The organism is Aeromicrobium sp. Root495 (genome assembly GCF_001426755.1).
Taxonomy (GTDB): domain Bacteria; phylum Actinomycetota; class Actinomycetes; order Propionibacteriales; family Nocardioidaceae; genus Aeromicrobium.
This window is the reverse complement of sequence record NZ_LMFJ01000001.1, coordinates 2,344,070-2,453,186: the sequence shown is the minus strand read 5'-3', so window position 1 is coordinate 2,453,186 and position 109,117 is coordinate 2,344,070. Positions and strand designations below refer to the sequence as shown.

The 109,117-nt window shown below is 70.0% G+C and carries 119 protein-coding genes and 6 tRNA genes (1 of these 125 only partly in view); 73 read left to right on the top strand and 52 right to left on the bottom strand.

Annotated elements, in window-relative coordinates; all coding sequences use genetic code 11:
* Positions 1–135: the 5' end (the start) of a 2Fe-2S iron-sulfur cluster-binding protein gene (locus ASD11_RS12260; RefSeq protein ID WP_056287516.1), read on the bottom strand. The gene continues 186 nt to the left of window position 1, outside the view; 135 of the gene's 321 nt are visible here — the first part of the coding sequence; the start codon lies at positions 133–135; its stop codon lies off the left edge, out of view.
* Positions 136–267: 132 nt separating this feature from the next.
* Here ASD11_RS12260 and ASD11_RS12255 point away from each other — a divergent pair, with 132 nt between their 5' ends.
* Positions 268–1,281, top strand: coding sequence for an AraC family transcriptional regulator (locus ASD11_RS12255; protein WP_056287514.1), 1,014 nt, complete (start codon positions 268–270; stop codon positions 1,279–1,281).
* 30 nt (positions 1,282–1,311) lie between these two features.
* Here ASD11_RS12255 and ASD11_RS12250 read toward each other — a convergent pair whose 3' ends face one another.
* On the bottom strand, positions 1,312–1,947 hold the full coding sequence (locus ASD11_RS12250; protein WP_056287512.1) for a TetR/AcrR family transcriptional regulator: 636 nt from the start codon (positions 1,945–1,947) through the stop codon (positions 1,312–1,314).
* A 285-nt stretch (positions 1,948–2,232) separates the two neighbouring features.
* Between ASD11_RS12250 and ASD11_RS12245 the strand changes: the two genes are divergently transcribed.
* Both ASD11_RS12245 and ASD11_RS18180 read left to right on the top strand, forming a co-directional pair.
* Positions 2,233–2,853, top strand: a complete 621-nt coding sequence (locus ASD11_RS12245; RefSeq protein WP_442854186.1) for a recombinase family protein — start codon at positions 2,233–2,235, stop codon at positions 2,851–2,853.
* Complete coding sequence (locus ASD11_RS18180) at positions 2,837–3,145, top strand: hypothetical protein (RefSeq protein ID WP_156464705.1); 309 nt, start codon at positions 2,837–2,839, stop codon at positions 3,143–3,145. The genes ASD11_RS12245 and ASD11_RS18180 overlap by 17 nt, the downstream gene beginning before the upstream one ends.
* Positions 3,146–3,347: 202 nt before the next feature.
* Here ASD11_RS18180 and ASD11_RS12240 read toward each other — a convergent pair whose 3' ends face one another.
* The 3 genes from ASD11_RS12240 to ASD11_RS12230 form a co-directional block, all read right to left on the bottom strand.
* Positions 3,348–4,520, bottom strand: a complete 1,173-nt coding sequence (locus ASD11_RS12240; protein WP_082554330.1) for an AAA family ATPase — start codon at positions 4,518–4,520, stop codon at positions 3,348–3,350.
* Positions 4,517–5,371, bottom strand: a complete 855-nt coding sequence (locus ASD11_RS12235) for a bifunctional DNA primase/polymerase (protein WP_056287509.1) — start codon at positions 5,369–5,371, stop codon at positions 4,517–4,519. The genes ASD11_RS12240 and ASD11_RS12235 overlap by 4 nt, the downstream gene beginning before the upstream one ends.
* 375 nt (positions 5,372–5,746) lie before the next feature.
* The gene (locus ASD11_RS12230) at positions 5,747–6,535 is read right to left on the bottom strand and encodes a hypothetical protein (RefSeq protein WP_056287508.1); all 789 of its coding nucleotides are present in this window, start codon (positions 6,533–6,535) and stop codon (positions 5,747–5,749) included.
* A 53-nt stretch (positions 6,536–6,588) separates the two neighbouring features.
* On the opposite strand from ASD11_RS12230, the gene ASD11_RS12225 reads away from it, so the two are divergent.
* Positions 6,589–7,092 carry a helix-turn-helix domain-containing protein gene (locus ASD11_RS12225; RefSeq protein ID WP_056287506.1) on the top strand — a complete coding sequence of 168 codons (504 nt, stop codon included), beginning with the start codon at positions 6,589–6,591 and terminating at the stop codon, positions 7,090–7,092.
* Between the two features lie 342 nt (positions 7,093–7,434).
* On the opposite strand, the gene ASD11_RS12220 is transcribed toward ASD11_RS12225, so the two are convergent.
* The 5 genes from ASD11_RS12220 to ASD11_RS12205 all read right to left on the bottom strand — a co-directional run bounded on the left by ASD11_RS12220 (position 7,435) and on the right by ASD11_RS12205 (position 10,892).
* The gene (locus tag ASD11_RS12220; RefSeq protein ID WP_156464704.1) at positions 7,435–7,629 is read right to left on the bottom strand and encodes a hypothetical protein; all 195 of its coding nucleotides are present in this window, start codon (positions 7,627–7,629) and stop codon (positions 7,435–7,437) included.
* Positions 7,629–7,799 carry a helix-turn-helix domain-containing protein gene (locus ASD11_RS12215; protein ID WP_162246480.1) on the bottom strand — a complete coding sequence of 57 codons (171 nt, stop codon included), beginning with the start codon at positions 7,797–7,799 and terminating at the stop codon, positions 7,629–7,631. The genes ASD11_RS12220 and ASD11_RS12215 overlap by 1 nt, the downstream gene beginning before the upstream one ends.
* Before the next feature lie 390 nt (positions 7,800–8,189).
* Positions 8,190–9,185 (bottom strand): exonuclease domain-containing protein, encoded by a 996-nt coding sequence (locus ASD11_RS12210; protein ID WP_056287502.1) that lies wholly within the window; start codon positions 9,183–9,185, stop codon positions 8,190–8,192.
* On the bottom strand, positions 9,178–9,693 hold the full coding sequence (locus tag ASD11_RS18175; protein WP_156464703.1) for a hypothetical protein: 516 nt from the start codon (positions 9,691–9,693) through the stop codon (positions 9,178–9,180). The genes ASD11_RS12210 and ASD11_RS18175 overlap by 8 nt, the downstream gene beginning before the upstream one ends.
* 158 nt (positions 9,694–9,851) lie before the next feature.
* Positions 9,852–10,892, bottom strand: coding sequence for a tyrosine-type recombinase/integrase (locus tag ASD11_RS12205; RefSeq protein ID WP_082554329.1), 1,041 nt, complete (start codon positions 10,890–10,892; stop codon positions 9,852–9,854).
* Positions 10,893–11,048: 156 nt separating this feature from the next.
* On the opposite strand from ASD11_RS12205, the gene ASD11_RS12200 reads away from it, so the two are divergent.
* Both ASD11_RS12200 and ASD11_RS12195 read left to right on the top strand, forming a co-directional pair.
* On the top strand, positions 11,049–11,588 hold the full coding sequence (locus ASD11_RS12200) for a hypothetical protein (protein ID WP_056287498.1): 540 nt from the start codon (positions 11,049–11,051) through the stop codon (positions 11,586–11,588).
* 125 nt (positions 11,589–11,713) lie between these two features.
* The gene (locus tag ASD11_RS12195) at positions 11,714–11,902 is read left to right on the top strand and encodes a hypothetical protein (RefSeq protein WP_056287497.1); all 189 of its coding nucleotides are present in this window, start codon (positions 11,714–11,716) and stop codon (positions 11,900–11,902) included.
* Positions 11,903–11,936: 34 nt separating this feature from the next.
* On the opposite strand, the gene ASD11_RS12190 is transcribed toward ASD11_RS12195, so the two are convergent.
* The gene (locus ASD11_RS12190; protein ID WP_056287495.1) at positions 11,937–12,269 is read right to left on the bottom strand and encodes a hypothetical protein; all 333 of its coding nucleotides are present in this window, start codon (positions 12,267–12,269) and stop codon (positions 11,937–11,939) included.
* Between the two features lie 109 nt (positions 12,270–12,378).
* Here ASD11_RS12190 and ASD11_RS18170 point away from each other — a divergent pair, with 109 nt between their 5' ends.
* Complete coding sequence (locus ASD11_RS18170; protein ID WP_156464702.1) at positions 12,379–12,537, top strand: hypothetical protein; 159 nt, start codon at positions 12,379–12,381, stop codon at positions 12,535–12,537.
* A gap of 182 nt (positions 12,538–12,719) precedes the next feature.
* A complete protein-coding gene (locus ASD11_RS12185) occupies positions 12,720–13,376 on the top strand; it encodes a hypothetical protein (protein ID WP_156464701.1) in 657 nt (218 codons plus the stop codon).
* 3 nt (positions 13,377–13,379) lie between these two features.
* Here ASD11_RS12185 and nhaA read toward each other — a convergent pair whose 3' ends face one another.
* Positions 13,380–14,651, bottom strand: a complete 1,272-nt coding sequence (gene nhaA, locus ASD11_RS12180) for a Na+/H+ antiporter NhaA (protein ID WP_056287491.1) — start codon at positions 14,649–14,651, stop codon at positions 13,380–13,382.
* Positions 14,652–14,775: 124 nt separating this feature from the next.
* Between nhaA and ASD11_RS12175 the strand changes: the two genes are divergently transcribed.
* Together ASD11_RS12175 and ASD11_RS12170 are read left to right on the top strand one after the other, a co-directional pair.
* A complete protein-coding gene (locus tag ASD11_RS12175) occupies positions 14,776–16,302 on the top strand; it encodes a gamma-glutamyltransferase (protein WP_056287489.1) in 1,527 nt (508 codons plus the stop codon).
* Positions 16,299–17,348 carry a glycerophosphodiester phosphodiesterase family protein gene (locus ASD11_RS12170; protein ID WP_056287487.1) on the top strand — a complete coding sequence of 350 codons (1,050 nt, stop codon included), beginning with the start codon at positions 16,299–16,301 and terminating at the stop codon, positions 17,346–17,348. Before ASD11_RS12175 ends, ASD11_RS12170 begins: the two co-directional genes overlap by 4 nt.
* On the opposite strand, the gene ASD11_RS12165 is transcribed toward ASD11_RS12170, so the two are convergent.
* The 3 genes from ASD11_RS12165 to ASD11_RS12155 are packed head-to-tail and all read right to left on the bottom strand — an operon-like array spanning position 17,287 to position 18,943.
* Positions 17,287–17,571: a PspC domain-containing protein gene (locus ASD11_RS12165; RefSeq protein ID WP_082554328.1), complete on the bottom strand. Its 285-nt coding sequence runs from the start codon at positions 17,569–17,571 to the stop codon at positions 17,287–17,289. The two genes, ASD11_RS12170 and ASD11_RS12165, sit on opposite strands and share 62 nt — an antisense overlap.
* Positions 17,568–17,753: a hypothetical protein gene (locus ASD11_RS12160; RefSeq protein ID WP_056287485.1), complete on the bottom strand. Its 186-nt coding sequence runs from the start codon at positions 17,751–17,753 to the stop codon at positions 17,568–17,570. Before ASD11_RS12160 ends, ASD11_RS12165 begins: the two co-directional genes overlap by 4 nt.
* Positions 17,750–18,943 (bottom strand): PspC domain-containing protein, encoded by a 1,194-nt coding sequence (locus ASD11_RS12155; protein WP_056287483.1) that lies wholly within the window; start codon positions 18,941–18,943, stop codon positions 17,750–17,752. The genes ASD11_RS12160 and ASD11_RS12155 overlap by 4 nt, the downstream gene beginning before the upstream one ends.
* Before the next feature lie 145 nt (positions 18,944–19,088).
* Here ASD11_RS12155 and ASD11_RS12150 point away from each other — a divergent pair, with 145 nt between their 5' ends.
* On the top strand, positions 19,089–20,354 hold the full coding sequence (locus tag ASD11_RS12150) for an ATP-binding protein (protein ID WP_056287481.1): 1,266 nt from the start codon (positions 19,089–19,091) through the stop codon (positions 20,352–20,354).
* Positions 20,351–21,025: a response regulator gene (locus ASD11_RS12145; RefSeq protein WP_056287479.1), complete on the top strand. Its 675-nt coding sequence runs from the start codon at positions 20,351–20,353 to the stop codon at positions 21,023–21,025. Before ASD11_RS12150 ends, ASD11_RS12145 begins: the two co-directional genes overlap by 4 nt.
* 75 nt (positions 21,026–21,100) lie before the next feature.
* Here the strand turns inward: ASD11_RS12145 and ASD11_RS12140 are convergent, their stop codons facing one another.
* Entirely contained in the window at positions 21,101–21,538 is a 438-nt protein-coding gene (locus ASD11_RS12140; RefSeq protein WP_056287478.1) for a DUF2000 domain-containing protein, read from the bottom strand.
* Positions 21,539–21,587: 49 nt separating this feature from the next.
* On the opposite strand from ASD11_RS12140, the gene ASD11_RS12135 reads away from it, so the two are divergent.
* The 3 genes from ASD11_RS12135 (at position 21,588) to ASD11_RS12125 (ending at position 26,156) form a co-directional block, all read left to right on the top strand.
* Positions 21,588–22,373, top strand: a complete 786-nt coding sequence (locus ASD11_RS12135) for a helix-turn-helix transcriptional regulator (protein ID WP_056287476.1) — start codon at positions 21,588–21,590, stop codon at positions 22,371–22,373.
* Between the two features lie 129 nt (positions 22,374–22,502).
* Positions 22,503–23,024: an OsmC family protein gene (locus ASD11_RS12130; RefSeq protein ID WP_056287474.1), complete on the top strand. Its 522-nt coding sequence runs from the start codon at positions 22,503–22,505 to the stop codon at positions 23,022–23,024.
* A 63-nt stretch (positions 23,025–23,087) separates the two neighbouring features.
* Entirely contained in the window at positions 23,088–26,156 is a 3,069-nt protein-coding gene (locus ASD11_RS12125; protein ID WP_056287472.1) for a BTAD domain-containing putative transcriptional regulator, read from the top strand.
* An 86-nt stretch (positions 26,157–26,242) separates the two neighbouring features.
* Here the strand turns inward: ASD11_RS12125 and ASD11_RS12120 are convergent, their stop codons facing one another.
* Positions 26,243–26,932, bottom strand: coding sequence for a YoaK family protein (locus tag ASD11_RS12120; protein ID WP_056287471.1), 690 nt, complete (start codon positions 26,930–26,932; stop codon positions 26,243–26,245).
* 43 nt (positions 26,933–26,975) lie between these two features.
* On the opposite strand from ASD11_RS12120, the gene ASD11_RS12115 reads away from it, so the two are divergent.
* Together ASD11_RS12115 and ASD11_RS12110 are read left to right on the top strand one after the other, a co-directional pair.
* On the top strand, positions 26,976–27,893 hold the full coding sequence (locus ASD11_RS12115; protein WP_056287469.1) for a 4-(cytidine 5'-diphospho)-2-C-methyl-D-erythritol kinase: 918 nt from the start codon (positions 26,976–26,978) through the stop codon (positions 27,891–27,893).
* 1 nt (position 27,894) lies between these two features.
* Positions 27,895–29,670, top strand: a complete 1,776-nt coding sequence (locus ASD11_RS12110; RefSeq protein WP_056287467.1) for an ABC-F family ATP-binding cassette domain-containing protein — start codon at positions 27,895–27,897, stop codon at positions 29,668–29,670.
* Here the strand turns inward: ASD11_RS12110 and ASD11_RS12105 are convergent, their stop codons facing one another.
* Positions 29,671–30,147 (bottom strand): hypothetical protein, encoded by a 477-nt coding sequence (locus ASD11_RS12105; protein WP_056287465.1) that lies wholly within the window; start codon positions 30,145–30,147, stop codon positions 29,671–29,673.
* A gap of 56 nt (positions 30,148–30,203) precedes the next feature.
* Positions 30,204–30,698 (bottom strand): MarR family winged helix-turn-helix transcriptional regulator, encoded by a 495-nt coding sequence (locus tag ASD11_RS12100; RefSeq protein WP_056287464.1) that lies wholly within the window; start codon positions 30,696–30,698, stop codon positions 30,204–30,206.
* Positions 30,699–30,811: 113 nt separating this feature from the next.
* Between ASD11_RS12100 and ASD11_RS12095 the strand changes: the two genes are divergently transcribed.
* From ASD11_RS12095 to ASD11_RS12070, 6 genes are all read left to right on the top strand, one after another.
* Positions 30,812–31,339 carry a 2'-5' RNA ligase family protein gene (locus ASD11_RS12095; RefSeq protein WP_056287462.1) on the top strand — a complete coding sequence of 176 codons (528 nt, stop codon included), beginning with the start codon at positions 30,812–30,814 and terminating at the stop codon, positions 31,337–31,339.
* 38 nt (positions 31,340–31,377) lie between these two features.
* On the top strand, positions 31,378–32,724 hold the full coding sequence (locus ASD11_RS12090) for an amidase family protein (protein ID WP_056287460.1): 1,347 nt from the start codon (positions 31,378–31,380) through the stop codon (positions 32,722–32,724).
* On the top strand, positions 32,724–33,503 hold the full coding sequence (locus ASD11_RS12085; RefSeq protein ID WP_056287459.1) for a methyltransferase domain-containing protein: 780 nt from the start codon (positions 32,724–32,726) through the stop codon (positions 33,501–33,503). The genes ASD11_RS12090 and ASD11_RS12085 overlap by 1 nt, the downstream gene beginning before the upstream one ends.
* 87 nt (positions 33,504–33,590) lie before the next feature.
* Positions 33,591–33,672, top strand: a tRNA-Gln gene (locus ASD11_RS12080).
* 25 nt (positions 33,673–33,697) lie between these two features.
* Entirely contained in the window at positions 33,698–35,134 is a 1,437-nt protein-coding gene (gene glmU / locus ASD11_RS12075; protein ID WP_082554323.1) for a bifunctional UDP-N-acetylglucosamine diphosphorylase/glucosamine-1-phosphate N-acetyltransferase GlmU, read from the top strand.
* Complete coding sequence (locus ASD11_RS12070; protein WP_327019526.1) at positions 35,131–36,105, top strand: ribose-phosphate diphosphokinase; 975 nt, start codon at positions 35,131–35,133, stop codon at positions 36,103–36,105. The genes glmU and ASD11_RS12070 overlap by 4 nt, the downstream gene beginning before the upstream one ends.
* Before the next feature lie 3 nt (positions 36,106–36,108).
* On the opposite strand, the gene ASD11_RS12065 is transcribed toward ASD11_RS12070, so the two are convergent.
* Positions 36,109–37,395: a hypothetical protein gene (locus ASD11_RS12065; RefSeq protein WP_056287457.1), complete on the bottom strand. Its 1,287-nt coding sequence runs from the start codon at positions 37,393–37,395 to the stop codon at positions 36,109–36,111.
* 62 nt (positions 37,396–37,457) lie between these two features.
* On the opposite strand from ASD11_RS12065, the gene ASD11_RS12060 reads away from it, so the two are divergent.
* Positions 37,458–38,420, top strand: a complete 963-nt coding sequence (locus ASD11_RS12060) for a glycoside hydrolase family 6 protein (RefSeq protein ID WP_156464700.1) — start codon at positions 37,458–37,460, stop codon at positions 38,418–38,420.
* An 84-nt stretch (positions 38,421–38,504) separates the two neighbouring features.
* Positions 38,505–39,473 (top strand): response regulator transcription factor, encoded by a 969-nt coding sequence (locus ASD11_RS18670; RefSeq protein ID WP_056287454.1) that lies wholly within the window; start codon positions 38,505–38,507, stop codon positions 39,471–39,473.
* A 27-nt stretch (positions 39,474–39,500) separates the two neighbouring features.
* Here the strand turns inward: ASD11_RS18670 and ASD11_RS12050 are convergent, their stop codons facing one another.
* From ASD11_RS12050 to ASD11_RS12035, 4 genes are all read right to left on the bottom strand, one after another.
* On the bottom strand, positions 39,501–40,262 hold the full coding sequence (locus tag ASD11_RS12050) for a hypothetical protein (RefSeq protein ID WP_056287452.1): 762 nt from the start codon (positions 40,260–40,262) through the stop codon (positions 39,501–39,503).
* Positions 40,263–40,303: 41 nt separating this feature from the next.
* On the bottom strand, positions 40,304–41,731 hold the full coding sequence (locus ASD11_RS12045; RefSeq protein ID WP_056287450.1) for a glycosyltransferase family 2 protein: 1,428 nt from the start codon (positions 41,729–41,731) through the stop codon (positions 40,304–40,306).
* 92 nt (positions 41,732–41,823) lie between these two features.
* A complete protein-coding gene (locus ASD11_RS12040) occupies positions 41,824–42,885 on the bottom strand; it encodes a GGDEF domain-containing protein (RefSeq protein WP_056287449.1) in 1,062 nt (353 codons plus the stop codon).
* Positions 42,882–44,558: a sensor histidine kinase gene (locus ASD11_RS12035; RefSeq protein ID WP_056287448.1), complete on the bottom strand. Its 1,677-nt coding sequence runs from the start codon at positions 44,556–44,558 to the stop codon at positions 42,882–42,884. The genes ASD11_RS12040 and ASD11_RS12035 overlap by 4 nt, the downstream gene beginning before the upstream one ends.
* A 290-nt stretch (positions 44,559–44,848) precedes the next feature.
* Between ASD11_RS12035 and ASD11_RS12030 the strand changes: the two genes are divergently transcribed.
* The 14 genes from ASD11_RS12030 (at position 44,849) to ASD11_RS11965 (ending at position 59,516) form a co-directional block, all read left to right on the top strand.
* Complete coding sequence (locus tag ASD11_RS12030) at positions 44,849–45,526, top strand: 50S ribosomal protein L25/general stress protein Ctc (RefSeq protein WP_056287446.1); 678 nt, start codon at positions 44,849–44,851, stop codon at positions 45,524–45,526.
* On the top strand, positions 45,523–46,089 hold the full coding sequence (pth, locus tag ASD11_RS12025; RefSeq protein WP_056287444.1) for an aminoacyl-tRNA hydrolase: 567 nt from the start codon (positions 45,523–45,525) through the stop codon (positions 46,087–46,089). Before ASD11_RS12030 ends, pth begins: the two co-directional genes overlap by 4 nt.
* Complete coding sequence (gene mfd / locus ASD11_RS12020) at positions 46,090–49,551, top strand: transcription-repair coupling factor (RefSeq protein ID WP_056287442.1); 3,462 nt, start codon at positions 46,090–46,092, stop codon at positions 49,549–49,551.
* 251 nt (positions 49,552–49,802) lie between these two features.
* A complete protein-coding gene (locus ASD11_RS12015; protein ID WP_235503313.1) occupies positions 49,803–51,245 on the top strand; it encodes an APC family permease in 1,443 nt (480 codons plus the stop codon).
* A 33-nt stretch (positions 51,246–51,278) separates the two neighbouring features.
* The gene (locus tag ASD11_RS12010; RefSeq protein ID WP_056287436.1) at positions 51,279–51,929 is read left to right on the top strand and encodes a hypothetical protein; all 651 of its coding nucleotides are present in this window, start codon (positions 51,279–51,281) and stop codon (positions 51,927–51,929) included.
* The gene (locus tag ASD11_RS12005; RefSeq protein WP_056287434.1) at positions 51,922–52,521 is read left to right on the top strand and encodes a MazG family protein; all 600 of its coding nucleotides are present in this window, start codon (positions 51,922–51,924) and stop codon (positions 52,519–52,521) included. The genes ASD11_RS12010 and ASD11_RS12005 overlap by 8 nt, the downstream gene beginning before the upstream one ends.
* Before the next feature lie 44 nt (positions 52,522–52,565).
* Positions 52,566–53,741, top strand: coding sequence for an NAD(P)/FAD-dependent oxidoreductase (locus tag ASD11_RS12000; RefSeq protein ID WP_056287431.1), 1,176 nt, complete (start codon positions 52,566–52,568; stop codon positions 53,739–53,741).
* 130 nt (positions 53,742–53,871) lie between these two features.
* Positions 53,872–55,149 (top strand): phosphopyruvate hydratase, encoded by a 1,278-nt coding sequence (gene eno, locus ASD11_RS11995; RefSeq protein ID WP_056287429.1) that lies wholly within the window; start codon positions 53,872–53,874, stop codon positions 55,147–55,149.
* A gap of 3 nt (positions 55,150–55,152) precedes the next feature.
* Positions 55,153–55,710, top strand: coding sequence for an FtsB family cell division protein (locus ASD11_RS11990; protein WP_082554320.1), 558 nt, complete (start codon positions 55,153–55,155; stop codon positions 55,708–55,710).
* A gap of 32 nt (positions 55,711–55,742) precedes the next feature.
* Positions 55,743–56,249 (top strand): DUF501 domain-containing protein, encoded by a 507-nt coding sequence (locus tag ASD11_RS11985; protein ID WP_200940127.1) that lies wholly within the window; start codon positions 55,743–55,745, stop codon positions 56,247–56,249.
* A 142-nt stretch (positions 56,250–56,391) separates the two neighbouring features.
* Positions 56,392–57,315, top strand: a complete 924-nt coding sequence (locus tag ASD11_RS11980; RefSeq protein WP_056287424.1) for a Ppx/GppA phosphatase family protein — start codon at positions 56,392–56,394, stop codon at positions 57,313–57,315.
* Positions 57,312–58,232, top strand: coding sequence for a 2-hydroxyacid dehydrogenase (locus tag ASD11_RS11975; protein ID WP_056287422.1), 921 nt, complete (start codon positions 57,312–57,314; stop codon positions 58,230–58,232). The genes ASD11_RS11980 and ASD11_RS11975 overlap by 4 nt, the downstream gene beginning before the upstream one ends.
* Before the next feature lie 68 nt (positions 58,233–58,300).
* A tRNA-Leu gene (locus ASD11_RS11970) sits at positions 58,301–58,373 on the top strand.
* A gap of 219 nt (positions 58,374–58,592) precedes the next feature.
* Positions 58,593–59,516, top strand: a complete 924-nt coding sequence (locus ASD11_RS11965; RefSeq protein WP_056287420.1) for an NADP-dependent oxidoreductase — start codon at positions 58,593–58,595, stop codon at positions 59,514–59,516.
* Between the two features lie 15 nt (positions 59,517–59,531).
* Here ASD11_RS11965 and ASD11_RS11960 read toward each other — a convergent pair whose 3' ends face one another.
* Positions 59,532–61,613, bottom strand: a complete 2,082-nt coding sequence (locus ASD11_RS11960; protein WP_056287418.1) for an acyltransferase family protein — start codon at positions 61,611–61,613, stop codon at positions 59,532–59,534.
* Positions 61,614–61,680: 67 nt separating this feature from the next.
* Positions 61,681–62,076 (bottom strand): DUF3052 family protein, encoded by a 396-nt coding sequence (locus ASD11_RS11955; RefSeq protein ID WP_056287416.1) that lies wholly within the window; start codon positions 62,074–62,076, stop codon positions 61,681–61,683.
* 62 nt (positions 62,077–62,138) lie between these two features.
* Between ASD11_RS11955 and ASD11_RS11950 the strand changes: the two genes are divergently transcribed.
* Positions 62,139–63,407 carry a uracil-xanthine permease family protein gene (locus ASD11_RS11950; RefSeq protein WP_056287415.1) on the top strand — a complete coding sequence of 423 codons (1,269 nt, stop codon included), beginning with the start codon at positions 62,139–62,141 and terminating at the stop codon, positions 63,405–63,407.
* A 12-nt stretch (positions 63,408–63,419) separates the two neighbouring features.
* Here the strand turns inward: ASD11_RS11950 and trmB are convergent, their stop codons facing one another.
* The gene (gene trmB, locus ASD11_RS11945; RefSeq protein ID WP_082554319.1) at positions 63,420–64,166 is read right to left on the bottom strand and encodes a tRNA (guanosine(46)-N7)-methyltransferase TrmB; all 747 of its coding nucleotides are present in this window, start codon (positions 64,164–64,166) and stop codon (positions 63,420–63,422) included.
* A gap of 36 nt (positions 64,167–64,202) precedes the next feature.
* On the opposite strand from trmB, the gene ASD11_RS11940 reads away from it, so the two are divergent.
* The 4 genes from ASD11_RS11940 (at position 64,203) to ASD11_RS11925 (ending at position 67,102) form a co-directional block, all read left to right on the top strand.
* Positions 64,203–64,721 (top strand): DinB family protein, encoded by a 519-nt coding sequence (locus tag ASD11_RS11940; protein WP_056287414.1) that lies wholly within the window; start codon positions 64,203–64,205, stop codon positions 64,719–64,721.
* 65 nt (positions 64,722–64,786) lie between these two features.
* Entirely contained in the window at positions 64,787–65,113 is a 327-nt protein-coding gene (locus tag ASD11_RS11935) for a PadR family transcriptional regulator (protein ID WP_056287411.1), read from the top strand.
* Positions 65,110–66,159 carry a hypothetical protein gene (locus tag ASD11_RS11930; RefSeq protein WP_056287408.1) on the top strand — a complete coding sequence of 350 codons (1,050 nt, stop codon included), beginning with the start codon at positions 65,110–65,112 and terminating at the stop codon, positions 66,157–66,159. Before ASD11_RS11935 ends, ASD11_RS11930 begins: the two co-directional genes overlap by 4 nt.
* An 85-nt stretch (positions 66,160–66,244) precedes the next feature.
* A complete protein-coding gene (locus ASD11_RS11925; RefSeq protein ID WP_056287406.1) occupies positions 66,245–67,102 on the top strand; it encodes a Bax inhibitor-1/YccA family protein in 858 nt (285 codons plus the stop codon).
* 194 nt (positions 67,103–67,296) lie between these two features.
* Here ASD11_RS11925 and ASD11_RS11920 read toward each other — a convergent pair whose 3' ends face one another.
* Complete coding sequence (locus tag ASD11_RS11920; RefSeq protein WP_056287404.1) at positions 67,297–68,208, bottom strand: SGNH/GDSL hydrolase family protein; 912 nt, start codon at positions 68,206–68,208, stop codon at positions 67,297–67,299.
* A gap of 77 nt (positions 68,209–68,285) precedes the next feature.
* On the opposite strand from ASD11_RS11920, the gene ASD11_RS11915 reads away from it, so the two are divergent.
* On the top strand, positions 68,286–68,996 hold the full coding sequence (locus ASD11_RS11915; protein WP_056287403.1) for a tyrosine-protein phosphatase: 711 nt from the start codon (positions 68,286–68,288) through the stop codon (positions 68,994–68,996).
* Here ASD11_RS11915 and ASD11_RS11910 read toward each other — a convergent pair.
* A complete protein-coding gene (locus tag ASD11_RS11910; RefSeq protein ID WP_056287401.1) occupies positions 68,951–69,439 on the bottom strand; it encodes a GNAT family N-acetyltransferase in 489 nt (162 codons plus the stop codon). The genes ASD11_RS11915 and ASD11_RS11910 overlap by 46 nt on opposite strands.
* Positions 69,440–69,489: 50 nt before the next feature.
* Between ASD11_RS11910 and ASD11_RS11905 the strand changes: the two genes are divergently transcribed.
* Positions 69,490–70,383 carry a pirin family protein gene (locus ASD11_RS11905; protein WP_056287397.1) on the top strand — a complete coding sequence of 298 codons (894 nt, stop codon included), beginning with the start codon at positions 69,490–69,492 and terminating at the stop codon, positions 70,381–70,383.
* A 110-nt stretch (positions 70,384–70,493) separates the two neighbouring features.
* Entirely contained in the window at positions 70,494–71,312 is an 819-nt protein-coding gene (locus ASD11_RS11900; RefSeq protein WP_056287395.1) for an SDR family NAD(P)-dependent oxidoreductase, read from the top strand.
* A 50-nt stretch (positions 71,313–71,362) separates the two neighbouring features.
* Here ASD11_RS11900 and ASD11_RS11895 read toward each other — a convergent pair whose 3' ends face one another.
* The 3 genes from ASD11_RS11895 to ASD11_RS11885 form a co-directional block, all read right to left on the bottom strand.
* Entirely contained in the window at positions 71,363–71,836 is a 474-nt protein-coding gene (locus ASD11_RS11895) for an Hsp20/alpha crystallin family protein (protein WP_056287394.1), read from the bottom strand.
* 90 nt (positions 71,837–71,926) lie between these two features.
* Entirely contained in the window at positions 71,927–72,463 is a 537-nt protein-coding gene (locus ASD11_RS11890; RefSeq protein WP_056287391.1) for a mismatch-specific DNA-glycosylase, read from the bottom strand.
* 7 nt (positions 72,464–72,470) lie between these two features.
* The gene (locus tag ASD11_RS11885) at positions 72,471–73,730 is read right to left on the bottom strand and encodes an MFS transporter (protein ID WP_235503312.1); all 1,260 of its coding nucleotides are present in this window, start codon (positions 73,728–73,730) and stop codon (positions 72,471–72,473) included.
* A gap of 58 nt (positions 73,731–73,788) precedes the next feature.
* Between ASD11_RS11885 and ASD11_RS11880 the strand changes: the two genes are divergently transcribed.
* The 3 genes from ASD11_RS11880 (at position 73,789) to ASD11_RS11870 (ending at position 76,100) form a co-directional block, all read left to right on the top strand.
* A complete protein-coding gene (locus ASD11_RS11880) occupies positions 73,789–74,112 on the top strand; it encodes an ArsR/SmtB family transcription factor (protein WP_235503311.1) in 324 nt (107 codons plus the stop codon).
* A gap of 155 nt (positions 74,113–74,267) precedes the next feature.
* Positions 74,268–75,521, top strand: a complete 1,254-nt coding sequence (locus ASD11_RS11875) for an APC family permease (RefSeq protein WP_056288822.1) — start codon at positions 74,268–74,270, stop codon at positions 75,519–75,521.
* Between the two features lie 141 nt (positions 75,522–75,662).
* Positions 75,663–76,100: a hypothetical protein gene (locus ASD11_RS11870; protein ID WP_156464699.1), complete on the top strand. Its 438-nt coding sequence runs from the start codon at positions 75,663–75,665 to the stop codon at positions 76,098–76,100.
* 109 nt (positions 76,101–76,209) lie between these two features.
* Here ASD11_RS11870 and msrA read toward each other — a convergent pair whose 3' ends face one another.
* Positions 76,210–76,845, bottom strand: coding sequence for a peptide-methionine (S)-S-oxide reductase MsrA (msrA, locus tag ASD11_RS11865; protein ID WP_056287388.1), 636 nt, complete (start codon positions 76,843–76,845; stop codon positions 76,210–76,212).
* Between the two features lie 63 nt (positions 76,846–76,908).
* On the opposite strand from msrA, the gene ASD11_RS11860 reads away from it, so the two are divergent.
* From ASD11_RS11860 to ASD11_RS11850, 3 genes are read left to right on the top strand one after another with little or no spacing between them, the layout of a single operon-like run.
* Positions 76,909–78,090 carry an AI-2E family transporter gene (locus tag ASD11_RS11860; protein ID WP_235503310.1) on the top strand — a complete coding sequence of 394 codons (1,182 nt, stop codon included), beginning with the start codon at positions 76,909–76,911 and terminating at the stop codon, positions 78,088–78,090.
* Positions 78,087–79,283, top strand: a complete 1,197-nt coding sequence (gene ilvA, locus ASD11_RS11855) for a threonine ammonia-lyase (protein ID WP_056287387.1) — start codon at positions 78,087–78,089, stop codon at positions 79,281–79,283. The genes ASD11_RS11860 and ilvA overlap by 4 nt, the downstream gene beginning before the upstream one ends.
* A 53-nt stretch (positions 79,284–79,336) precedes the next feature.
* Complete coding sequence (locus ASD11_RS11850; protein WP_056287385.1) at positions 79,337–80,512, top strand: acyl-CoA dehydrogenase family protein; 1,176 nt, start codon at positions 79,337–79,339, stop codon at positions 80,510–80,512.
* Here the strand turns inward: ASD11_RS11850 and ASD11_RS11845 are convergent.
* From ASD11_RS11845 to ASD11_RS11825, 5 genes are read right to left on the bottom strand one after another with little or no spacing between them, the layout of a single operon-like run.
* Complete coding sequence (locus ASD11_RS11845; RefSeq protein WP_082554317.1) at positions 80,478–82,418, bottom strand: vWA domain-containing protein; 1,941 nt, start codon at positions 82,416–82,418, stop codon at positions 80,478–80,480. The genes ASD11_RS11850 and ASD11_RS11845 overlap by 35 nt on opposite strands.
* 31 nt (positions 82,419–82,449) lie before the next feature.
* Positions 82,450–83,043 (bottom strand): Maf family protein, encoded by a 594-nt coding sequence (locus tag ASD11_RS11840; RefSeq protein ID WP_056287377.1) that lies wholly within the window; start codon positions 83,041–83,043, stop codon positions 82,450–82,452.
* Positions 83,040–83,684 carry a hypothetical protein gene (locus ASD11_RS11835; RefSeq protein WP_056287375.1) on the bottom strand — a complete coding sequence of 215 codons (645 nt, stop codon included), beginning with the start codon at positions 83,682–83,684 and terminating at the stop codon, positions 83,040–83,042. Before ASD11_RS11835 ends, ASD11_RS11840 begins: the two co-directional genes overlap by 4 nt.
* A 36-nt stretch (positions 83,685–83,720) precedes the next feature.
* A complete protein-coding gene (locus ASD11_RS11830; RefSeq protein ID WP_056287373.1) occupies positions 83,721–83,972 on the bottom strand; it encodes an acyl-CoA carboxylase subunit epsilon in 252 nt (83 codons plus the stop codon).
* On the bottom strand, positions 83,969–85,573 hold the full coding sequence (locus ASD11_RS11825) for an acyl-CoA carboxylase subunit beta (RefSeq protein ID WP_056287372.1): 1,605 nt from the start codon (positions 85,571–85,573) through the stop codon (positions 83,969–83,971). Before ASD11_RS11825 ends, ASD11_RS11830 begins: the two co-directional genes overlap by 4 nt.
* A 51-nt stretch (positions 85,574–85,624) precedes the next feature.
* Here ASD11_RS11825 and ASD11_RS11820 point away from each other — a divergent pair, with 51 nt between their 5' ends.
* Positions 85,625–86,446, top strand: coding sequence for a biotin--[acetyl-CoA-carboxylase] ligase (locus ASD11_RS11820; protein ID WP_056287370.1), 822 nt, complete (start codon positions 85,625–85,627; stop codon positions 86,444–86,446).
* A gap of 51 nt (positions 86,447–86,497) precedes the next feature.
* On the opposite strand, the gene ASD11_RS11815 is transcribed toward ASD11_RS11820, so the two are convergent.
* From ASD11_RS11815 to ASD11_RS11800, 4 genes are read right to left on the bottom strand one after another with little or no spacing between them, the layout of a single operon-like run.
* Positions 86,498–86,833 (bottom strand): DoxX family protein, encoded by a 336-nt coding sequence (locus tag ASD11_RS11815; RefSeq protein ID WP_200940126.1) that lies wholly within the window; start codon positions 86,831–86,833, stop codon positions 86,498–86,500.
* Positions 86,834–86,844: 11 nt separating this feature from the next.
* Positions 86,845–87,903 (bottom strand): hypothetical protein, encoded by a 1,059-nt coding sequence (locus ASD11_RS11810; protein ID WP_056287368.1) that lies wholly within the window; start codon positions 87,901–87,903, stop codon positions 86,845–86,847.
* 38 nt (positions 87,904–87,941) lie between these two features.
* Entirely contained in the window at positions 87,942–89,267 is a 1,326-nt protein-coding gene (locus ASD11_RS11805; RefSeq protein ID WP_235503309.1) for an oxygenase MpaB family protein, read from the bottom strand.
* Positions 89,268–89,299: 32 nt separating this feature from the next.
* Complete coding sequence (locus ASD11_RS11800) at positions 89,300–91,096, bottom strand: multicopper oxidase family protein (protein ID WP_056287366.1); 1,797 nt, start codon at positions 91,094–91,096, stop codon at positions 89,300–89,302.
* A gap of 71 nt (positions 91,097–91,167) precedes the next feature.
* On the opposite strand from ASD11_RS11800, the gene ASD11_RS11795 reads away from it, so the two are divergent.
* Both ASD11_RS11795 and ASD11_RS11790 read left to right on the top strand, forming a co-directional pair.
* Positions 91,168–91,971, top strand: a complete 804-nt coding sequence (locus ASD11_RS11795; protein WP_156464698.1) for an esterase/lipase family protein — start codon at positions 91,168–91,170, stop codon at positions 91,969–91,971.
* Positions 91,972–91,990: 19 nt separating this feature from the next.
* On the top strand, positions 91,991–92,584 hold the full coding sequence (locus ASD11_RS11790; RefSeq protein WP_056287359.1) for a TetR/AcrR family transcriptional regulator: 594 nt from the start codon (positions 91,991–91,993) through the stop codon (positions 92,582–92,584).
* 83 nt (positions 92,585–92,667) lie between these two features.
* Here the strand turns inward: ASD11_RS11790 and ASD11_RS18165 are convergent, their stop codons facing one another.
* The 3 genes from ASD11_RS18165 to ASD11_RS11780 all read right to left on the bottom strand — a co-directional run bounded on the left by ASD11_RS18165 (position 92,668) and on the right by ASD11_RS11780 (position 94,385).
* On the bottom strand, positions 92,668–93,135 hold the full coding sequence (locus ASD11_RS18165; RefSeq protein ID WP_156464697.1) for a hypothetical protein: 468 nt from the start codon (positions 93,133–93,135) through the stop codon (positions 92,668–92,670).
* Positions 93,136–93,157: 22 nt separating this feature from the next.
* Complete coding sequence (locus tag ASD11_RS11785) at positions 93,158–93,622, bottom strand: hypothetical protein (protein ID WP_056287355.1); 465 nt, start codon at positions 93,620–93,622, stop codon at positions 93,158–93,160.
* Between the two features lie 271 nt (positions 93,623–93,893).
* A complete protein-coding gene (locus ASD11_RS11780; RefSeq protein WP_056287354.1) occupies positions 93,894–94,385 on the bottom strand; it encodes a YajQ family cyclic di-GMP-binding protein in 492 nt (163 codons plus the stop codon).
* A 99-nt stretch (positions 94,386–94,484) separates the two neighbouring features.
* Between ASD11_RS11780 and ASD11_RS11775 the strand changes: the two genes are divergently transcribed.
* Positions 94,485–94,566: transfer RNA gene (locus ASD11_RS11775), tRNA-Tyr, on the top strand.
* Positions 94,567–94,695: 129 nt separating this feature from the next.
* Complete coding sequence (locus ASD11_RS11770) at positions 94,696–95,562, top strand: DUF72 domain-containing protein (RefSeq protein WP_056287353.1); 867 nt, start codon at positions 94,696–94,698, stop codon at positions 95,560–95,562.
* On the opposite strand, the gene ASD11_RS11765 is transcribed toward ASD11_RS11770, so the two are convergent.
* The gene (locus ASD11_RS11765; RefSeq protein WP_056287351.1) at positions 95,544–95,831 is read right to left on the bottom strand and encodes a DUF1905 domain-containing protein; all 288 of its coding nucleotides are present in this window, start codon (positions 95,829–95,831) and stop codon (positions 95,544–95,546) included. The two genes, ASD11_RS11770 and ASD11_RS11765, sit on opposite strands and share 19 nt — an antisense overlap.
* Before the next feature lie 41 nt (positions 95,832–95,872).
* Here ASD11_RS11765 and ASD11_RS11760 point away from each other — a divergent pair, with 41 nt between their 5' ends.
* Positions 95,873–96,622 (top strand): dienelactone hydrolase family protein, encoded by a 750-nt coding sequence (locus ASD11_RS11760; protein WP_235503308.1) that lies wholly within the window; start codon positions 95,873–95,875, stop codon positions 96,620–96,622.
* Here the strand turns inward: ASD11_RS11760 and ASD11_RS11755 are convergent.
* Both ASD11_RS11755 and ASD11_RS11750 read right to left on the bottom strand, forming a co-directional pair.
* Entirely contained in the window at positions 96,612–97,721 is a 1,110-nt protein-coding gene (locus ASD11_RS11755) for a calcium:proton antiporter (RefSeq protein ID WP_056287349.1), read from the bottom strand. The genes ASD11_RS11760 and ASD11_RS11755 overlap by 11 nt on opposite strands.
* A gap of 55 nt (positions 97,722–97,776) precedes the next feature.
* Positions 97,777–98,052, bottom strand: coding sequence for a helix-turn-helix domain-containing protein (locus tag ASD11_RS11750; RefSeq protein WP_442854198.1), 276 nt, complete (start codon positions 98,050–98,052; stop codon positions 97,777–97,779).
* A gap of 200 nt (positions 98,053–98,252) precedes the next feature.
* Here ASD11_RS11750 and ASD11_RS11745 point away from each other — a divergent pair, with 200 nt between their 5' ends.
* From ASD11_RS11745 to ASD11_RS11725, 5 genes are all read left to right on the top strand, one after another.
* Positions 98,253–99,290: a quinone-dependent dihydroorotate dehydrogenase gene (locus tag ASD11_RS11745; RefSeq protein WP_235503307.1), complete on the top strand. Its 1,038-nt coding sequence runs from the start codon at positions 98,253–98,255 to the stop codon at positions 99,288–99,290.
* 67 nt (positions 99,291–99,357) lie between these two features.
* Positions 99,358–99,430: transfer RNA gene (locus ASD11_RS11740), tRNA-Thr, on the top strand.
* A 29-nt stretch (positions 99,431–99,459) separates the two neighbouring features.
* A tRNA-Met gene (locus ASD11_RS11735) sits at positions 99,460–99,533 on the top strand.
* Positions 99,534–99,595: 62 nt separating this feature from the next.
* A complete protein-coding gene (gene rpmG, locus ASD11_RS11730; protein WP_056287348.1) occupies positions 99,596–99,766 on the top strand; it encodes a 50S ribosomal protein L33 in 171 nt (56 codons plus the stop codon).
* A 104-nt stretch (positions 99,767–99,870) separates the two neighbouring features.
* Positions 99,871–100,890 (top strand): UDP-N-acetylmuramate dehydrogenase, encoded by a 1,020-nt coding sequence (locus tag ASD11_RS11725; protein WP_056287345.1) that lies wholly within the window; start codon positions 99,871–99,873, stop codon positions 100,888–100,890.
* 6 nt (positions 100,891–100,896) lie between these two features.
* On the opposite strand, the gene ASD11_RS18160 is transcribed toward ASD11_RS11725, so the two are convergent.
* The 4 genes from ASD11_RS18160 to ASD11_RS11705 are packed head-to-tail and all read right to left on the bottom strand — an operon-like array spanning position 100,897 to position 103,288.
* Entirely contained in the window at positions 100,897–101,388 is a 492-nt protein-coding gene (locus tag ASD11_RS18160) for a DUF4190 domain-containing protein (protein WP_056287344.1), read from the bottom strand.
* Between the two features lies 1 nt (position 101,389).
* A complete protein-coding gene (locus tag ASD11_RS11715) occupies positions 101,390–101,713 on the bottom strand; it encodes a DUF4190 domain-containing protein (protein ID WP_056287342.1) in 324 nt (107 codons plus the stop codon).
* A 13-nt stretch (positions 101,714–101,726) separates the two neighbouring features.
* Positions 101,727–102,800 carry an adenosine deaminase gene (locus ASD11_RS11710; protein WP_082554316.1) on the bottom strand — a complete coding sequence of 358 codons (1,074 nt, stop codon included), beginning with the start codon at positions 102,798–102,800 and terminating at the stop codon, positions 101,727–101,729.
* Entirely contained in the window at positions 102,797–103,288 is a 492-nt protein-coding gene (locus ASD11_RS11705) for a hypothetical protein (RefSeq protein ID WP_056287341.1), read from the bottom strand. Before ASD11_RS11705 ends, ASD11_RS11710 begins: the two co-directional genes overlap by 4 nt.
* 178 nt (positions 103,289–103,466) lie before the next feature.
* Here ASD11_RS11705 and ASD11_RS11700 point away from each other — a divergent pair.
* From ASD11_RS11700 to ASD11_RS18530, 9 genes are all read left to right on the top strand, one after another.
* Positions 103,467–103,539: transfer RNA gene (locus ASD11_RS11700), tRNA-Trp, on the top strand.
* Between the two features lie 33 nt (positions 103,540–103,572).
* Entirely contained in the window at positions 103,573–103,791 is a 219-nt protein-coding gene (secE, locus tag ASD11_RS11695; RefSeq protein ID WP_056288800.1) for a preprotein translocase subunit SecE, read from the top strand.
* A gap of 13 nt (positions 103,792–103,804) precedes the next feature.
* Complete coding sequence (gene nusG / locus ASD11_RS11690) at positions 103,805–104,647, top strand: transcription termination/antitermination protein NusG (RefSeq protein ID WP_082554315.1); 843 nt, start codon at positions 103,805–103,807, stop codon at positions 104,645–104,647.
* 45 nt (positions 104,648–104,692) lie between these two features.
* Entirely contained in the window at positions 104,693–105,124 is a 432-nt protein-coding gene (gene rplK, locus ASD11_RS11685) for a 50S ribosomal protein L11 (RefSeq protein WP_056287340.1), read from the top strand.
* 74 nt (positions 105,125–105,198) lie between these two features.
* Complete coding sequence (gene rplA / locus ASD11_RS11680; RefSeq protein ID WP_056287339.1) at positions 105,199–105,915, top strand: 50S ribosomal protein L1; 717 nt, start codon at positions 105,199–105,201, stop codon at positions 105,913–105,915.
* Between the two features lie 104 nt (positions 105,916–106,019).
* Positions 106,020–106,853, top strand: a complete 834-nt coding sequence (locus tag ASD11_RS11675; protein ID WP_056287336.1) for a hypothetical protein — start codon at positions 106,020–106,022, stop codon at positions 106,851–106,853.
* Between the two features lie 246 nt (positions 106,854–107,099).
* The gene (gene rplJ, locus ASD11_RS11670) at positions 107,100–107,744 is read left to right on the top strand and encodes a 50S ribosomal protein L10 (RefSeq protein WP_056287334.1); all 645 of its coding nucleotides are present in this window, start codon (positions 107,100–107,102) and stop codon (positions 107,742–107,744) included.
* 59 nt (positions 107,745–107,803) lie between these two features.
* The gene (gene rplL / locus ASD11_RS11665) at positions 107,804–108,196 is read left to right on the top strand and encodes a 50S ribosomal protein L7/L12 (RefSeq protein WP_056287332.1); all 393 of its coding nucleotides are present in this window, start codon (positions 107,804–107,806) and stop codon (positions 108,194–108,196) included.
* A 309-nt stretch (positions 108,197–108,505) separates the two neighbouring features.
* On the top strand, positions 108,506–109,117 hold a 612-nt coding region (locus ASD11_RS18530; RefSeq protein ID WP_200940125.1), incomplete at its 3' end, for an ABC transporter ATP-binding protein.

Below are 109,117 nucleotides of genomic sequence, written 5' to 3'. Positions count from 1 at the left end.
CGCCGCTTCCCCTCCGCAGTCCCCGTCGATTCCGGGAATTGCGTCGTTGACAGCGACCTGCATCAAGGACTGACCCTCCTTGAGCGTGGCCTCGAACTTCTCGCCGTCGTACGACACGAAGGTGACAACTGCCATGGAGAACTCCTGATGTGGTCGGAAGCGTGGAAAGACCCTCACCCCAGTGTTGCCACGGCAGGTGGCTGTGACTAGTGTCACCCGGGTCAAGATGTTGTGAATTTGGCTCATTGAGCATGTGGGGAGTTGGTCGTGGATCGCGACGAAGTGGGCGTGCCTCCCTTGGCGTTTGCCCAACTCCTGGCAAGCGAGGCTCTTGACCCGGCGGCCGTCGCACGATTCGACGGCATCATGGCTCGCGAGGGACTGGATGCTCGAGCGCTCGTCGAGCGCGATGTGCAGGCGCCATTGCGATGGTTCCGGGAGGTTTACCCAGAACTTGACTCAGACGAGGCCACACGGCTTGGGCTGGCGTGCGCGGACCAAGCGCAACTGACCTCTTTCGGCCCGTTGAGCCTCCCCCTCGTCAGCGCCGGCTCGGTCTCTGAGATCGTCGAGTTGCTGACCTTCTTGCCGCTGATCACGACTGCCCTGAGCCCTCAGATGCATCCGAGTGAGCGTGGTCTCACTGTGGTACTCAACGGGCTCTCGGGCGACCCAGACCTGGACCGTTTGGCAGTCACCTACTGTGGATCTGCACTCGTTCGCCTGCTTGAACTGCTTGTTGGTGACATGTCCACCGTCACGCTCCACCTAAGTTGGCGGATGCCATCGTCGATGGGTGATCACGAGGACGTTCGTGCCGGCCGGCTGACTTTCGACGCCCCGATCTCGTTCCTTCGCGTTCCGGCCGCGACGCTCACCGAGGTGTGCCGATTCTCTGACCCGATCGCGTACCGACACGCTATATCCGACCTCGAGGATGATCTCGAGCATCGTCGGGGGGCCAGGACGTTCTCGCGAGCTGTGAGGAGTCTGATAGATGAAGGAGCGGTGCTGAGAAGCGGCCAGTCCGTTGCGGCCGAGCTGTCGATGTCCGTCAGCACTCTCAAGCGGCGTCTCGCAGGTGAGGGGATGACATTCCGCGACATACGTGAAGCCTCGCTCAAGGAGCGTGCAACGTTGCTGCTGCTCGAGCGATCGGTATCGGTGAGCGAGATAGCCACTGACCTCGGTTACGGCGACGTGGCCAACTTCTCTCACGCTTTCAAGCGATGGACGGGCCAGTCCCCGAGCGAATTTCGGCGCGATGAAGAAGATCGATGACGCAGGACCGGCCCGGTCCTGGGAGCAGTCTCACAGCGATGGTGCTTCGGACCGCTGCAGGCCCAGGTACCTCAACGCCACTTCCGAGATCTGCTGGCCGGTGGCCACAGCGTCTGCCCCGGGGAGTGCAAGGTGGCTGACCGTGAGGCGCACCAATGCGTCTGTCGCATCCTGGACGTCCGACCCGTTGAGCTGAGGAAACTGGTGGTGGAGCCACGCAGCAAGGGTCTCGCTTGATACGTCCAGCAGTCGTCCCGACGTCGTGATCAGCGGCAGCATGCCTTTCCGCGTGTCTAGCGCTCCGGGATCGAGCACCGGGTCGCGATAGGACACCAGCACGGCTCGCAGCAGGGGGCTCTTCTCAGATTCGGCCAGAGTGAACTGAACTGATGCCTGAATCCCACCTGCCGCATCGGTCGAGAACCTCTCAAGGACCTCCTTGATGCCAGCGAGGAATCGGTCGGCCTCGTGAAGGACGAGTGCCTCGCCCAGCCCCTGCTTGTCTCCGAACTCCTTGTAGAGCATCGCGCGGGGAGCACCGATCAAGGCAGCGATCTGCCCGACCCTCACCTTGTCCCACCCCTTATCGACGGTTTCGCCGTATGCGGCTTCCAGGGCTCGCTTCCGAAGGTGAGCGCGGTAGGACTCCCTTAGCGGTGTCGTCATGGACAAATATTAGTGGATTGTCACGACAGAAACAGTGATGGCGACGAGTCGTGCACAATCGACCGACCTGAGAGTCGGTAATGATGGTCGGCGGCCATTGGGCCGTCGGCGGGACTGCGCCCGTAAACGGTCCTTTTAGTTACACGGTCGTCAGCGGTCTCAGTGAACGCGATTTCAGCCGTTTTGGCAGCTGACTCGCGTCCGTAATCCGTGTACGATTTAGAACCTGCCTATTCGTCTCAGAATGGGCGGACGCATTGGATTGCGTTACAGCGGAGGTGGTTGATGGACAATTCGCAGGCCGGAACGATGGTCGGGTATGCGCGAGTTTCGACGCATGATCAGAATCTAGGGCTTCAGCTCGATGCCTTGAATGAGATCGGCTCGATCAAGATCTTCGAAGAGAAGGCGAGCGGCGCGAAGACTGATCGCCCTCAACTAGGGGCCGCGCTTGACTATGTCCGGAAGGGCGACGTGCTTGTTGTCTGGCGGCTGGATCGGCTTGGCCGTTCGTTGGCTGACTTGGTGCGCATCGTCTCTGAGCTCGAAGCTCGAGGAGTCGGCTTTAGGTCAATTCACGAGTCAATCGACACTACGAGCTCGACTGGCAAACTCATCTTTCATATCTTCGCGTCTTTGGCTGAGTTTGAGCGTGACCTAATCATCGATCGCACGAAGGCTGGCCTAGCTGCAGCTCGAGAACGTGGCGCGAAGCCTGGTCGCAAGCCGTCGTTGTCGTCCGACCAGATTGAGGTCGTTCAGCACCTCCATAGGGAGGGCAAGCAGATCAAGAGCATCGCTGAGATGTTCGGGGTCTCGCGTCCGACGATCTACCGGGTGCTTGAGAGCGCGGCTCAATCGAGCGTCGCGAGCAGTTCGGGGGATGCTCATGCACAACTTCGATGAATGCAGCGTTGTGCACGTTCCGGCGGGTCTGCTTGGCGGACCTCTTGACGGGCAGCGCTTCAAGATCCCAGCGGTTCCGCCCGACCAGACGGTGCCTCACGCGCTGACCATCCCCCTCAAGCAGCCGGCGGCGACCAGTCCGTTCGCTCGGTACGTTCGCGAAGGTGATGAGCCAGTCGGCGGCTACTACATGTTCTTCTTCGAGGGATGCTTCGGACCAGCAGGCGAGAAGGTTCTGTACGCCCCGACTAACGCGTCGCTGGCCGATGCCGGTGCGGAGAACCCAGTCTGACCGCCGAGTTCGACAGAAATGAGGGAAGCGCCGTCCGTCTCACAATGCACCGCGGTCTCGCTGTGCGCAGGCAAAGGCAGAACTTTCTATTAGGTCTTCTCTGCTGAACTTCTGCTGCTGATTCCCCATGCTGTGCCGTGCTGCTATATAGCAGCAGCACGTCAGCAGAAGGTGCTAGCAGAATCTGCTGAATCCAGCAGATTTACGACGATGGAGTTTCAGCCTTCCGAGACGCGAGAACCTCGTCATAGGCTCGGTCAATATCTCCGTTATCGCATGATCCATAGAGTGCTCTGACGGCCTTCCTCATGGATTCCTTCTTGACCGTTCCCGACCTTGTTCGCTCTGCTGCGGGATCAGCCATCACGGTCGCCACGTGACCTCGAAGGATGTAGTCCTTCGCCGCCGCCTTGCTGTCGGCGTCTACGGGCTCTGCGGCGGGATCGAGAGTCCAGTTGCCGTACTCATCGGCCTTGAGGATCGCGAACCTCATCGGCTCGTTCTTCTCACCGCGGACTGCGTTCTTCTTGACGCCTGAGTGACGGTCCTTGCCGATGTGGACGATCGATGCGCCACCGTGACCTTCAGCGAATTGCTGAATCGGTGACACACGGAGCGAGATGCCGTCGACGCCAGCCTTCTTGTGCTGGGAGCCAGTTTGCTGACCTTTGGCATCGGCTGCCTTATTCACGTGGTCGATCAGGACGACGGCAGGTCCAAGGGCAGCGATTCGACGCGGGAAGCGCGTGTACCAACCTGCGACCGAAACCGAACGGTAGTCGTCAACGCCCTCCAGCGCAGCGGCCTCGGAGAAGGCATCGATGAGTACCATCTCGGCATTCTGGAATGTCTCCGCGAGCGACTCGAAAACGTCATCATCAAAGACAGCCTGCGGGTTGAGGTAAGTGAACAGGTTCGGATTATTGATGAAGGCTTCAGGCACGCCGAGCTGCATCAGGCGGACCTTCGCACCTTGCGCCCCGTCCTCATAGTCGAGCATCACGACGCGTTTACCGCTGATGATGATCTGCGCCGCTTGGTGTAGACAGAACCACGTCTTGCCCCCTTCGGATTCACCGAAGACTGTGTTGAGCGCACCACGGTAGAAGATCTGCGCGCCGTCCGACCGATGACCAACGGTAGGTACGATCGGGTCACAGGACACGGCCTTCATGTCCACGGGTAGCCAACTTGCTGGACCACCACCCCCACGCTCCTCTGCGTCAAGGATGCGGTTGGCTTCACGGTCCACGCGCTTCTTCCGCAAAGCTACGGCCAGGTCCTGCGTGTGTTCGGCCTCATGCTGGATCTCGGCTGCATCTGCGGTGGTCAGCGGTTCGACAGTCTCGATCGCTTCAATACCCAGATTGCTCATTGCTGTGTCCCTGTCCTGTAACCACTTCGTACGGTCGCTTGGATCTCGCCATCAGTGAGACCGATTCGAGCCGCTGTGTCGTAGAGGGGCTGCAATTGACCCTCTCTAGCGCCCGCCTCGGCGCACCGGGTTGCTGCCCAGAAGAGCCGCTTGTTTCTGTCGCCCTCATTCGCAGATGACAGCCACCTGCTCATGGCATCCACAACGTCTTCGGGCTTCTGGAAAGGGTCAGGGTCGTACACGCGAGGTTCGGGCTTCTTGACGCCAAGGCAGTCCATGACCTGCTGCCAGGTCAGGCAACTGCCCGCGTCCAGAGGCCTACTCCAAAGCCACTTATACGGTCGAAAGCCGAAAGGCTCCGCCTGCATCACGGCGGACGGCCCCGCGAGGACGTAGCCGCCCTGAGCCTTCCAGTCGAGCCCTAGTGAGCCGATTGACTTACTCTTCTCGCCGGAGACTGGGTAGTAAACGTGATATCCCCCAGAGGGGGTTTCGGCAGTAGCTACGGCACCGTCGAGTAGTCCCGCGTCCCGTAGAGTCCTCAGAGCTCGAAGTCCTGGCTTGCCGCCCTTGACGTCTACGTCTAGAACATCGACTTGCAGTCCTGTCGGAAGGCCAATGTTGTAACCCCCAGCGGAGAAGAACTCAATCGTGTCGTGACGGAACTTCTCGACGGCCTCGGCGTCCTTCCCCGCCAATCTGTCCAAGGAGACGGCCTGCTTGAAGCCGTGTGTGGTCGCGGGCCTCTTATCTGCGGGTTGGCAGGGGAAGACACTGAGTCCGATGTCAAGGAACGCCAGCGCCGCATCTGCGAGCGACATGTCGTTGAACTTCACCAGATCGTTGATCATGCTGCATCACGACTGAGCAACTCGACATTGATCGAGTTCGGGTCCGTCTTGACGCAGGCGAAACTGTAGAGCCGGCGTACCGCTAGGCATTCGTTGTTCATCACGGCTTCACCTCGACGTGGATGCATCCCACGGGGTAGCCGGTCCACATTGCAACTGTCGGGGACAATGTCGACAGGTCGCTGTACTCGAGCTCGCCGCAATCAGTGATCAAGTCGCCTCGAGGGAACCGGTCGAGGACATACTCGCCACAACCGAAGCAGGAGGTCCCGTCCTCTAGCGGCTCTCCGCAGCACGTTGTCGTGATGAATAGAACTTCAGGTGATCGGCAGACTCCCCAACCCGTCGGTGTGGTGGGCAGCGAGTTTTCGCAGTTCATCGGGACCCCCCAAACTCGCGGACGTCAATCAAGCCCGCGGGGTCCACCACGTACTCAGATTCACCGCGGGTACCTTCCCTGCCTACGTACGCCAACAGATAGCGCGGTTCTACTTCTGCGGTCCAGACGGTGCCGACTGCTCGCCCGCGGATTCCAGCGCGCGCAAATTTCTCCGCGACTTCCAGGTCGTTAGTCCACGACATGCCGAAGCGGCCCTCCGCGGTTGCACCGCGATACAGAGTCAACGACTCGGCCGGGGGAGGAGCAACCTCTCCGTCTCTTCGAAAGCCGGCATAGCCGAAGATCTCCAGCCACATTGACTGATCGAGAGCTCGTTCCGGGTACTCGGCTGCCGACCAGACGTCGCCAACGATTTGAGCGATCCCGTCGTGCCACCCGTCCTCGCACCAGAGATCCCAGATTAGCGCCGGCTCGTTATTGCGACCGACTCGTGAGCACGCATTTCGCAGATCTTCGACAGTGTGGCCTTCGTCCATCAAGAAGTCCCAGGCTTCGGCGAGGGCCTGTTCGACGCTCTGCTTCTGCAACGCGAGGAACGCATCTGCGTCAATGACTCTCCCCTCACCTGGTCGGCTCGAACCCAGCGCCGCCCAGACGTCGACAGAGTCGCCCGCTTGGTTGCCAGTGACCTCACTGTCGGGGGAGACGGATGACTGTTGGAGCCCTGAGGCGCTCGTCGTGAAGGGTGTGGGCAGGATCTGGCCTTCGGACTTCTTGAGGCTTGGCAGGAGCCGGAGCTCTGCGCCTCCCTGGAAACTATTCATGTAAACAGCCTGCCGAGTTGACACAGAAACTTCAAGTGTGAGAGTTTCGGTAGATGAGCGAGATGGACAGAAAGTGGATCCTCAGCCTGGGTACGACCGGGGTGGGAAGCGGTGTCGACCCTGACATCGATGTCGTGACGATCGAGGATCCGGCGAGGGGTGTGCGGTACGAAGTGGTGTTGGGTGCCGAGGCGGGAAAGCCGGCGGTCAAGAGGCTGGTTATTGAGCCGCTCGATGAGGGCGGCGTAATGACGCAGGCGATCCTGGATCGCGTTCCGCTGCGGCAGCTCGCACGGCAGGCTCAGGATTTTCGAGCGGGCGAACTGAGGAATCGACCGGGGGCCCCGGTGACTATGGATACGCCGCGGAAGATGGATCGACCATCCTCTGAGGAGCTCGCGGAACTCAACCGGCAGGGGATGGGACGGCGAGAACTCGCGGAGCGGTTTCAGGTCAGCCCGAAAACGGCTGACGTCTGGATCAAGAGGGCACGAGACCTGGGTCTGATCGCTCCCTCCGTCACCGGTCGGCCGAGAGGGTCGCGCGGCACGCGGTGACGTTCGAAGACAATTCGCATGGGTATGGGAGAGCGATGGGGTCATGCGGCTAGCTCGCTGCAGGACTCTCGTGCCCTCAGAATCTCAATAAGCCAGGCCTCAAACTCGATCCGAGAACGAGGTTCGAGCTCACTCCACGCGCGGGCGCGCGATAGTTGTCCAGCGCGATGTGGACGCGAGTCTAGGAAGCGTTCAACGGTCTCAGGATCTTCGGAGGCCTTGACCATGGCCCAGTAGGCATCCGAACAGATCGCGTGGCGAAGATCGAACTCCGGCAGGTGGGACGGCACTGCAGCGCCCACCGCAGGAAGACTTGATCCACAGGCTGCGCACTTCGAGTGCTCAGTCACTGGGCATCACCGCCACGATGACCTCGTGGGGGACCGCAGTCGTGCCGCTTGGATGAAACTTGAAGAGTCGGCGGCCCCGATGGATCCGAGTGACTTGTTCGACGTAGTAGGCGTTGTCGTCAAACTCGGTAATCGTCCCAACGATCCGGCCACCGTCGATGAGGCTGATCTCGCTCTGGCCGCTCATCACGCGCCGCCCATCAATGCCGTCACGTCAGAGCTTCGGATGAACCACTGTCCACCTAGCTTCGTTGCCTTTAGTTCGTCGCGCGCAATGATCGAATAGACCGTGCGTCGATTCAAGCCGAGCATCTCGCTGACGTCGTTGACCCGCAGAAACTCTGTCTCGACCTTCAAGGTCACCATTCTGTTCACCCAACCTCTACATGTTACTCACTAGTAACATAGTACTGGCTGAACACTTTCGGCGGCGGCAAGTTCTCTCTCGCGAGGCACTTTTTGGGCCGAGCCTCGACGACGCGCAACCGGGACGCCTCGACGGGACTTGCTGCACTCAGTGGACCTTCGCGGGAATCAGCCGTCGATCACGGATGTCGCTCGTTACGAGGCGAGCCGAGACCCAAAGAAGCAAGTTACGTTAATCGACCACTTGGAGCGGTTCGATAGCTCGCAAGGCTCGTTCGCGAGACGGAGCCAGCCTTTCGGGTCGACAACCTTCGAGACGAAAAGCTAGTGCGGGCCAATCGGGACCAACGGCAGTGAGGGTGCGGCACTCGACTCCGTTGACTAGATCAGGTCGAGCGGGCGCTCGTCGGTCGGCTCGTCCAAGAGGAGACCCAAGTCGGGCACTTCAAGGTCGCGGCCATCGAGGACTCGTAGGAAGTCCTCTTCAGTCATCAGTTCGATGTCCTGACCCTTGTCTTGGAGTTCGAACGCCTTGCGGGCCTTGCCCGAGTACGTCGCTCCGGGGCGCAAGTTCGCGGGGTTAAAGTCGCCCAGCACCAGCACGTTCGTGCGCTTCGTAGTGTTCAACTCCGGCGTGCCACCGGAGCGTGCCACCTCGTCCCACGCAAGCTGACGGGTCATCGACATCAATGCACCGGTGAACACAACCACCCGACCGAACAGGTGGCCTTCGGGGTCTGCGTCGGCGTTTGCTTCGGTTGCGACAAGAGAACCTGATCCACTCGCGGTGCTCACTGAGCCGGAGTAGATCCCGGACTCCATCCTGCCCACCCGGACTAGGTGAAGCGAAGCCAACTCCCTGAGGTCCAACGTGCCCGCGAGAACTGCCAAGCCGCGCACGATGTGAACTACAGCGCGCGCGTCTGCCAGCGCGTCGTGGTGCTGTTCGAGGGTTGCGCCGCAGGCCTCCGTCACAAAGGGAAGGCGATAGGACGGCAGCGAGAACGCTCGACGAGCCAGGACGAGAGTGCAGAGGAAATCAATGGCTGGCCACTCGATGTTGTCCACGGCGCAGGCATAGCGAATGACCCCAATATCGAAGCCTGCATTGTGCGCGATCACCACGTCGTCGCCGATGAATGCGACAATATCCGGCAGCACCTCGCGCCACCGGGGAGCATCGGACACCATTACCGGCGTGATCCCGTGGATGCTGATATTGAACGGATCGAACCAGTCCGCGGCCTCGGGCGGGCGGATCAGCCAGTGCTGCTCGTCGACGATCAAGCCATTTCGCACCTTGATCAACCCGACCGAGCATGGTGACCCGCGGTACGAGTTGGCCGTCTCGAAATCGATCGCTGTGAAGTCAAGCATTGAACGCCCGCACTGGCTGGGGGTCCAGGCCCTTGATGAATTCGGCCGGAAACGCCTCGGGCTCACGAGGCTCGTGCTTAGCCCAGCGCTTTCTGCGCGCGTTGTCTGCCTCAAGCCAGTCAGACCAGAGGCCGGCAAGGTAGTTCGCCGACTCCAACGCGCGCAAAGTTGGGGTGTCCTCCGCCGGTCGGTTCATTTCACGCGCAGGCCGGACGCTCACGCCAACTTCGAGCCTGAGCGATTCAGTAGCTGCTGCTAGGTGTTCGAGGTCGTCGATCTTCAGTGCATAGCCCTCCAACGGAAGACCGTCGATGGCCGATCCATCGGTTAGCAGGAGAATCCGATCGCGAGTCAAAGCATGAACCTTCTCAAACGCGTCCGGGTCCTCGCGGAGTTCGACTCGCACCGCGTTGGTGTGGGTTGCTGCGGTTGGGGACGTCTGACTTGTCAACCAGATGGCAACGACGCTGCTCTCGGTTTGATTGTCGACGGTGGCGAATCCAAGCACGACTGACCTCATTCTTTACCGCTCGACCTTCGCGACGGTGCGCCCAAGGCTAATCGCCAGCTGGGCAGTTTGTTGCTCGTTCTGGGGAACGTCAGACGTTGAGCTACAGGGGTCGAGCCGATAACGCAGAGGTCGGCACGGAGGGCGCGCGGACGCGGTCAGGTCCCTTCGGCCGACCGTAGCGGAATGACCTTGTCGGACTCGATCATCGAACTGAGAAAAGACTTCCCCTTGAGGGCCTTGTCTCGGTGGAGCTTCTCAGTCGTGATTCCCAAGTAGATCTCCGTGGTTGACACATTCTTGTGGTGAAGCCAGGCAGCGCACTCCCTCAGGGCGCCGTCGTATCCGCTCTGCACTCTCCAGTCGAAGTACGCCCGGGCAGCGCTGCGACGGAGGGTGTGCATTCCTTCACCCTTCTCGAACGTCAAGCCAGCGTCTGTCATCGCCGTCTGAATAATGCGAGCAGTGTGCCTGATCGGCTCGGTCGGCAAGTAAGACCCAACTCGATCGAAGGGCGCGCCAGATGCGAACTGGCCAGTTGAGATCCTGCGACCTCCGCCGATCTTGAAGCGAGGGAAAAGCAACCATTCGGGCTGCAGCGGTCCGGCGTCCGCTGCGTAGACGATTAGCCACTCGCGGAGCGCAGTGTCTAATTCATCCGGTATAGGCATCTGATCCTGCACGCCACTCTTGGTGATATCGGCGCGGATGTAGCCCTGGTCGAGGTCGACGTCTGAGATGCGCAGACTGCAAAGCTCTCCGCTCCTCATGGCTGTGTTGCACGCTGCGACGATCAGCGCTTTGTCCCGCGGGATCTTCGCGTAGCCGGGCAAGGCAAGCAGTTCAGCAGGAGAGAGCCGCAAGCGCTCCGCTCGGACGGTGCGTGCTTTACCGACAAACGCCAGCGGGTCGTCGTCGAGCCACCCTCGGCGACGACAGAAGAGGAAGAAGCCGCTGAGCCGCGAGCGCACCTTGTTATATGACGCGCCGTTCAGACGTTGTTTCTCATTCACCATGTATTGCTCGACGACGCTCGGAACCATTGCCCGGTGCACCTGTTTGGCAGGACCTACCGCTCTGGCAAGTTGCTGCAGGATGACACCATCGTTGTAGAGGGCGTGCTCACCGACCTGCGTCGAGCGGACGTCTTGGAAGTCCTTGATCGCGGCTTCCACCGTCGGCGATGTCTTTCGGGGCATGAGCGTTCCTCCTGTGTTGGTGACCACAACAGGTGAGCCCGCGGCCGTATTTCATGTCGTCGATTGTTGCAGGCGTTGACGACGTGAGTTCATAATTTCCTCAAAGGGCAGCAATTTATGCCGTAACGCCAAACATCGAGTGGGAGTGAGCCGGGCATGACGTCCCGCTCGATCCGGCCGACCCGCCGGGAGGTCGAGGCGTCCCTGCCCGGGGATGACGTCGTCCCGGCCGCGTCCGTCGTGATGGACCGTGCGTTCACGCTCCGGGCGGCCCCGCCGGTCGTGTGGCCGTGGATCGTCCAGCTCGGCAAGGATCGGGCGGGGTGGTACCTGCCACGGTCGGTCGAGCGTGTCGTGCCACGCCGACGACGTGCCATCCGCCACCTCGAGCCGTCGCTGCTGCACCTCGCCGTCGGCGACGTGATCCCCGACTGGGGCGGTGCGGGCTCCACCTTCGAGGTGGCGGTCCTCGACCCGCCTCGAGCGCTGGTCCACGTGAGCACCCGAGGCCACGTCAGCCTCTCCTGGGCGATCGCGCTCACCGAGGTGGGTGGCTCGACCCGGATCCACCTGCGACTGCGCCTCGGCGGTGTGAGGCGAGAGCGACTGGCCGCGCTGGGCGGAGGGTTCTTCGACTGGCTCACGATCCTCGGGCTCGCTGCCGGTCTTCGGGAGCGTCTGGACGAGGTCCGATGAGCGTGCGCAGACGGCCCCGGTCGGTCGGTGGCGCGTCGTGAGCACCTCGATCGTGAAGCCATGGCCGGCCGCTGACCCGGCATGGGCCGTGTTCTTGTGGGGCGTCGGCGGACTACCGTGGTCGCATGTCAGACCGAGGTCCCGTGTTCGACGGAGTGCGCATCGGTCGCCCGGCGACGGGCGCGCTGATCGACGCCGGTTACAGCACGGTGGCCGATCTCCCGCGGGACCTGTCCGAGCTCCTGGCCCTGCACGGTGTGGGGCCCTCTGCTGTCGGGCGACTCGAGGCGGCGCGGGGGAGCTCGGCCGAGTAGCGGTCGGCCCCGCCTCCCACTCCCACCCCCTGGGTCAGGCCTTGCCGGTGAGGCGGGCCCACAGGGAGGGCTTGGGCCAGGGGAGGCCCAGGTTGCGGGCCCGGATCTCCTCCAGCGCGTTGTCGGGGAGGTCTCGGTGCCGGGGAAGGGCTCCGATCTCGTAGAAGCCTTCGAGCCGCTTGAAGGCGGCCTCGGCGTCGCGCCGCTGCTGTGCGACGAACGCCCGCACGTCGGGGTTCGGGTCCTCCTCCCACGGCTTGACCAGGTCGAGGTGCTCCTGCAGCACGGCGTGGGCCTCGTCGCGGCTCATGTAGGGCGAGTAGGCAGGCGGCTCGGGGAGCTGCGGCTGGTCTTCGCTCGGCGTCATGGTGGTCCTGTCGGTCGGAGGTTCCTGCCCGAACCCTAGGCGCCTGGCCGTCCGACGGCCCGCATCGGCTCGTCGTGCGGGCGGCTGGAGTCGCGTCTACGGTGACGGCATGAACGACGCGAAGCTCTGGTACGCCGCCGCTCTCCTCTTCTTCGTCGCCGCTGCGGTCTCCGCCAGCAGCGACAACAAGGCCATCCCCCTGCTGCTCCTGGCAGCGGGCCTGCTCTCGTTCTCGGTCCCGGCCTACAACCGGCGCCGGGGCAAGTGACCGCGAGTCCAGACCAGACCTGCCCCGCCTGGAGCCGCTCCGGCAAGGGGCTCCGGGGCCCCGGCGTACTCGGCCGCCGAACCGGGGAACGCGCCCACCGTGCCGCTGACCTCCCGTGACGGCCGGGCAGGTCCCGAGCGGACTTTGTTAGGGTCGCGGGAGTCCATCGGGAGGCAAGGTTCGTGAGCTCAGCTCAACTCGCACGTGTCCGGACGGCCATCTTGGTGGTCGTCCTGATCGCCGTGGCCGGCGTCATCGCCGTCATCGCCCTCCGGGGCGGGGGCGACGACGCCAGTGTCGCGAACGCCGGACCCTCGAGCGCGCCGTCGGCCGAGGCCACGCCCAGCGCCACCCCCTCGAAGAGCCCCTCGGCCACGCCGAGCGCGAGCGCCACCTCGCCGTCGGGCCAGCCGTGCGACGACGGCAAGCGCGACATCGACCCCACCGGCGTCGACGAGGACACCCTCCCGGTCGACTGCGGCCTCACGCCGGTCTCGGTCGAGCAGGAGAAGAAGAGCGGGCTCACCGTCGCGTGCGGCGGCCGCTACCCCGTGATCCTCTACAAGACGTACACCCAGCGCGGCCAGGCCTCGGTCTGCGGCGTCGACGCCTCGGGCGCCAAGTTCCGGATCGCCTTCAAGCCCAAGGACGGCAAGCCGGTCGACATGGCCGCTCGCTACGTCTCCGACCTCGACGCCTTCATCGGCGAGGACGAGGGCACCGAGTACGGCATCCTCGGCTACGACGGCACCCTCGTGGTCACCGCCCCGAGCGGCACCATGAAGAGCTACAAGGCGTCGGACTGGATGACGCTCGACAACGAGGACGACGCCGACTAGTCGTCACTCGTCGCGCTGGTAGACGTCGGGCACGCCGTCGGCGTCGTCGTCCCTCGTCTCCTGCTCGGAGATGGCGCGGTACACGTGCTCGCGGGTCCGCAGCACCACGGCGGCCAGGACCGTGGCGAGGAGCGTGCCCACGAGCACGCCCAGCTTGGCGTGCTCGGCCTCCGGGCTGCCGGCTCCGAAGGCCAGCTCGGCGATGAGCAGCGAGACCGTGAATCCGATGCCGGCGAGGATCGACATCCCCAGCAGGTCCCACCACGACAGCTCGTCGTCGAGCTCGGCACCCGTGAACCGCGACATGAGCCACGTGGCGCCCAGGATGCCGATGGTCTTGCCGACGACGAGGCCGAGCACGACACCGATCGTGATGGGCGACGACACCGCCTCGCCCAGGGCGTCGCTGCTCACGACCACCCCGGCGGAGAAGAAGGCGAAGACGGGGACCGCGAACCCGGCCGAGAGCGGCCGGACGACGTGCTCGAGGTGGTCGGCGAGGCCGGGCGCGTCCGCGCCGTCGCGCCGCAGGACCGGCACCGTGAAACCGAGCAGGACACCGGCCACCGTGGCGTGGACCCCGGAGGCGTGCACCAGCGCCCAGGCCGTCAGGGCGAGCGGGACGAGCAGCCACGGCGAGCGGATGCGCCGTTGCACGAGCACGGCGAACGCGCCGATCGGCAGCACGGCCAGAGCGAGCCACTGCAGGTGGAGGCTGTCGGTGTAGAAGATGGCGATCACCGTGATGGCGAGCAGGTCGTCGACGATCGCCAGGGTGAGCAGGAACGTGCGGAGCGCTGTCGGCAGGTGGCTGCCGAGCAGGGCGAGCACCGCGACGGCGAAGGCGATGTCGGTGGCGGTGGGGATGGCCCAGCCGCGGACGGCGCCATCGAGGTTGATGGCGGTGAAGATGAGCGCCGGGACGACCATGCCGCCGAGCGCCGCCACCATCGGGACCGCGGCGCGACGCGGGTCGCGAAGGTCGCCGGCCACGAACTCGCGCTTGAGCTCGAGGCCGACCACGAAGAAGAAGATCGCGAGCAGGCCGTCTGCGGCCCAGGTGCCCAGGCTCAGGTCGAGGTGCAGCGCCGAGGGCCCCACCACGGTGTCCCGCAGGTCGGCGTACCAGTCGCCGGTGTTGGCGGCCACGATGCCGACGATCGCAGCGGCGACGAGAAGGACACCGCCGACGGTCTCGGTGCGCAGGACGTCGGCCACGCGGCTCGCCTCGGGCCACGAACCGCGGGAGAACAGGCGGTCGTTGGAGTGCTTCATGGGATCCTTCGGGGTCGACGACACGATGCCGACCAGACTTCCCGGCTCACCGTCCCCCACTCTATCGGTCGCCCGGTGGCCGTCGGTCCCCGCCGGGAGGCCTCCGCGTGGATAGGGTCGAGTCATGCCCGATGTCGCGGTCGCCGCGCCGAACGAGGCCGCGGCCGCCGCGGGTGAGCGTCTCGCGCTCCTCGGCGGCAACGCCGTGGACGCCGCCCTGGCCGCCGCGCTCGTGACGATGGTCAACGAGGTGGGCATCGTCTCGTTGAGCTCCGGCGGGTTCGTCACGGTGCAGCCCGCCGACGGCTCGGCGCCCGTGACCGTCGACGGCTGGATGGACATGCCCGGCCGGGACGTCGGGGTGAAGCAGTCCGGGACCTGGGACGTCAGCACGGCCTACGGCGGCGGCGTCGACATCACCATCGGCGCCGGGTCCGTCGCTGCGCACGGAGCCGTGGCGGCGTTCGAGGAGGCCCACCGACGCTGGGGCGTCGCCCCGTGGCACGAGGTGGTGGCACCGGCCATCGAGGTGGCCCGCGAGGGCTTCCGGCTCGGGTCTGCCTCGCGGTACTACCTCGAGTACGTCCACGACGACATCTTCGGCTGGGACGACCAGAGCCGTTCTGCGGTGCACGACCTCAGGCCGGGCTTCGAGGGCGAGCTCACGAGCGAGCCGATCGTGGTCCCCGACCTGGCGGCGTCGCTCCAGCTCATCGCCGACGAGGGCGCATCCGCGCTCCACACCGGCGACCTCGCGCGGCTCATCAGCGCCGACGTCGTGGAGCGCGGCGGGATCCTGTCGGCCCGCGACCTCGCCGCCTACCGGCCGGTGGTCCGCCCGTCGCTCGTCGCGCAGGTGGGGCCGTGGCGGCTCGGCACCAACCCGGTGCCCTCGGTCGGGGGCGTGTGCGTCGCGGCCATGCTGCGCCTGCTCGACGGAAGGCCCGAGGCGACCAGCGGCGGATCCTGGAGCGACGCCGACGTCGAGCGCATGGTCGAGGTGGAGCGACTCGTGCTGGGTCATCGTCTCGACGTGCTCGACCCCAGCGACGACCTCGAGCGCGATGCGCAGGCCTACCTCGCGATGCTCGACGGCCTCCCACCCACCGCGCGCAACGCCGACCGCCCGGCCTCGACGGCCCATGTGTCCGCCTCCGACAGCGAGGGCAGCTCCTGCGCCGTGACCGTGTCGTCGGGCTACGGATCGGGCATGATCGCGCGCGGCACCGGGATCTGGCTCAACAACTGCCTCGGTGAGCAGGAGCTCAACCCGAGGGGTCTTCACGGCCTCGCCCCCGGCACGCGGCTGCTCTCCAACATGGCGCCCACCGTGGCGCAGCACGACGACGGTGCCTCGCTGGCCATCGGCTCCCCGGGTGCCGATCGGATCTCCACGGCCCTGGCGCAGGTCCTCGCGGGCTACTGCACGGGAGGGCTCACCCTTCAGCAGGCGGTCAACCACCCGCGTGTGCACGTGCACCGCGCCGGCCGACCCGACGAGGTCGTGAAGCGCGAGACCGACCTGACGATGTACTTCGGCGGGGTGGGTGCCACGGTCCGCCGCCCCCTGCCCGACGGCACCGTCCACCTGGAGGCCGCGGCGGACCCGCGGCGCGACGGCGCGGTCCGGCTGGTTCGGGCGGTGCCATGACCGGCTCGGTCCAGGAGGGCGCTCCGGTCCTCATCGCGCACCGCGGCGTGCCGGGCCACCGGCTCGAGCACACCCGCCCGTCGTACGAGCTGGCCATTGAGCTCGGCACCGACTTCATCGAGCCCGACGTCGTGGCCACCCGTGACGGCCATCTCGTGGTCCGGCACGAGAACGAGATCGGCCACACGACCGACGTCGCCGAGCACCCCGAGTTCACCGAGCGCCGCACCACCAAGGTCGTCGACGGCGTCCCGTTCAGCGGCTGGTTCACGGAGGACTTCACCCTCGCCGAGCTCAAGAGGCTGCGGACGCGGGAGCGGCTGCCGCAGCTCCGGCCGCAGAACCTGGTGCTGGCGGGCCGGGAACCCATCCTGACGTTCGCCGAGGTGGTCCAGATCGCCCGCGACGCCAACGAGGCCGAGATCGGCCGCCGGGTCGGCGTCTACGTCGAGACCAAGCACCCCACGTACTTCCACGACCTCGACCTCGACCTCAACGACCTCCTCGTGGCCGAGATGGAAAGGCTCGGCATCAACGACGACGACGCCGACGTCCCGGTGGTGATCCAGTCGATGGAGTCGGCCAACCTCCAGGAGCTCCGGCCGCGCACGCCCGCGCCGCTCGTGCAGCTCATGGATCGTGCCGGGGCCCCGTTCGACTTCGTGGCCTCCGGCGACCCCCGCACCTACGCGGACCTCACGACCGCCGACGGCCTGGAGTTCGTGGCGGCCTACGCCGACGGGATCGGACCCAACAAGAGCCTCGTGATCGAGCGTGCCCCGGACCACCGCCTCACGGACGAGACCGGCCTCGTGGGCAGGGCCCACGAGGCCGGTCTCTGGGTGCACATCTGGACGATGCGCGACGAGAACAACTTCCTGCCGCTCGACTACCGCGTCGGCACCGCGCGCTCGGCGCACGGTGACGCTGCGGCCGAGTACCTGCGGTTCTTCGAGGCAGGCGTCGACGGCGTCTTCTCGGACTTCACGCAGACGGCGTGGGCGGCTCGGGAGGCGTTCCGGGCTGCGGTGCCGGCTGCTGGATGACCACCGGGGGCTGCGGACGCTCCACGGCCGGCATCAGGATCCAGGCCACCACGTAGGCCACGAGCAGCGAGCCGAACCCGATGACGGTGCCCACGAGGACCACGATGCGGATGAGGGTGACGTCGACGCCGGTGTACTCGGCGAGGCCGCCGCAGACGCCGCTCAGCCACTTGTCGTCGCGGCTGCGGACGAGCTTCTTGGGTGTTCCCGGTGTGCTGCTCATGGCTTGCTCCTGAGGGTTGCGGTGATGCCGGCCAGGCCGGCGGCGATGAGGACGGCTGCCCCGATGAGGGCTGTCTGGGTCGTGTCGACGAGGTCGTGCCGGCGGACGAACCACTGCAGGCTGAGACCGAGCATGATGACTCCTGCGACGAAGCTGGCGATGTTGAACGGATGACGGGTCACTGGTCGACCACCTTGATCTGGCCGAGGCCCATGTCGGCCTCGATGGTGAGGGACCGGGAGCGGATGCCCACGGTGTCGAGCCGACGGTCGGTTCCGCTCTCCTGCCGGCCGAAGACCTCGATGTCGCCGCCCCGGACATGGCTCCTGACGGTGACGGGCGTTCCCTCGGGGACGATGACCTCGAGGGACCCGATGCCCTGGTCCACCGAGATGGTGCGTCCCACGAGCTGGTCGGGGTCGGCGACGTCGCGCAGGTCGAGCCGGAAGTCGCCGATGCCGAGCCGGTACTCAGAACGCACCTGCGACGCGGTGAGCGGCGCGTGATGGTCCTCGCCGATCTTCCCGCTGGGCACCACCGAGCCGATGGCCAGGACGACGGCGAGCAGGATGCCGAGGGGGACGAGCCAGAGGCCGTGGCCGACGACGGACCCGACCACGAGCCCCAGGCCGACGATGCCGAGCGCGGTCGCGATGTAGGTCAGCCAGGTGACGTCGGCCGAGGCGTGCGCCGCGTCCCACATGCCGAGGGCGCCCAGCACGACGGCCACGACCGACAGCGTGAGCCACGCCAGGGCCGGCGAGCGCCGGGGACGACGGGGCCGCGGGGAACCGGTCGGGATGACGGCGGTGGACTCGATGCCCGACGGCGGCGCCCCGTCGACGGCCGTGGCAGCCGTCGTGGCCGTGGTGGGCGAGCTCGCCGTCGTGGCGAGCCCCCTGGCCTCGCGACGGCGCCGGGGCAGCACGGCGAAGAACCAGTAGAGGATCGCCGTCGGGACGACCACCCAGAAGAGAACTTCTCCCGGAGGCCCCCCGCCCCAGCTGCCGTCGCTCACGACGCTGATCGCGGCAACGGCGGCGGCGCCGATGAGCCCCACGGTGCGGACCCGCTCCTCCTGCTCGTCGAGGTTGAACCAGTCGGCCGCGATGCTGCGCTCGGCGTCGTCGGAGGGGACGAGGAACCAGGCGGCGAGGTAGAGGATCGGTCCGGCCAGGCCCACGAAGGTCAGGGCGGCGATGACGACCCGGACGATGACGGGGTCGATGTCGAGGTGACGGGCGACGCCGGTGCAGACGCCGGCGACCATGCGGTCGTCCCGGCTGCGTCGCATGTCGGTCAGGGTGCGGACGCGCTGCGGGTCGAAGCCGCGGTCCTCGGGGGCCTCGGAGGCCGTGGTGGTGTCGTTCATGGCTCCAGCCTCGCCGGGCGGGCGCCCCAGGACCATCGGGTACGACCCTGGTCCGACCCCGGGGCTCCCGGGGTCGGTGGTCCAGGGGCGGGGCAGGGGCGTCGGGTGTGGCGTCCGTGCTCACGCGCGTGTGAGGCTTGACCTCGTGACCTCCACCCCCCAGGCGCCCGGGCGACCGGCCTCGACGACGTACACGCCCCGGCGTGCCGTGCGTCCGGTCGAGAGCCGCATCGTCGGGGGCGTGGCCGCGGGGCTGGCCGAGCACCTGGGCCTCCCGCCGGTCTGGGTGCGCGTCGCGCTCGTCGTGGCCACCTGGTTCAACGGCGTCGGGGTCCTCGTGTACCTCGTCCTCTGGCGTCTGCTGCCGCTCGCGGAGCCGGCCTCGAGCCCGGGCCTGGAGTCGGCCACGCGCCGAGGACTGCGCTCGCGGTCGGGACCGGGCCGGCGCGAGATCGTGCAGACCGTCGCGGTGGCCGCCCTGGGGGTCGGTGTCCTGGTCCTCATGCAGGTCCTGGGCCGCGGCGTCAACGACTCCTTGCTCCTCCCGGCGCTCCTGGCCATCGTGGGCATCGCGCTCGTCTGGCGACAGCTGGACGACGCCGCCCTGAGCCGCTTCATCCGCCAGACCGACGGTTGGGCGTTCGCCGTCCGCGTCGCAGCCGGCGTGGCGATGCTGGCCGCGGCCATGCTCTACGTCGTCACCCGGGAGCGCGGGTGGAACGCCCTCGTCGACCTGCTGTCCGCGACCGTCATCGCGCTCGTCGGCCTCGCCCTGCTCATTGGGCCGTGGATCACCCGGCTCCTCTCCGACCTCACCGCGGAGCGGCGCGAGCGCATCCGGTCGCAGGAGCGGGCCGACGTCGCGGCGCACCTGCACGACTCCGTGCTCCAGACGCTCGCCCTGCTGCAGAAGAACGCGGGGGACCAGGCCACCGTGGCCACGCTCGCCCGGCGCCAGGAGCGCGAGCTGCGGGCCTGGCTCTACGGCGACGAGCAGGCCGAGGGCGACTCCTTCGCGGCGGCGCTGCGCTCGGTGGTCACCGAGGTCGAGGACCTCCACCAGGTCCCCGTCGAGCTCATCGTCGTCGGAGACGCACCGCTCGACGCCGACGTGAGCGCGCTCGTGCGGGCCACCCGTGAGGCGGTCGTGAACGCGGCCAAGCACTCCGGCGTCGACCGTGTCGACGTCTACGGCGAGTGCGACGGCCGACGGTTCGAGGTGTTCGTGCGCGACCGGGGCGTCGGGTTCGACCCCGCCGCGGTGGCCGAGGACCGCATGGGCGTGCGGGGCTCGATCGTCGGTCGCGTCGAGCGGCACGGCGGGACCGCCGAGGTCCGCAGCGCGCTCGGCGAGGGCACCGAGGTCGTCCTGCGCATGCCTGTACGCCACCCCGACGAGGAGAACGCATGACCGAGCCCAGCAGCGACCGGACCGAGATCGACCCGGGCACGCTCCGCGTCGCCATCGTCGACGACCACGCCATGTTCCGCACCGGGGTGCGGACGGAGCTGTCGGGCGTGGTCGACGTCGTGGGGGAGGCCGAGGACGTCGACACGGCGGTCGCGCTCGTGGAGGCCACGCGTCCCGACGTCGTGCTGCTCGACGTCCACATGCCCGGCGGAGGCGGCGCCGAGGTGCTGCGCCGCGTGGGCCACCTGAGCAGCACGACGTTCCTGGCGCTGTCGGTGAGCGACGCCGCCGAGGACGTCATCGGCATCATCCGGGCCGGTGCCCGCGGCTACGTCACCAAGAACATCTCCGGTCCCGAGCTCGTCGACGCGCTCACCCGCGTGGCCGGCGGCGACGCCGTCTTCAGCCCGCGCCTCGCCGGATTCGTGCTCGACGCGTTCGCCGGCACGATCGAGGTGGCCCAGGTCGACGAGGACCTCGACCGGCTCACGGAGCGAGAGCGCGAGGTCATGCGGCTCATCGCCCGCGGCTACGCCTACAAGGAGGTGGCCAAGGAGCTGTTCATCTCCATCAAGACCGTCGAGACCCACGTCTCCAGCGTCCTGCGCAAGCTCCAGCTCTCGAGCCGCCACGAGCTCACCAAGTGGGCCAGCGACCGCCGCCTCATCTAGCCCCGGGACCGTGGTGGGCGGTGGATCCTCCACCGTATGAGGGTCCATCCGGTGGCACATCCACCGCCCGGCGGGTCAAGAGTGGAGCGGGATGCCCTTGACGGTCTTGTCGACGGCGTTCTTGGGTCCGTGGAGCGCGATGCCCACGAGGTCGAGGTCGTCACGTCCCACCGCGCGGACGGCCGCCCGGTTGGCGGCGTCGTGGCCGGTCGAGAACATCTCGCGGGTGTAGACGGCCTGGTCGAGACCGCGGCCGACGGCCTTCGCGTGGGAGGCGGTCAGCTGCTCCGCGGTCCCGCCCAGCACGACGACCGGCTGGCCCAGGAGCGCGAGGTAGGGGGTCCCGTCGGCGTCGGCGTAGGGCTCGCCGACAGCCTCGGGATGGGCCGCGGTGATGCCGCTGACGAGGAACGCCGTCACGTTGAGCGCCTGCCACGGTGCGAGGTCGGTGCGGAGCAGGACGACGATCTTGGTGTCGAAGCGGACGGGGGCGTCGGGATGGGGCTCGGTCATGCCATCACGATCGTCCGTGGCGGCGGGCCCGGTCTTGTACGTTCCTGACATGGCGCGCGAGCAGGCGAGGGCCTGGCGTCCGGAGGTGCCAGGAGTCACCGAGGTGCTGCACGCCCACTTCACCGAGCACGCCTACCCGGCGCACGTCCACGGCACGTGGACGCTCCTGCTCGTCGACACCGGCGGCGTGGACTACGCGCTCGACGGCCGCCCGCACCGGGCCGCTCCGGGGTCTGTCACGGTCCTGCCTCCCGACGTCCCCCACGACGGCCGGGCCATCCACGTCGATGGCTTCGACAAGCGTGTCCTCTACCTCGAGCAGACCTGGCTCGACGCGGGCCTGGTCGGTCCGGCCGTCTCGGCTCCCCTCGTCGGAGCCGACCTCGCACGGTCGGTGTCCCGGCTGCACGACGCGCTCGAGCTGGGCGACAGCCTCGAGGCGGAGTCGCGGCTCGCGCTCGTGTCGGAGGAGATCGGTGGCCGGCTCGACCTCTGGCGGCCGCCGGTGTCGCGGCGTCAGGGCCGAGGAGTGGCGCGCGAGGTGCGCGACCGCCTGGACGCCTGCGGCGCCGAGGCACCGACGCTCGTGGAGATGGCGGCCCAGCTGGGCGTCGATCCCACCCACGTCGTCCGGGCGTTCCGCCGCGAGTACGGCATCCCGCCGCACCAGTACCTGACGGGCCGGCGGGTCGATCGCGCCCGGCGGCTCCTGCTGGCCGGCGAGGCCGCCGCCGACGTCGCGGTGGAGGTGGGGTTCCACGACCAGTCTCACCTCATCCGGCACTTCCGACGGGTCCTCGGCGTGACGCCGCGCGCCTACCTGCGCAGCGCCTGACGTCCCGGACGGCGCCGGCCATGATGGGCTGTCGAGGCGTCCGTCCCGACCACGTCTCACGGAGCGAGAGGACGGCCGCACCGCTCGGTCCGCGGTCAGGCTGGAGGTCCACCCACCTCAGGAGCCACCATGTCGCAGACCACCACCCAGCAGCTCAACGACGTCGACCTCGCCGCGGTCGGCGCGCTCGTCGGGTCGATCCAGGCCGACCCCAGCGCGGCGCAGACCACGTGGGCCGCGCACGTCACGTGGGACCGCGCCTTCCAGTCGTCCTCGCGCGTCCGCACGTTCTCGCCCGTGTCCTCCGACGAGCCGGCCGGCCTGGGCGGCGACGACACCGCCGCCAACCCCGTGGAGCAGCTCCTCGGCGCCCTGGGCAACTGCCTCGCGGTGGGCTACGCGGCCAACGCGACGCTGGCCGGGATCGAGATCGACGCCCTGCGGATCGACGTCAAGGGCGACGTGGACCTCCACGTGTTCCTCGGGCTCAAGGAGGGCCACGCGGGATTCTCCGGCATCAGCGCCGACGTGACGCTGGAGACGTCCGCACCGCGCGAGGAGGTCGACGCGCTGCACGCCAAGGTGCTGGCCACCTCGCCCGTCGGTCACACGCTCCGCACGGCCGTCCCGGTCGAGGTGAACCTCGCCTGAGCTCGGGACGGACGGGAGCGCCGGGGCCGTGTGACGGCACCTCCCGTCCGTCATGATGGGCGGGTGCGTGTCGAGGTCCTGGGTCCGGTGAGGGTGCTCGCCGACGGTCGTGAGATCGACCTCGGCGGCGCGCGCAACCGTGCCCTCGTCGGTCGGCTCGCCCTCGCGGACGGCCGCGCCGTGCCGGCGTCGACGCTGATCGACGACCTCTGGGGCGACGACCTCCCTGCCGACGCCGCCAACGCGCTCCAGTCGGTGGTGTCCCGGACCCGCCGACGCCTCCCCGACGGCGCACTCGTCTCCACCGCGTCCGGCTACGTGCTGAGCACGAGCTCGACCGACGTGGGCGACCTGCGCCGTGGGATCGCCGAGGGCGACGGCGCCGCGGCGGCGTTGTGGCGGGGCGAGCCCTTCGCCGACGCCGGGGGGCCGCCGTTCGTGGACGACGTGCTGAGCAGCCTTGCGGAGTCGCGCCTGCTGGCGGTCGAGCTCGACGTCGCCGAGCGCCTCAGGTCCGGCCCCACCTCGGCCCTGGTGACCGAGCTCGCCGTCCTCACGCAGGACCATCCCTACCGCGAGGACCTCTGGCGCCTGCGGCTCGAGGCCCTCGCGGCGAGCGGCCGGCCCGCCGAGGCGCTCGACGCGTACGACGAGCTGCGCCGCCGGCTCGCCGACGACCTCGGCACCGACCCGTCGCCTGCCCTGCAGGACATGCACACCCGCCTGCTGCGCGGCGAGGTCGGGCAGGTCCGCCACCACGCAGCCCGGCTGCCTGTCGCCCTCACGTCGTTCGTGGGACGCGACCAGGCCGTCCACGACCTTCGCGCAGCGCTCCGCTCGCACCGGCTCGTCACGATCCTCGGGCCGGGAGGAGCGGGCAAGACGCGCCTCTCCATCGAGTCGGCCCGGGGCTCGGGCGACGTGTGGCTCGTCGAGCTGGCGTCGGTGGCCTCCGAGGCCGACGTCGTGCGGACGACCCTCGGAGCACTCGACCTCGTGGAGGTGGCCACGCTCGACGGCCGGCGTCGAGGCGCGACGGACGACCGCTCGCGGCTGCTCGAGGGTGCGGCCGACCTGCACGGCCTCGTCGTCCTCGACAACTGCGAGCACGTGATCGACGCCGCCGCGAGACTCGTCGACGACCTGCTGTCGCGGGCCCCCGGTCTCCGCGTCCTGGCGACGAGCCGTGAGCCGCTCCGGCTGATCGGCGAGCTGGTCCACCCCATCGAGCCGCTCGCGGTGCCCGAGCAGGGCGTCCCGGTCGAGGACGCGCTCGAGTTCAGTGCCGTGCGGCTGTTCGTCGAGCGCGCGCAGGCGGCCGACCCGTCCTTCGTCCTCGATGCCGACACGCTGCCCGCAGTGCTCGACGTCGGCCGTCGGCTCGACGGCCAGCCGCTCGCCCTTGAGCTCGCCGCCGCCCGGCTCAGGACGTCGAGCGTCCAGCAGGTGGCGGCGCGTCTCGGTGACCGGTTCCGGCTCCTGACCGGAGGCAGCCGGACCGCGCTGCCGCGCCACCGCACCCTGCGGGCCGTCGTGGAGTGGAGCTGGGACCTCCTGGAGCCCGAGGAGCGCGACCTCGCCGAGAGGCTTGCGGTGTTCCCGGCCGGTGTCACGGCTGCGGGCGCCGCCGCGGTGGGCGGCATCGACGAGGTCGACGCCGCCGACCTGCTCGCCTCCCTGGCGGACAAGTCGCTCCTGACCCCGGTCCGGGGCGAGGGTGAGCCGCGGTTCCGGATGCTGGAGACCCTGCGCGAGTTCGGGACCGAGCGGCTCGTCGAGGCAGGCACGGTCACGAGCGTCCGGCGCGCGCACCTCGCCCACGTCGTCGCGATGCTCCAGCACCACGGTCCTCTCCTGCGGGGGCCAGAACAGCTGCGCTCGCTCGAGGTCATCGACGTGGAGTGGGGCAACGTGGCAGCCGCGCTGCGCTTCGCGATCGACGTGCACGACCGCGCCGGCGCGGGCCAGATCCTGCAGGTGGCGGCCTGGTACTGGGCCATGCGTGGCCAGGAGGACGAGTTCGGCGCCTGGATCGGCGAGGTCATGGCGCTCCCGCCGAGCGACGACCCCGTCTCCGAGATGCTGCTGCACGGCCTCGCCATCGTCGGGGAGATGAGCCGGACCGGGCGGTCGACGTCGGCCGACGAGCACGTGGCAGCCATCCTGGCCGCCTACGACACCGGACGAGCCCACGGCCACTGGGCCGACATCGTGATCCACGTCCTCGCCTGGTTCGGCCGGTCGGGCGACCGGATGCTGCCCGAGCCCACCGACCTGTGGACCCGGTCCGTCATCGCGATCATGGGCGTCGTGCTGAGCGACAACGCCGGCACGGGGCCGGCGGACCGGGAGCGGCTCCTGGCGGCGGTCGAGGGCTTCCGCGAGGTCGGCGACCGCTCCGGTCTCGCGAGCGCGCTCACGTCGCTCGGCACCGAGCACGCCCTCGACGGCCATCTCGACGAGGCGGTGGCGACGTGGCGCGAGGCGCAGGGCCTGCTCGAGCAGCTGGGAGCGGGGGAGGACCTGTCGTTCGTGCGGTCCCGCATCGTGGGCGTCCGGCTCGTCACGGCCGGCCGTGACGACCTGCAGGCGCTGCGCGAGGAGCTGCTCCGCGAGGAGGCGAGGGTCTCCCACGAACGGGGCCGGTGGATCCTGCGGGCCACCCTGGCGGAGATCGAGGTACTGGCGGGTCGGCCCGAGGAAGCGGTGCGCATGCTCGAGGAGCAGGCGGCGGAGGACGGCGGGGCCGCGCTCGGCAGCTCGCAGGCCCGGGCGGCCCTCCTCGGGTTCCTCGCCCGCGCCCGGGTGGCTGCGGGCCGGCTCGACGACGCCCAGGAGGCGATCCGCGAGGGCTTCGAGCAGGGGGAGCGCGTGGAGGACATGCCCATCCTGGCCGGGGTCGCCCGCGCGGTCGCGCACCTCACGCGCGCCCGGGGTGATGCCGCGCTGGCCGCTCGGCAGCTCGGTGCGTCGGACCAGCTCCGGGGGCGTCAGGACCTGTCGGTACGCGACGGGCTCGACCTGGCTGCGGGGCTGCGCGAGGAGCTGGGCCTCGACCGCTTCGAGCGCGAGCTGGAGGCCGGCCGCAGCCTGCCCCGCGACGAGGCCCTCGCCCTCGTGCGTCCCGCCTGATCGGTGAGTGTGTCACCCGTCCAGGCCGTCGAGGGGTGACACACTCACCGCCTCAGCAGGGACGGGTGACAGGCTCACCGCCCAGATCAGCCCGGCGTGACCGGTCCGGCACCGGGCGACGTGGGTGCCCAGGCCGCCACGGTGACGGTGGCCACGACGGCGGTGGCCGCAGCCACCGCGGCAGCGAGGTGCCACTGCACGACGAGGGCGCCGACGGCGGCCCCGAGGACGATGGCCACGACGGCGAGGCCGCGCGCCACCCCCACCTGGCGGGAGTCGCGGCCCGGCCACGTGTCCGACGCGAGGCCCACGAGGTTGGCGGTCACGGCGACCGTCGTCAGCTCACGGAAGCCCACGGCGCGCGCGGCGGCGGCCTGCCCGCCCATGGCGGTGGCCAGCACCGCGGTGAGGACCAGGGCGAAGGACTGGTGGGGTGACTCGTCGACGACCAGCAGCGCGACGGCCACGCCGCCCAGCGCGACGGCGACGGCGCCGAGCACCGTCGACGTCCACGGACCCCAGCCCCGGCGGCCGCGCACGAACCGTCCGGCCAGCGCAGCACCCGCGAAGAACCCGGCGAGCGCCACGAGCGGCCCCGCGACGGGGAGGTCCTCGGCACCGGCCAGGCCCATGCCCAGGATGACGACGTTGCCGGTCATGTTCCCGGTGAAGACGCGGCCCAGGCCCAGGTAGCACGCGGCGTCGACGATGCCCGTCCCGGACGTCAGCGCGAGCAGGAGGACCAGGGTGCGTCGCTCGGAGAGCCGGGTGGTCACGGCAACGAGTGTGACGGGTGGAGGCATCCCCTAGGTTGGTCGGGTGACGTCAGCCTCGGTGCGGGTTCCCGCCAAGATCAACCTCAGCCTCGGCGTCGGCCCCGTGCGTGACGACGGCTTCCACCCGCTGGCCACGGTGTACCAGGCGCTCGACCTGCACGACGAGCTGCGGGCCACGGCCACCGACGACGGCGTCATCGCGGTCACGGTCCACTCCGAGGCCGACCCGTCCGCCGAGGTGGCCGACGTCCCGCTGGGCGACGACAACATCGCGGTCAAGGCGGCCCGGCTGCTCGCCGACGACTCCGGCACCGACCTCGGTGTCGACCTCGCCATCCGCAAGGTCATCCCGGTCGCCGGCGGCCTCGCGGGAGGTTCCGCCGACGCGGCGGCCGCCCTCGTGGCCTGCAACGAGGTGTGGGGCCTCGGCCTGTCCAAGGCCGAGCTCGAGCCCTACGCGGCGCAGCTCGGCAGCGACGTCCCCTTCCTGCTCCACGGTGGCAACGCCATCGGCGGCGGCCGGGGCGAGACGGTGAGCCCCGTCCTGGCCCGCGGCTCGTACCACTGGGTGCTCGCCGTGGCCTCGCAAGGACTCTCCACGCCCGCCGTGTACGCCGAGTTCGACCGGCTCAACGAGGGCAGGACGGTCGACGAGCCCCAGATCGCCGACGAGCTCCTGGCGGCGCTTCGTGCCGGCGACGCCGCGCTGCTCGGCGCCGCCCTGTCCAACGACCTCTCCGACGCGGCCATCTCCCTGCGACCTGAGCTGCGCGACACCCTCGAGATCGGCATGGAGGCCGGCGCGCTCGGCGCGCTCATCTCCGGCTCGGGGCCCACGTGCCTGTTCCTGGTCGACGACGAGACCCACAGGCTCGACGTCTCGTTCGCCCTGGCCGGCGCCAGCGGTTGTGCCGACGTCATCCAGACGCGCGGCCCCGTGCCCGGCGCACGGCTCGTCTGACGTGCCGCCGCTCATCGGCGGGGAGACCCTCGCACTGGCCTATCCCGACCGCACGATCCTCGACGGCGTGTCCCTCGGGCTCGCCGACGGCGACCGGATCGGCGTCGTCGGTCGCAACGGCGACGGCAAGTCCACCCTGCTGCGGGTGCTGGCCCGGCGGCAGGAGCCCGACGACGGTCGCGTCACGTGGCGCCGCGACCTGCGCATCGGCGTGCTCGACCAGGCCGACGTCCTCGACCCCGACCTCACCGTGGCCGAGGTCGTGGTGGGCGACCGCCCCGAGCACGAGTGGGCCGGCGACGCACGCATCCGCGACGTCGTGTCCGGCCTGCTGAGCGACCTGCCCTGGGACGCCCGCGTGGGAGACCTCAGCGGAGGCCAGCGTCGGCGCACGGCGCTCGCACAGGTGCTGGTGGGCGAGCACGACGTCGTGTTCCTCGACGAGCCCACCAACCACCTCGACATCGAGGGCGTCACGTGGCTGGCCCAGCACGTCAAGTCCTCGCCCGTCTCGGCCTGGGCCGTCGTCACCCACGACCGCTGGTTCCTCGACGAGATCTGCACCGTCACGTGGGAGGTCCACGACGGCGTGGTCGACTCCTTCGAGGGTGGCTACGCCGCCTACGTGCTGCAGCGCGTGGAGCGCGACCGCCAGTCCGCGGCGTCGGAGGAGAAGCGCCAGAACCTCATGCGCAAGGAGCTCGCCTGGCTGCGCCGCGGCGCCCCCGCCCGCACGGCCAAGCCCAAGTTCCGCATCGACGCCGCCAACGCCCTCATCGAGCGCGAGCCGCCGGTGCGCGACACCGTGGAGCTCATGCAGCTCGCCACGGCGCGCCTCGGCAAGGACGTCGTCGACATCCTCGACGTCTCGGTGTCCTACGGCGACCACCGGGTGCTCGACCACGTCGAGTGGCGCATCAAGCCCGGCGAGCGCGCGGGGATCCTCGGCGTCAACGGCGCCGGCAAGAGCACGTTGCTGGGTCTCGTCACCGGTGAGGTGGAGCCCACGGCCGGACGGGTCAAGCGCGGCAAGACCATCCGCGTGGCGGCCCTGTCGCAGTCGCTCAGCGAGCTCGACGGCCTGGGAGACGACCGGGTCCGCGACCTCGTCGCGCAGCAGCGGACCTCCTACGAGGCGGCCGGCAAGGAGATGTCGCCGGGCCAGCTGCTCGAGCGGCTCGGCTTCTCCTCCGGACAGCTCTCCACCAGGATCTCCGACCTCTCCGGTGGGCAGAAGCGCCGGCTCCAGCTCCTCATGATCCTGCTCGACGAGCCCAACGTCCTGATCCTCGACGAGCCCACCAACGACCTCGACACCGACATGCTCGCGGCCATGGAGGACCTGCTCGACTCGTGGCCGGGGACCCTCCTCGTCGTCTCGCACGACCGGTACCTCCTGGAGCGCGTGACGGACCACCAGTACGCCGTGCTGGGTGGCCACCTGCGTCACCTCCCCGGCGGCGTCGACGAGTACCTGCGGCTGCGCTCGCGCGAGCCGGCCACGAGCGGTGGCACGCCGGCCGACCGGTCGGCCTCCAGCCCGGCGTCCGTCCCGGTCGAGCCCGTGTCGCAGAAGGAGCGTCAGGAGCGGCGCAAGGAGGTGGCGCGGCTCGAGCGGCAGATCGAGAAGCTCTCGGCGCGCGAGGCGGCCCTCGAGGCCGACATGGTCGAGCACGCCACCGACCCGCCCCGCCTCGTCGCCCTGGCGGCCGAGCACGACGAGGTCGTGGGTCGGCGGCAGGAGCTCGAGGACCGCTGGCTCGAGGTCAGCGACTAGTCAGGCGCCGCAGTCCAGCTCGAGCGTGACCTTCTGCGGTCCTGACCCCGGCACGTCGACGGAGCCGGAGAACGCGTAGCCGTCGGCGACGGTCCGCACCGAGAGGCCGGAGCCGTCGGGAACCGTCACGAGGAGCTCGTCGTAGGAGATGGTCATCCTGGTGACCTCACCCTTCACGACGGTGGCCTGGATCGTGTTGGGCGCCGACCCGACGGCGTTCACGAGGACGCCACCGCCGCCGGTGTCGCTGCACGAGACCTTCCAGTCGTCGTCGGGCGAGATGTCGCCGATCGTGCCGATGACGTCGCCCGTGCCCGAGCCCTCGGGCACCTCCGACGTCTCCTCCGTGACCGGGACGGGTGTCGTGGTCGAGGCGCTGGGTCGATCCGCCGGCTCGGAGCCCGAGTCGGACGAGCAGCCGGCCAGCGCGACGCCCGCGACGAGCGCCAGCACGGCAGAGCGTAGGACGAGACGCATGACTTCCCCCTGAGGTCGTGGTGTCCCGAGCCTAGCCCGGTCGGCGCCGGCCAGGCTCAGTCGTCGAAGGGACGCAGCAGGTGTCGGAGGTCGCCCGTCAGTCGCTCGCGGGCCGGAGCGGGGAGCCCCGCGAGGATGGCCGACTCATGACCCAGGAGCTCGGCCACGGCGGCGTCCACCCGGGCCCGGCCGTCGTCGGTGAGCTGCACGAGCACGCCCCGCCGGTCCTCGGGGTCGGGGCGGCGCTGCACGAGACCCCGTCCGGTGAGTCGGTCGATGCGGTTGGTCATGGTCCCGCTCGTCACGAAGGTCTCGGCCACGAGGCGGCCGGGGGACAGCTCGTACGGGTGACCAGACCGACGCAGCGCGGACAGCACGTCGAACTCCCAGGACTCCAGCTCGTGCGCCGCGAAGGCGGTCTTGCGAGCCTGGTCCAGGTGCCGCGCGAGACGGCTCACCCGGCTCAGGACCTGCATGGGCGTCACGTCGAGGTCGGGACGCTCGCGCTCCCACGCCGCGACGATGCGGTCGACGTCGTCCTCGTGCGCCATGGCTGCTCCTCCGGTCCGCGCTCACAGTATCGGTCAAGAATCTCGACGTCGAGATACTCCAGGGTGACGTCGCCCGCCTCGCGTCCCGTCGGAGGGTGCGCGAGGCTCCTCTCATGGTGCAGTCCGTGGAGCTCGTGCTGGACCCGGATCTCGATGCCGCGGTCCGGGGTGAGTGGGCGCTGCTCCTCGACGCAGACCTCCCCAGCCAGGCGCGGCACACGGGTGAGTCCAACGCGCCGCACGTGACCCTCGGGGTGGCGGACACGGTGGACGACGCAGCCGAGGCCGCGCTGCGCTCCGTCCGGTACGGCGTGGGAGGTCCGGTGCGGCTCGGCGGGCTGCTCGTCTTCACGGGTCGGACCTTCGTGCTGTCCCGCGTGGTCGTGCCCACCGAGACGCTGCTCGCCGCCCACCGCGGTGTGCACGACGCTCTCGCCCATGTGTCCGGTCGACCGGACACGACGGCTCCTGGTGCCTGGACGCCGCACGTCACGCTGGCCCGCCGACTCGACGCGGCACAGCTGGCGGCGGCGCTCGAGGTGCTGGCCGGCCGGCCGCGTGAGCTGGACGGCACGATCATGGCCGCGCGCCGCTGGGACGGCGACGCGCGCCGCACGTGGGACGTCACCCGCGCAGCCTGAGGCGGCGGCGACCGCCCGTTCGGGCGTAGGTTTGCCTCGTGCACGCATCCCAGCTCGTGGGCGCCGGTCCGGTCGCCCAGTCCGAGGCGCTGCGGTCCGGCGCCATCACGTCCCGCGACCTCACCGTCGCCACCCTGTCGGCCGTCGAGCGCGAGAACGCGCGGCTCAACGCGGTGGTCGAGCTGCTCACCGACGAGGCCTTCGACGCTGCCGACGAGGCCGACCGACGCCGTGGCAACGGCGAGGACTCGCCGCTGCTCGGCGTCCCGATCGCCGTGAAGAACGACCTCGACGTCGAGGGCCGCGTCACGCGCCTCGGCAGCCGGGCCTTCGTCGAGCCTGCCGTCCGCGACAGCGACCTCGTGCTCGACCTGCGTCGGGCGGGTCTCGTGCCCGTCGCCTCCACGACCTTGCCCGAGCTGGCGATCTACGGCTTCACCGAGTCCGTCGCCACCGGCATCACCCGCAACCCCCACGACCTGGACCGCACGAGTGGCGGGTCCTCGGGCGGTTCCGCCGCCTTGGTCGCGGCCGGGGCGATCGGTCTCGCCACGGCGTCCGACGGGGCAGGGTCCATCCGCATCCCGGCGGCTTCCTGCGGCCTGGTCGGGTTCAAGCCCACGCACGGCACCCTCGCGTCCTCGGGCGGGTGGCACGGACTGTCGACCCAGGGCTGCGTGGTCCCCACGGTGGCCGACGCGGCCCTGTTCCTCGACACGCTCGGGCTCTTCACCGGATCCCTGGTGGACGCGGTGTCCGCCACCCCGCAGAGGCTCCGCATCGGTGTGAGCACCAGCGCGTCGGCCGCCACGCGCCCGGAGCGCCTCGACCCCGAGGTCCGCGAGGCGATGGACCGGGCGGCCGAGGTGCTGGGCGCCGCCGGCCACGAGGTCCGCGAGGTGACCATCCCCTACGGCCTCGACGCGAAGGCCCTCACGGTGCGCTACCTCGCGGGGATCCGGGAGAAGGCGCTCACCGCGTCCGACCCCGCCCTGCTGGAGAAGCGCACGCGCCAGGTCGCGCGGCTCGGCGCCCCGTTCGGCGAGCGCGCCGTCGCGTGGGCCGGCGCCCAGGGTGCTGCCTTCGGGGCGCGCATCCACGACGACCTCGGCGTCGACGTGCTCCTGACCCCTGTCATGAGCAGCACCGCGCTGCCCGTGGGCCGTTTCCGGGGCAAGGGCGGCCTGCGGACCGTGCTCGGCATGAACGCCTTCTACCCCTACACCGCGCAGTGGAACCACGCGGGGACGCCCGCCGTCTCGCTCCCGGCCGGCACGGCCGACGACGGCCTGCCGCTCGCGGTGCAGCTCGTCGCCCGGATCGGCGAGGACGCGCTGCTGATGTCCGTGGCGGCACAGGTCGAGGCCGGGCTCGGAGGCGTCTGATGCCGCAGTGGGATCCCACCCAGTACCTACGTTTCGCCGACGAGCGGGGTCGCCCGTTCGTCGACCTCGTCGCGAGGGTGCGGTCCCACGCCGCGACGGTGGTGGACCTGGGCTGCGGACCGGGCCAGCTCATGCCGGTGCTGCGTGAGCGCTGGCCCGACGCCGACATCGTGGGCGTCGACTCCTCGGCCGAGATGATCGAGCGGGCGCGCGCCGACGAGCAGGACCCGCGGATCGCCTACGAGCTGGCCGACGTCGTCGGGTACCGGCCGTCGGGCGAGGTCGACGTGATCGTGTCCAACGCGCTGTTCCAGTGGGTCCCGGAGGAGCTCGAGGTCCTCACCGCGCTCGCCGGGCACGTGCGGCCCGGAGGCGCCGTCGCGGTCCAGGTCCCGGACAACGGCACGTCGCCCAGCCACGCGCTGCTCCGCGAGATCGCTGCACGTGAGCCGTACGCGGCCCACACGCAGGGGCTGCTCGAGGTGCGGGGGAGCGGGCCCGAGGTGTACCTCGAGCTCTTCTCCGACCTCGGCTGGTCGGTCGACGCCTGGTCCACCACGTACCTCCACGTGCTGCCGGGGGACGACGCGGTCTTCGAGTGGATCAGCGGCACCGGGGCGCGCCCCGTGCTCCAGGCCCTCCCCGACGACCTCCGCGAGCAGTTCACCGAGGAGTACAAGACCGCGTTGCGAACGGCCTACCCGAGGAAGCCGCTCGGCACCGTCCTCCCCTTCCGCCGCACCTTCGCCGTCGCCCACGCCCCCACCCCCGATGTGTGACCTTGCTGTCGTCATCGTGCGTGTTTGACGCCAACAACGTCACAAATCGCGGAGCCTGGGTGGGGTCGCGATAGCCTGTTCGGGCGATCCCCGATTGGTCTGCCGGCAGGGCCCGCCTGACTTTGAATCAGGACTAGCGACGTAGGTTCGACTCCTACTCGGGGAGCCAGGACAACCACACCAGGAGGGCAGACGTGAGCGCACGCGTCACGGCCGTCGTCCTCGCCGCGGGGGCGGGCACACGGATGAAGTCGTCGAGGGCCAAGGTCCTCCACGAGATCGGCGGGCGGAGCCTCGTGGCCCACGCCCTCACGGCGGTCCGCGACGTCGGGGCCGCCACCACCGTCACGGTGGTGGGGCACGACCGCGAGCAGGTCTCGGCCGCGGTCACCGACCTCGACCCCACGATCGTCCAGGTGGTGCAGGAGGAGCAGCGCGGCACGGGGCACGCCGTCCAGGTCGCGCTCGACGCCCTCGCCGAGGAGCCCGAGGGCACCGTGCTCGTCACGTATGCCGACGTCCCCCTGCTCACCGGCCAGACGCTCAGCGAGCTGGTCCTCACGCACCGCCACGCCCAGAACGCCGTCACGATCCTCAGCGCCGAGGTCACCGATCCCACCGGCTACGGCCGCATCGTCCGCGACGAGTCCGGCGCGGTCCAGGCCATTCGCGAGCACAAGGACGCGAGCGACGCCGAGCGGGCGCTGCGCGAGATCAACTCCGGCGTCCTCGCGGTCGACGCCGCGTTCCTGGCGCGGGCCGTCGGGGCGCTCGAGACCTCCAACGCCCAGGGGGAGCTGTACCTCACCGACGTCGTGGCCAAGGCCGTGGCGGAGGGGCGTCCGGTCGGCGCGCACGTGCTGGAGGACGTCTGGCAGACCGAGGGGGTGAACGACCGCCTGCAGCTGGCCAGGCTCGGTGCCGAGCTCAACCGCCGCACGCTCGAGCACTGGATGCGTGAGGGCGTCACGATCATCGACCCCGCCACCACCTGGATCGACTCCGCCGTGAGCCTCGAGGCCGATGCGACCGTCCTGCCCGGGACCCAGCTGCTGGGCGCCACCTCGGTCGCGAGCGGCGCGACGATCGGTCCCGACACCACGCTGCGCAACGTCGAGGTCGGCGCAGGCGCCACCGTCGTCCGTACGCACGGCTCCGACGCCGTCGTCGGTCCCGACGCCACCGTGGGCCCGTTCGCGTACCTGCGCCCCGGCACGGAGCTGGGCGCCGGAGGCAAGATCGGCACGTTCGTCGAGACCAAGAACGCGCACATCGGCGACGGGGCCAAGGTGCCCCACCTGTCCTACGTCGGCGACGCCGAGGTGGGCGAGGGCAGCAACATCGGGGCGGGCACGATCGTGGCCAACTACGACGGCGTCCACAAGCACCGCACGGTGGTCGGCAAGCACGCCCGCACCGGCTCCGACAACGTCTTCGTCGCCCCCGTGACCATCGGCGACGGCGCCTTCACCGGCGCCGGTACCACGGTCCGCGACGACGTCCCGCCGGGGGCGCTTGCGGTGTCGGCAGGGGAGCAGAGGATCATCGAGGGGTGGGTGCAGCGCAAGCGGCCCGACACGGCATCGGCGCGGGCCGCTGCCGAGGCGAACGATGAGGAGCCCCCCAGGTGAGTAGCCTGCTCAAGCAGACGCCCACGAAGAAGATCATGCTCTTCTCCGGCCGAGCGCACCCCACGCTCGCGCAGGAGGTGGCCGACCTCCTCGAGGTGGAGCTCGTCCCCACCACCGCGTACGACTTCGCCAACGGTGAGATCTACGTGCGGTTCGACGAGTCGGTCCGTGGCTGCGACGCCTTCGTGATCCAGAGCCATGCCGCGCCCATCAACGAGGCGATCATGGAGCAGCTCATCATGATCGACGCGCTCAAGCGTGCGTCGGCCAAGCGCATCACGGTCATCCTCCCGTTCTACGGCTACGCCCGTCAGGACAAGAAGCACCTCGGCCGCGAGCCCATCTCGGCCCGCCTCATGGCCGACCTCTTCCTCACCGCCGGGGCCGACCGCCTCATGACGGTCGACCTCCACACCGCGCAGATCCAGGGCTTCTTCGACGGTCCCGTCGACCACCTCCTGGCCATGCCGGTCCTCACGCGCCACGTGAAGAAGAAGTACGGCAAGAAGCCGCTCGCCGTGGTCTCGCCCGACGCCGGCCGCATCAAGGTCGCGGAGTCGTGGGCCAACGCCCTGGGTGGTGCGCCGCTGGCGTTCATCCACAAGACGCGCGACCCCCGCAAGCCCAACGAGTCCAAGGCCAACCGCGTCGTCGGTGAGGTCGAGGGCCGCGTGTGCATCCTGGTCGACGACCTCATCGACACCGGCGGCACGATCGTCCAGGCCGCCGAGGCCCTCATGGCCGACGGTGCGGAGGCGGTCGTCATCGCCGCCACGCATGCCGTGTTCTCCGGTCCGGCCGTCGAGCGCCTCCGGGACTCCTCGGCCGTCGAGGTCATCGTGACCAACACGCTCCCCATCGCCGAGGACAAGTACTTCGAGAAGCTCACGGTCCTCTCCATCGCCCCGCTGCTGGCCCAGGCCACGGCCGCGGTGTTCGAGGACGGCTCGGTCACCAGCCTGTTCCGCTGATCCTCACGGCGCCTTCGTCGTGGGCGTGGCGGTCGGGGACGCTGTCGGTGTCGGAGTCGGTGTCGGAGTCGGAGTGGGCACGCGGACGACCTTGATCGTCCCGAGGTCCGCCGTCGTCCCCTGAGTCACGGTGTACGGCCCCTTCGTGGCCTCCTGGTAGCGCACCTCGTCGATGGGGTTGCGTGGACGGATGGTCAGGGTGACCGGGTTGTCACCGTCGGGGACCGACCCACCCACCTCGAAGTACCCCTGGCTCGAGGTGCGCACGGTCTCGTACGGGTGCCCGTACTTGTCGTTGATCGTCACCTCGACGCCGCCCAGGCGCTTGCCGGTGGTCGCGTCCACCAGGGTGCCGGCGAGGATGCCGCCCTGGTACCGCAGGTCGAGGCTCCCCGCATCGGTGACACGGCCGCTCCTCACGGACGGCAGGGAGAAGGTTCGCCCCAGGTAGCGGTCGGCGCCGGGCACCTTGAGCGTGTACCGACCCGGGCTCAGGCCACGGAGCGACGTCAGGCTGCCCTTCGAGGCCTTCACGACCCAGAACTGGCCGGTGGTCCGGTTGACCGCCGTGACGTAGGGGGAGTCCTTGAGCGAGATGCCCCCGGCGAGGACGAGCCCCGTGTAGCGTCCCGCCCTGGTGCTCATCCGGACGGTGAGCTTCGTGGAGACGGCGAGCCGCTTGAGCGTCACGCGTCGGGGCGCTGCCGTGTAGGCCCCGGCGTGGTCGTAGGAGAACACGGTGTACGTGCCCAGCGGCAGCCCGCCGAGGAGGTAGCCACCGCCTCGGTCGGCGCGGGAGGTGTAGACCGTGCCCGTGGTGTCGCCGTCGCGGACCGCCTTGATCGTGGTGAGGGGTGCGGTCCGTCCGTTCCTGAAGGTCCTGCCCCACAGCGATGCGCCGACCTTCAGGTGGACGTTCTGCTTGACCGTGGCGCCCGGGGCCAGACTCACCTTCACGTCCTTCGTGAGGTGCTTGGTCTTGTCGTAGCTGGGCCGCACGTCCACGAACTGCAGGACGTAGGAACCCGCTGCGAGGTCAGCGGTCCGGTAGTCGCCGTCGGCGTTCGCGGACGCCGTCCTGAGGTAGGCCCAGCCGCCGTCCTTCTGCACGAGGAAGATGCGCACCCGGATCCGGTCGAGCCGCTTGCCGTGGGTGTCGACCGCGGTGCCGTGGATGGTGCCCTGGGCAGCCGCGGCGTCGGCCGACGTGCTCGCCGGACCGGCGAGGAGGAGCGCCAGTAGGCTGGTCACCCCGAGTGCGATCAGGGCGCGTGAGCTCTGCACGTTCATGCATTCTCCAGGTGAGTTGTAGCCGGGGTGACGTGGTCCCACGACGGCAGGAGGCCGACAGCGTGAGCAGGAAGCTGGCAGGATCGGCGGTGGTGGTGGCGGTCCTGGCGGTCCTGGTGATGGTGGTGGTGCTCCGAGGTTCGTCGGCCCCGGACGCGAACCCGTTCGCCCGTGCTCGTCCGCTCGTGGACCCTCAGTCCGCCGCTGCGGCCGCCGCGGCCTCGGCCGACGGCGCCGACCAGGCCGTGCTGGCGCGCATCGCCGACGTCCCGACCGCGGTGTGGCTCGTGCCGGAGGCCCTGGATCGTGCTCAGGTGGCGGACCGGGTCACGACCCTCGCCCAGCGTGCCCGCGCCGAGCGCAGGGTGGCCGTGGTGGTCGTGTACGGCATCCCCCAGCGTGACTGCAGCGGCCAGGAGTCCGCCGGCGGACTCGACGCCGACGGCTACCAGGCCTGGGTGCAGGCCATCGCCGAGGCGGGCGAGGGCGTCGTGGCGGTGCTCGAGCCCGATGCGCTGGCCACGGCCGACGAGTGCGGGCTCGCGGACCAGCGCACGGCCCTGCTCCGCGAGGCTGCGAAGACCCTCGACGAGCACGGCATCTGGACCTACGTGGACGCAGGGCACTCGCACTGGGTGGAGCCCCGTCGCATGGCGCAGCTCATCGAGGCCGTCGGGGCGGAGCACCTGCGCGGGTTCGCCACCAACGTGGCCGGCTACGAGACGGACGCCGACGAGCTGGCCTACGCCCGCGCCGTGCGCGCCGAGGTGCCGTCCCTGCACTACGTCATCGACTCCGGGCGCAACGGCGTGGGCCCGGGCGCCCCGGGCGACTTCTGCAACCCGCCCGGACGGGCCCTGGGCCGGCAGCCGGCCACCGGGACCGGCGGCCTCGACGCCCGTCTCTGGATCAAGCCACCCGGTGAGAGCGACGGCGCCTGCAACGGCGGCCCCGACGCCGGCCAGTTCTGGGTGGAGGGGGCGCTCTCCCTGGCCGCGGCGGCCGGCTGGTCCGAGACGCAGTAGACCCTTCGTCGCGAGCGGTCCGCAGGCCCCGAATTTCTTGGCAATGCGGTCAGGATGACCCGCTGGCCCGGATACGCTGGCGTCATGCCAGCAGCGGAGCGCCGTGCCGTCGTCATCGAGGACGATCCCGACATCCGAGACCTCCTGAAGATGGTCCTCGTCCAGAGCGGGTTCGACACCGTCGCGGCGCCTGACGGGCCCCAGGGGATCGAGGCGGTCCGTGCCCACGATCCCGTGCTCACGACCCTCGACGTCTCCATGCCCGGCATGGACGGCTTCGCCGTGGCCGCGCGGCTGCGCGAGTTCAGCAGCACGTACATCATCATGCTGACCGGGCAGGCCGACGAGATCGACGTGATCCAGGGCCTTCAGTCCGGTGCCGACGACTACCTCCTCAAGCCCTTCCGCCCGCGTGAGCTGCGGGTGCGGATCGAGGCCATGCTGCGACGTCCGCGCGGTCTCGCCGCCGAGGCCGAGGCCGGCGCGGAGGGCGAGGACGCCGAGAGGACCACCACGACGCCGGCCGCCGCGAGGTCCGCGCCGTCGACCGACTTCCTGGTTCCGGGCGCTGCGCCCCTCATCCCGCAGCCGGGCGCCGAGCCCGCTCCCGCGCCCGTCCAGACCCAGCAGCCCGTCCAGCCGGTGCAGGCCCCGGAGCCGGTCCAGGCCCAGCAGCCGGTCGAGCCCGTGCAGGCCCAGCAGGCCGTCGTGGGCACGCCCGGGGGGCCGGACGCCGTGCAGTGGCGCGGTCTCGCCGCCGACGTGGGCACCCGCGTGGCGGTCGTCGACGGACGTCCCGTCGACCTGACCCGCACCGAGTTCGACCTGCTCGTCACGCTGCTCCAGACGGGTCGTCGGGTGCGCAGCAAGGCCGACCTCGTGCTCACCCTGCGCGGCGAGAGCTACGTCACCACCTACTACGTCACCGACGCCGACAAGCGGGGCATCGAGGTGCACATGGCCAACCTGCGCCGCAAGCTCGGTGACTCCAGCGCCACGCCTCGCTGGATCGAGACCGTGCGCGGCGTCGGCTACCGCCTCGCCGGGGACTGAGGCACCCACGCGTCGACCCACCCGTCGTCAGTTGGCGTCGACGGGGATCTTGGCCACCGAGGTGGCCTTGGCCGACGCGAAGACCGTGATGGGCACGTCCTGGCGGATCGTGTGCCGGTCGTACGACGACGAGCCGGCCTCCCGCTGCACGTAGACCCGGGCTGCGATCCTCAGGGTCACGCGACGGACGTCGAGGTCCATCGGGCCGATCTTCTGGTTGCGCAGCTCGAAGGATCCCTTGGGCGAGGTGATGAGCATGCCGTACTTCTTCTTGCTCAACGGCTCGGGGTCCCACGTGATGCGCTTGGCCTGAGCGTTGAGCTCGTAGGGCTGGACCGCCGTCGAGAGATCGGTGTCGTCGGAGTCGTCCTTGCCGCTGACCTGGTCGGCCGTGGCCGTGGTGGAGGCGATGCTGATGCGGTCGAGGTAGACCTTCCGCTTGGTCTTGAAGTCGTCGCGGATCTTGCGGTCGAGGTCGTAGGCCGTCATCGTGATGGTGAAGAACTTGTTGCCCCGCGGGAACCACTCGTGCGTGCGCGGCGTGGACTTGGTGGGGTAGAGCGTGTAGACGAAGTCGATCCCGTCGACGTTGATGTGCGACTGGAACGTGCCGTCGCGCGTGAACTGCGTCTCCTCCACGGGCACCGGGCTGGAGCTGGCCGACGGCGTGGGGGTCGGGTCGGACTCGGGGCTCAGCGACGAGCAGCCGCTCAGCGTGAGCGTCAGCGCGAGGGCCGCGCCGACGCCGGTGGCGATGCGACGACGGGTGGGCGTGCGGGCGGGGTTCATGCGGGCTCCAGGATGGGTGCGAGACAGAGGGCGGACGGCGTTCACACGCGGAACCCGCGGTAGGGACGGAAGACCTTCAAGGACATCCAGGCGGTCTGCAGGAGCGTGACCACGCCGAGCGTCGTCCAGCCCACCACGAGGGAGTCGGACTTCATGGAGGAGTCGAGCTGGGACCAGCCGGCCACGGCGCCCGCCACGGTGAGGGCGAGCAGGAGCACGGGCAGGACGTGCGCGGGCAGCAGCGAGGTCTCGCCGCCGCTCTCGGCCCTGGCCTGGAGCGCCCAGTTGTCCGTCTGGGACCGACCGAAGAACTTGGCCCACGAGCGGGCGAAGTGACCGAGCCGGATCCACATGTAGAGCTCGGCCGGGACGATCATGAGCGCGAACCAGTAGTCCCGCCGGGTCCGGGACGCCATCTGGTGGGCCACGCGGGCGTTGAGCAGGACGGCCGCGAGGGGCGGGAGGAGCCACAGCGGGCTGAACAGGAACGCGTGGAACAGCAGCGAGGCGCTCAGGAGGAAGAAGAACGCGAGGCGGGTGAAGCCGTTGATGGCCATCGAGATGTTCTCGAACCAGCGCAGCCGCAGGTTGGGGTGGAACGGCTGGCCCTTGGTGTCGCCGCGTTGACCGGGCCACATCAGGTCGATCGCACCGTTGTTCCACTTCACCTGCTGGGCATCGAGAGCGCGCAGGGTGGTCATGCCGCCCACGTTGGCGCGGGCCCGGGCGCTGATCTTGGTGAGGTAGCCGGCGGACTTGATCTGCAGCGACAGGAGCGAGTCCTCGATCTCGCTGTCGCGGACCCAGGGGCTGCGCTGGTGGGTGTCGCGGACGACCTCGTGGAGGGCCGCGACGGAGAAGATCGAGTACTGGCCCCCGAGCACCGCCATGTTCCGACCGCGCAGGAGGTTCTGCAGGTTGAAGGCCGCGAACTGGGCCCGCTGTCCTGCGATGAGGAACTTGGCCAGCACGCCGTCGAGCCCGGTGTCGTCGATGCTGTAGATGGCCGAGATGCCGCCGATGCGGTCGTCGCTGGCCATCTCCTCGACGAGGAACTCGATGGCCCGGGGGTCGGCGGTCGTGTCGCCGTCGACGCCCAGCATGTAGTCCATGCCCTCGACGAGGGAGAAGCCGTAGTTGAGGGCGCCCACCTTCTTGTCGGGGTTCTCGCCGATGTCGTGCACGTAGATGGAGGTGAGCTGCTGGTCGTCGGAGTGGCCACGCACGTGGGGGCCGGCGTAGTGCGAGGCCACCTCGGCCGTGTCGTCGGTGGTGTTGTTCACCACGACGTGCACGACGTCGGGCAGACGCGTCTGGGCGAGCAGCGAGTCGAGGACGCTCGCGATCGTCTCGCCCTCGTTGTAGGCCGGGACCACGCAGCCCACGGTGGGTCGCGGACGGGACGCGAAGCTCTCGACGGCGGGCTCCGGGGTCGGGGTCCACTGGTCAGGGGGGAACTGGGTGCTCATCCTCGTCCTCAGGTCAGGTGGCGCTCGTCCGATCCTCGTGCACCGACCTCAGGTGGCCCGCAGGTTCTGCTCAAGATTCCGTCAAGGTTCGCTCACCGACCGGAGTGGTCGACCAGACGGTCGATGTCCCCGACCGCAGCCGGCGGCCCGATCCGTGTCACGTCGCACTCCACGCGCAGGGGCAGGCCTGCCGGAGGGGGCGTGACGGCGAGCGCGTGGCGCAGGGTCTCGGCCGCGGACGAGGGGCCAGGGTCCACGAGCAGCACCGCGAACCGACCTCGGCCGATGTAGCCGAGGAGCCGATCGGCCGAGAGCTCGTGACGGAGCACCTCGGCCACGTGCACGATGACGGTCTGACGGGCCTGCTCGCCGTACGCATGGACGAGCGCGTCGAGGTCGTGGACAGCGACCACCAGGAGCTCGGTGCTCTGGCCGGTGAGGCCGGCGCGGGAGAGCTGGTCGACCGCGCGGCTGCGGAAGTCTGCGGGGTTGAGCAGGCCCGCCACCGTGGCGCGTCCCACGCGAGCACCGAGGCGACGCTCGGCCTGGCCCTCGCGCATCGCGTTGAGCGCGACCGCGATGGTCACGCTGAACATGGCGGCCACGCCCAGCACGCGCCAGTCCGACGGTGCCGCCTCGGGCACCGAGCCCACGCTCTGACGGACGACCGCCGCGAGGGAGACCAGCACGAGGAACCCCAGGACGATCCGCAGGAAGCGGGCCTCCACGTAGTCGCGGGTCGACCCGCTTCCGAGCTCCAGGACGGTGAGCACGCCGAGGGCCGCCATCACGAGGAGCTGCACCCCTCGGGCGACCTCCGGGTCGGCCGCGGTGGCGATGCCCACGACGAGGAGGGCGGCCGCGGTGACCGCCCAGCCCGCCCGGCGACGGTTGATGAGCCGGGTGCCCATCCAGAGCGCGGACAGCCCGAGGACCGGGAGAGCCGCGAGGAAGAACGTCAGGCCGGGGTCGGGGGCGGTGTCGCCCAGCACGGAGGCCGCGCCGAGGGCGACCGTCGTGGCGAGGAAGCCCACGGACCACATGCGACTGGCGGGCTCGTTGTGACGCTGCGCCGTCGCTGCCGCGAACAGCGCGGTGGGACCGATGAGCGTGAGGGTCGCGACGACACGGACGGTCTGGGGATCCAGGTTCACGCGCGGTCTCCCGCCAGGAGGGTGAGGCGGATGGTCACGGTGGTGCCCTCGCCGACGACGCTGGCGACGTCGATGGACCCACCGTGCTGGTCGACGATCTCGCGGCAGATGGTGAGCCCCAGGCCCGTGCCCACGGTGGCCGAGCCGCGGGCGGACTCCGAGCGGTAGAAGGGCTCGAAGAGGTGGTCGAGGTCGTAGGCCGACATGCCGGGGCCGGTGTCGCGGATCTTGAGGACCTGCTCGCCGCGCTCGAGGTCGCGCTCGATGGCCATCTCGACGAGACCGTCGGGGCGGTTGTACTTGATGGCGTTGGACACGAGGTTGTCGAGCACCTGGCGCAGGCGGAACGAGTCGCCCTCGACGAGGGCGGAGGCCGGGACGCTCAGCACGAGTCGCACACCGCGGTCCGCGGCCACGGGCTCCAGTGCCCGAGCGGCTTCGCGGGCGATCGCGGCGAGGTCGACCTGCTCGCGCTGCATGGCCGCCGCCCGTGCGTCGCCGGCCCTCGTCACGAGGAGGTCGCCGACCAGCGCCTGGAGGCGCTCTGAGTTGCGACGCGCGACCTCGATCCGCTCACGGGTCCCGTCGACGATCTGGTCGTCCTCGAGCGCCAGGTCGAGGTAGCCGAGGATCGAGCTGAGCGGGGTCCGGAACTCGTGGGAGAGGCTCGTCACCATCTCGTCTCGTCGACGCTCGGCGGCGAGCTGCTCGGTGAGGTCCCGCATCACGAGGACGACACGGTCGATGGAGCCGTCGGGACGCATGATGAGCTGCGCGCTGACGTCAACGGCCACCCGCCCTCCGTCACGGAGACCCAGCCAGAGCACCTCGTTGATGACCTCCTCGCCGTGGAGGGCCCGCAGCAGCGGGAAGTCCTGGGGGTCGATCCGGGTCGAGCCGTCGGGGCCGAAGAGCGGCACGTCCTCCCACGGTGTGCCGGCCCCCACCCCGAACCGCGCGAAGAGGTCGCGGGCGGTCTGGTTGGAGTGCGTCACCTGCCCTTCCGCGTCGAAGGTGACCACGGCGAAGGGCACGACGTTCATGATCGAGCGCAGGGCCGACTCCTCGACCCGGGTGGAGTCCAGCGCGTCCTCCAGCATGGCGCTCTGCTGGAAGAGCAGCGAACGCTGCGCCCGAAGCCGCTCGTACGACGCCGCCAGCACGCCTGACATGAGGGCCAGGGTCAGGATGATGGAGCCGGTGGCAGGCAGGCTCGCGGGTCGGACCGGGTCGATGATGCCGTTGCGCTCGAGCGCGACCTGGCTCAGCAGCACGACGGCCGGGACGCTCGAGCCCAGGACGATGCCGAGCCGTCCGCGGGCCGAGGCGAGCCACAGGACGGGGATGACCATGATGATGCCGAAGCCGGCGTCGGGCTGGGCGATGCGGAGCAGGCAGATGGCCACGGCGTCGAGGGCCGGGACCACGAGCTGCCAGCGACGGTCGAGCCGCTCCCAGGGCAGGACGGCCGCGCCGACCGAGACGACCAGGACGAAGATGACTCCGTAGGTGAGGAACTCCACCTTGACCTCGTCGGCGGTAGGCGGTGCCAGCGCGAAGACGAGCAGCAGGACCGCACCGACGGAGGCGACGAGGCTCGCCTGCTGACGGAAGACGTCGTCCCGGGGAGCCACGCCCGCGTGCGCGATTCCGTCGTCGGGGGGGACCGTCATGACGGAAAATATAGGAAACGCGGGGGTCAGAGGCGGCGGATTGTCCGGGATGCGGCCGAAATCACCCTCGGAGCGCCCCTCCGCGGCGCGATTTTCCTCTCGCCGTGCCCCTGGGATAGACTCGTGGGGTTGCCTCGGCGAGGGCGGACCTCGGTCCGCCGTGATCGACAGGGCGCTCCACAGGAGTGCTGTGTCGAGCGCCCGTCCCGGTGAGCCGAGCACGCCAGACGTCATCCCCGCACGCCCCACCAGCCTTTCACCAGCACCATCTTCTTGAGGAGCAGTTCCCCGTGGCCGAGATCAAGATCGCAGCCGAGTCCCGTACCGAGTTCGGCAAGGGCGCGGCCCGCCGCATCCGTCGCGCCGACCAGGTCCCCGCCGTCCTCTACGGACACGGCTCGGACCCGCTCCACCTGACCCTCCCGGGCCACGCGCTCATGCTCGCGCTGAAGAACTCCAACGCGCTGCTCTCCATCGAGCTCGACGGCACGACGCACCTCGCCATCCCCAAGCAGGTCCAGCGCGACCCGCTCAAGGGCTTCATCGAGCACGCCGACCTCCTCATCGTGAAGAAGGGTGAGAAGGTCGTCGTCGACGTCCCGCTCACCGTCGTCGGCGAGGCCGCTCCCGAGACGCTGCTCGTGCTCGAGAACGCCACCGTCTCGCTCGAGGCCGAGGCCACGCACATCCCCACCGGCATCGAGGTCTCCGTCGAGGGACTCGAGGTCGGCTCGCAGATCCACGCCAAGGACCTCACGCTGCCGTCCGGCTCCACGCTGGCCGTCGACGAGGAGCTCCTCATCGTCAACATCACCGCTGCTCCCACCGCTGCTGACGTCGAGGCCGAGCTGGCCGACGCCGAGGCCGAGGCCGGCATCGAGCGCGACGAGCCCGAGTCCGAGAACGGCGAGGCCGACGCGTCCGCCGAGGCCGGCGAGGGCGAGGCTGCGGAGTCCGAGTCCGAGTGACCTGGCTCGTCGTCGGGCTCGGGAACCCGGGCTCGACGTACGCCTCCACCCGGCACAACGTCGGGTACCTCGTCGCCGACGTGCTCGCCGCCCGCATGGGCGGGACGTTCAAGAAGCACTCGTCCGGTGGCGCTGACGTCGTCGAGGGGCGGCTCGCCGGCGAGCGGGCCGTCCTCGGCCGTTCCCGGGGGTACATGAACGAGAGCGGCGGCCCCGTGTCGTCGCTCGTGAAGTACTTCGACGTGGAGGCCGACCACCTCGTCGTGATCCACGACGAGCTCGACATCGACTTCGGTGCGCTGCGCGTCAAGCTGGGCGGCGGCGACAACGGGCACAACGGGCTGAAGTCCATCCGGGGGTCCATCGGCACGGGCGACTTCCACCGCGTGCGCGTGGGCATCGGTCGTCCGCCGGGGAGGCAGTCGGTGCACGACTTCGTGCTCAAGCCGTACTCCTCCGTCGAGCGCAAGGACCTGCCGGTCTACCTCGAGGAAGCCGCCGACGCCGTCGAGAGCCTCATGACCCGGGGACTTTCCGAGACCCAGAGCGTGTTCAACCGGTAGATGGATCTTCACGAGCTTCTGCCTGCCCTCGACGACCGCCTGTCGAAGGTCGTCTCCGAGCGCCCGCGCGACCTGACCCTCCAGGGTCCGGCCGCGCTGCGACCGTTCCTGCTGCGCGCCGTCGCCGCCGGGTCCACGGTCCTGGCCGTCACGTCCACGCAGCGTGAGGCCGACGACCTCGCCTCCGACCTCTCGGCGCTCATCGATCCGGACTCCGTCGCGGTCTACCCGGCCTGGGAGACGCTCCCGCACGAGCGGCTCTCGCCACGCTCCGACACCGTCGGTCGCCGGCTCGCCGTGCTGCGCCGGCTCGTGAACCCCGGGCCCGGCGCCCCGGCCGTCCGCGTTCTCGTGGCGCCGGTGCGCTCGGTGCTCCAGCCGCAGGTCAAGGGCTTGGCCGACCTCGAGCCCGTCGAGCTCGTCCCCGGGCAGGAGGCTCCGCTCGACGACGTCGTGCGCGCCCTGGCCGGTGCCGCCTACGCCCGCGTCGACCTCGTGGAGCGGCGCGGCGAGTTCGCCGTGCGCGGCGGCATCATCGATGTCTTCCCGCCCACCGAGGACCACCCCCTCCGCGTCGACTTCTGGGGCGACGAGGTGGAGGAGATCCGCCGCTTCTCGGTGGCCGACCAGCGCACCGACGACGCCGTGGAGCGGCTCTGGGCCCCGCCGTGCCGCGAGCTCCTGCTCACCGACCAGGTCCGTGGCCGCGCCGCCGCCCTGGCCAAGGAGCACCCGCAGCTCGCCGAGATCTTCACGAAGCTCTCCGAGGGCCACGTCGTCGAGGGCATGGAGTCGCTCGCACCGGTCCTGGTCGATGACATGGAGCTGCTCGTCGACCTGCTCCCGGCCGACGCCGTCGTCGTGGTCAACGATCCCGAGAAGGTGCGTGCCCGCGGCGCCGACCTCAACGCCACGAGCGAGGAGTTCCTCGAGGCGTCCTGGGCGGCTGCGGCCACCGGTGCCGAGGCCCCCATCGACCTCGGCGCCGCCACGTTCAAGGAGCTCGACGACGTCCGGCTGGCCGCGGTCGGCCGCGACCTGCGGTGGTGGAGCGTCTCGCCGTTCGGCCTCGACGACGACGAGACCGTGTCCCTCGACGTCGAGGCGGCGCCCGCCTACCGCGGCGACACCGAGGCGGCCGTGCGCGACGTCCGCGCGTGGCTCGCGTCGGGAGGCCGGGTCTCGCTCGCGGTGCCCGCCGTCGGCCAGGGCCAGCGCACCGTGGAGCTGCTCGCCGAGCACGACGTCCCCGCGGCGCTCGTCCAGGACGACGACGTCCCGTCGGACTCCGTGGTGCGCGTGGTCGTCGCCGACCTCAAGCACGGCCTCGTGACCCCCACCGACGTCCTGCTCACGCACGACGACCTCGTGGGTCAGCGCGCCGCCGAGCGGGCCGACCGGTCGAGCCTTCCCGCGCGCCGGCGCAAGCAGGTCGACCCGCTCGAGCTCAAGCCCGGCGACCACGTCGTCCACGAGCAGCACGGCGTGGGCCGGTACGTCGAGCTCGTGAACCGCACCATCCATGGCGCGGCCCGCGAGTACCTCGTCATCGAGTACGCCCCCAGCAAGCGCGGCCAGCCGGGCGACCGGCTCTTCGTGCCCATGGACCAGCTCGACCAGGTGAGCCGGTACGTCGGTGGGGAGTCGCCGAGCCTCGACAAGCTGGGCGGCGCCGACTGGACCGCCCGCAAGAGCCGTGCTCGCAAGGCCGTCCGTCAGATCGCCGGCGAGCTCATCAAGCTCTACGCCGCGCGGCAGTCCACGGAGGGTCACGCCTTCGGTCCCGACAGCCCCTGGCAGGCCGAGCTCGAGGACGCCTTCGCGTTCGTCGAGACGCCTGACCAGCTGTCGACGATCGAGGAGGTCAAGCGCGACATGGAGCGCACGGTGCCCATGGACAGGCTCGTGTGCGGCGACGTCGGCTACGGCAAGACCGAGATCGCGGTCCGCGCGGCGTTCAAGGCCATCCAGGACGGCAAGCAGGTCATCCTGCTCGTCCCCACCACGCTCCTCGTGCAGCAGCACTACGCCACGTTCGCGGAGCGCTTCGGTCAGTTCCCGGTCACCATCAAGCCTCTGTCGCGATTCCAGTCCGACAAGGAGTCGCAGGCCACGCTCGAGGGTCTCGCCGACGGGTCCATCGACCTCGTCATCGGCACGCACCGCCTGCTGCAGCCCGGCGTGCGCATCAAGGACCTCGGCCTCGTGATCGTCGACGAGGAGCAGCGGTTCGGCGTGGAGCACAAGGAGGCGCTCAAGCACCTGCGCGCCGCCGTCGACGTCCTCTCGATGTCGGCCACGCCCATCCCGCGCACGCTCGAGATGGCCATCACGGGCATCCGCGAGATGTCGACCATCGCCACCCCGCCCGAGGAGCGGCACCCCGTGCTGAGCTTCGTCGGCGCCTACGACGACAAGCAGGTCACGGCCGCCATCCGGCGCGAGCTGCTGCGCGAGGGCCAGGCCTTCTTCATCCACAACCGCGTCCAGTCCATCGACAAGGTCGTGGCCAAGCTGAGCGAGCTGGTCCCCGAGGCGCGCATCACCGCCGCGCACGGCCAGATGGGCGAGCACCAGCTGGAGCAGGTCATGGTCGACTTCTGGGAGAAGCGCTACGACGTGCTGGTCTGCACCACCATCGTGGAGTCGGGCCTCGACGTCTCCAACGCCAACACCATGATCATCGAGCGCGCCGACACGCTGGGTCTCTCGCAGCTGCACCAGCTCCGTGGCCGCGTGGGTCGAGGACGCGAACGCGCCTACGCCTACTTCCTCTACCCGCCCGACAAGCCGCTCACCGAGACGGCCCACGACCGGCTCGCCACCATCGCCCAGCACTCCGAGCTGGGCGGCGGCATGCAGGTGGCCATGAAGGACCTCGAGATCCGCGGCGCCGGAAACCTGCTGGGCGGTGAGCAGTCGGGCCACATCGCCGACGTCGGCTTCGACCTCTACGTCCGACTCGTGGGCGAGGCCGTGGCCGAGTTCCGCGGCGAGGGCGAGCCCGAGCGCGAGATCAAGCTGGAGCTCCCCGTCGAGGCGCACCTGCCGCACGACTACGTGCCGAGCGAGCGCCTGCGACTCGAGATGTACAAGCGTCTGGCCGACGTCCGCAGCGACGCCGACGTCGAGGAGCTCCGGGCCGAGCTCGTCGACCGCTACGGCGAGCCGCCCGAGGTGGCCGAGGTGCTGCTCGAGGTGGCGCGGCTCCGGGTCGCGGTGCGGGCAGCCGGCATCGGCGAGGTGACGGCGGCCGGGTCCAACGTCCGCTTCGCTGACCTCGACATCCCCGAGTCGGCCCAGATGCGGCTCCAGCGGATCTATCCCAAGAGCATCTACAAGAGCGCCGCCAAGGTCGCGCTCGTGCCCCACCCCAGGACCGCGCCGGTCGGCGGCCGCCCCCTCACGGGTCGCCCCCTCATCGAGTGGGTCCGCACCGTCATCGCCACCCTCACCCAGTGAGGGCGGTTCACCACGGGGTGTTGGCAACCTGACCCATACCTCGGGAAGCTTCCCGAGGTATGGGTCGGGTTGCCGAGGGGAGTAGGCCCGCATGTTCGATGGGCGCTCGGGGTACCCCGACAAGTTGCGGTCCGCGACGGTTTCTCTAGGGTCGATCCATGTCTCTGCGCACTCGCGTACATGCCCTTCGGCCTTCGAACGTCGTCCACCAGACGCGCGTCGTCGGGAAGGCCTCGATCCGGACCAAGGACGTGGATGACGTCATTCACCAGAACGACGAGGAGCCCGGCGCGATCGCCGAGGGCGGCGGAGGTGGTCTGCAGAAACGGCTGAAGGCCAACGACCTCATCGGGTTCGGCATCGGCATCGTGATCGGCACGGGCATCTTCACCCTGACCGGGGTCCAGGCCAAGAACGCGGCCGGCCCGGGCATCGTCATCTCCTTCCTCGTGGCCGGCGTCGTGGCCGCCCTCGCCGCGGTCTGCTACGCCGAGCTCGCCGCTGCCGTCCCCACCGCGGGCAGCTCCTACACCTACGCCTACACGACCATCGGCGAGATCTTCGCGTGGATCATCGCGTGGGACCTCATCCTCGAGTTCGCGCTGGGATCCGCCGTCGTGGCACGAGGATGGTCCGGGTACCTCCAGGACATGTTCGACCTCCCGACGAGGTGGTTCGGCGAGGACGCGGTCGTCAACGTCGGAGCAGTCTTCATCGTCCTCGTCGTGGGCGTCGTCGCCACGATCGGCATCCGTGAGTCCAAGATCGTCACCAACGCCCTCGTGCTCATCAAGGTCGCGGTGTGCATCTTCGTCATCGTGGTCGGCGCGTTCTACGTGAAGGCCGCCAACTTCTCGCCGTTCATCCCGCCGTCGCAGGACGGCAAGGACCTGAGCGAGCTCAAGCAGCCGCTGTGGCAGTGGATCACGGGGGCCGACCCGACGGCGTTCGGCGTCGCCGGCATGCTGTCCGCCGCCGCCGTCGTGTTCTTCGCGTACTCCGGCTTCGAGGCCGTGGCCAACCTGGGCGAGGAGACCGAGAAGCCCGGCCGAGACATGCCGCGGGGCCTCATCGGCACGCTGGCCATCTGCACCGTCCTCTACGCCCTCGTGTGCCTCGTGCTCACCGGCATGGTCAACTACACCGAGATCAGCGAGGGCGCGCCCATCTCCAACGCCTTCACGGTCGTCGGGCTCGACTGGGCCAACGTGCTGGTCAACATTGCCGCCATCGCCGGCCTGACGTCGGTGCTGCTCGTGGAGATCGTCGCGCTGGGTCGCATCGGGTTCGCGGTGAGCCGCGACGGCCTGATCCCCAAGGGCGTGGGGGAGATCCATCCCCGGTTCCACACCCCGGCCCGCTTCTCGATCGGTGTCACGATCTTCATCGCGGTGCTCGCCGCCGTGATCCCGCTCGACGCCCTGGCCGAGATGGTCTCCATCGGCACGCTCTTCGCTCTCTTCGTGGTGGCCATCGCCGTGATCGTCCTGCGTCGCACCAAGCCCACGATGAAGCGGCCCTTCCGCGTCCCCCAGGTGCCGATCGTCCCCATCCTCGCCGCGGTGCTGTGCGTGGCGCTCATGACGAACCTCGCGACCGAGACGTGGCTGCGGTTCATCGTGTGGTTCGCGGCCGGGATCCTCATCTACGCGCTGTACGGGTTCCGTCACTCCAAGCTGCGTCGGCGTGCCTGAGACCTGCCTCACACGCGCGGCTAGGCTGGGGTCATGAACCTGCGCTACGTCGCTGCCGCGGGCGCGGCCGCCCTGCTCCTCACGGGCTGCCAGGCCCAGCCGCCGGGGGCCGCGGCCGTCGTCGACGGGCACACCATCTCCATGGAGCGCGCCGACGACGCGGCCGAGGTCTACTGCCGGCTCACCCTCGTGACGGCCCAGCAGCAGGGCGTCTCCACGGTGAGCAACTCCGAGGTGCGCCGCCAGGCCGTCTCCGACCTGGTCCTGGCGCGGGTCGCCGACCGGCTCGCCCGTGAGCGCGACATCGACGTGCCCACCTCGGCCTACACGCTCAACGCCGAGCAGAGGGCCAACGTGGCGCGGACGGTCTCGTCGCTGCCGGCCAGGACGGCGGTCGACGTCGTCGAGTCGAGCCAGCGCACCTTCGTCATCGCGACGCTCATCGGTGAGCAGCTGCAGGGCAAGGAGCTCGACGTCACGAAGGGCACCGACGACCTCCAGAGCGCCGGGCTGGAGGAGCTGCTGGCCGAGCTGAAGCAGGAGAAGGTCCGTTACGACCCGCGGTTCGGCCTCACTCGTGCCGGCCAGCCTCGCAGCACCACCACGGGCTCGCTCTCGGTCTCCGAGGAGCCGCTCGCGGACGGCGCGCAGGGCGACCTGCCTTCCACGCAGCGCTGTGCCTGAGGACCTCGAGCGGCCCGGCCAGGCGTTCCTCGAGCTCGTGGCCGTCATGCAGAGGCTCCGTGACGAGTGCGCCTGGACGCAGGAGCAGACGCACGAGACGTTGTCGCGCTACCTCCTCGAGGAGGCCCACGAGACGCTCGAGGCGCTCGACTCCGGTGACCGTGAGCACCTGCGTGAAGAGCTGGGCGACCTCCTCATGCAGGTGGTCTTCCACGCCGTGATCGCGGCGGAGACAGCGGCCGACGTGGGCGGGTGGGACGTCGACGACGTCGCGCGCGGCATCACCGACAAGCTCGTGCGGCGCAACCCGCACGTCTTCGCCGACGGACCGGCCCGCACGCCGGAGGAGATCGACGCGGCGTGGCAGGCCGTGAAGGCCACCGAGAAGCAGCGCACCTCTCCTCTCGACGGCATCGCGCCGAGCCTGCCGGCCCTGAGCCTCGCCGCCAAGGTCCTGGGCCGCGAGCCGGCGATCGACACGAGCGGCGGAGACGTCGGCTCCCGGCTCCTGCAGCTCGTGGACGAGGCGCAGGCGCAGGGCGTCGATGCGGAGGAGGCGCTGCGCCAGGCCGTCCGCTCGCGGCTCGCCTGATCGGTCGGGCTTGCGCCTCAGGTCCCGCGGGCCACGATGGATCAATGGACTCGATCATCGTCGTCGGAGCAGGACTCGCCGCCGCGCACGCCGTGGAGACACTGCGTGCGGAGGGCTACACGGGGCAGCTCACGCTGCTCGGCACCGAGAAGGAGCTCCCCTACGAGCGGCCGCCGCTGTCCAAGGAGGTGCTGCTCGGTGACCAGACCGTCGATGACACCCGGGTCCACGACGCCGGCTGGTATGCCGAGCGCGACGTGCGCCTCCGGCTCGGCGTCACGGTCACGCGACTCGACTCCGACGCGCGCCGGATCGACCTCGACACCGGCGAGACGCTCACGTACGACGCGCTGCTGCTGACCACCGGGGCGGAGCCGCGCGTGCCGGACATCCCGGGCGCCGACCAGGCCGTCTACCTGCGCACCGTCGACGACGTCCCCAACGTCCTGCCCGCCCTCGAGGCCGGCAAGCGTGTCGTCGTGGTGGGAGGCGGATGGATCGGCCTCGAGCTCGCCGCTGCCGCACGGGCCAGGGGAGCCGACGCCACCGTGCTCGAGCGCGGCGACCTGCCGCTGCAGAAGATCCTCGGCGACCGTCTCGCCCGTTACCTCGCCGAGCTGCACCTGACGCACGGCGTCGACCTGCGCACCCGGGTCACCGTCGACGAGGTCGTCGTGACCGACGGCCAGGTCACCGGCGTCAGGACCGGGGAGACGACGATCGACGGCGACCTCGTCGTCGTGGCCACCGGCGCGGTGCCCAACGACCAGCTGGCCGCCGACGCGGGCCTCAGCGTCGACGACGGGATCGTCGTCGACGACGCGTTCCGCACCTCGGCCGAGGGAGTCTGGGCGGCCGGCGACGTCGCCCGCGCGGACCACACGCGCCTCGGGCGGCTGCGGGTCGAGCACTGGGACAACGCCATCAAGCAGGGGTCGGCCGCCGCGCGGTCGATCCTCGGCCAGGACGTCCACCACGACTGGGCGCCCTACTTCTTCACCGACCAGTTCGAGTTCTCGATGGAGTACGTGGGCCACGGCTCGGGCGACGACGACGTGGAGGTCCGCGGCGACGTCGACGAGCACCAGTTCATCGCCTACTGGCTCGACGGCGACACGGTCACGGCCGCCATGAACGTCGGCATCTGGGACGTCAACGAGAAGCTCCGCGACCTCGTCGGCACGACGGTCGACCGTGAGCAGCTCACCGACCTCCGCTGACTCCCACCGCCCCCCGCCCCGGCGCGAGGAAACGTGACAGGCTCACCGCCCGGCGGCGGGGCGCGCGGGAGCGGACGGCGCACGGTCTAGGCTGGGGCAGCAAGCAAAACCCCTTCTGAGGAGCACTGCCTTGGCCAGCATCGAAGCTGTCGGCGCCCGCGAGATCCTTGACTCGCGCGGCAACCCCACCGTCGAGGTCGAGGTCGCCCTCGACGACGGCACCATCGGACGCGCTGCCGTCCCCTCCGGTGCCTCCACGGGTCAGTTCGAGGCGGTCGAGCTCCGCGACGGAGGAGACCGCTACCTCGGCAAGGGCGTCCTCAAGGCCGTCGCCGCCGTCAACGAGAAGCTCGGCCCGGCCCTCGTGGGCTTCGAGGCCGACGACCAGCGCGCCGTCGACGCCGCCATGTTCGCCATCGACGGCACGCCCAACAAGGCCACCGTCGGCGCCAACGCCATCCTGGGCGTCTCGCTCGCCACGGCCCACGCCGCCGCCGAGTCCGCCGGCCTGCCGCTGTTCCGCTACGTCGGCGGTCCCAACGCGCACGTCCTGCCCGTCCCGATGATGAACATCGTCAACGGTGGCGCCCACGCCGACTCCAACGTCGACGTCCAGGAGTTCATGATCGCGCCCATCGGTGCGTCCACGTTCGCCGAGGCGCTGCGCCAGGGCGCCGAGGTGTACCACGCGCTCAAGTCGGTCCTCAAGAAGGACGGCCTGTCCACCGGTCTCGGCGACGAGGGCGGCTTCGCCCCCAACCTGTCGTCCAACCGCGCCGCGCTCGACCTCATCGCCAAGGCCGTGGAGTCCGCGGGCCTGCGCCTGGGCACCGACATCGCGCTCGCGCTCGACGTCGCCAGCAGCGAGTTCTGCGAGAACGGCGTCTACACGTTCGAGGGTGCGTCCAAGTCCTCCGACGAGATGGCCGCCTATTACGCCGAGCTCGTCAGCGCCTACCCCATCGTCTCCATCGAGGACCCCCTCGACGAGGAGGACTGGGACGGCTGGGTGAACCTCACCGAGCAGATCGGCGACCAGGTGCAGCTCGTCGGCGACGACCTCTTCGTCACCAACGTCGAGCGCCTCAGCCGCGGCATCGAGCTGGGCGCCGCCAACGCGATGCTCGTCAAGGTCAACCAGATCGGCTCGCTCACCGAGACGCTCGACTCCGTGGAGCTGGCGCACCGTCACGGCTTCGCCAACATGATGAGCCACCGCTCGGGCGAGACCGAGGACGTCACCATCGCCGACCTCGCCGTGGCCACCAACTGCGGCCAGATCAAGACCGGCGCCCCCGCGCGCTCGGACCGCGTCGCCAAGTACAACCAGCTGCTGCGCATCGAGGAGACCCTCGGCTCGGCAGCCGTGTACGCCGGCGCCGCCGCCTTCCCGCGCCTGGCGCTCTGAGCCATGGCTGGTGCGTCGCGCGGACCGGGGAGGTCGACCCGTCGGCCTCCCCGGTCGTCCGCGTCGACGCGCCGGCCGCGCTCCTCGGCCCGCTCGGCCCGGCCTGCCGCCAAGCAGGCTCGCCAGGCGCCCCGGTTCACCGGACGCGCCATCGTGCTGCTGTCGGTGATCCTGCTGCTCATCGCGTCGTACACGTCGTCGATGCACGCGTGGTGGGAGAACCGGCAGGAGATCCAGACCCTCAAGGCACAGCGGGCTCAGTACGGCACCGACATCGACAGGCTCAACGACACCAAGCGTCGGTTCGACGACCCGGCCTTCGTCCGTCAGCAGGCGCGTGAGCGCTTCGGCTGGGTGCTGCCCGGCGAGACCGGCTACCGCGTCATCGGAGCCGACGGTCAGGTGCAGGGCGACGTCCCCACCCTCGACGAGCCGCCGTCGCCCCAGGCCAAGCCCTGGTACGAGTCCCTCTGGGGCAGCGTGCAGGAGGCGGGCCGCGAGCCCGAGGCAGCACCCACGCCCACGCCCACCCCGTCCGACGACGTCCTGAAGGAACAGTGAGCACCGAGAACCAGCAGGGGCACGCTCCCGGAGTGGATCCCGCCGACGTCCAGGCCATCCGCGAGCAGCTGGGCCGCCCGCCGCGCGGGATCGTCGAGATCGCGTCCCGGTGCCCCTCAGGTCACCCCAACGTGGTGAAGACCGAGCCGCGCCTGCCTGACGGCACGCCGTTCCCCACGCTCTTCTACATCACGTGCCCGCGGCTCGCGGGAGCCATCGGCACGCTCGAGGCGGCCGGCGTCATGGCCGACATGAGCCAGCGTCTGCTCGACGAGCCCGAGCTCGCGGCCGCCTACACGGCGTCGCACGAGGCCTACCTCGCCGAGCGCGAGGCCATCGCCCACGTCCCCGAGATCGCCGGGATCAGCGCCGGCGGCATGCCCACGCGGGTCAAGTGCCTGCACGTCCTGATCGGTCACAGCCTGGCGCGGGGCGAGGGCTCCAACCCGCTCGGCGACGAGGGGCTGCGGCTGCTCGGCGACTACTGGGGCCACTCGTCGTGCGCGCCCGGGTACGTCGCGCCCGTCGACGAGGACTGAGACCGCGGCGGCCTGCCCGCTGAGCGGTGGATCTGCCACCGTACGAGCGTCCATGCGGTGGCAGATCCACCGCCCGACGGGCGACCGGTCGCCGGACGCCAGGCCCTCACGTGGCGTGGACCGGCCCGGATAGGGTCGAGACATGCCTCGTGAGCGCGTCGCCGCCATCGACTGCGGGACCAACTCCCTGCGGCTGCTGATCACCGACATCCACACCGACACCAAGCAGGACGTCGTGCGGGAGATGCGGGTGGTCAGGCTCGGCCAGGACATCGACCGGACGGGGGTGCTGGCCCCCGAGGCCATCGAGCGCACGCTCTCGGTCACGCGGGAGTACGCCGAGCTCATCACCGTGCTGGGTGCCGAGCGGGTCCGCTTCTGCGCCACGTCCGCGGCCCGCGACGCCGGCAACGCCGACGTGCTGTCGCGTGGTGTCGAGTCCGTCCTCGGGGTGCCGCTCGAGATCCTGAGCGGTGAGGAGGAGGCCCGCGCCTCGTACCTCGGTGCCACGCAGGGGCTGGCGGGCGAGCGGGGACTGGTCGTGGACATCGGGGGCGGCTCCACGGAGCTCGTCGTCGGGGCCGCCGGCGAGGTCGAGTGGGCCACGTCGCTCGACCTCGGTTCCGTGCGCCTGACCGAGCGGTTCCTGGCCGGCGACCCGCCCTCGGTCGGCGAGGTCACGCGGTGCGAGACCTACCTCGAGCAGGTGCTCCATCCCGTCACGAGCCAGCGGGACCCCGTGACGTCGCTCATCGGTGTGGCCGGAACGATCACCACCGTCGCCGCCCACGTGCTCGACCTGCCGTCGTACGACTCCTCGGCCATCCACGGTGCACGCCTTGCCATCGACGACGTCCGCGAGGCCTGCGTCTCGCTCGTGGGGATGAACGTGGCGGACCGTCGCGCGCTCCCGTTCATGCACCCGGGCCGCGCCGACGTCATCGGCGCGGGAGCGCTCATCCTCGACCGGCTGCTCGAGGAGCTGCCCCTGGCCACCGACGAGCTGCGGGTCAGCGAGCACGACATCCTCGACGGCATCGCCTGGGGCGCGGTGGGCGCAGCATGACGGTGCGCATCAGCCTCCCGGACGAGCAGACCCGAGACCGGTTCTCCGACCTCGACGTCGACTCCGTGGTGTGGGACTTCTCCGGTCCACCACCGGCCGACGGTCCGCCGCTCGACCTCGCCGTCCGCCCCTACGTGCTGACCGGCGACCTCTCGGTCCTCGACGCCCACCGTGTGCGCGCCGTCCAGGCCCAGTCCCTGGGGTACGACGACGCCATCGGCAACGTCCCCGACGGCATCACGTGGTGCAACGCCGTGGGGGTCCACGAGGGCGCCACCGCCGAGATCGCCCTCGGGCTGGTCCTCTCCGCGCAGCGCGACCTCGACCGCTACGCCCGCGCCATGGGCACCGGCACGTGGGAGAAGACGTGGACGCCCGGCCTCATCGGTCTCACCGTCCTGCTCGTCGGGCACGGGGGCATCGGCCGGGAGGTGGAGCGCCGGCTGGCGGGCTTCGACGTCGACGTGGTGCGGGTGGCGAGCCGCGCGCGCGACGACGCGTGGGGACACGTGCACGGGACCGACGAGCTGCCCGGCCTGCTGCCGACAGCCGACGTCGTGGTGGTCGCGGTCCCGCTCAGCGACTCCACCGCCGGGCTCGTCGACGACGCCTTCCTCGCGGCCCTTCCCGACGGCGCACTCGTGGTGAACGTCGGTCGCGGACGGCTGGCCGACCACGAGGCCGTCCTGCGCCACGTGCGCAGCGGGCACGTGCGCTTCGCCGCCGACGTCTGGGACCCGGAGCCGCTGCCCGCCGACCACCCGCTCTGGTCCGAGCCCGGCGTCCTCGTCTCGCCCCACGTCGGAGGGATGACGCACTCGATGCACGACCGCGTCGAGGCTCTCGTCCGTGAGCAGGTCAGGCGTCTCCAGGCGGGCGAGCCGCTCACCCACGTCGTCGACGCCGTCCGCCCCTGACCCGGCCGGTCCGGGGAGCAGTCTTCGGGTCGGCGAGCGGATCGCGGCACTCACTAGGCTGGGCGCGCGCTCCCGTAGCCCAACGGCAGAGGCAGGCGGCTTAAACCCGCCCCAGTGTGGGTTCGACCCCCACCGGGAGCACCGAGGAGCACGGAAGCCCCGACCGTGATCGGGGCTTCCGGCGGCCGCCCATGATCGGGGTAGAACCTCGACGGCCAAGCGAAACCTAGCCGATCCGGAGCCAGTTGTAACTGACAGTTGCACCAATTCTGTCCAACGTTCTTCTTGTCACATCGCGAGGCCGTTGGGACGTGCAACCGGTTGTGGAATTTCTCGGCCGCCGAGACCGCTGAACCCTGCATGAAGGCAGTCACGTACGCCGCGTTCGGCGGTCCCGAGGTCCTGACCATCTCCGACGTCCCGGAGCCCCACGTGGGTCCCGACACCCTCGTGGTGCGGGTCAAGGCGGTGGGCCTCAACCCGGTCGACTACAAGATCCGCGAGGGCTACCTCGAGGGCCTCATCGACACCCACCTTCCGGCCGTCCCGGCCTGGGACGTCGCGGGCGTCGTGGAGCAGGTCGGCCTCGACACGCCGGAGTTCGCCGTCGGCGACGAGGTCCTGGCCTACGCCCGCAAGGACGTCGTGCAGGGCGGCACGCTGGCCGAGCTCGTCGCGGTCCCGGTGCGCACCCTGGCTCACAAGCCCGCCGGCGTGTCCTTCGAGGAGGCCGCCGCGCTGCCGCTCGCCGGCCTCACCGCGCTGGCCACGGTGCGCCGCTCGGGCCTGGGTGAGGGCTCCACCGTGCTCGTCCACGCCGCAGCCGGCGGAGTGGGCTCGTTCGCCACGCAGCTGGCGGTCCGCGCCGGCGCCCGGGTCGTCGGCACCGCGTCCGAGGGCAATCACGAGTACCTGCGATCCCTGGGTGCCGAGCCCGTCGAGTACGGCGACGGTCTCGTCGAGGCGGCCAAGGCGATCGCCCCGGAGGGGTTCGACGCCATCATCGACCTCGTCGGTGGCGACGCCCTCGACACCGTGCCCGAGCTTCTGCGCGACGGTGGCACCGTCGTGTCCATCACCGACGCTCGTGCACGCGACGAGTTCGGTGGTCAGTACGTGTGGGTCCGGCCCAGCGCCGACGACCTCGCCGAGCTGGTGGGCCTGGTGGAGTCCGGCGACCTCACGGTCGAGGTGGCTGAGACGTTCGAGCTCGAGCGCGCCACGGACGCCTTCCGGCTCCTCGAGGAGGGCCACGTGCGCGGCAAGGTCGTCGTCACCGTCTGACGGCCCCGCGTCTGCTCAGACGACGCCCTCGTCGGCGAGCGTCTTGGCGAGCCACGGGCCCATGGAGGCGCCGTACGCCGCGGTCAGGTGGGAGGAGTCGAAGTACACCGACACCCCACCGATCGCGGCGTAGCACTGCTTGGCGTCGCAGAACTGGTCCCGGGTGGGGATGACCTTGATCTTGGTCTCGGCCGCGAGCTGTTCCGTGGCCCCGCGGTCCTCGAGCGCGCGGGCTACGGGGTTGGTGCACTGTCCCTCCCGCGCGAGGCACTTGGGCCCGTTGTGCCGGTTGCCCTGGTCGTCGCCGGTGAGGGCTGCGTCCTGGAGGAAGAAGACGGGCTTGTCGGCGTCGCGGACGGCCTCCACGGACTTCGCGTAGCCCGCGACCTGGTCGTCGCCGTCGTAGCGGTAGTTGCTCATCATGTTGGTGATGATGACCGCGTCGGCGCGCGGGACGAGGCGCTTGGCCACCCAGAGGTTGCGCAGCCGACACTGCTCCCGCTCGTCGCCCGTGATGGTGCGGCCCACGGTGGCGGCAGGGGAGTCCATGCTCGAGGGGCAGCCGTGGCGCATCGCCATCACCACCCGGAACTTGCCACGCTTGCCGGCGTTGTCGAAGGCGGACGACCAGGCGCCTGCGTGGGAGTCGCCCCACACCAGCACCGTCTCGGACCCGCGCGGGTCGCCGAGCTCGCACGTCTTGGTGTTGGCCTTGCCCAGCCCGTTGGCGCACTTCTTCGACCACGGCGCCGGCTTGTCGTCCTCGGCCGCGGCGAGGTTCACGGGGTCGACGTCGCGGAACGGGTCCTTGCAGCCGGGCCGCAGGGCCGTGGCGCCGAAGCAGTCGGCCGCGTCGGCCGAGCGCGCGTCGAGGCTGGACTGGGCCTCGCGGATGGTCGCCGACGCGTTGCCGTGCATGTACGTGGCCGAGGCGACGATCGCCAGGACGGCGACGAGACCGGTCGCGTAGGTGAGTCCGGGCCGACGAGCGAAGGTCTGGCTGCGGCGCGCCGGCGTCTCGATGTACCGGAACGACAGGTGGGAGATGAGCAGCGTGGCGGCGAGGAGAAGGACCTTCTCGACCCCGCGCAGGTCGATGTCGAGCACCTCGGGCGCCAGCACGATGAGCGGCCAGTGCCAGAGGTACAGCGAGTACGAGACGTCGCCGAGCCACTGCACGGGTCGCGGCGAGGACAACCAGTCGAACGAGAACCGGCGGTCCTGCAGGCCCACGAGCATGAGGCACGTGCCGACGGTGGGGACGAGGGCCGCGTAGCCGGGGTAGGGCAGTGACCCGTCCACCAGGAAGCAGCCGACGACGACGGTGGCGAACCCGATCCAGGGGAGGGCGAACCTCGCCGCGGTGGAGCGCAGGACCACGAAGGCCATGAGCGAGCCCGCCGACAGCTGCCAGACACGGGTGGGCGTGATGAAGTACGCGGCGTCGGGGTCGTGCTTCGTGGCCCACAGGGAGTAGGCGAAGCTGACCACGGTGACGAGCGCGACGGCGGCCGCGGCCACGGTGCGGGCCCGCCCGGCGCGTCGGCCGAGCCACAGAGCAGCCACCATCAGCAGGGGCCAGAAGACGTAGAACTGCTCCTCGACCGAGAGCGACCAGTAGTGCTGGACGGGGCTCGGAGCGTTCTCCGAGGCGAGGTAGTCGACGGCCTCGTGCGCCAGCAGCCAGTTCTCGCCGAAGGCGCTCGTGAAGACCACGTGCTTGCCGATGAGCGGCCACTCGGTCTTGGGCAGGAACAGGGCCGTGGCGACCAGCACGAACGCCAGGACCGTGAGACCTGCCGGCATGAGTCGCCTGATCCGACGCGCCCAGAAGTTGAGCAGGAAGGAACCGGTGCTGCGTCGCTGGACGTCGCTCAGGATGTGGCTCGTGATGAGGAAGCCCGAGACGGCGAAGAACACGTCGACACCGATGAAGCCGCCGGGCAGGGCGTCGGGCCAGAAGTGATAGATGACCACGGCGCCGACGGCCAGGGCGCGGATCCCCTGGATGTCGGCCCGCATGACCCGGGCAGCCGGAGGGGTCGACGACCGCGGGGCGCTGGAGTCGGCCTCAAGGGCGCGCGTCTGGTCAGTCATCGGCGAAGTGGGGGTCCTCAGGGACCCGAAGAGCCTAACAGCGGAACCTGAGGGCAGCCCAATGAAGTCACGGCTGTGACAAGCGATACGCCTGCCACGTGTCGTCGAGCCTGACGGGGCTGCCGAGGACCCAGCCGTACTGCTCGACGGCGGCCGACACGTCCTGAGGCACCACCTCGACGGGCCGTGCCACCGGGAGGAAGATCCACGCCGTGGGCACGGAGCCGATCTGGGGCAGGACCTCGTCGAGGACCTCGGCCACCTCGCGCTGGTCGTCGATGGCGATCAGGACGGCATCGAAGGAGCGGCCGTCCTCCAGCTCCTCGGCGTCGCGGAGCGTCGTGGCCCCTTCCGGGAGCGGGTCGAGGATGGTCTCCTCCTCGATGGTCTGGCCGACGATCCACACGACGGCACCCTCCGTGATGCCGAGGGTGTCTGCGATCGTGCTCTCGTGGTCGGCCATGGTGCCCAGTCTAGGAACCCTGCCTGCCAGACTGTGCTCCGACTCGATCCTGGAGGAGACGCATGACCTGGCAGCTGCACGGCGACGGACGCACGGTGACCGAGGGCGGCATCGTGAAGCCGTCCGAGCGACTCACGTGGCCGAGGACCATCGGGATCGGCGCCCAGCACGTGGTCGCGATGTTCGGTGCCACGTTCCTGGTCCCGGCCCTCACCGGGTTCCCGGCCACGGCCACGCTCTTCTTCTCCGGGGTCGGCACGCTGCTCTTCCTGGCCGTCACGGGCAACCGCCTGCCCAGTTACCTGGGCTCGTCGTTCGCGTTCATCGCACCCATCGGTGCGGCGACGGCCTCGAACGGTCAGGGTGCGGCGCTCTTCGGGCTGCTCCTGACGGGCCTGCTCCTCGCCCTGGTGGGCGTGCTCGTGATGTTCACGGGGACGGGCTGGATCGAGAGGCTCATGCCGCCCGTGGTGGCCGGCGCCATCGTGGCCCTCATCGGCCTCAACCTCTCGGGCGCGGCCACGGGGAACTTCCAGAAGGCGCCGTGGACGGCCACCATCACGCTGGCCGCCGTGCTCCTGATCGCTGTCTTCTTCAAAGGACTGGTGGGACGGCTCGCCATCTTCCTCGGCGTGGTGGTCGGCTACGTCGTCGCCGCGGTCGCCGGGCTCCTCGACTTCAGCAGGGTGGACCGGGCGGACTGGCTGGGCTGGCCCGACTTCCAGTCGCCCGACCCCACGTGGGCCGTGGTCCCGGCCTTCCTTCCCGTCGTCCTCGTGCTCATCGCCGAGAACGTGGGGCACGTGCGCAGCGTCGCGCACCTCGCCGAGGAGCCCGAGCTCAACGAGCTGACCGGTCGCGCGCTCCTGGCCGACGGGCTGGCCACGACGCTGGCCGGTGCGGGTGGAGGCTCAGGCACCACCACGTACGGCGAGAACATCGGCGTCATGGCGGCCACGCGTGTCTACTCCACGGCCGCGTACTGGGTGGCCGGTGTCGTGGCGGTGCTGCTGAGCCTCTCGCCCAAGGTCGGCGAGGTCATCAACACCATCCCGGCCGGCGTCCTCGGCGGCGTCACGGTGGCGCTCTACGGACTCATCGGCATCATCGGCGTGAAGATCTGGATCGACAACGAGGTCGACTTCTCCCAGCCGGTCAACCAGCTCACCGCCGCGGTGGCGCTGGTCATCGGCATCGGCAACCTCACGATCACGATGGGCGACCTCGTCTTCACGGGCATCGCGCTCGGCACGATCGCCGCCGTCGTGGTCTACCACGTCATGACGACCGTCGACCGCCTCCGCACCCCTGAGCCGACGCGCGCCACCTGAGGGGAGAGGGGCTCAGACCGGGCGGGCGACGACGTCGTGGATCTCTCGGTCGACGTCGAGACCCTTGGACTCGAACCGGGTGAGGACGCGCCCCTCGTAGCGCTCGACGCGTCCGCCCTCGACGAGCGGTGACGCGGCCACGACCTCGGCCATCTGCTCGCCGTACTCGGCCCAGTCGGTGGCCATGCGCCACGTGCCACCGGGCTCGAGCACGCGGGTCACGAGCGGGACGAAGTCGAGCGAGACGAGCCGACGCTTGTGGTGCTTCTTCTTGGGCCAGGGGTCGGGGAACCAGAGCCAGACCTCGCGCACGCTGTGCTCGGGCAGCATCGTGCTGAGCGCCTCTGCGGCGTCGACGATGCCGAGGCGAACGTTCTCGATCCTGCGGTGGCGCAGCTTGCTCAGGGTGGAGGCGACGCCCGGCACGTAGACCTCGAGCCCGAGGAAGTTGATCTCCGGGTGCTGCTCGGCGGCGTGCGCGATGGACTCGCCGCGGCCGGTCCCGATCTCCACCACGAGCGGTGCCTCACGGCCGAAGGCCTCGGCCGGGTCGAGCACGAAGTCGGGGTCCACCGAGGTGCTGAGGCCGTCGCGGGGGAGGTCGAGGACGAACCGGTGGCCCACCTCGTCCCACGCCGCCTGCTGGCGCTCGGAGATGCGGCCGCCGCGTCGCGTGAACGAGAGGATGCGCGGGTGCTCGGGCGCCTGTGAGGGCAGGGCGCTGGCCGGATCTCGGGGAACATCGGCAGGCGCAGGCATGGAGACCAGCGTAGTGAGCCCACCAGACTGAGCCGCATGAGCATCGAGCCCGACACCAAGGACTGGACGTGGGTGCTGCGTGAGCCGTGCCCCGAGTGCGGGCTCTCGTCGGCCGGGGTGGAGCCCCGGGCGGTGGCGGGGCTGGTGCGCGGGAGCCTGCCCGTCTGGACCGTCGTGCTTCAGCGCCCCGGCGTGGCCGAGCGGCCGGACCCGTCCACCTGGTCGCCGCTGGAGTACGCCTGCCACGTGCGCGACGTCTTCTCCCTGTTCGCCGAGCGGCTCGAGCTCATGCTGTCCGCCGACGAGGCCCGGTTCGAGAGCTGGGACCAGGACCTCACCGCCGTCGAGCAGCGGTACGCCGAGCAGGACCCGGCCGCTGTCTCTGCCGCGCTGGTGGCCGCAGGGGCGGGGCTCGCGGACGCCTTCGAGGCCGTGCCCGACGACGCCTGGGGCCGGACGGGCCTGCGCAGCGACGGCTCCACCTTCACCGTCGAGACCTTCGCGCAGTACTTCTGGCACGACGTCGCGCACCACCTCCACGACGTCGGCGCCTGAGGGACGACGACGCGCCGATGGCGCGTCGTCCGCGGTACTGCGCATTGCATGGTACTGTCCGACGCATGGATGCGACCCAGCTGTTGAAGGGAGTGCTCGACGTCGCCGTGCTGGCCGTCGTCGAGTCCGAGGACGGGTACGGCTACGACGTCGTCCGTCGCCTGCGTGCAGGCGGGCTCGAAGAGGTGGGTGACGCCTCGGTCTACGGGACGTTGCGCCGGCTCTACTCGGCCGGGGCGCTCACGTCCTACGTGGTGCCCTCGGAGGAGGGGCCGCACCGCAAGTACTACGGCATCACGCCGCAGGGTCGCGCGATGCTCGAGAACCAGCGCAAGGTCTGGACCGAGTTCGCCCGCACCATGAACCAGCTCTTGAGGGGAGAAGCCGCATGAACGCCACCACCGTGCCGGTCGAGATCGTGTCGTTCGCGGCCAGGGTCCGCGCCGCGCTGTCCGACCTTCCCGCCGAGGAGCTCGACGACCTGACCGAAGGTCTGGAGGCCGACCTCGCCGAGGCGTACGCCGAGGATCTCGCCCGCGAGCTCCCCGACCCCGTCGAGTACGCAGCCGAGCTGCGCGCCGCGGCGGGACTGCCCGAGCCCCAGCCCACGCAGGCCGGGCTGCGCAGGACGCTCGCGGCGGTCTCGGCCGACCTGCGTGAGTCCGGGAGACGGTGCCTCGAGGCGGTGCGACGAAACCCTGCCGGTCGTGGGGTCCTCGACCTCCTGGTCAGCCTGCGTCCGCTGTGGTGGGTCGTCCGCGCCTGGGTCGCCGTCTGGCTCCTGGCAGCCTTCTTCGGGGCCGAGGGAGGGGCCACCCCCACGTCGTCGGCCTGGTGGCTGGTGCTGCTCGCCGCCGCGCTGGTGAGCATCCAGTGGGGCCGCGGCGTCTGGGGTGCCCGGCGGATCGTCCCGCTCCTGGTGCTCGGCAACGTGGCGGCTGTGGTGCTGCTCGCCCCGGTCGTGGTCTTCGCGGACGGTCGGAGCAACAGCATGAGCACCGTCTACGCCGAGCCGGTCGTCCAGGAGCCTCAGGACCTGACCGGTCTCTACGCGGACGGTCGGCAGGTCACCAACGTGTTCGTCTACGACGCCAAGGGTCGTCAGCTACGTGACGTCCAGCTCTTCGACTCCGAGGGCGAGCCTCTCCGGACGTCCGTCGTGGGCGGCAGCGGGTGCCTGACCCAGGACTGCGCGGCGACGGGGTTCTGGTCGCCGGCGGTCATGGCGGACGGCTCGCGTGCCTGGAACGTGTTCCCCCTGCGCATGATCAGGGCCGACCCCGACCTCGTGAGCCCGCTGGCCGGTGCCGTCCCGCAGGCTCGTAAGGCCCCGTTCGCCCAGGCTCCCGTCGTCGACAGGACCGCCACCGGGCGTCGATCCGCGCTCGGTGTGGTGCTCGACGGGAGCGGCGATCAGGTTGCTCGAGGAAACCAGTGAGATTCGGGAGCAAAACGCGCTCGCCACACGTTATGTAGGGTGAACACACCGACCTCACCACGAGGCCTTTCTCCCCGGAGGAACCATGCAGAGCAACAACCCCGTCTTCAACCGCTCCGAGGGGTTCAACGGTCGCGGCACCACCGCCACGTCGAGCCCGTCGCAGTGGACCATCAACCTCAACGGCGAGGACGTCACCACGTCCGGTGCCGGGCTGGGCACCGACCGCCGCATGACCCTCGACTCCGTCGTCGAGAAGACCGCCATCACGCTCGGCGTGGTCATCGCGGCCGCGGCCGTCACCTGGTTCCTCATCGGTGACACGTTCCTGCCCGACGAGGTCACCGTCGACTCCGACGCCATGCGCAACGCGTTCGCGCTGGCCATGGTCGGCGCGATCGTCGGCTTCGTCCTGTCGCTGGTCAACTCCTTCAAGAAGGTCGTCAGCCCCGCTCTGGTGCTCGGCTACGCCGCCTTCGAGGGTGTGTTCGTCGGCGCGCTGTCCAAGGTCGTCGCCACGTACGTCAACGACCCGACCATCGTGTTCCAGGCCGTCCTCGGCACCATGGTGGCCTTCGGTGGAACGCTCGCCGCGTACAAGTTCTTCAACATCCAGGTCACCGACAAGTTCCGTCGCGTCGTCACCATCGCGATCTTCAGCTTCGCCGGCCTCATGCTCGTCAACTTCGTGCTGAGCCTCACGGGCGTGCTGGAGTCGGGCGGCCTGCGCGGCTTCAACACCCTCGGCCTCGTCGTCTCGGCCGTCGCCGTCGTGCTCGCCGTGTTCATGCTCATCATGGACTTCGACTTCGTCGAGCGCGGTGTCGAGGCCGGTCTGCCCGAGCGTGAGTCCTGGCGTGCGGCCTTCGGCCTCACCGTCACGCTGGTGTGGCTGTACATCGAGATCCTGCGCATCCTCGCGATCCTGCGAGGCAACGACTGAGGTATCACCTCACGCACGTAGTGACGGCCGGTCCCCTCGGGGGCCGGCCGTTTCGCGTTCCCGGACCCGCCCCGTCTGGCGGTGACTTGGCGTCCATTCCGAGGGTTGAAGTCGCGTCGAACGGACGCCAGGTCACCGCTGGCGGGGCCGGGCGCCCGGAAACGGACGCCAAGTCACCGCTCGGGGGAGGGGGTTCAGCTGCGGCGCAGGACGCGGGCCCAGCGGCCCTCGGGGGTGACCTCGGTGCCGGGGCGCCGCCCGGCACGTTCGGCGGCCTCGGCGAGCGACATCGTGTCGGCGTGCCCGAAGGAGTGGGGGACGGCGTAGTCGCGGTCGCGCTCGCGGTAGGCGGCCAGCAGTGACGGCACCAGCACCGAGACCATGTTGGCGTAGCCCGTGGCCGACGGGTGGAAGCGGTCCTCGCCGAACATCACGTCGAAGTTGGCATCGAAGAGGGGCCCGAGCAGGTCGCCCAGCGACACCGCGCGACCGCCCTCGCGGACCACGGCGACGGTCTGCCGGCGCGCGAGCGACCGGCTCTTGCGCCGGGCCACCCAGCGCAGCGGCTGGGGCAGCGGGCGCACCGAGCCGAGGTCGGGACACGTCCCCACCACCACCTCGGCTCCCGTCTCGCGCAGACGGCGGACCGACGCGGAGAGCAGGCGCGAGGAGACGTACGAGGGAACGCGGTGCGTCACGTCGTTGGCACCGATCACGATGCACACCAGCTCAGGCTGGTGATCGAGCCCGATGTCGATCTGGTCGCGCAGGTCAGCGGTCTGGGCCCCCACGACGGCCTCGGACCGCACGTGGACCGGGCGGTCGAGCACGTGCGACAGGCTGATGCCGAGCAGTGCGGCGGGGGTGAGATCGGCTCGTCTCATGCCGTAGCCGACGGCAGCGGAGTCGCCGATGAGAAGGAGGCGGAGTGGTTCTCCCGGGAGGTCGTCGCCGTAGACGCCGTCGGGACTGGGGGGACGCTCGTCGGTGACGCCGATGACCTTGCGCGCGACCAGGACCTCCCCCATGAGGACACCCCAGTAGCCGATGGTTGCGGCGCCGCCTCCGATGGCGGCCGCTCGGGCCGTCTTGAGGGAGGAACGCATTACCTCATCCTAGAAGCGCGAGCCAGGTCACAGCAGGTCAGGGCGTCCTGTCCGAGGCCCTGGCTAGGCTCGGCAGCGTGACCTCGATCCCCAATCTTCGCGACGTCGGAGGGCTGCCGGCTGCGGGCGGCACCGTCCGTCACCACCGGCTCCTGCGCAGCGCCCTGCCGCACGCCGACGACGTCGTGCCGTCGGAGATCGCCTGGCCGCCGGCCGTCGTGGTCGACCTGCGCTCGCCAGGCGAGCAGCAGCACGAGCATCCGCTCGCGGGCCTGCCCAGCCAGCACCTCAACCTGCCCCTGCTCTCGGCGCTCGACCCGGCCAAGGGCTGGGCCGCCGACCTTCCCGAGCTGTACGGCCGCGTGGTCCAGGAGGCGCCACACCTCCTGGTCAGCTTCGTCGACACGGTGGCCGCCACGGACGGAGCCGTCCTGGTGCACTGCGCCGCGGGCAAGGACCGCACCGGCATCTCGGTCGCGCTCGTCCTGCGGCTGCTGGGCGTCGAGCACGACCCGGTCATCCAGGACTACCTGCTCACCGAGCAGGCGCGCGAGGAGATCGATCGGCGCCTGCGGCGAGACGACGACTACGCCGTCCCCGCTGCCTTCTTCGACGTCCGCTCCGACGCCCTCGAGATCGCCCTCGAGGCCTGGGACGACCACGGCGACGGCGTGGCCGGCTGGTACCTCGCGGCCGGCGGCAGCGAGCACCGGCTGGCCGCCCTGCGAGCCGGGATGATCGATCAGCTCCCGGCCAGCCCCGACAGCGCATCGCCGCTGAGCCGGTAGCCGATCCACGTGTCCTGGGGCAGCGCGCCCAGGCGGTCGTAGAAGGCGATCGAGGGCTCGTTCCAGTCCAGGACGTCCCACTCGAGCCGCGGCCAGCCACGGTCCAGACAGATGCGCGACAGAGCCACGAGCAGCGCCTTGCCCAGCCCGGATCCTCGGTGCTCGGGCAGCACGAAGAGATCCTCCAGGTGGATTCCGGGGAGACCGGTCCACGTCGAGAACGTGCGGTACCAGAGCGCCATGCCGGCGGGAGCGCCGTCGACCTCGGCCATGAAGCACGACGCCACGGACTCGGGGCCGAAGAGCGCGGCGTGGATCTGCTCGGGGGTGGCTTGCGCGGCCTCCGGCTCGCGCTCGTACTCCGCGAGGTCGCGGACGAGCTGGACGATGGTCTCGACGTCGTCGGGAGTGGCCTCGCGGACGCCAGCGGGATAGGTCGGCACGGAACCGACGATAGGCCCTCGGGTGTGGCGTCGAGCCGTACCGTGGTGCCATGACGAACGACCAGGTGATCGATGCCCGCGAGGTCCCCCTGGGCGGCCTGCGCCGCCTCCTCGTGCACCGCACGCTTCCCCACCGCGACCTGCCGACGATCGGGGCCTGGTGCTTCGTCGACCACTTCGGCCCCACGGACGAGCCCATGGCCGTCCTTCCTCACCCGCACACCGGTCTGCAGACCGTCACGTGGCCGATCGCGGGGGAGACGCGCCACCGCGACAGCCTCGGCAGCGACGTCGTGCTCAAGCCCGAGCAGCTCAACCTCATGACCTCGGGCGACGGTGTCTCGCACTCGGAGTTCTCGGTGGGCGACACCACCGGCATGCACGGCGTGCAGCTCTGGGTGGCCCTGCCCGAGGCGGCGCGGCTCGTCCCGGCCGACTTCGAGCACCTGCCCGACCTTCCCCGGGTCTCCGGTGAGGGCTGGACCGGCATCGTGCTGATCGGCACGCTGGCCGGTGGCACCTCACCTGCGCGGGTCCACTCCCCCCTGGTGGGTGCCGAGATCCGGGTCGACGGCGCGGCGCAGATCCCGCTCGACCCGTCCTTCGAGCACGGCCTGCTCGCGCTCGACGGCGACGTGCGCCTCGGCGAGGGCGGCGACCCGGTGCGGCACCGTCAGCTGCAGTACCTCGCGCCGGGGCGCGACTCCGTGACCCTCCAGGCCGACCGTCCCACCACCCTCATGCTCATCGGCGGGGAGCCGCTCGAGGACGAGCTGATCATGTGGTGGAACTTCATCGGTCGCACCCACGAGGACATCGAGCGGGCCCGCGAGGAGTGGGAGGCGGCGGCTGATCGGTTCGGGCACGTCGACGGCCACGACGGCCAGGTGATCCCGGCTCCTCCGCTGCCCAACTCACGGCTCAAGCCGCGTCGGCGCGCCTGATCCCACCCGCTCGGAGATGACCAGAAGCGGATATCTGCTGGTCAGACGCGGTCCGATACGTTAATGTCTCGAACGAGATACCGTCGGTATCCCAAATCGAGAGGACCCGCATGACCCACTTCACCGACAAGGTCGCCGTCGTCACGGGCGCCGCCTCGGGCATCGGCCGAGCGCTGGCCGTCGAGCTGGGTCGCCGCGGTGCCAAGCTCGCCATCAGCGACGTCGACACGGCCGGCCTCGCCGAGACCGAGAAGCTCGTGGCCGCCACGGGCGCCGCCGTGAAGGCCGACTTCGTGGACGTCGCCCAGCTTCCCCTCGTCGCGCAGTACGCGCAGGACGTCCGCGAGCACTACGGCCGCGTCAACCTGATCTTCAACAACGCGGGCATCGCCTTCACCGGCACCACGTTGGAGGAGGGCTACAAGGACCTCGAGCGCGTCATGGACGTCGACTTCTGGGGCGTCGTCAACGGCACCAAGGAGTTCCTCCCGTACCTCATCGAGTCCGGTGACGGTCACGTCGTCAACGTCTCGAGCGTGTTCGGCCTCTTCGCCGTCCCGACGCAGGGTGCCTACAACGCGGCCAAGTTCGCGGTGCGTGGCTTCACCGAGGCGCTCGCGCAGGAGATGCGCCTGAGCAGCAACCCGGTCAAGGTCACCTGCGTGCACCCCGGTGGCATCAAGACCAACATCGCCCGCAACGGCGACCAGGCTCCGGGCCGCGACCACGACGAGCTCGCATCGTCGTTCGACAAGATGGCGCGCACGTCGCCCGAGAAGGCGGCCAACGTCATCCTGAAGGGCGTCGAGAAGGGCAAGGTCCGCGTGCTCATCGGTGCCGATGCCTGGGCCCTCGACAAGTTCATCCGCATCACCGGTTCGGCCTACCAGCCCATCGTGGCGCGGTTCGCCCACCGCAACAAGCTCTGAGACGCCACGAAGCCCCCATCCGCTCGGATGGGGGCTTCGTGCTGCGTGCGTCAGCCCTGCGTGATGTCGATCCGCGTGGGCTCGGTGCCCGCGTAGACACCGGCGACCCGGACGCTGAGGATGCCCGCGTCGTAGGACGCGCTGACGGCGTCGGCGCCGACGTGGCCGGGAAGGCCGAAGCTGCGCTCGAACGATCCGTAGCGGATCTCGCTGATGCGGCGGGTGCTGCCCTGCTCGGAGGACTCCTCGCTGCGCTCGTCGCGGCGCTCGCCCTTCACGACGAGCCGGTTGGCGACCACCTCGACGGTGACGTCGGCAGAGACGTCGACGCCGGGGAGCTCGAGGCGGACCACGACGTCGTCGCCGTCGCGGACGGTCTCGACCGCGGGCGTGAAGTCCAGGCGCCGTGACGAGCCGTTGGTGCTTCCGGCGGGTCCGAACGCGGTGCGGACGAGGGAGTCGAACGGGGACCACGAGTCCGAGGTGTGGGGGTCGCGCCGCGTGTAGACGGAGAGGTTGCTCATGAGAACTCCTTTCGAAGTCCGGTCCCTGCGACCGGGTTCACTCTGATCAACTTGATAGTAGGCGACTCAATTCCGCTGAGCCAAGGCCAATCAGTTCGCCGGCAGCGAACGATGGATCCCGGCGCGATCGGCCACCTCGGCGTAGGCCGCGGCGAGGCTGGCGACGGTCTCGTGCGCGTTCGGGCCGCTCGGGTTGGGGACCACCCAGAGCTCGGCGCCGCCCAGGTCCACCGGCTGCCTCCCCCTTCGCGCGGTGCGGTCGGAGAAGGCGACCCGGTAGGCCGAGACCCCCGCCACCGCGACCACCCGCGGCGTCAGCCGTCGGACGAGGCCCTCGAGCCGGGCCGGGGCCTCCCGCAGCTCGTCCACGGACAGCTCGGATGCTTTCGCGGTCGGCCGGACCGCCAGGTTCGAGATGCCGACGCCGGCCGTCCGCAGCTGCTCGGTGGCGACGGCCGGGTCGGTGGCGGTGATGATGCCGGCCGCCACGAGAGCCGGGTAGAAACGGTTGCCGGGATGTGCGAAGTGGTAGCCGGTGAGTCCGCTCAGGATGCTCGGGTTGATGCCCACCAGGAGAAGTCGGAGCCCGTCCCCGAGGAGGTCGGGAACGGGCTCCGGCGTGGTCATCTCCCCATCATGCGGCGACGGGCGCCGGCTCGCTCTCGACGGGATCGGCGTCGGGGGTGCGCAGGCCGAGCAGCCCGGCACTCAAGCAGGCGACAGCGACCACCGAGATGAAGGGCGCGAAGATGTCGTCAGGCGCCCACACGGTGGCTGCCCAGCCGGCGACGAGCGTGGGCACGGCCATGGCGCCGTAGGCGAGCACGTAGAAGGCCGACATGACCTCGCCGCGGTGCTCGGCCGGGATGTGCTGCGTGAGGTGGCGCAGCGAGCTGCCGAACGCCAGCCCGAAGAACAGGCCCATGACGGCGGAGTCGATGGCGATGAGCCAGCCGTTGCCCGAGTCGACCGCCGGGATGGCGAGCAGGAGGGTGACGGCGGTGCCGATGTCGCCCACGATGGCGGCCGGCTTGGCCGGCCAGCGCGACGCGAACACCTGGATGATCGCGGCCGAGCCGGCCGAGAGCGCCACGACGGTGCCACCGAACAGCACGTGGTCGGCGTGGACGGCGCGTGACGCGATGGACGGGTACAGCGAGAGGAAGACGCCCAGCACGCTCCAGGACGCCATCACGCCGAGTGCCGAGAACCGGAAGTGGTGGCGGATGGAGGCCGGCACGTGCGGTCGCGCGACGTGGAGCGTCGCGGCCCGGTGGTCGGAGTGGGTCTCGCGCATGGCGAGCAGCGCCAGGAACAGGACGGCGGAGAGCGCGGCCAGGATGGCGTAGGGCGTGACGAGCGGGTCCGGACCCAGGTCGGCGATGAAGGCGGTGCCGAGGATCGCGACGGCGATGCCCACGTTGAAGGCCACTCCGGTGCGACGGCCGGTCTTCTCGCCCTCGTCGGGGCGCAGGTCGAGCAGGGCCGCCGTGGCGGCCACGACGGTGGCGCCGACGCCGAACCCGTGCAGCCCACGAGCGATGATCAGCATCTCGACGTCCTGCGCGGTCATGAAGACGACGAGGCCCACCAGGATGAGCCCCACCGCGGTGAGGAGCACGGGCCTGCGGCCGTAACGGTCGGAGATGGAACCCGTCACCAGCACGGCGACCAGCGCGGCGGCGGCGTAGACGGCGAAGACGATGGTGGTCGTGAGCGGCGCGAAGCCCCACTCGGCGGCGTAGATGCCGTACAGCGGAGCGGGTGCCCCGGACGTGCCGAGCCCGACGACCAGGATGGCCAGGAGCACCGGGTAGGCCCAGCGCTGGGGGGCGGGGCGGGTGGTCTCGAGCGACATGATCATCTCGGTTCGCGTGATAAGTTTGATGAGCATCGAACAAGCATCAGCCTAGGACCGAGTTCGATCATCGTCAAACCCGCAGGAGCGTGACGTGCCTCTCGACACCCCCGTCGACGCCACCGACACGGTGGCGCCCGTCGCCGACCTCCACACGGTCCTCCAGGCCCTGGCCGACCCGGTCCGGCTCGAGATGGTCCGCAGGCTCGCGGCCGGTGGCGACGGTCCCGTGCGCTGCTCCGCCCTGTACGACGGCGTGAGCAAGTCCACGGCCAGCCATCACTTCAAGACGCTGCGCGAGGCCGGCATCACCCGGCGCAGCTACGTCGACGGCGTCGTGCACCACACGCTGCGACGCGACGAGCTGGAGGAGGCGCTCCCCGGCGTCGTCACCTCCATCGTCACCGCGCTCGACTGAGCCCACGCGACCCTCACTCCTGGGGCAGGACCACGGGGGTGGCGTAACCGCGCGGCCAGCAGCTGAAGCCGACCTCGGCTCCGGCCGGGCCACAAACCCAGGCATGGGTCCATCGTGACGCCTCGTGTACGTCCTGCGCGGCTAAGGTGTCGGCCGTGTCAGCACCTGAGCCCCTCGACCGTCGGCTGTCCCTGCTCGGAGCGGTGGCCATCGGCGTCGGCTCCATGCTCGGCGCCGGAGTCTTCGTGGTGCTCGGTCCGGCCGCCGCCGCAGCCGGACCGTGGCTGGCGGGCGCGCTCGTGCTGGCCGCGGTCGTGGCTCTCCTGAACGCCCGCGCCACGGCCCAGCTCGCAGCCCAGCATCCTGTGGCCGGCGGGGTCCACGCCTACGCGCGGGCCGAGCTCGGTCCACGGTGGGGCTTCGTCGCGGGCTGGGCCTTCCTGGTGGGCAAGGTCGGGTCGTGCGCTGCGATGGCACTCGTCGCCGCGACGTACCTCCTCGGGAGCGACGGCACGTGGCGCACCGTGCTCGCCGTCGCCCTCGTGGTGGCCGTGACGACGCTGAACTGTCTCGGCGTCGAGCGCACCGCCACGGCGGCTGTCGTGCTGGCCGCGCTGACGCTGCTCGTGCTGGCGCTCGTGGTGACGGTCGCGCTGACCGGTCCGTCCCACGCCCCTGAGGACCCCGCGATGCCAAGTGCGCGAGGCGTCCTCCAGGCGTCCGCGCTCCTCTTCTTCGCCTTCGCCGGTTACGCGCGGATCGCGACGCTCGGGGAGGAGGTGGTCGATCCCGCCCGCACCATCCCGCGAGCCGTCGACCGGTCCCTCCTGCTGGTCCTGGTGGTCTACGTCGCGGTCACGGTCGCCGTGCTCCACGCGCTCGGCATCAAGGTCCTCGCCGGCTCGACGCAGCCCCTCGCCGACGCCGTCGTCGCTGCCGGCGCGGGCTGGGCGGAGCCCGTGGTGCGGGTCGGCGCGGCGTCGGCCTCGCTCGGCGCGTTGCTGGCGCTGTCGGCCGGGCTCGGCCGGACCTCCTTCGCCATGGCGCGGGTGGGCGACCTGCCTCGGTGGGCGGCGCACGTCCACCCCACGAGGCGCGTCCCGCAGCGGGCCGAGCTGGCCACGTCGACCGTCGTGGTGGTCATCGTGCTGGTGGGGGAGGTGCAGCACGCGATCGCGCTGTCCTCGTTCGCCGTCCTGCTCTACTACGGCGTGGCCCACGTCTCGGCCTGGCGCCAGACGCCTCCGCGGCGGCTCCTGCCCCGTTGGCTCGACGTCGTCGGCGTCACCGCCTGCGCCGTGCTCGCGCTGTCGCTCCCCGGTGGCGACGTCCTGGTCGCCGGAGGAGCGGTGCTGGGCGGGCTGCTCGTCCGCGAGGTCGTCCGGCAGAGAGCCGACCGGACACCGTGAGCCCATGATGGGAAGGGGTTGGCCCAAGATGCTCGTCCTCACGGTGATCGTGGGCGCGACGCCGACTGTCGCCCTCAGGAGTCTCCGCTGACCTTCGGCGTACCGCAGCGGAGCGGACCCTCGTCTCGATAATCTTGGTCGGTGCCCGGCCCGTCCAGCTTGATCCTGCTCGTCCTCGGGCTCTTCGCCGTCGTGGTGTGGCTGGCGCGCCGCTCCGGACGGCTCCTGCTGGTCCTGCCGATCGCGAGCGTGGTGGTGGCCGGGCTCCTCGTGGCGGGCTGGTCGAGCCTCGGCGAGCACCAGAGCCTCGGGTGGGCCGAGGAGCTCCAGGGCTCCATGGTCGAGGTGGGCTACATCGGCAGCGACTGCGAGGACCAGCGCTCGGTCTCGTTCAGCGAGGACGAGCACCAGGTGCGGGTCTCGGTCATTGCGCGCTCGTTCGCGACGAGCTGCAGCGACGTGGGCGCGCAGCGGTCGGTCGTGCTCGACCTCGCCGCGCCGCTGGGGGACCGGGTCGTGGTCGACGCCGGGTGCCACCGACGCCACCGGTCGGCGTGCGTGGTGAAGCTGCGCAGGTAGCCGACGCTCGTCGTCTACTGACGTCCCACCCGATTCGTGACGTTGCTGCTGTCATTCGGCCTGAATGACAGCACCAAGGTCACAAATCGGGTCGTCCGCCCGGGGCGGGTCAGGCGTAGCTGACGCCCGTGGCGTGGAGCGGGCAGTAGCCGAAGGGGTTCTTCACCAGGTACTGCTGGTGAGCCTCCTCGGCGTAGTAGTAGTCCTCGAGCGGCTTGATCGACGTGGTGATCTCGCCGTAGCCGGCCTTGGTCATCTGCTTCTGGTACGCCGCCTTGGACGACTCGGCCTCGGCCTGCTGCTCGGGAGTGGTCGTCAGGATGATCGACCGGTACTGCGAGCCCCGGTCGTTGCCCTGGCGCATGCCCTGCGTGGGGTCGTGGTTCTCCCAGAAGACCTTGAGCAGGTCGGCGTAGGAGACCTGGGCGGGGTCGAAGACCACGCGGACCACCTCGGCGTGCCCGGTGCGACCCGTGCACACCTCCTCGTACGTGGGGTGGGGCGTGACGCCGCCCGCGTAGCCGACCGTGGTGGACCAGACGCCCGGCACCTGCCAGAAGGTCTGCTCCTCGCCCCAGAAGCACCCGAGACCGAAGACGGCGATGCCGAAGCCCTCGGGTCCGTCGGTCTCGAGGGGGTTGCCCGTGACCAGGTGCTGGCCGCTCAGGCGGAACCGCCGGGTCGGTCGCCCGGGCAGGGCGTTGGTCGCGTCGGGAAGCTGGGTCTTGCTGCTGTTGAAGAACATGCGATCACCTCTCGGCCTCTTCAACGACGGGCGGTGCTCGCCTGTTCCCGTAGGCTCCGAGACGTGAGTGCTCGCGAACCCCGGTACGAGGTGCCCATCGGCGTCGAGATCGCCACCCAGTGGGCCTGGCGGATGGTCGTCATCGCCGCCGCAGGTCTCGGGATCTTCTGGCTCCTCCGCTTCTTCTCCGAGGTCACGGTGCCCCTGGCGGTCGGCCTGCTGGGCACCGCTCTCACGATCGGGGCCGTCGACTGGCTCGACCGCCGGGGTCTGCCGCGCGTCGCCGCCACCTTCGTGGTCGTCCTCACGATGCTGCTGGGCTTCGCCGGGCTCATCGTGCTGGTCGGTGCCCAGCTGGCCGGACAGTTCGACGACCTCCGCGCCCAGGTGATCGAGGGCATCGACCAGGTCCAGGACTGGGCGCACGACGGGCCGTTGCAGCTCAGTGACAACCAGCTCAACACCTACGTCGACAAGATCTCGGACGCCATCGCCACCTTCGGCCGCGACGGAGCGGTCGACAAGCTCGCGGCGGTCGGCACCTCCCTGACCCACTTCCTGGCCGGGTTCTTCATCGCGCTCTTCGCGTCGTTCTTCTTCCTCTACGAGGGAGACCGCATCTGGGCCTTCTTCGTGCTGCTCTTCCCCAAGGCCGCCCGGGCCAGGGTCCACAGCTCCGGAGGTGCCGCCTGGACGAGCCTCACGGCGTTCGTGCGGGCCACGGTCCTCGTGGCCCTGACCGACGCAGTCTTCATCGCCCTCGGCGCCTGGGCCCTCGGGGTGCCCCTCGCTCTCGCGATCGGCGCGATCGTGTTCGTCGGTGCCTTCGTGCCCATCCTCGGCGCACTCCTGTCCGGCATGGTGGCGGTGCTCGTGGCACTCGTCGCCCAGGGGCCCATCACGGCGCTCCTCATGCTGCTCGTCGTGGTCCTCGTGCAGCAGCTCGAGTCGCACGTGCTCCAGCCGTTCCTCCTGGGCCGGTTCGTGGCCGTGCACCCGTTGGCCATCATCATCGCCATCGCTGCCGGCGTGAGCATCTCCGGCGTCGTCGGCGCCCTCGTCGCCGTCCCCACGGTGGCCTGTCTCAACAGCGTGGTGCGCCACCTCGCGGAGGAGGCAGGAACACCGTTCGACGACGACGGGCTGCCGGAGGACCCCGCACCCGACGAACCGCCGGGCGACGGTCCGGAGGCCGGCGACGTCGTGGCGGCGGAGGCCCGCGCGGAAGAGACCGAGGAGTCGTGAGCGTCCGGCTCGCCGACGTCGAGGCCGTCCGGCCGCTGCTGGCCGACGTCGTCGAGCGCACGCCGCTGCAGCACTCCCGCTGGCTCAGCTCCAAGGCCGGCTACCAGGTGCAGCTCAAGTGCGAGAACCTGCAGCGCACGGGGTCGTTCAAGATCCGCGGCGCCTACGTCCGTATCGCGCGGCTGAGCCCCGAGGAGCGCGCGCTCGGCGTGGTGGCTGCCAGTGCGGGCAACCACGCGCAGGGCGTGGCACTCGCTGCCTCGCTGCTGGGCGCCCGGGCCACGATCTTCATGCCCGACGGAGCGGCCCTGCCCAAGGTCGCCGCCACCCGTGGATACGGCGCCGACATCCAGTTCGCCGGCACGGGGGTCACGGAGGCGCTGGTCCACGCGCGGGCCTTCGCCGAGCGCACCGGGGCAGTGCTCATCCACCCGTTCGACCACGAGGACATCCTGGCCGGGCAGGGCACGGTGGGCCTGGAGATCATCGAGCAGCTCCCCGACGTCCGCACGGTGCTCGTGCCCCTGGGCGGTGGCGGGCTGGCCGCAGGCATCTCGCTGCTGCGCGAGCGCCGCCCCGACGTCAAGGTCGTCGGCGTCCAGGCGGAGTCGGCGTCCGCCTACCCCGGCTCCCTGGCCGCGGGGCACCCCGTCGCGGGTGTGATGGGCCAGACCATGGCCGACGGCATCGCGGTGGCCGAGCCCGGCGTCGTCCCGTTCGAGGTCATCCGCGACCAGCTCGACGACGTCCTCACCGTGAGCGAGGACTCCATGAGCACCGCACTCATCGGGCTCCTCGAGCGGGCCAAGATGCTGGTGGAGCCCTCGGGCGCTGCCGGGGTCGCCGCGCTCCTCGACGACCCCTCGCGGTTCGAGGGACCCGTGGTCCCCGTCCTGTCGGGCGGCAACATCGACCCGCTCGTCCTGCTCGACGTGATCCGGCACGGGCTCTCGGCGGCCGACCGGTTCATGCGTCTGAGGGTGCGCTTCACCGATCGTCCCGGCGAGCTCATGCGGCTCCTCACCGATCTCGCCTCGATGCAGGTCAACGTGCTCGACGTGGCCCACGACCGCGAGGCCGAGGGCCTGGGTGTCCGGGAGGTCGAGGTGTCGGTGAACGTCGCCACGCGGGGCCCGGCGCACCGCGCCGAGGTGGTCGAGCGCCTGCCGCAGCTGGGCCACCGGGTGGTCTGAGAAGGCGCGCACGCTCGGTTAACAGGCATTAACCAATGGGCTAGCATCGGGGCATGGCTGCACCCGTCTTCTCCCTGTCCACCGACCACGAGGACTTCCGTCGCGTCGTCCGCGACTTCGCCGAGCGGGAGATCGCCCCCCACGTGGCGCAGTGGGACAAGGACCACCACTTCCCGTCCGACGTGGTGCAGAAGATGGGCGACCTCGGGCTCTTCGGTCTCACCGCCCCGGAGGAGTTCGGCGGGTCGGGCGGAGACTTCACGAGCCTGTGCGTCGCCATCGAGGAGCTCGGTCGCGTCGACCAGGCGCTCGGCGTGACGCTCGAGGCCGGGGTGGGCCTGGGCATCAACCCCATCCTCACGTTCGGCACCCAGGAGCAGAAGGAGCGCTGGCTGCCCGACCTCGTGGCCGGGCAGCGGCTCGCCGGCTTCGGTCTCACCGAGCCCGGCGCCGGGTCCGACGCGGGCGCCACCAAGACCAAGGCCGTGCTCGACGGCGGCGAGTGGGTGGTCGACGGCGCCAAGCAGTTCATCACCAACTCCGGCAGCGACATCACCTCGCTCGTCACCGTGACGGCCCGCACGGGCACGCGGGAGAACGGCTCGGCCGAGATCTCCACCATCACGATTCCCGCGGGGACGCCCGGCTTCGTGGCCGAGCAGGGCTACGACAAGCTCGGCTGGCACATCTCGGACACCCACCCGCTCAGCTTCCAGGACGTGCGTGTCCCCGAGGACCACCTGCTCGGTGAGCGCGGTCGTGGATACGCCCAGTTCCTGGCCACGCTCGACGACGGCCGCGTGGCCATCGCGGCGCTCGCCGTGGGCTGCATCCAGGCGTGCCTCGACCTGAGCGTCCAGTACGCCGGGGAGCGCACCACGTTCGGCAAGCCCATCGGCGCCAAGCAGGGCGTCGCCTTCCAGATCGCCGACCTGCAGGTGATGGCCGAGGTGGCCCGGACGGTCACGTACCAGGCTGCCGCCCTCAAGGACGCGGGTGCGCCGCAGGCGAAGTTCAAGCAGGCCGCCTCCATCGCCAAGCTCTACACGTCGGAAGCGGCGGTCTCGGCCACGCGCATCGCGACGCAGGTGTTCGGCGGCTACGGCTTCATGGAGGAGTACCCGGTGGCCCGCTTCTACCGCGACGCCAAGATCCTCGAGATCGGGGAGGGCACGAGCGAGGTCCAGCGGATGCTCATCGCGCGCGGTCTCGGCCTGCCCGTCGAGTGATCGTCACGGCGGCCGCCGCGACGACCGCCACGAGCACGGCCGCGCCGATCCCCACGGGCAGCCATGGGAACCCCCCGTCCTTCGACGACGAGTCTGCGGACCTCGCGGCCTTCGTCGCCTTCTCGGGACCGGCTGCGGGCTCGGCCACGACGAGCGGTGAGTCCGCAGCGGGGGCCTCGAGCCCCTTCACGTCGGCATAGGTGGGCGCGCCGTCGCCATCGGTGCCGTTGGTCTTGAGCGTCAGGCGGTACGGCAGGTTGGCCTCGTTGCCTCGGACGTTGAAGGTCACCTCGACGTAGCGCAGGCCCGCGACCGAGGCGCCCTTCACGGCGGGACTGTTGGCGGCGCGGTTGAGGTAGGCGATCGGCTGCGTCTGGGCACCGGTCCTGAATCGCTGGGTGCCGTCGCGCAGGTTCCCGAGCGCGCCGGCGGTCCAGTCCTCGGGCTCCTTGGCGAAGAAGCTCACGGCGCTGTCGTCGTGGACGGGCCCGATGAAGTGGACCTCGATGTCGCTGCCCACGGCCGCGGCCTTGAGGACCGCCGGGTTGAGGTCGGCGTCGAGCTGGGCCTGCACGTCCTGTCCCCATCCCACCGGGATGGCGTAGACCTGCGACTCGCCGGGGTTGAGGTCGCCCTGGTAGGTCCCGTCGGACACGACCGGCGCGTTGGCGATGCTGGAGCCGGGGACCACGGTCTCGGGGGTGGTGGGCTCGAGCGTCCGCCACGGCGTCGGCGGGGAGGCCGTCGCCAGCCCGCGGCCGCTGGTGTCCTTCAGGGGCGGCTCCTCGTAGAGCACGACCTCGATGGGCTGTCCGGCGATCTCGTTCTGGGAGAAGCCCGGCTTCACCTCGAGGTAGAGGTCCTTCTGGACGTTGCAGGGATCGTCGGCCTGCGACTTCCACGACGACGTCGTGGCGAAGATGAGCGGGGTCTTCTCGCCCACGGAGTTGTCGAAGGCGAGCCCGGAGCCACAGCGGACGCCCTCGAGGTCGGCGAAGAGCTGCAGGTTGACCGCGTTGCCGGACGACCCGGTGACGCCCTTGAAGGTCACGCCGGCGTGAAAGGTGCTCCCAGGGGCCGTGCGCTCCAGGCGGTAGAAGAGCGAGCCGTCCAAGGGGATCGTGTCGAGGTACTGGCCGGTGGTGATGAGGGGCGCGCTCCCGGGCGCCGGCGTCCCCTCGATCGGCGTTCCGGTGAGGTCGAACGGGCGGGTCGCTCGCGTCTGGGCCACGGTGAGCTGCTCGGCGAGGCTGTCGGCGTCGCGGGCGTCGGTGTACGTGCCATTGCCCTTCTCGGCGATGCACCGCAGCTGGGAACGGGCCGATCCCTTCACGTCGAGCCCGATGACGTCGATCTTGAGGTCGATGCCCTGGTCGGACAGCTGGGCTGCCACCTTGCACGGGTCGGGGTCGCAGGTGGGCTCTCCGTCGGAGACCAGGACGATGGTGCGCTGCCCCTCGCCGCCGAGGTCCTTCCCGGCCTGCTGGAGGGCGTAGCCGATGGGTGTCTCGCCGTAGGGCTTGTAGGCCGACACGGCCTTGCGCAGCTGGTCCCGGTTGTCGGTCCCGAGGTCCACGACGCGCTGGGAGTCGGTGCAGGCGCCCGCGTCGCCGCGCTCGAAGACCTTGGCGCCGTAGACGCGGAGCCCGACCTCCTGCTCGGCGGGCAGCGCCCCGATGACGCGTCCCAGCGCGTCCTTGGCCGCTGCGATCTTCGTCTGGCCGCCGGCGGCCTTCTCCTTCATGGAGCCCGACGAGTCGAGGACGAGCATGAGCCGCCCGGTCTCGTCGGCCTCGGCGGCTGTCGAAGGACCGACCGAGAGGACGGCCAGGACGGACGTGACGAGTGTGAGTGCTGCGGCCAGGCGCATGGGATCCCCCGAACGGATGCGTGCTGAGTGCACCATATTCTGCACCACCGCCCTGGGCTGTGTCCTCCTAGGCCGAGGGACGGTTCCAGAGGTCGGTCCACGCCACGTCGAGGTCGGCCACGAGGTCGCGCAGGAGCGGCAGGCTGATGCCCACCACGGTGTGGTGGTCGCCCTCGATCCCACGGATGAAGGCACCGCCCAGGCCGTCGATCGTGAAGGCGCCGGCCACGTGGAGCGGCTCGCCGGTGGCCACGTAGGCGTCGATCTCGGCGTCGGTGACGTCGGCGAAGTGCACGACGGTGGAGGCCGTGTCGATGACCTCGCGGTCTCCGCGCCGGACGCAGTGGCCCGAGTGCAGCACCCCAGATCTCCCGCGCATCCGGCGCCAGCGGGCGCGTGCCTCGTCGGCGGTGCCCGGCTTGCCCAGGACCTCGCCCTCGAAGGCGAGAACCGAGTCGCAGCCCACGACGAGCGCGTCGCCCTGGACCTGCGGTGCCACGGCCCGGCACTTCAGCTGGGCCAGCGCCGCGGCGAGGTTGGCGGCGTCGTGGCTCTGCACCTGGGACTCGTCCACGCCCGAGACGATGACCTCCGGCTCGATGCCCGCCGAGCGGAGGGTGGCGAGCCGGGCGGGGGACTGCGAGGCGAGGACGAGTCTCATCGACGCTCCGGGTGCGTCGTGCGGACGGTCTCGAGGCCGTCCGTCGTCAGCAGGTCGTGGGCGAGCGCAGCGGTGCCGCCGATGCCGGCCCACGCCTCGTCGACGTGGGTGGTCACGAACCAGGCGTGGTCGGCCGGCCACATGAGGTTGGGGCTGTTGATCTCGCGCGGCACGGACGGGCCGAACGGGCGGGCGCCCCACTGGCCGGCCTCCTGCAGCGGTCCGCTGAAGAGCAGGTGCTGGAGCTGCCCGACGGCCACCCGAGGAGCGTCCATGACGTCGGGGCCGAAGGCAGGGGGCGGTGGCGTGCGGGGCTTCTCGGCGCGGAAGGGTCGGCCGGGCCACCGGGCGGGACCGGCAAAGGTGGTCAGGAACGCCACGGCCTCGCCGCCGTAGATCTCGCCGTAGCCGTCCCAGAGGCCGAAGAAGCACCGCTCGGGGGTGGCGGTGTGACGCGCGAGCACCGCGACGAGCCGGTCGAGCTCCTCGGTGGCGAGGTGGCCCTCGATGCCCTGGTCGCGGCCCGGAAGCAGCAGCCGGACGTAGGCCTCGAAGTCGGCCGGACCCACGGACGGATCGGTGCGGGGGTCGGTGCTGAACCAGTCGGCGACGCTCACGTCGGTCTGGTGGTGCAGCGTCATGACCCCATCATCTCAAGCAGTGGTGCACGGCGGGGGTCAGGCCCAGGAGGAACGGCGCCACTGGTCGGGACCGACCCGCAGCGGCGTGCGTGCGGCGCGGGCGGGGTGGCCCCACTCCGAGCGCGGCTTCCTGACCTGGCCCGCGGCCGCGGCGGCGGACGCCGCACGCCGTGCCTGGACGACGGCCACGAGCGCCGCCAGCTCCTCGGCCGTGAGGTCGCCCTTGACGACCCGGAGCAGCGGCTTGGCCGGCTCCGGAGTCGTCTCGGACGTGGTCTCCTCGCTCACAGCGGGATGTTCCCGTGCTTCTTGGGCGGCAGCGTCTCGCGCTTGGTCTTGAGCAGACGCAGCGCCTTCACGATCTCGGCGCGGGTCTCGGACGGCTCGATGACGGCGTCGATGTAGCCGCGCTCAGCCGCGATGTACGGGTTGCACAGGGTGTCCTCGTACTCGGTCATGAGCTCCTGGCGCTTGGCCTCGGGATCGTCGGCCGCGGCCACGACCTTCTTGTAGAGGATGTTGACCGCACCGGACGCGCCGACGACGGCGATCTGGCCCGTGGGCCACGACAGGTTGACGTCGGCCCCGAGGTGCTTGGAGCCCATGACGTCGTAGGCGCCGCCGTAGGCCTTGCGCGTGATGATCGTGATGAGCGGGACGGTGGCCTCGGCGTAGGCGTAGATCAGCTTGGCGCCGCGGCGGATGATGCCGTTCCACTCCTGCTCCGTGCCGGGCAGGAAGCCGGGCACGTCGACGAACGTGAGGACAGGGATGTTGAAGGCGTCGCACGTGCGCACGAAGCGAGCGGCCTTCTCGGAGGCGTCGATGTCGAGGCAGCCGGCGAGCTGCATGGGCTGGTTGCCCACGATGCCCACGCTGCGACCCTCGACCCGGCCGTAGCCGATCACGAGGTTGGGCGCGAAGAGCGGCTGCACCTCGAGGAAGTCGCCGTCGTCGACGACGGTCTCGATGACCGTGCGGATGTCGTAGGGGACGTTCGCGGAGTCGGGGATGAGCGTGTCGAGCGCGAGGTCGCCCTCGTTGGGCTCGAGGTCCACGTACTCGTCGAAGACCTCGGGCTCCTCCATGTTGTTCTGCGGGAGGTAGCCCAGGAGCGCCTTGACGTACTCGATGGCGTCCTCCTCGTCGGAGGCCAGGTAGTGGGCGTTGCCGCTCTTGGTGTTGTGCGTGCGACCGCCGCCCAGCTCCTCCATGGTGACGTCCTCGCCGGTGACCGTCTTGATGACGTCGGGACCGGTGATGAACATGCCCGAGGTGCCGTCGACCATGACGGTGAAGTCGGTGACGGCGGGGGAGTAGACGTGACCGCCGGCGCAGTTGCCCATGATGAGGCTGATCTGCGGGATGACGCCCGAGGCGTGCACGTTGCGGCGGAAGATCTCGCCGTAGAGGCCGAGCGAGACGACGCCCTCCTGGATGCGGGCGCCGGCGCCCTCGTTGATGCCGATGATGGGGGAGCCGGACTTGATGGCCAGGTCCATGACCTTGGTGATCTTCTCGCCGTAGACCTCGCCCAGGCTGCCGCCGAAGACGCTGAAGTCCTGGCTGAAGACGCAGACCTGGCGTCCGTCGACCTGGCCGTAGCCGGTGATGACGCCGTCGCCCAGAGGGCGCTTGTCCTGCAGCGCGAAGGCCTGGCTGCGGTGGCGCGCGAGGGCGTCGAGCTCGACGAAGGTGCCCTCGTCGAACAGCATCTCGATGCGCTCGCGGGCGCTCTTGCGACCCTTGGCGTGCTGCTTCTCGGCGGCGTTGGCCGCCACCTCGATGGTGGCCTCGTCGCGGCGACGACGGAAGTCGGCAAGCTTGCCGGACGTCGTGTGCAGCTCGGGCTTCTCTTCGATCTCGGCCTCGATCTTCGCTTCAGTCACGGGCGCTAGCGTAACCGTGGCGTAACTGACCCCGTGTGTGAGGCTGGCTACATGACGTCCGACCCCGTTGTCCCCGCCCGGCCGGCACTCGACGCCGACGCCCTGCGGACCGCCCTCGTGCGCGACGGGTCCCCGTGGTCCGAGCTCGTCGTGAGCGAGACGACCGGGAGCACCAACTCCGACGCCGCCGCGCTCGCGCGGGCCGGGGCGCCGTCGGGACTCGTGGTCACGACGGAGCACCAGACGGCCGGCCGGGGTCGGCTCGACCGTTCCTTCACGACGCCCGCTCGGTCGTGCGTGGTGGTCTCGGTGGTCCTACGACCGGAGAGCGTGCCGCCCCAGGCCTGGGTCTGGCTGCCGCTGCTCACCGGCCTCGCCGTGCGCGACACGGTGGCCGCCGTCGGGGTGGAGGCCGGGGTGAAGTGGCCCAACGACGTCCTGATCAGTGGCCGCAAGATCAGCGGCATCCTCCTCGAGCGGGTCGAGTCACCCGTCGGCCCCGCCGCGGTCCTCGGGATCGGCCTCAACGTCGACCTCACGACCGACGAGCTGCCGGTGCCCACGGCGACGTCCCTGCTGCTCGAGGGTGCGCACACACTGGACCGGGCGAAGGTCCTCCAGGTCCTGCTCGAGAAGATCGCCCGGCACTACGAGCCGTGGACGGCGACCGGCGGCGACCCTCGGAGCGGTCTGCAGTCGGAGTACCGGGCAGCCTGCGTGACGCTCGGCCAGGAGGTGCGCGTCGAGCTGCCCGACGGCTCCGACCTGATCGGTGAGGCCACCGACGTCGATGCCGACGGCCGTCTCGTCGTCGCCGGGCAGCACCTCAGCGCCGGCGACGTCACCCACGTCCGCCCCACTCATCCCCGCTGAGCGTGACGTCTCGGGGGTCAAAGGCGTCTTTTGACCCCGCGAACGTCACGCTCAGCGGAGCGCGAGGAGGGTGGCGGTGGCGGCTGCGAGGGCGCAGCAGACCACGGCCGGGCCGACGTCCTTCGGCTCGTCGCCCGCCCGCACGTGCGTCACGGCCGCTCCCACGGTCAGGGTCGCGAGGCACCCTGCGGCCAGGACGCCCAGCGGCGTCCACCACAGCCCGACGACGACACCCAGGACGCCGGCCAGCTCGAGGGCCCCGACGGCGCGGAAGCGGGGGAGCGGGACGCCGAGGCGTGCGGCGGCCTCGGGCATGGGTGGCCGGGCCAGCACCATGTCGAGGCCGGCCTTCGTGAAGACCGCCGCCGTGAGCAGTGCGACGGCCACCGCCGCGACGTTCAGGACAGCGCCACCATCTCGTGGAGGGTGTGACCGGTGAGGTGCTCGTCGAGCCCGTCGAGCGTGATCCGCAGGTCGTACGTGGAGTCGAACCGGAAGTAGCCGGGACGCCCGACGAGTCCGTGGACGATCGGCTTCACGAGCCGGCTCCGGACGACGGGCACGTCGTCGAGGAGGTCGTGCGCGTGCGAGATGCGATCGACGTCGAGCCGAAGGTCGAACTCTCCGGGCGCCGTGAGCTGGATCCACTCGGGGCGCGTGCGGTGGGCCGTGTCGTCGTACGGCATGGGTCCCTCGGCGAGCGTGAACTCGCCCGAGCTCAGCAGGATCTTGTCGTGACGGGCGATCATCGCGGCCGTCGTCATGTGCCGGTCCCACCGCTTCTGGGTGAGGACGGTGGCGAACAACATCGTGTAGTCGGGCGTGTAGAGGCGACCCCAGTGCCAGCGGTCGATGATGCGCGGCATCTGCCCGACGCCCCAGTTGTGGTCGTGGTAGCCGATGCCGGCGGCGTCGATCGTCTCGCCGTCGATGACCACCGTGCCGCTGACCCGGGCCCGCGGCCCCGGAACCACCCAGCCGAAGTGCTGCTTGGAGCCGTAGGTGGTCTGTCCCGTCCCCGGCATCCAGCTGGGCGTCTCGTTGGTGAAGGTCAGGTCGAAGACGACGCCGTCGCCCTCGAGGTGGACGAGGTGGACAGGAAGTCCCTCGGTCGGGTGCTCGGCGCGCAGGGTGTTGGGGCCGATGCGCACGTCGGCCGAGTCGGTGGAGAACGACGCCTGAGCCTTCGGGTAGGAGGCATTGATCTGGCGGCGCGAGCCGTCGGGGTAGTAGACGAGCATCTCGATCGACGGGTCGCACCCCGGGCGCTGCTCGGGGCGACGCTTGGTCAGGAAGCCGATGACGGTGTGGCCCGAGTCGAGGTGGGCGTCGACGTACCAGTGCTCGAAGGCAGCAGGATCCACGGCGTGCAGCGCGTTGTCGCGCGGCGTGACGGTCGTGAGCTCGCCGTCACGCAGGCCCGGGCCGTTCCAGGCGTCGACGATGGTCTTGTCCATGAGTGCTCTTCTCTTCGGGTCTTCGGGAGGGGAGGAAGCTACTTGCGCAGGCCGCTGGAGGCGTCGAACGCGGCCTTGCGTCCGTTCATCTGGGCCTCCAGCCAGTTGCGCCGGTGGCGGTCGACGACCTTGACGTGCAGCTGCTTGAGGCCGGGGAGGCGGCGCAGGATCTCGACCGTGTGCAGGAAGGGCAGGCGCAGCACGATGACGCCGAGGCCGAACGCGGCCGACGGCATGTCGTACATCCTGCGCGTGGGCGGAGCCATCCAGAGCGCGCAGTACGCCGCGTAGATGCGGTGGTTGTACCAGGCCCGCAGGCGGCGCAACCCCCGTTGGCCAGGCCTCGGTGCGAAGGCGGCCGGGAAGGACTCGATGAGCTCCTTGCCGGCGTCGCCCGCGTCGTACGTGCGGGCGGCGGTGGCCATGGCCAGCACCTGCAGCTGGTCGCGGATGGTGTGGGTGGCCCAGCGGGGCTGGACGCCGACGAGGTGGCCCATGTACCGGTTGAAGTGGATGAGGGCGCGCATCTCCGACGGCGTGGTGTGCACGCCGGCGAGCCACAGCGAGAGCGCAGGCGCCACGGCGCCGCCGATCTGTGTCATCTGCTCGTAGGTCTGGCTGATGGGCAGGCCGTAGGCGTCGTGGTCCCACTCGGGGTGCTCGCCCACGCGCTTGCGCACCGAGACGTGCATGACGCGCACGAGCATCGCCGTCGTGCGGGCCGACGAGCCGGGCTCCAGGATCTTGCCCGGCTCGGACATGTCGATCCAGAACTGCGACGTCTCCAGGAACCGGCGCAGGGCGTTGTCACCTGCGTACCCACCGGCGAGCGCCAAGGGCTTGGCCACGGCACCCTCGGTGTAGATCTCCAGGGTGATGGCGCCGGCGACGCTGAAGAGCATCGTTCCCCAGCGGCGCCAGACCTCGGCGCCCTTCTTCACGAGCTCGACGTCGACCCAGTCCGGGACGCTCTCGAACTCGGCGAAGAGCTCCTTCATGGAGTCGGGCGCGCCCTCCACGGCGTCGACACCCTCCTCGAGGGCCTGCATCAGCATCTGGCGGCCCTTCTTCGGTCCGATCTCGCCGAAGAAGACCTCGGCCACGAAGCGCTCCGCGACCGGGTCACCGGCGAAGAGGTCCTCGCACAGGAGCTGTGCCTTGTCGTCGTCGGGGAAGAGCTGGTGCCGGAAGACCTTCTTCGCGAGGCGCTCACGCTTCTTCCACGTCGGCGTCTCCTTGGCCTCCCAGTAGCCGAAGTGCGTCGGGCAGCGCACGCCGGCGGAGCTGAACGGCCCCTTGACGTCGTCGGTGCCAACCTCCGACGCGTTGGCCTCGGGGGTGGTGCTCACGGTCTCGGCAGTCATCGACTGTCTCCTCAGGTGGTCGGTCGAGCCGGTCAGGCGGGGGTGCGGAAGCGGAGCATCATGTCGTGGTCCTCGTGGTCGAGCACGTGGCAGTGCCAGACATATCCCTGGACGGGCTCGACGTGGGTGGAGCCGTCGGGCATGACGTGTCCCGTGGAGCGCGCCGTGGCTCCGTGCGGCATGAACGAGGCGTCGGGGTCGAAGCCCAGCTCGTCGGCCGTGGGCCAGCGGATGACCACGCGCGTGACGGTGTTCCCGTCGGTGCGGACGGTGTCCTTGCGGCCCTGCTCCCACGGTGGGGGCGTGACCGGGCTGCCCAGCAGGTACTTGTCCGGCGACGGCGCCCACTTGCTTCCGAACGGCGGCATGGGGTTGAGCAGCTGGTAGCCCAGGGTGTTGAGCGACTGCCGGTTCAGGATCCGGAACATGACCAGGTGGATGTGGATCGGGTGCGGGTCCTGCGTGACGTTGATGATGTTCCACTGCTCGGTCGTGCCCTGCTTCGGCATCTCGATGTCGTCGCTCTCGAAGCCCAGATTGTTGAGGCTCATGACGGCAGGCGGGATGCGGAGCTCGGTCTGCTGGAGGACCGTGACGTTGCGGACCTTCTGCGGCTTCGGCACGGGCGGCAGGAGCGCAGGCTGGTTGCGCCCGCCGCGCAGGCGCGTGGGCACGGCTCCGCGGAAGCCCCGGGAGCTCGTGGCCCTGAAGCGGCAGAACAACGGCATCGTGACCTCGCCGAGGATCGCTGCCTGGCCGGGAGGTGCCTCGTCGTTGCGCAGCTCCACGGTCTCGCCCGACGCGAGGCCGGAGAAGTCGACGAGGACGTCGAGTCGTTCTGCCGGCGCGAGGCGGACCTCGGTGGTGCGGGCGGGAGAGTTGAGCAGGCCGCCGTCGCTGCCGATGATCCAGAACGGCATGCGGTTGGAGAAGTGCAGGTTGAGGACGCTGTACGAGGCGGCATTGATGAGCCGGAAGCGGTAGAGGCCGCGGGCCACAGCCATCTGCGGCCACACGGCGCCGTTCACGACGCCGACGTCACCGACGGCTCCGCCCTCCCACTTCCCCTGGGGGACGATGGGCGTGGACCGGATGCTCTGTCGTCCGCCCGCCGTGAAGATCTTCTCCTGCAGCATGAGCGGCACCTCGTACTCCCCGGCCGGCAGTCCGAGCGGGTTGTCGGGTCGACCGGTGTCGAAGCGGTCGCGCAGGAGGTACATGGAGGCGAGGCCCGCGTAGACGTTCAGGCGGGTCGTGCCCATGGAGTGGTCGTGGTACCAGAGCGCCGCGGCTTCTTGCTGGTTCGGGAAGGTGTGGGTGTAGGACTCGCCGGGCACGAGGTAGTCGTGCGGGTGGCCGTCCTGCGAGGCGGGCGTCTCACCGCCGTGCATGTGGAGCACCGTGTGGGGCCTGGTCCGCTGGTCGGTGGTGGCGCCGTGGACCGACGTGTCGATGTCGTCGGCGAACGGGTGGGCACCCAGCTGGTTGCGGATCGTGAACCGGGTGGGGACGTCGCGGTGGTTCTCCACGATCGGGCCGAGGTAGCTGCGGCCGCCGTAGCCGAAGGCTGGGGACGGGTCCCAGTCCGGGTGGAAGCGGTGGGTGGTGGTCTTGGCGGCGATGTCGAACCGAGGTCCCGTGAGCACGGGGAGGCGTGGAAGCTCCTGACGGAACGGTGCGACGTCGGGGGAGTGGAAGATCAGCGGGCTCCTGAGCGGGAGGAGCCGCGAGAGGTTGGCGACGGCCGCGCCGGTGGAGGTCGCGCTCGCGGCCAGGCCGAGCGCCGAGGCCCCGCCGATGAGCGCGCGCCGTGAGACGGGTCGGGTCATGACGGGCTCCTTCGGGGTGGGGTTCGAGCAGGATCTGGTTCCGGACCATACCGTACGGTATGGTCCGGGGTGTGACAAGGCGCACACGTCCCTCCGTCGGCCCTCGGCTCCCCGCTGCAGTGCTCCTGGCGGTGCTGACGGCGACGCAGCTCGTGCCGCCGGGGCAGGCCGCGAGTGCCGCCTCGTGCACCGGGCGGCCGGTCCTGCTCGTGCATGACTTCGCCGGCACGTCGGCCACGCTCGCACCGGTGGCCGATGCGCTGCGGGCGGACCGCAGGTGCCCGGTGCTCGTCGACCATGGGGCCGGGGGACTGCTCGCCCTCGTCGGGCTGGGCGGTCTGGCCTCCCTCGACCAGAGCGCACCGCAGGTGGGTCTTGCCATCGACCGGACGGCGCAAGGTCGAAAGGGCCGCTCGGTCGACGTCGTGGCCTACGGTGCCGGCTCGCTCGCCACCCTGCGCACGCTGCAGGCGTCGGCTCTGCGGCGCGCTCGGGTCCACTCCTTCGTGGCGATCGGCGGCCTGTGGGACGGCACCAACCTCGCCGGTCTCGGGGGCCTGGACCGGCTGAGCCGTGACGTCGGCAGCTACGACACCGTGCTGGCGGTCGAGAAGCTCGTGCTCGATCCGGTGTGCGCCGTGTGCCGGGAGCTCATCAGCCACTCCGACTTCCTGAACGCTCTCCGGGCCCGCGGCCTCCGCACGCCGGGGATCCGTCGGGTCGACGTCGTGAGCACCGACGACGTGCTCGTGCAACCGTTCTCGAGCGGCGTCGCGCCGGGCTCGAGAGCCATCGTGGTGACCGGCGTCAACCACCTGCTGCTGCCCCGTTCGGCAGCAGTCACGCGGGCCGTCCGATCGGCGCTCACGCCCTGATCGCGTCTAGGCTGGACCCATGACCGAGCCGTCCACCACTCCGCGCGGACGGGGCCAGGCAGCCAGGCTCTCGCTCGACGACTGGACCGAGCGGGCCCTGGCGCTGCTGATGGACGAGGGCGTCGGAGCCGTCAAGATCTCGCGCCTGTGCCGAGAGCTCGACGTCACGAAGGGCAGCTTCTACTGGCACTTCAGCGACCTCGATGCCCTGCAGGAGGCCGTCGCCGAGCGCTGGTGCACCCAGACGAGGGAGCTCCTGCAGCAGCTCGCGGGCCTGAGTGACCTGCCACCGGCCGAACGGCTGCGCTCCATGACGATGCGGCTCGTCGACGACCGCTCGTGGAGCGTCGAGCGTGCCCTGCGCGACTGGGCCCGCACCGATGCCAAGGTGGCCGAGGTCATCGCCGAGAGCGACCAGTTCGTCTTCGGCCTCGTGCGCTCGGCCCTCGAGGACCTGGGCTACGAGCCTGCCACCGCACGCATGCGGGCGGGCCTGCTCGTCTACGCCGGGATCGGCTTCGCGCACGGGCAGAGCGCCCTGCCCAAGCCCAGCGCCGAGGACATCGACGACCTGCTCGACTTCATCGCCGGCGACGCCCTCAACCGCGCCTGACCGCACTCGGCTCAAAGCTGGAGGACCGCAAGAACTCTTCGCGGTTTTCTGAGCGCAGAAGGACCCGGCTCCGGACTGTCTGGTCAGTCCTTCGGCTGTGAGACCAGGCTGACGGTGTAGACGCCGATCTTGGTCCCGCCGTCAGGCGCGTCAGCAGGAACCTCGATGGTCGATGTTCCGCCGGCTGCAGCAGACTCCTCATGCGCTCGCTGTGTCGCGAGTGCTTCGGCTGGCGATGAGGGTGCCTTCTCGTCGTCGCCGAGCACGACTGCGCTGTCTGCGTAGCCGAACTTCCCGTTGTCGGCGTAGACCGCGACGAGATCAGGGGTCGCTTCTTCGTTCAGCGGAACAGGGCCGAAGGTCCGTCCGTCGGGGGTGGTCCCGCTAGCGACAGGATCGACATGCGGCTCGTCTGCCTGGGTGCTGCCGGGGTCTGTCTGCGTCGTGGTCGGCGCTGAGCCTGCGGACGCCGACCCGACCGCGAATCCGCCAGACACGGCACCAACGAGTGCGAGTGCGAGGGCGGCGACGGTGATCTTTGAATTGGCCATGGCTGATCTCCTCATACCTGGTCTACCAGCTCTGATAGGGGCTGTAGCTGACGTAGTCCGTCGTGATGTATCCATCGCCGTCCCAGGCTCGTCCGGCAGCCCTGGAACGAACCGAGCCGTGGCAGCGGTTCTCGTCGTCCCATACGTAGGCCCCGACGTCGTACCCGCTGCCCACCGAGCCGTTGTAGAGCCAGCCCGTGGATTCGCAGGCGGTTCCGTTCGAGTGGACGAGAGTCGACCTGATGCCAAGAAACCCAGCGGGGCGCGGATGCTGGGTGTCGCACCCAGAGTTCCGGCGGACAAAGTTGTAACCGCGGCCTTGTGCTGAGCTGCCGGACGTAGCGACGTGAGCGCGCTGGTAGTCGCAGATGGTGGTTCCATCCTTGGTGAACTTCGCGAATCGATAGCTCGCGCTGTAGGCGGTTCCAGCTACCGCACCAGCAGCAAACATCGCGAGGAGGCTGGCCGCCAGCGCCGAGACGATCATGGCCCTTGTCTTTCCGGATGACTGGACCCATGGCTACCGCCTTGAAGTCGAAGAATTCGGTACAGTCGACTGTATCGGAAGCAGCGGATGAAGACCAGGGCTAGCTCCGACGCGTGATGGGTTCAAACCGTAGGCCGCCCACGCAGACGAGTCAGTGGGTAGGCCGGCGTCTACCGGTAGGTGGTGCACACGAGGAGCTGTGCCGCTCGTGGATGATCGTCTGCGGCCGACGTTGGCTCGGATGCGGTCTGTCCTGCGCAGATTCGCAGGTTCAGCGGTAGTTGACGAACTGGACGGCGAAGTCCAGGTCGGCGCCCTTCACGAGGGTCTGGACGGCCTGGAGGTCGTCGCGGCTCTTGCTCGTGACGCGGAGCTCGTCGCCCTGGATCTGGACCTTGACGCCCTTGGGGCCCTCGTCGCGGATGATCTTGGAGACCTTCTTGGCCTGCTCCTGGCTGATGCCGTCGGAGAAGGTGCTGGAGATCTTGACCTCCTTGCCCGACTGGCGGGGCTCACCCTCGTCGAGCGCCTTGAGCGAGATGCCGCGCTTGATGAGCTTGTCCTTGAAGACGTCGAGCACGGCGAGGGCGCGCTCGTCGGCGTTGGCGGAGATCTCCACGCCGGTCTCGCCGCTCCACTCGATGGAGGCGCCGGTGTTCTTGAAGTCGTAGCGCTGCGAGATCTCCTTGGCCGCGTTGTTGAGGGCGTTGTCAGCCTCCTGGCGGTCGAACTTGCTGACGATGTCGAACGACGAGTCGGCCACGGCTAGCTCCTGCAAAAGTCGGCGGGGATCTGGTTTCGTCCAGCCTAGTGGCCTGCGCTAGGCTTTCTCCTCGTTGCCCACCGCGTGGGCACGACCCCCGGCAGGTTGCCCGAGTGGCCAAAGGGATCTGACTGTAAATCAGACGGCAACGCCTTCAGAGGTTCGAATCCTCTACCTGCCACGGGAATCGCGAAGGACCTCGACCGCCCACGGCGGCCGAGGTCCTTCGTCGTCCGGGCCCTGCCCGATCGTCGCGACGCGAAGCCGGAGGGGGACGGTTGGGGCGAGCGCACGTGGGCACCTCCGGACCATGACGGGGACGGTGCGGATCGGCATCTCGGGGTGGACCTACCCGCCGTGGCGCGGGGTCTTCTACCCCAAGGGCTTGCGTCAGAAGGACGAGCTCGAGCACGCCGCCGAGCGGATGACGAGCATCGAGGTCAACGGCTCGTTCTACTCCCTGCAGCGTCCCGAGAGCTACCGTTCGTGGGCCGAGCGGACGCCCGAGGGCTTCGTGCTCGCGCTCAAGGGTGGACGGTTCATCACGCACATGAAGAAGCTGGCCGACGTGGAGACCCCGCTGGCCAACTTCTTCGCGTCGGGGCCGCTCGCGCTGGGGGACCGGATGGGGCCGGTGCTGTGGCAGCTGCCGCCGACCCTGGGCCTCGACGAGGAGCGCCTCTCCGCGTTCTTCGACCTCCTGCCCCGGACGACGCAGGAGGCCGCAGCGCTGGCGACCCGCCACGACGAACGGCTCGAGGGCCGCTCGTGGGTCCAGGCGGTGGCCGACCGTCCCATCCGCCACGCGATCGAGGTGAGGCACGACAGCTTCCTGGCTCCGGGCTTCCTGGACCTGCTCCGCCGCCACGACGTCGCGGTGGTGGTGGCGGACACCGCCGGGAGGTGGCCCCTCATCCGCGAGGTGACGAGCGACTTCGTCTACGTGCGCCTTCACGGCGACACCGAGCTCTACGCGAGCGGCTACTCCGAGGAGGCCCTCGACTCGTGGGCCGTGACCATCCGGGCGTGGGCGGAGGGTGGGGCCGACGTCTACACGTACTTCGACAACGACACCAAGGTGCGGGCACCCTTCGACGCGATGGGCCTCATCGAGCGGCTGGCCGACCTCGGCCCCGCACTTCCCGGGCGGTCGACGGGTCACACCAGCGTGAGCTGAAACGTGGTGGTGGACCCTTCGTGCAGGTCCTCCGCCGAGCGCACGGCCTTCTTGACCGGAAGCACGAAGGACTTCTCCTCCTTGGACGGGAAGATCGAGGTGGACCACTCGGTGGCGCCCACGCGCACGGCCACCTTGACGGCGCCGAAGCCCCCGGTCATGCCCGCGGTGGCGTCGTCGATCTCGTCGGAGACGTCGTGGGGGAGGGTGACGAAGAACCACGAGCCCTCGCGCCAGCGCCAGAGCCGGGCGTCGAACGTGAACGTCATGGCCCCATCGAACCGCAAGGGACCGACGCATACTGGTCCGTGTGATCGAGAAGACGATGCTGGACGCCCCGGACGGTCCCGCCGAGGCCTGGGTCGCTCGCCCCGACGACGGTCCGCATCCCGGGGTGCTGTTCTTCGTGGACGCCATCGGGCTCAGGCCGCAGATCGCGTCCATGATGGAGCGCGTCGCGAGCTGGGGCCACGTGGTCCTGGCGCCGCACGTCTTCTACCGGGAAGGCACGGCCGAGCAGCTCGCGCCCACGGACGACCTGCGCCGACCGGCGGCCCGTGAGGCGTTCTTCCACGAGGCGATGCCCCGCATCCGGTCCCTCACGCCCGACCTGAGCGAGCCCGACGCGCTGGTCTGGCTCGACGCCCTCGCCCGGCTGGCTCCGGGCCCGGTCGGTGTCATCGGCTACTGCATGGGCGCCAGGCTCGCGCTGCGCGTGGCCGGGCAGGCCCCGGACGTGGTGGCGGCGGTCGGCGGCTTCCACGGCGGCGGTCTGGTCACCGATGTCCCGGACAGCCCGCACCTCGCCCTCAGGTCGGCTCGGGCCGAGCTCGTCCTGCTCCACGCCGACGCCGACCCGTCCATGCCGGCCGAGGCCGTGGCTGAGCTCGGGTCGGTCATCGAGCAGGCCGGTCTGGTCGCGACCAACGAGGTCGTCCCCGGCGCCCCGCACGGCTACACGATGGAGGACACCTCGTCGTGGGACGCGGCTGCGGCCGAACGGCACTACGCGGCGCTGCAGGACCTGTTCCGGAGAGGGCTCGGCCGCGCTACGGGCTGACCGACAGGAAGATGAAGGCCGCGAAGAGCACGAGGTGCACGCCGCCCTGGAGCGGCTTGGAGCGGCCCGTCACGACGGTGAGGGTGGAGACGAGCACCGACGTGGTGAGCAGCACGATCTGGACCGGCTCCAGTCCCAGCGACAGCGGCGTGTCGATCCAGATGCTGGCCACCGCGAGCGCCGGGATGGTGAGGCCGATCGACGCCATGGCGGAGCCGTAGGCGAGGTTCAGGCTGATCTGCACCCGCTCGCCGGCGGCGTTGCGCGTGGCCGCGATGGACTCGGGGAGCAGCACGAGCAGCGCGATGATGACGCCCACGAACGACTGTGGTGCGCCGACCGCCTCGACGGCTTCCTCGATGGCACCCGAGGCGACCTTGGCCAGGCCGACGACGCTCACGAGGGCGACGACGAGGAGCGCGAGGCTCACGAGGGTGGCCCGGTCGGACGGCGGGTCCGCGTGGCCGTCGCCGTCGACGTCGAGCACGCGGCCGTCCGCAGCCACGGGGAGGAAGAAGTCACGGTGCCGGACGGTCTGGGTGAAGACGAAGAGCACGTAGAGGGAGAGCGAGGCCACCGCTGCGAAGGCCAGCTGGTTGTCGGTGAACTCGCGGTTGTCGGCGCTCGTGGTGAAGGTGGGCAGGACGAGGCAGAGGGCCGCGAGGGCCACCACGGTGGCGAGCGCGGCGCCGGTCCCCTCGGGGTTGAACACCGCGAACCGGTGCTTGAGCGCGCTCACCAGCAGCGAGAGGCCGGCGATGCCGTTGATCGTGATCATGACGGCCGCGAAGACCGTGTCACGGGCGAGCTCCGACGTCCCCTCGCCACCTCCGGCCATGAGGCTCAGGATCAGGCCGACCTCGATCACGGTGACCGCCACGGCCAGGATCAGGGAGCCGTAGGGCTCTCCCACCCGGTGGGCCACGATCTCGGCGTGGTGCACCGCGGCCAGCACCGACGCGACGAGCAGCAGGGCCACGACCGCGAGGACGGCGCCGTCGGGGTAGCTGCCCCAGGTGAGGGCCAGCACCACCAGGGCCGTGATGGGTGCGCCGATCGTCCAACGGGTGCGGTCGAGCAGGATCGAGAGCGCGGCCATGGCCTCACCCTACGGAACGGTGCCCCAGCGGAGGTCCGGCGCTCTGTGCGTGAGATCAGTGGTCGGGATGCGGCACGGCACGCAGCTGCGGCCGTCCGGCGGGATGCGCCCGGCCGGTGGTGTCGTGCAGGAAGGCCTTGGCGACGGCGAGCAGCTCGCCGATCCGCGGATGGGCGACGTCGTAGCGCACCTCGTCGCCGGAGCGTCGCGCCGTGACGGCTCCATGACGGCGCAGGACCGAGAGCTGCTGCGCCAGGGCCGTGGCGTCGAAGGAGGACTGCTCGGCCAGGTCGTCGATCGTCGCGCCGTCGGCGCCGGCGTCGACGAGCACCTCCAGCACCCTGATGCGCACGGGGTGGGCCAACGCCTTGAACAGGTTGGCCTTGATCGCGTACAGCGGCGCGTCGGGTCCGAGCGGTTCGAAGTCCATGGTCACAAGTGATCGCTCCTTCCCGGACACAGTAGGACGAGCCGAGCAGGTCTGCAGCCCAAGCAGTCAGGTCACCCTCATCCGGGCACTAGGCTGGCGCCGTGGTCTACGACGCGCTCTTCCGTCATGTGCTCTCCCGGATGGACCCTGAGGTCGCCCACGAGCAGGCCTTCCAGGCGATCCGCCTCGGCGGTCCGGCAGCGGGTCTCGTGCTCCCTCGAGCCTCTGCGCCGCGCACGGTCATGGGCGTCGAGTTCCCCCACGCCTTCGGCCTGGCCGCGGGGTTCGACAAGAACGCTCGCGCCGTCCCCGGCCTGCTCGGCCTCGGCTTCGGGCACGTCGAGATCGGCACGGTCACGGCCCGGGCGCAGCCCGGCAACCCCCGTCCCCGGCTGGCCCGCCTCGTCGAGGACCGTGCCGTGGTCAACCGGATGGGCTTCAACAACGACGGCGCGGCCCAGGTGGCTGCCCGTCTCCACCGCCTGCGCCGGCGGTCCGGCGGCGACGCGGCCGTCGTGGGCGTCAACATCGGCAAGACCAAGACCACGCCCCTCGAGGGCGCCGTCGCCGACTACGTCGAGAGCGCCCGCCTCCTCACGCCGTACGCGAGCTACCTCGTGGTCAACGTGTCGAGCCCCAACACGCCCGGTCTCCGCGACCTCCAGTCGGTCGATGCGTTGCGCCCGATCCTCGCCGCGGTCAAGGACGTCGCCGATCGCTCCTCCCACGTGCACGGCCGCCCGGCCGGCGTCCCGCTGGTCGTGAAGATCGCTCCCGACCTCGCCGACGACGACGTGCTCGCCGTCGCCGATCTCGCGCTCGAGCTGGGCCTCGACGGCATCAGCGCCACCAACACCACGATCGCCCGACCGGACTCGCTGCGGAGCGAGCGAGGCGTCGTCGACGCGGCCGGCGCCGGCGGCCTCTCCGGCCCGATCCTCAAGGCCCGGGCCACGGCCGTCCTGGAGCTCCTGCGGGGCCACGTGGGCGACCGGCTCGCGCTCGTCGGTGTGGGTGGTGTGACCACCGAGGACGACGTCCGCGACCGGCTCGCGGCAGGCGCCGACCTCGTCCAGGCCTACACCGCATTCATCTACGAGGGGCCGCTGTGGCCCCGTCGGATGGCCTCTGCGGCCTGACCTGACGAGGGGTGCCGACCCCGATTTCTGATACCGACGCGGACCTTGTAGTCTTGGCTGTCGGCTTGCCCCCTTAGCTCAGTCGGCAGAGCGTTTCCATGGTAAGGAAAAGGTCGTCGGTTCGATTCCGACAGGGGGCTCTGGTGACGAGGAGACTCGGAGCCTTTGCGGCTGGGTAGCTCAGGTGGTTAGAGCACACGACTCATAATCGTGGTGTCGCGGGTTCGAGTCCCGCCCCAGCTACCGCAAGTAGCCAGAAGCACGACCCCGAGCACACACCACGTAGTACAGACAGAGGCAGACAGATGGCGAGCAAGAGCTCCGACGTTCGACCCAAGATCACCTTGGCTTGCACTGAGTGCAAGGAGCGCAACTACATCACCAAGAAGAACCGTCGTAACGATCCCGATCGTCTCGACCTCAAGAAGTACTGCCCGCGTTGCAAGACGCACCAGACGCACCGCGAGACGCGCTGACCCAGCGGTACCGCACGACGACCCCCGAGAGCCTCGGCTCCGGGGGTCTTCGGCTTTCCCGGGCAGCTCCGGTCCCGGCGCCAGCCGGCGGATAGGGTCGTCGTATGGACCTGGCCGACCTCACCACCCTGCGGCTCGGTGGCCCCGCCCGCTCGGTGCTGGAGGTCCGCACCGAGGCCGAGCTCGTCGACGCCGTCCGTGTGGTCGACGAGGCCGGCGACCCCCTCCTGGTGGTGGGCGGCGGCAGCAACCTCGTGGTCTCCGACGACGGCTTCGACGGCACGGTCGTCCGGGTCATGACCCGCGGCATCGCGGTCGACGCCGATGCCTGCAGCGGCGCCAGCATCACCGTGCAGGCCGGTGAGCCCTGGGACGACGTCGTGGCCCGGGCGGTGGCCGAGGGCTGGGTGGGCGTCGAGGCGCTGTCGGGCATCCCGGGATCCACCGGGGCCACCCCGGTCCAGAACGTCGGTGCCTACGGCCAGGACGTGGGACAGACCGTCGTCACCGTGCGCGTCTTCGACCGCTACGAGCGCAAGGTCCGCAGCGTCCATCACTCCGCCTGCGACTTCTCGTACCGGAACAGCCTGTTCAAGAAGGCGGCCCCGCGCTACGTCGTCCTCACCGTCACGTTCCAGCTGCGGCTGGGCGACCTCGGTGCGCCTGTGGCCTACGCCGAGCTGGCTCGGGCCCTGGGCGTCGAGGTGGGGGAGCGGGCGCCGCTGGCCGACGTCCGCGCGGCCGTGCTCGCGCTGCGGGGCGGCAAGGGCATGGTGCTCGACGCCGCCGACCACGACACCTGGAGCGCCGGCTCCTTCTTCACCAACCCGGTGCTCGAGGCGGGTGCGGCCGAGCGACTCCCGGAGGGAGCGCCGCGGTTCGTCCAGCCCGACGGCACGGTGAAGTCCAGCGCGGCCTGGCTCATCCAGCACGCCGGCTTCGAGCGTGGGCACGGCGACGGACCTGCTCGGCTGTCGAGCAAGCACACCCTGGCCCTCACCAATCGCGGCTCGGCCACCACCGAGGACCTGCTTCACCTGGCGCGGGAGATCCGCGACGGCGTGCAGGAGCGGTTCGGCGTCGAGCTGGTGCCGGAGCCGGTGCTGGTGGGCGTCAGCCTCTGAGCCGGCTCAGTACTCGTCGTCGTAGAACGACGGGTCGGCGAACGCCATGATGATGAAGAAGGCGATGAGTGCGACCCCCAGGACGAGCAGGGCCGTGCCGATGATGCCGAGCACCTTGCCCGCCATGGCCTCGCTGCGACCGCTCTGACCTCCCGCCGACGCGTCGATGTCGCGGATGGCCCGTGAGCCCATGAACCACGCGAACGGCGCCACCAGGATGGGAAGCACGCACAGGAAGCCGCCGGCGATGCCCACGATGCCCAGCACCATGGCCGTGGTGGCGTTGGGGTGCTTGGGCGGGACGTAGCCGTAGGAGCTGGGGGCGTGCCCGTCGGTGGGGTAGGCGCCGGGCGGCGGCTGGACCCCCGGCGGCGGCTGGAAGGCGGGCTGCGGCGGCGGCCAGGCACCCGGCGGCGGTGGCGGCGGTGGCGGCGTGGGGCCGTTGGCGTCCTCGGGCTGCTCGGGCCCGGTTCCGGGATAGGTGGGGTACTCAGGCACGTCAGGCTCCGATCAGGGTGGTGGACGAGGTGCCGACGACCGTGGCCCCCACGGCGAGGAGGCCGAGGAGGGCGACGGCCGCCAGGAGGCCGAGGACGAGCATGGCGGTGCCGACGATGCCGAGGATGCGGCCGGCGTTGACCTCGCCGCGGCCGTCGAGGAGTCCGGGGTCGGCGTCGATCTCGCGCAGGACCCGGGTGCCCATGAACCACGCGATGGGCGCCAGGACACCGCACAGCACGATCCCGAGGATGCCGAGGACGAGCACCGTGGTGGCGTCCGGGTGTCGCGGCGCGCGCGACCAGCCGGGCGGGGGCGTCGTCATGGAAGTCAGCCTTTCACAGGTCGGTGACAGGCGTGCCGGATCCGACCGGCGTCGTCGCGAGCCAGTCGCCGATGGCGCTTCGCGCCGAGGCCTTGAGGTGGTCGGGGGCGCACGAGGCTCGCACGGACATCTCCGCCAGCTGGGCCAGCTCGGCGTCGCTGAGGTCCTGGGCGGCCCGCAGCACGTTGTACTGCCCGGCGAGGCGGGAGCCGAAGAGGAGCGGGTCGTCGGCGCCGAGCGCCACGTCGACGCCGGCGGCGACCAGCTGGCGCACCGGGACCTCGTCGAACGTGCCGTACACCCCGAGCGCGACGTTGGAGGTGGGGCAGACCTCGAGTGCCACGCCGCGGCGGGCCACCTCGTCGAGGACGGCCGGGTCCTCGACGGACCGCACCCCGTGGCCCAGCCGCGTGGGGTGGAGGTGGTCCAGACAGGTCTTCACGTGGGCGGGTCCGCGCAGCTCGCCGCCGTGCGGCACGAGGGCCAGACCGGCCCGCTCGGCGATGCCGAAGGCGTGGGCGAAGGCGTCGGTGTCGCCGCGTCGCTCGTCGTTGGAGAGGCCGAACCCCGTGACGCCGCGTCCGGCGTACTGCGCCGCGAGCCGCGCCAGCGTGCGGGCGTCGAGCGGGTGGCGGGTGCGGTTGGCGGCCACGATGGTGGTCATGCCCAGCCCGGTGCGCTCCGAGGCGTCCCGCACCGCGTCGATGACGAGGTCGGTGAAGGCCGTGATGCCACCGAACCGCGCGCCGTAGCCGGACGGGTCGACCTGGATCTCGGTCCAGACACACCCGTCGCGCACGTCGTCCTCGGCCGCCTCGAGCACGAGGCGCCGGACGTCGTCCTCGGTGCGGAGCACGGACCGGGCGACGTCGTAGAGGCGCTGGAACCGGAACCAGCCCTTCTCGTCGGTGGCCACGAGCTGGGGCGGCCACTCGTCGGTGAGGGCGGCCGGCAGGTGGATGCCGTCACGCTCGGCCAGCTCCAGGAGCGTGCCGTGTCGCATGGAGCCGGTGAAGTGCAGGTGCAGGTGGGCCTTGGGGAGCTCGGTGATGGTGCGCCCGTGCGTGGTGTCGTCGCGCCGTGTCACACGAGCACCTCGTCAAGCCGGGACATGACACCGCCGGACTCGAGGGCGGCCTTCGTGCGCTCGATGGTGCGACGCGTGGGCAGGACCTCCCACGCCATGGCCGGGACCGACACCACCGCGATGACGAGCAGCGGCCACAGGCCGAAGTCGAGCACGAACGAGGCCACGATGCCCACCAGGATGGGGGCCTCCACGACGGCGAACCGGATCATGGAGGCCACGCGGTAGCGCTCCAGCGAGATCTCGGCGGCGTCGGGAGCCTCGGCGGGCGTCAGGGCGGGCACGCGGAAGCCGAGCCGCTCGGCCAGGACGACGCCGAGCACGGCGACGGCGAGCAGACCCAGCACGACGGGGACCGGCGGCACGTCGTCGGTGTCGAGAGGGAGCACGAAGGCGAGCGCCACGACGACGATCACGGGGCCGGTCGTCAGGCTGAGCCCGAGGATGCGCAGCTGGTTGAGGGGGCCCGAGGGTGACGTCGCCGACATGACGCCACGCTACCGGCCCGACGTCGCTCCTCCCGGGGCCGGTCCGGACGGCGACGAGGTGAGGAGGTGGCGATTAGGTGGGGCCCCGGCCCACCCCGTACACTGGTGGATCGGTGGAATCTCACGCTGGTTCGTCATGCCCGGAGACGGGTGTCCGGACGCGTGCCCGTTCCTCCGGACGGCACTAGCTCAACTGGTAGAGCATCGGTCTCCAAAACCGAAGGTTGGGGGTTCAAGTCCCTCGTGCCGTGCAGACCGAAGCTGAACCGACGAAGGGGAACCCCGTGAGCGACCGCCACGAGCTGTCCGGCACGTCCGGACGGACGTCGCCGATCACGTTCTACCGACAGGTGATCGCCGAGCTGCGCAAGGTGGTCTGGCCCACCCGTCCGCAGGTCGTCAACTACTTCTTCGTCGTGCTGGTGTTCGTGCTGATCATGATGGCGATCGTCGCCGGGCTGGACTACGGGTTCGGCAAGGCGATGTTCGCGATCTTCGCGTGAGTGAAGGAATGCAGTGACCCAAGAGTTTGACGAGACCGTGCAGGACCAGGTCGAGGACGTCCCCACCGAGGTGGAGGACACCCCGGTCGAGGCCGAGGACCCCGCCGACGAGGCCCTGGTCGCCGATGGCGACGAGGACACCGACGACGTGGCCGAGACGGCGCTCGAGGCTGACGCCGCGGGCACCGACGACGACGTCGCCGAGGACGCTGCTGACGAGCCCGCCGAGGAGGAGGGCCCTGTCGACCTGCTCGCGGAGTTCAAGGAGCGCCTCTACAGCCAGTTCGGCGACTGGTACGTCGTCCACACGTACTCCGGCATGGAGAAGCGGGTGAAGTCGAACCTGGAGAACCGGGTCACCTCGCTCAACGCCGAGGACTACATCTTCGAGGTCGTCGTGCCCACCGAGGAGGTCGCCGAGATCAAGAACGGTCAGCGCAAGCTCGTCAAGCGCACCGTCCTGCCCGGCTACGTCCTGGTCCGCATGGACCTCACCGACGAGTCGTGGGGCGTCGTGCGCCACACGCCGTCCGTCACCGGGTTCGTGGGCAACTCCCACCAGCCGGTGCCCCTCAGTCTCGCCGAGGTCGAGAGCATGCTCGCCCCGGCGGTGGAGGCCGAGGTCGCCCAGACGGCGACCGACGCCCCCGAGTCTCAGCAGGCGAAGGCCCCCAAGGTCGAGTTCGCCGACTTCGTGGCGGGTGACTCCGTCATGGTCGTCGACGGACCGTTCGCCACGCTGCACGCGACCATCACGGAGATCAACGTCGACGCCCAGCGCGTCAAGGCGCTCGTCGAGATCTTCGGTCGTGAGACCCCGGTGGAGCTCAGCTTCACCCAGATCCAGAAGGTCTGACCGCGCAGCGGTCGGACAGCATCACCAAAAAAAGGACCCGAAGAAATGCCTCCCAAGAAGAAGGTCGCAGCTGTCGTCAAGGTGCAGCTGCAGGCCGGTGCGGCCAACCCGGCCCCGCCCGTCGGTACCGCGCTCGGCCCGCACGGCGTCAACATCATGGAGTTCTGCAAGGCGTACAACGCCGCCACAGAGGCCATGCGTGGAAACGTCATCCCGGTCGAGATCACGATCTACGAAGATCGTTCGTTCACGTTCATCACCAAGACCCCGCCGGCTGCTGAGCTCATCAAGAAGGCTGCCGGCCTGAGCAAGGGCTCCGCGACCCCGCACACCGACAAGGTCGGCAAGATCACCGCCGACCAGGTCCGCGAGATCGCCACCACCAAGCTGCCCGACCTCAACGCCAACGACATCGACTCCGCGTCGAAGATCGTCGCCGGCACCGCCCGCTCCATGGGCATCACGGTCGAAGGCTGACCACACACACCACCCGTCACCGTGGGAGAGCTCGCTGAGCTCGCAGACCACACCTGGCAGAAGAGAGAGAAGCCATGGCAAAGCACAGCAAGGCGTACCGCGCGGTCGCCGAGAAGATCGACAAGAACAGCCTCTACACCCCCCTCCAGGCCGCCACGCTGGCCAAGGAGAGCGGCTCCAAGAACTACGACTCCACCGTCGACGTCTCGGTCCGTCTGGGTGTCGACCCCCGCAAGGCCGACCAGATGGTGCGCGGCACCGTCAACCTCCCGCACGGCACTGGCAAGACCTCCCGGGTCCTGGTCTTCGCCACCGGCGCCAACGCCGACGCCGCCCGTGAGGCCGGCGCCGACTTCGTGGGATCGGACGACCTCGTCGAGAAGATCAACGAGGGCTGGCTCGACTTCGACGCCGTCGTCGCCACGCCCGACATGATGGGCAAGGTCGGCCGTCTCGGTCGCGTCCTCGGCCCGCGCAACCTGATGCCCAACCCCAAGACGGGCACCGTCACCACCGACGTCGCCAAGGCGGTCGGCGACATCAAGGGCGGCAAGATCGAGTTCCGCGTCGATCGTCACGCCAACCTGCAGTTCGTGATCGGCAAGGCGTCCTTCGGCGCCGAGCAGCTCGCCGAGAACTACGGTGCGGCCATCGACGAGATCCAGCGGCTCAAGCCGGCCAGCTCCAAGGGCCGCTACGTCCGCAAGATCACCGTCTCCACGACGAACGGTCCCGGCGTGCCGGTCGACCCGTCGCGGACGCGCAACTACGCCAACGACGACGAGGCCTGAGCCTCACCGTCCGCAGCACCCACGCAGGCCCGCACCGACTCGGTGCGGGCCTGCGTGCGTCCGGCGGCAGTCGTGCCGACCGTCTCGTCGCCTATGCTCGGGGCATGCGACGACACACCACATGGCGTGCCCTCGGGGCGCTGGCACTGACCGCGACGCTGGTCCTCTCGGGCTGCGGCGACAAGAAGGACGACTCGGCCAAGGGTTCCGACACGTCCTCCGGCGACACGTCCGCCGTGGGCGAGGACGCGGGCGCCGACCTCACGAAGGACACCTTCTTCACCGAGGTGGGCAAGGCGCAGGCCAAGGCGGGCTCGAGCCACGTGGTCATGACCACCTCGCTCGCCGGCCAGGACATCAAGGCCGAGGGCGACCTGCTCGTGGGCACCACGCCCGAGAAGACCGCGCTGTCCATGACGATGGAGCTCGGCTCGCAGGGCAGCATGGAGCTGCGCCTGGTCGAGAGCGTGATGTACCTGAACTTCGGCCCCGTCACGCAGAACAAGTTCGCCAAGGTCGACCTCAAGGACAAGAGCAACCCCCTCTCGCAGCAGTACGGCAGCCTCGTCGAGAACTTCGACCCCGCCGCCCAGGCCGACGCCTACAAGGACGCCGTCAAGTCGGTCACCAAAAAGGGCGACACGCAGAAGATCGACGGCGTGGAGACCCAGCCGTACGTGATCGTCGTCGACGCGAGCAAGGTGGCCGGCGCCTCGGCCGGCGCAGCCAAGCTTCCCGACGACCTGACCCTCACGATGTACCTCGGCGAGGACAACCTGCCGCGCAAGGTCGACAGCACCATCACCGCGAGCGGCACCACGGTGAAGACCTCGATGCTCTACAGCAAGTGGGGCGAGAAGGTCGACGTGAAGGCGCCGCCCGCCTCGGAGATCACCGACAAGGACCCGCTCGCGAGCCTCTCCGGCTCCGCCGGCTGACCCTTCGGCACCCACGTCCTGGGCCAGGTCCCGTCCCCCGATTTGGTCGGGCGGCGGGGCCTGGCCTAGACTCGTCCTGCCGAAGACCGCTGGTTCGACGCCCCGGGCAACCGGAGCATCGCGAAGTGCCCGACAGGGCGGCCCGCGCAGGATGATCTTTCTATGGTCGGTTCGTGAGAACCTCCCGTCGACTTCATGCCCTGCGCTGGAGTCCGGTTCGAGGCATGACCATCATGAAGGAGACCCATGGCAAACCCGGACAAGGTGGCAGCCGTCGCCGAGCTCGTGGAGAACTTCCGCGAGTCCAACGGCGCCGTCCTCACCGAGTACCGCGGTCTCACCGTCAAGCAGCTGCAGGACCTGCGGCGAGCCCTGGGTGAGAGCGCGAGCTATGCCGTCGCCAAGAACACGCTGACCAAGATCGCTGCCAAGGAAGCCGGCATCGAACTTTCCGAGGACCTCCTCACCGGCCCCACCGCCATCGCCTTCATCACGGGCGACGTCGTCGAGGCCGCGAAGGGTCTGCGTGACTTTGCGAAGGCCAACCCCTCCCTCGTGCTGAAGGGCGGCTTCCTCGACGGGAAGCAGCTCGACGCCGGGGAGATCAACAAGCTGGCGGACCTCGAGTCCCGCGAGGTCCTCCTCGCGAAGCTCGCAGGCGCGATGAAGGGAAGCCTTCAGAACGCTGTGTCCCTCTTCCAGGCCCCCCTCGCCCAGACGGCCCGCCTCGTGGCGGCCCTCGAGGCGAAGAAGGCAGAAGAGACGCCCGCCGAGCCCGCAGCCGAGGCCCCGGCCGACGCTGCACCAGAAGCCGAGGCACCCGCCGAGGCCGACATCGAGAGCTCTGCAGCCGAGGCACCCGCCGACGCTGCCGAGACGACCGAGGGCTGAACCGCCCGATCACCCATCGGGACCCCGCCCTCGGGGTCTCAAACAGGAAGGACGCCACCATGGCGAAGCTCAGCACTGACGAGCTGTTGGATGCATTCAAGGAACTGACCCTCATCGAGCTCTCCGAGTTCGTGAAGGCCTTCGAGGAGACCTTCGAGGTCACCGCTGCTGCCCCGGTCGCCGTCGCGGCTGCCGGTGCCCCGGCTGCCGGCGGCGACGCCGGTGCCGACGCCGCCGAGCAGGACGAGTTCGACGTCGTCCTCGAGGCTGCCGGCGACAAGAAGATCCAGGTCATCAAGGAGGTCCGCGGACTCACGAGTCTGGGCCTCAAGGAGGCCAAGGACCTCGTCGAGGGCGCGCCCAAGCCCGTCCTCGAGAAGGTCAACAAGGAGACTGCCGAGAAGGCCAAGGAGTCCCTCGAGGCTGCCGGCGCCACGATCACCCTCAAGTGATCTCAGGCTGATCCAGCACCACCGCGACGCCCGTCCCCGCTCTGCGGGGGCGGGCGTCGTCGTTCCCGCGGGTGACACTGATGCGTGCCAGATCAGGATCCTCCGCTTGGTCACCGCACGCGACATCCGTGATGTAACGTGTCGCAGGTCTCGCGGTTACCCGCGAGTCACCTGGAGGGGTCCGGCACGTAACCAACGACGCTCTGCGTCGTTAGAACAGTGTCTCGGGTCACACAGGGGGAGTGGATCCTTTACGGTAGGGGCGTCGGTCGAGCAGTCGGCCGCACTTGGAGCAAGGAGGGACCGATCGTGGGTACTGAGGTCGTCGTCGAGGGTCTGACGAAGAGTTTCGGAAGCTCCCTCATCTGGAAGGACGTCTCGCTGACGCTCCCGGCCGGTGAGATCTCCGTGATGCTGGGTCCCTCGGGAACCGGCAAGTCGGTGTTCCTCAAGACCTTGATCGGTCTGCTGAAGCCCGACGAGGGCCACATCTGGATCCAGGGCGTCGACATCGCGACGTGCAAGGAGAAGGACCTCTACGAGATCCGCAAGCTGTTCGGGGTGCTGTTCCAGGACGGCGCCATGTTCGGCTCCATGGACCTCTACGACAACGTCGCGTTCCCGCTGCGTGAGCACACCAAGAAGTCCGAGTCCGAGATCCGTCAGATCGTGATGGACAAGATGGAGCTCGTGGGTCTGGCCGGCGCGGAGAACAAGCTCCCCGGTGAGATCTCCGGAGGCATGCGCAAGCGCGCAGGCCTGGCCCGTGCCCTCGTCCTCGATCCCGAGATCCTCCTGATCGACGAGCCCGACTCCGGCCTGGACCCGGTCCGCACGTCGTACATCAACCAGCTCTTCATCGACCTGAACGCCCAGATCGACGCCACGTTCCTCATCGTCACCCACGACATCAACTCCACC

What these genes read in the sequence shown, in the direction of transcription:
- ASD11_RS12250 (WP_056287512.1), bottom strand. Translation starts at nt 1,947, where the DNA reads ATGACGACACCGCTAAGGGAGTCCTACCGCGCTCACCTTCGGAAGCGA.
- ASD11_RS12245 (WP_442854186.1), top strand. Translation starts at nt 2,233, where the DNA reads ATGGACAATTCGCAGGCCGGAACGATGGTCGGGTATGCGCGAGTTTCG.
- ASD11_RS18180 (WP_156464705.1), top strand. Translation starts at nt 2,837, where the DNA reads ATGCACAACTTCGATGAATGCAGCGTTGTGCACGTTCCGGCGGGTCTG.
- ASD11_RS12240 (WP_082554330.1), bottom strand. Translation starts at nt 4,520, where the DNA reads ATGAGCAATCTGGGTATTGAAGCGATCGAGACTGTCGAACCGCTGACC.
- ASD11_RS12235 (WP_056287509.1), bottom strand. Translation starts at nt 5,371, where the DNA reads ATGATCAACGATCTGGTGAAGTTCAACGACATGTCGCTCGCAGATGCG.
- ASD11_RS12230 (WP_056287508.1), bottom strand. Translation starts at nt 6,535, where the DNA reads ATGAATAGTTTCCAGGGAGGCGCAGAGCTCCGGCTCCTGCCAAGCCTC.
- ASD11_RS12225 (WP_056287506.1), top strand. Translation starts at nt 6,589, where the DNA reads ATGAGCGAGATGGACAGAAAGTGGATCCTCAGCCTGGGTACGACCGGG.
- ASD11_RS12220 (WP_156464704.1), bottom strand. Translation starts at nt 7,629, where the DNA reads ATGAGCGGCCAGAGCGAGATCAGCCTCATCGACGGTGGCCGGATCGTT.
- ASD11_RS12210 (WP_056287502.1), bottom strand. Translation starts at nt 9,185, where the DNA reads ATGCTTGACTTCACAGCGATCGATTTCGAGACGGCCAACTCGTACCGC.
- ASD11_RS12205 (WP_082554329.1), bottom strand. Translation starts at nt 10,892, where the DNA reads ATGCCCCGAAAGACATCGCCGACGGTGGAAGCCGCGATCAAGGACTTC.
- ASD11_RS12200 (WP_056287498.1), top strand. Translation starts at nt 11,049, where the DNA reads ATGACGTCCCGCTCGATCCGGCCGACCCGCCGGGAGGTCGAGGCGTCC.
- ASD11_RS12195 (WP_056287497.1), top strand. Translation starts at nt 11,714, where the DNA reads ATGTCAGACCGAGGTCCCGTGTTCGACGGAGTGCGCATCGGTCGCCCG.
- ASD11_RS12190 (WP_056287495.1), bottom strand. Translation starts at nt 12,269, where the DNA reads ATGACGCCGAGCGAAGACCAGCCGCAGCTCCCCGAGCCGCCTGCCTAC.
- ASD11_RS18170 (WP_156464702.1), top strand. Translation starts at nt 12,379, where the DNA reads ATGAACGACGCGAAGCTCTGGTACGCCGCCGCTCTCCTCTTCTTCGTC.
- nhaA (WP_056287491.1), bottom strand. Translation starts at nt 14,651, where the DNA reads ATGAAGCACTCCAACGACCGCCTGTTCTCCCGCGGTTCGTGGCCCGAG.
- ASD11_RS12175 (WP_056287489.1), top strand. Translation starts at nt 14,776, where the DNA reads ATGCCCGATGTCGCGGTCGCCGCGCCGAACGAGGCCGCGGCCGCCGCG.
- ASD11_RS12170 (WP_056287487.1), top strand. Translation starts at nt 16,299, where the DNA reads ATGACCGGCTCGGTCCAGGAGGGCGCTCCGGTCCTCATCGCGCACCGC.
- ASD11_RS12165 (WP_082554328.1), bottom strand. Translation starts at nt 17,571, where the DNA reads ATGAGCAGCACACCGGGAACACCCAAGAAGCTCGTCCGCAGCCGCGAC.
- ASD11_RS12155 (WP_056287483.1), bottom strand. Translation starts at nt 18,943, where the DNA reads ATGAACGACACCACCACGGCCTCCGAGGCCCCCGAGGACCGCGGCTTC.
- ASD11_RS12145 (WP_056287479.1), top strand. Translation starts at nt 20,351, where the DNA reads ATGACCGAGCCCAGCAGCGACCGGACCGAGATCGACCCGGGCACGCTC.
- ASD11_RS12140 (WP_056287478.1), bottom strand. Translation starts at nt 21,538, where the DNA reads ATGACCGAGCCCCATCCCGACGCCCCCGTCCGCTTCGACACCAAGATC.
- ASD11_RS12135 (WP_056287476.1), top strand. Translation starts at nt 21,588, where the DNA reads ATGGCGCGCGAGCAGGCGAGGGCCTGGCGTCCGGAGGTGCCAGGAGTC.
- ASD11_RS12130 (WP_056287474.1), top strand. Translation starts at nt 22,503, where the DNA reads ATGTCGCAGACCACCACCCAGCAGCTCAACGACGTCGACCTCGCCGCG.
- ASD11_RS12105 (WP_056287465.1), bottom strand. Translation starts at nt 30,147, where the DNA reads ATGCGTCTCGTCCTACGCTCTGCCGTGCTGGCGCTCGTCGCGGGCGTC.
- ASD11_RS12100 (WP_056287464.1), bottom strand. Translation starts at nt 30,698, where the DNA reads ATGGCGCACGAGGACGACGTCGACCGCATCGTCGCGGCGTGGGAGCGC.
- ASD11_RS12095 (WP_056287462.1), top strand. Translation starts at nt 30,812, where the DNA reads ATGGTGCAGTCCGTGGAGCTCGTGCTGGACCCGGATCTCGATGCCGCG.
- ASD11_RS12085 (WP_056287459.1), top strand. Translation starts at nt 32,724, where the DNA reads ATGCCGCAGTGGGATCCCACCCAGTACCTACGTTTCGCCGACGAGCGG.
- ASD11_RS12065 (WP_056287457.1), bottom strand. Translation starts at nt 37,395, where the DNA reads ATGAACGTGCAGAGCTCACGCGCCCTGATCGCACTCGGGGTGACCAGC.
- ASD11_RS18670 (WP_056287454.1), top strand. Translation starts at nt 38,505, where the DNA reads ATGCCAGCAGCGGAGCGCCGTGCCGTCGTCATCGAGGACGATCCCGAC.
- ASD11_RS12050 (WP_056287452.1), bottom strand. Translation starts at nt 40,262, where the DNA reads ATGAACCCCGCCCGCACGCCCACCCGTCGTCGCATCGCCACCGGCGTC.
- ASD11_RS12045 (WP_056287450.1), bottom strand. Translation starts at nt 41,731, where the DNA reads ATGAGCACCCAGTTCCCCCCTGACCAGTGGACCCCGACCCCGGAGCCC.
- ASD11_RS12035 (WP_056287448.1), bottom strand. Translation starts at nt 44,558, where the DNA reads ATGACGGTCCCCCCCGACGACGGAATCGCGCACGCGGGCGTGGCTCCC.
- mfd (WP_056287442.1), top strand. Translation starts at nt 46,090, where the DNA reads ATGGATCTTCACGAGCTTCTGCCTGCCCTCGACGACCGCCTGTCGAAG.
- ASD11_RS12010 (WP_056287436.1), top strand. Translation starts at nt 51,279, where the DNA reads ATGAACCTGCGCTACGTCGCTGCCGCGGGCGCGGCCGCCCTGCTCCTC.
- ASD11_RS12000 (WP_056287431.1), top strand. Translation starts at nt 52,566, where the DNA reads ATGGACTCGATCATCGTCGTCGGAGCAGGACTCGCCGCCGCGCACGCC.
- ASD11_RS11990 (WP_082554320.1), top strand. Translation starts at nt 55,153, where the DNA reads ATGGCTGGTGCGTCGCGCGGACCGGGGAGGTCGACCCGTCGGCCTCCC.
- ASD11_RS11980 (WP_056287424.1), top strand. Translation starts at nt 56,392, where the DNA reads ATGCCTCGTGAGCGCGTCGCCGCCATCGACTGCGGGACCAACTCCCTG.
- ASD11_RS11975 (WP_056287422.1), top strand. Translation starts at nt 57,312, where the DNA reads ATGACGGTGCGCATCAGCCTCCCGGACGAGCAGACCCGAGACCGGTTC.
- ASD11_RS11965 (WP_056287420.1), top strand. Translation starts at nt 58,593, where the DNA reads ATGAAGGCAGTCACGTACGCCGCGTTCGGCGGTCCCGAGGTCCTGACC.
- ASD11_RS11960 (WP_056287418.1), bottom strand. Translation starts at nt 61,613, where the DNA reads ATGACTGACCAGACGCGCGCCCTTGAGGCCGACTCCAGCGCCCCGCGG.
- ASD11_RS11955 (WP_056287416.1), bottom strand. Translation starts at nt 62,076, where the DNA reads ATGGCCGACCACGAGAGCACGATCGCAGACACCCTCGGCATCACGGAG.
- ASD11_RS11950 (WP_056287415.1), top strand. Translation starts at nt 62,139, where the DNA reads ATGACCTGGCAGCTGCACGGCGACGGACGCACGGTGACCGAGGGCGGC.
- trmB (WP_082554319.1), bottom strand. Translation starts at nt 64,166, where the DNA reads ATGCCTGCGCCTGCCGATGTTCCCCGAGATCCGGCCAGCGCCCTGCCC.
- ASD11_RS11940 (WP_056287414.1), top strand. Translation starts at nt 64,203, where the DNA reads ATGAGCATCGAGCCCGACACCAAGGACTGGACGTGGGTGCTGCGTGAG.
- ASD11_RS11935 (WP_056287411.1), top strand. Translation starts at nt 64,787, where the DNA reads ATGGATGCGACCCAGCTGTTGAAGGGAGTGCTCGACGTCGCCGTGCTG.
- ASD11_RS11930 (WP_056287408.1), top strand. Translation starts at nt 65,110, where the DNA reads ATGAACGCCACCACCGTGCCGGTCGAGATCGTGTCGTTCGCGGCCAGG.
- ASD11_RS11925 (WP_056287406.1), top strand. Translation starts at nt 66,245, where the DNA reads ATGCAGAGCAACAACCCCGTCTTCAACCGCTCCGAGGGGTTCAACGGT.
- ASD11_RS11920 (WP_056287404.1), bottom strand. Translation starts at nt 68,208, where the DNA reads ATGCGTTCCTCCCTCAAGACGGCCCGAGCGGCCGCCATCGGAGGCGGC.
- ASD11_RS11905 (WP_056287397.1), top strand. Translation starts at nt 69,490, where the DNA reads ATGACGAACGACCAGGTGATCGATGCCCGCGAGGTCCCCCTGGGCGGC.
- ASD11_RS11900 (WP_056287395.1), top strand. Translation starts at nt 70,494, where the DNA reads ATGACCCACTTCACCGACAAGGTCGCCGTCGTCACGGGCGCCGCCTCG.
- ASD11_RS11895 (WP_056287394.1), bottom strand. Translation starts at nt 71,836, where the DNA reads ATGAGCAACCTCTCCGTCTACACGCGGCGCGACCCCCACACCTCGGAC.
- ASD11_RS11890 (WP_056287391.1), bottom strand. Translation starts at nt 72,463, where the DNA reads ATGACCACGCCGGAGCCCGTTCCCGACCTCCTCGGGGACGGGCTCCGA.
- ASD11_RS11885 (WP_235503312.1), bottom strand. Translation starts at nt 73,730, where the DNA reads ATGCTCATCAAACTTATCACGCGAACCGAGATGATCATGTCGCTCGAG.
- msrA (WP_056287388.1), bottom strand. Translation starts at nt 76,845, where the DNA reads ATGTTCTTCAACAGCAGCAAGACCCAGCTTCCCGACGCGACCAACGCC.
- ASD11_RS11850 (WP_056287385.1), top strand. Translation starts at nt 79,337, where the DNA reads ATGGCTGCACCCGTCTTCTCCCTGTCCACCGACCACGAGGACTTCCGT.
- ASD11_RS11845 (WP_082554317.1), bottom strand. Translation starts at nt 82,418, where the DNA reads ATGGTGCACTCAGCACGCATCCGTTCGGGGGATCCCATGCGCCTGGCC.
- ASD11_RS11840 (WP_056287377.1), bottom strand. Translation starts at nt 83,043, where the DNA reads ATGAGACTCGTCCTCGCCTCGCAGTCCCCCGCCCGGCTCGCCACCCTC.
- ASD11_RS11835 (WP_056287375.1), bottom strand. Translation starts at nt 83,684, where the DNA reads ATGACGCTGCACCACCAGACCGACGTGAGCGTCGCCGACTGGTTCAGC.
- ASD11_RS11820 (WP_056287370.1), top strand. Translation starts at nt 85,625, where the DNA reads ATGACGTCCGACCCCGTTGTCCCCGCCCGGCCGGCACTCGACGCCGAC.
- ASD11_RS11810 (WP_056287368.1), bottom strand. Translation starts at nt 87,903, where the DNA reads ATGGACAAGACCATCGTCGACGCCTGGAACGGCCCGGGCCTGCGTGAC.
- ASD11_RS11805 (WP_235503309.1), bottom strand. Translation starts at nt 89,267, where the DNA reads ATGACTGCCGAGACCGTGAGCACCACCCCCGAGGCCAACGCGTCGGAG.
- ASD11_RS11800 (WP_056287366.1), bottom strand. Translation starts at nt 91,096, where the DNA reads ATGACCCGACCCGTCTCACGGCGCGCGCTCATCGGCGGGGCCTCGGCG.
- ASD11_RS11790 (WP_056287359.1), top strand. Translation starts at nt 91,991, where the DNA reads ATGACCGAGCCGTCCACCACTCCGCGCGGACGGGGCCAGGCAGCCAGG.
- ASD11_RS18165 (WP_156464697.1), bottom strand. Translation starts at nt 93,135, where the DNA reads ATGGCCAATTCAAAGATCACCGTCGCCGCCCTCGCACTCGCACTCGTT.
- ASD11_RS11785 (WP_056287355.1), bottom strand. Translation starts at nt 93,622, where the DNA reads ATGATCGTCTCGGCGCTGGCGGCCAGCCTCCTCGCGATGTTTGCTGCT.
- ASD11_RS11770 (WP_056287353.1), top strand. Translation starts at nt 94,696, where the DNA reads ATGACGGGGACGGTGCGGATCGGCATCTCGGGGTGGACCTACCCGCCG.
- ASD11_RS11765 (WP_056287351.1), bottom strand. Translation starts at nt 95,831, where the DNA reads ATGACGTTCACGTTCGACGCCCGGCTCTGGCGCTGGCGCGAGGGCTCG.
- ASD11_RS11755 (WP_056287349.1), bottom strand. Translation starts at nt 97,721, where the DNA reads ATGGCCGCGCTCTCGATCCTGCTCGACCGCACCCGTTGGACGATCGGC.
- rpmG (WP_056287348.1), top strand. Translation starts at nt 99,596, where the DNA reads ATGGCGAGCAAGAGCTCCGACGTTCGACCCAAGATCACCTTGGCTTGC.
- ASD11_RS11725 (WP_056287345.1), top strand. Translation starts at nt 99,871, where the DNA reads ATGGACCTGGCCGACCTCACCACCCTGCGGCTCGGTGGCCCCGCCCGC.
- ASD11_RS11715 (WP_056287342.1), bottom strand. Translation starts at nt 101,713, where the DNA reads ATGACGACGCCCCCGCCCGGCTGGTCGCGCGCGCCGCGACACCCGGAC.
- ASD11_RS11705 (WP_056287341.1), bottom strand. Translation starts at nt 103,288, where the DNA reads ATGTCGGCGACGTCACCCTCGGGCCCCCTCAACCAGCTGCGCATCCTC.
- rplK (WP_056287340.1), top strand. Translation starts at nt 104,693, where the DNA reads ATGCCTCCCAAGAAGAAGGTCGCAGCTGTCGTCAAGGTGCAGCTGCAG.
- rplA (WP_056287339.1), top strand. Translation starts at nt 105,199, where the DNA reads ATGGCAAAGCACAGCAAGGCGTACCGCGCGGTCGCCGAGAAGATCGAC.
- ASD11_RS11675 (WP_056287336.1), top strand. Translation starts at nt 106,020, where the DNA reads ATGCGACGACACACCACATGGCGTGCCCTCGGGGCGCTGGCACTGACC.
- rplJ (WP_056287334.1), top strand. Translation starts at nt 107,100, where the DNA reads ATGGCAAACCCGGACAAGGTGGCAGCCGTCGCCGAGCTCGTGGAGAAC.
- rplL (WP_056287332.1), top strand. Translation starts at nt 107,804, where the DNA reads ATGGCGAAGCTCAGCACTGACGAGCTGTTGGATGCATTCAAGGAACTG.